At 49.2% G+C, this 81317-nt stretch carries 101 protein-coding genes and 1 pseudogene; 40 read left to right on the top strand and 62 right to left on the bottom strand.

Translation table 11 applies throughout. The features are described from left to right. On the top strand, positions 1-440 hold a 440-nt coding region (locus tag BLD48_RS13665; RefSeq protein WP_143082946.1), incomplete at its 5' end, for an RNA-guided endonuclease TnpB family protein. A gap of 302 nt (positions 441-742) precedes the next feature. On the opposite strand, the gene BLD48_RS13660 is transcribed toward BLD48_RS13665, so the two are convergent. The 8 genes from BLD48_RS13660 to BLD48_RS13625 all read right to left on the bottom strand — a co-directional run bounded on the left by BLD48_RS13660 (position 743) and on the right by BLD48_RS13625 (position 7580). After that, entirely contained in the window at positions 743-2404 is a 1662-nt protein-coding gene (locus BLD48_RS13660) for an FAD-dependent oxidoreductase (protein ID WP_071500702.1), read from the bottom strand. 13 nt (positions 2405-2417) lie between these two features. Then, positions 2418-3722, bottom strand: a complete 1305-nt coding sequence (locus BLD48_RS13655) for an arsenic transporter (RefSeq protein ID WP_071500701.1) — start codon at positions 3720-3722, stop codon at positions 2418-2420. 32 nt (positions 3723-3754) lie between these two features. Next, positions 3755-4033, bottom strand: coding sequence for a hypothetical protein (locus tag BLD48_RS13650; protein ID WP_071500700.1), 279 nt, complete (start codon positions 4031-4033; stop codon positions 3755-3757). A 5-nt stretch (positions 4034-4038) separates the two neighbouring features. After that, positions 4039-5796, bottom strand: a complete 1758-nt coding sequence (arsA, locus tag BLD48_RS13645; RefSeq protein ID WP_071500699.1) for an arsenical pump-driving ATPase — start codon at positions 5794-5796, stop codon at positions 4039-4041. 13 nt (positions 5797-5809) lie between these two features. After that, entirely contained in the window at positions 5810-6169 is a 360-nt protein-coding gene (gene arsD / locus BLD48_RS13640) for an arsenite efflux transporter metallochaperone ArsD (RefSeq protein WP_071500698.1), read from the bottom strand. Between the two features lie 107 nt (positions 6170-6276). Further along, positions 6277-6591, bottom strand: a complete 315-nt coding sequence (locus BLD48_RS13635) for an ArsR/SmtB family transcription factor (protein WP_071500697.1) — start codon at positions 6589-6591, stop codon at positions 6277-6279. 20 nt (positions 6592-6611) lie between these two features. Further along, complete coding sequence (gene arsC, locus BLD48_RS13630; RefSeq protein ID WP_071500696.1) at positions 6612-7034, bottom strand: arsenate reductase (thioredoxin); 423 nt, start codon at positions 7032-7034, stop codon at positions 6612-6614. 63 nt (positions 7035-7097) lie between these two features. Beyond that, entirely contained in the window at positions 7098-7580 is a 483-nt protein-coding gene (locus BLD48_RS13625; protein ID WP_071500695.1) for a GNAT family N-acetyltransferase, read from the bottom strand. 111 nt (positions 7581-7691) lie between these two features. Between BLD48_RS13625 and BLD48_RS13620 the strand changes: the two genes are divergently transcribed. Together BLD48_RS13620 and BLD48_RS13615 are read left to right on the top strand one after the other, a co-directional pair. After that, a complete protein-coding gene (locus BLD48_RS13620; protein ID WP_071500694.1) occupies positions 7692-8138 on the top strand; it encodes a MarR family winged helix-turn-helix transcriptional regulator in 447 nt (148 codons plus the stop codon). Positions 8139-8171: 33 nt separating this feature from the next. Next, positions 8172-9434: an NAD(P)-binding domain-containing protein gene (locus BLD48_RS13615; RefSeq protein ID WP_071500693.1), complete on the top strand. Its 1263-nt coding sequence runs from the start codon at positions 8172-8174 to the stop codon at positions 9432-9434. A 113-nt stretch (positions 9435-9547) separates the two neighbouring features. On the opposite strand, the gene BLD48_RS13610 is transcribed toward BLD48_RS13615, so the two are convergent. The 3 genes from BLD48_RS13610 to BLD48_RS13600 are packed head-to-tail and all read right to left on the bottom strand — an operon-like array spanning position 9548 to position 10827. Beyond that, entirely contained in the window at positions 9548-9805 is a 258-nt protein-coding gene (locus BLD48_RS13610; RefSeq protein ID WP_071500692.1) for a hypothetical protein, read from the bottom strand. Positions 9806-9817: 12 nt separating this feature from the next. Then, the gene (locus BLD48_RS13605; protein ID WP_071500691.1) at positions 9818-10255 is read right to left on the bottom strand and encodes a VOC family protein; all 438 of its coding nucleotides are present in this window, start codon (positions 10253-10255) and stop codon (positions 9818-9820) included. Further along, entirely contained in the window at positions 10252-10827 is a 576-nt protein-coding gene (locus BLD48_RS13600; RefSeq protein WP_071500690.1) for a GNAT family N-acetyltransferase, read from the bottom strand. Before BLD48_RS13600 ends, BLD48_RS13605 begins: the two co-directional genes overlap by 4 nt. A 187-nt stretch (positions 10828-11014) precedes the next feature. On the opposite strand from BLD48_RS13600, the gene BLD48_RS13595 reads away from it, so the two are divergent. Beyond that, positions 11015-11773 (top strand): bacteriorhodopsin-like, encoded by a 759-nt coding sequence (locus BLD48_RS13595; protein ID WP_026831280.1) that lies wholly within the window; start codon positions 11015-11017, stop codon positions 11771-11773. Between the two features lie 25 nt (positions 11774-11798). Here the strand turns inward: BLD48_RS13595 and BLD48_RS13590 are convergent, their stop codons facing one another. Further along, a complete protein-coding gene (locus BLD48_RS13590) occupies positions 11799-12263 on the bottom strand; it encodes a hypothetical protein (RefSeq protein ID WP_071500689.1) in 465 nt (154 codons plus the stop codon). A gap of 110 nt (positions 12264-12373) precedes the next feature. Then, positions 12374-14080, bottom strand: a complete 1707-nt coding sequence (locus BLD48_RS13585) for a methyl-accepting chemotaxis protein (RefSeq protein ID WP_071500688.1) — start codon at positions 14078-14080, stop codon at positions 12374-12376. A 160-nt stretch (positions 14081-14240) separates the two neighbouring features. Here BLD48_RS13585 and BLD48_RS13580 point away from each other — a divergent pair, with 160 nt between their 5' ends. Further along, positions 14241-15293 (top strand): C45 family autoproteolytic acyltransferase/hydrolase, encoded by a 1053-nt coding sequence (locus BLD48_RS13580; protein ID WP_071500687.1) that lies wholly within the window; start codon positions 14241-14243, stop codon positions 15291-15293. A gap of 55 nt (positions 15294-15348) precedes the next feature. Here the strand turns inward: BLD48_RS13580 and BLD48_RS13575 are convergent, their stop codons facing one another. The 7 genes from BLD48_RS13575 to BLD48_RS13545 are packed head-to-tail and all read right to left on the bottom strand — an operon-like array spanning position 15349 to position 21349. Next, on the bottom strand, positions 15349-15822 hold the full coding sequence (locus BLD48_RS13575) for a GNAT family N-acetyltransferase (protein WP_071500686.1): 474 nt from the start codon (positions 15820-15822) through the stop codon (positions 15349-15351). Between the two features lie 19 nt (positions 15823-15841). Further along, on the bottom strand, positions 15842-16429 hold the full coding sequence (locus BLD48_RS13570; RefSeq protein ID WP_071500685.1) for a GNAT family N-acetyltransferase: 588 nt from the start codon (positions 16427-16429) through the stop codon (positions 15842-15844). Between the two features lie 51 nt (positions 16430-16480). Further along, positions 16481-17233 carry a VLRF1 family aeRF1-type release factor gene (locus BLD48_RS13565; RefSeq protein ID WP_071500684.1) on the bottom strand — a complete coding sequence of 251 codons (753 nt, stop codon included), beginning with the start codon at positions 17231-17233 and terminating at the stop codon, positions 16481-16483. 15 nt (positions 17234-17248) lie between these two features. Next, entirely contained in the window at positions 17249-18418 is a 1170-nt protein-coding gene (locus BLD48_RS13560; protein ID WP_071500683.1) for a hypothetical protein, read from the bottom strand. 15 nt (positions 18419-18433) lie between these two features. Next, the gene (locus tag BLD48_RS13555) at positions 18434-19270 is read right to left on the bottom strand and encodes a YitT family protein (RefSeq protein WP_071500682.1); all 837 of its coding nucleotides are present in this window, start codon (positions 19268-19270) and stop codon (positions 18434-18436) included. Between the two features lie 12 nt (positions 19271-19282). Continuing rightward, positions 19283-20413: a M20/M25/M40 family metallo-hydrolase gene (locus BLD48_RS13550; protein WP_071500681.1), complete on the bottom strand. Its 1131-nt coding sequence runs from the start codon at positions 20411-20413 to the stop codon at positions 19283-19285. 15 nt (positions 20414-20428) lie between these two features. Continuing rightward, positions 20429-21349, bottom strand: a complete 921-nt coding sequence (locus tag BLD48_RS13545; protein ID WP_071500680.1) for a cation efflux transmembrane domain-containing protein — start codon at positions 21347-21349, stop codon at positions 20429-20431. A gap of 225 nt (positions 21350-21574) precedes the next feature. Here BLD48_RS13545 and BLD48_RS13540 point away from each other — a divergent pair, with 225 nt between their 5' ends. Next, on the top strand, positions 21575-22717 hold the full coding sequence (locus BLD48_RS13540; protein WP_083412335.1) for an AI-2E family transporter: 1143 nt from the start codon (positions 21575-21577) through the stop codon (positions 22715-22717). Here the strand turns inward: BLD48_RS13540 and BLD48_RS13535 are convergent. Further along, the gene (locus tag BLD48_RS13535; protein ID WP_071500679.1) at positions 22667-23233 is read right to left on the bottom strand and encodes a DedA family protein; all 567 of its coding nucleotides are present in this window, start codon (positions 23231-23233) and stop codon (positions 22667-22669) included. The genes BLD48_RS13540 and BLD48_RS13535 overlap by 51 nt on opposite strands. 54 nt (positions 23234-23287) lie before the next feature. On the opposite strand from BLD48_RS13535, the gene cls reads away from it, so the two are divergent. Both cls and BLD48_RS13525 read left to right on the top strand, forming a co-directional pair. Then, entirely contained in the window at positions 23288-24727 is a 1440-nt protein-coding gene (gene cls, locus BLD48_RS13530) for a cardiolipin synthase (RefSeq protein WP_071500678.1), read from the top strand. Positions 24728-25022: 295 nt separating this feature from the next. Further along, a complete protein-coding gene (locus tag BLD48_RS13525; protein ID WP_236630036.1) occupies positions 25023-26066 on the top strand; it encodes a Fic family protein in 1044 nt (347 codons plus the stop codon). Positions 26067-26084: 18 nt separating this feature from the next. On the opposite strand, the gene BLD48_RS13520 is transcribed toward BLD48_RS13525, so the two are convergent. The 7 genes from BLD48_RS13520 to BLD48_RS13490 form a co-directional block, all read right to left on the bottom strand. Continuing rightward, positions 26085-26555 (bottom strand): NUDIX domain-containing protein, encoded by a 471-nt coding sequence (locus BLD48_RS13520; protein WP_071500676.1) that lies wholly within the window; start codon positions 26553-26555, stop codon positions 26085-26087. Further along, entirely contained in the window at positions 26545-27138 is a 594-nt protein-coding gene (locus tag BLD48_RS13515; RefSeq protein WP_071500707.1) for a YdeI/OmpD-associated family protein, read from the bottom strand. The genes BLD48_RS13520 and BLD48_RS13515 overlap by 11 nt, the downstream gene beginning before the upstream one ends. 13 nt (positions 27139-27151) lie before the next feature. Further along, positions 27152-27814, bottom strand: a complete 663-nt coding sequence (locus BLD48_RS13510; RefSeq protein ID WP_071500675.1) for a Type 1 glutamine amidotransferase-like domain-containing protein — start codon at positions 27812-27814, stop codon at positions 27152-27154. Positions 27815-27985: 171 nt separating this feature from the next. After that, positions 27986-28294, bottom strand: a complete 309-nt coding sequence (locus BLD48_RS13505) for a PTS sugar transporter subunit IIB (protein ID WP_026833095.1) — start codon at positions 28292-28294, stop codon at positions 27986-27988. Further along, positions 28291-28620 (bottom strand): PTS sugar transporter subunit IIA, encoded by a 330-nt coding sequence (locus BLD48_RS13500; RefSeq protein WP_071500674.1) that lies wholly within the window; start codon positions 28618-28620, stop codon positions 28291-28293. The genes BLD48_RS13505 and BLD48_RS13500 overlap by 4 nt, the downstream gene beginning before the upstream one ends. Then, the gene (locus BLD48_RS13495) at positions 28620-29903 is read right to left on the bottom strand and encodes a PTS sugar transporter subunit IIC (protein WP_071500673.1); all 1284 of its coding nucleotides are present in this window, start codon (positions 29901-29903) and stop codon (positions 28620-28622) included. Before BLD48_RS13495 ends, BLD48_RS13500 begins: the two co-directional genes overlap by 1 nt. After that, positions 29900-31228, bottom strand: a complete 1329-nt coding sequence (locus tag BLD48_RS13490) for a 6-phospho-beta-glucosidase (protein ID WP_071500672.1) — start codon at positions 31226-31228, stop codon at positions 29900-29902. The genes BLD48_RS13495 and BLD48_RS13490 overlap by 4 nt, the downstream gene beginning before the upstream one ends. 188 nt (positions 31229-31416) lie before the next feature. Between BLD48_RS13490 and BLD48_RS13485 the strand changes: the two genes are divergently transcribed. The 5 genes from BLD48_RS13485 to BLD48_RS13465 all read left to right on the top strand — a co-directional run bounded on the left by BLD48_RS13485 (position 31417) and on the right by BLD48_RS13465 (position 35616). Beyond that, positions 31417-32151 carry a GntR family transcriptional regulator gene (locus BLD48_RS13485; RefSeq protein WP_071500671.1) on the top strand — a complete coding sequence of 245 codons (735 nt, stop codon included), beginning with the start codon at positions 31417-31419 and terminating at the stop codon, positions 32149-32151. Beyond that, positions 32148-32852, top strand: a complete 705-nt coding sequence (chbG, locus tag BLD48_RS13480) for a chitin disaccharide deacetylase (RefSeq protein ID WP_071500670.1) — start codon at positions 32148-32150, stop codon at positions 32850-32852. The genes BLD48_RS13485 and chbG overlap by 4 nt, the downstream gene beginning before the upstream one ends. A gap of 166 nt (positions 32853-33018) precedes the next feature. Then, positions 33019-34035: an ROK family transcriptional regulator gene (locus tag BLD48_RS13475; protein ID WP_071500669.1), complete on the top strand. Its 1017-nt coding sequence runs from the start codon at positions 33019-33021 to the stop codon at positions 34033-34035. Beyond that, positions 34032-35210, top strand: a complete 1179-nt coding sequence (locus tag BLD48_RS13470; protein WP_071500668.1) for an MFS transporter — start codon at positions 34032-34034, stop codon at positions 35208-35210. Before BLD48_RS13475 ends, BLD48_RS13470 begins: the two co-directional genes overlap by 4 nt. 25 nt (positions 35211-35235) lie before the next feature. Next, positions 35236-35616 (top strand): VOC family protein, encoded by a 381-nt coding sequence (locus tag BLD48_RS13465; protein ID WP_071500667.1) that lies wholly within the window; start codon positions 35236-35238, stop codon positions 35614-35616. 88 nt (positions 35617-35704) lie between these two features. On the opposite strand, the gene BLD48_RS13460 is transcribed toward BLD48_RS13465, so the two are convergent. Next, entirely contained in the window at positions 35705-36646 is a 942-nt protein-coding gene (locus BLD48_RS13460; RefSeq protein WP_071500666.1) for a sensor domain-containing diguanylate cyclase, read from the bottom strand. A 232-nt stretch (positions 36647-36878) separates the two neighbouring features. Here BLD48_RS13460 and BLD48_RS13455 point away from each other — a divergent pair, with 232 nt between their 5' ends. Together BLD48_RS13455 and BLD48_RS13450 are read left to right on the top strand one after the other, a co-directional pair. After that, entirely contained in the window at positions 36879-37640 is a 762-nt protein-coding gene (locus tag BLD48_RS13455) for an arylamine N-acetyltransferase family protein (protein WP_236630035.1), read from the top strand. Positions 37641-37654: 14 nt separating this feature from the next. Continuing rightward, a complete protein-coding gene (locus BLD48_RS13450; RefSeq protein WP_071500665.1) occupies positions 37655-38134 on the top strand; it encodes an NUDIX hydrolase in 480 nt (159 codons plus the stop codon). Between the two features lie 58 nt (positions 38135-38192). Here the strand turns inward: BLD48_RS13450 and BLD48_RS13445 are convergent, their stop codons facing one another. From BLD48_RS13445 to BLD48_RS13430, 4 genes are all read right to left on the bottom strand, one after another. Continuing rightward, a complete protein-coding gene (locus BLD48_RS13445) occupies positions 38193-38903 on the bottom strand; it encodes a DUF554 domain-containing protein (protein ID WP_071500664.1) in 711 nt (236 codons plus the stop codon). A gap of 53 nt (positions 38904-38956) precedes the next feature. Then, positions 38957-39874, bottom strand: coding sequence for a DMT family transporter (locus BLD48_RS13440; RefSeq protein WP_071500663.1), 918 nt, complete (start codon positions 39872-39874; stop codon positions 38957-38959). Next, entirely contained in the window at positions 39859-40530 is a 672-nt protein-coding gene (locus BLD48_RS13435) for a GntR family transcriptional regulator (protein ID WP_071500662.1), read from the bottom strand. Before BLD48_RS13435 ends, BLD48_RS13440 begins: the two co-directional genes overlap by 16 nt. Positions 40531-40645: 115 nt before the next feature. Then, on the bottom strand, positions 40646-41413 hold the full coding sequence (locus BLD48_RS13430) for a CPBP family intramembrane glutamic endopeptidase (protein WP_071500661.1): 768 nt from the start codon (positions 41411-41413) through the stop codon (positions 40646-40648). 223 nt (positions 41414-41636) lie between these two features. On the opposite strand from BLD48_RS13430, the gene BLD48_RS13425 reads away from it, so the two are divergent. After that, a complete protein-coding gene (locus BLD48_RS13425; RefSeq protein WP_071500660.1) occupies positions 41637-41879 on the top strand; it encodes a hypothetical protein in 243 nt (80 codons plus the stop codon). 80 nt (positions 41880-41959) lie between these two features. Here the strand turns inward: BLD48_RS13425 and BLD48_RS13420 are convergent, their stop codons facing one another. Beyond that, positions 41960-42517, bottom strand: a complete 558-nt coding sequence (locus tag BLD48_RS13420; protein ID WP_071500659.1) for a GNAT family N-acetyltransferase — start codon at positions 42515-42517, stop codon at positions 41960-41962. 19 nt (positions 42518-42536) lie between these two features. After that, positions 42537-43772, bottom strand: coding sequence for an MDR family MFS transporter (locus BLD48_RS13415; protein WP_071500658.1), 1236 nt, complete (start codon positions 43770-43772; stop codon positions 42537-42539). Positions 43773-43874: 102 nt separating this feature from the next. Here BLD48_RS13415 and BLD48_RS13410 point away from each other — a divergent pair, with 102 nt between their 5' ends. Further along, complete coding sequence (locus BLD48_RS13410; RefSeq protein WP_071500657.1) at positions 43875-45500, top strand: ABC transporter substrate-binding protein; 1626 nt, start codon at positions 43875-43877, stop codon at positions 45498-45500. Positions 45501-45678: 178 nt separating this feature from the next. Beyond that, entirely contained in the window at positions 45679-46833 is a 1155-nt protein-coding gene (locus BLD48_RS13405) for a globin domain-containing protein (RefSeq protein ID WP_071500656.1), read from the top strand. A 241-nt stretch (positions 46834-47074) separates the two neighbouring features. On the opposite strand, the gene BLD48_RS13400 is transcribed toward BLD48_RS13405, so the two are convergent. Beyond that, positions 47075-48277: an MFS transporter gene (locus BLD48_RS13400; protein WP_071500655.1), complete on the bottom strand. Its 1203-nt coding sequence runs from the start codon at positions 48275-48277 to the stop codon at positions 47075-47077. Between the two features lie 238 nt (positions 48278-48515). On the opposite strand from BLD48_RS13400, the gene BLD48_RS13395 reads away from it, so the two are divergent. Continuing rightward, positions 48516-48818 carry a hypothetical protein gene (locus BLD48_RS13395; protein ID WP_071500654.1) on the top strand — a complete coding sequence of 101 codons (303 nt, stop codon included), beginning with the start codon at positions 48516-48518 and terminating at the stop codon, positions 48816-48818. A 101-nt stretch (positions 48819-48919) separates the two neighbouring features. Here BLD48_RS13395 and BLD48_RS13390 read toward each other — a convergent pair whose 3' ends face one another. Continuing rightward, positions 48920-49675, bottom strand: a complete 756-nt coding sequence (locus tag BLD48_RS13390) for an SDR family NAD(P)-dependent oxidoreductase (RefSeq protein ID WP_071500653.1) — start codon at positions 49673-49675, stop codon at positions 48920-48922. 83 nt (positions 49676-49758) lie between these two features. Between BLD48_RS13390 and BLD48_RS13385 the strand changes: the two genes are divergently transcribed. Beyond that, positions 49759-50151: a MerR family transcriptional regulator gene (locus BLD48_RS13385; RefSeq protein WP_071500652.1), complete on the top strand. Its 393-nt coding sequence runs from the start codon at positions 49759-49761 to the stop codon at positions 50149-50151. Here BLD48_RS13385 and BLD48_RS13380 read toward each other — a convergent pair. Next, a complete protein-coding gene (locus tag BLD48_RS13380; protein ID WP_071500651.1) occupies positions 50148-51218 on the bottom strand; it encodes a threonine aldolase family protein in 1071 nt (356 codons plus the stop codon). The two genes, BLD48_RS13385 and BLD48_RS13380, sit on opposite strands and share 4 nt — an antisense overlap. 132 nt (positions 51219-51350) lie before the next feature. On the opposite strand from BLD48_RS13380, the gene BLD48_RS13375 reads away from it, so the two are divergent. Together BLD48_RS13375 and BLD48_RS13370 are read left to right on the top strand one after the other, a co-directional pair. After that, positions 51351-52022, top strand: coding sequence for a hypothetical protein (locus BLD48_RS13375; RefSeq protein ID WP_071500650.1), 672 nt, complete (start codon positions 51351-51353; stop codon positions 52020-52022). Positions 52023-52231: 209 nt separating this feature from the next. Further along, positions 52232-52528 carry a hypothetical protein gene (locus tag BLD48_RS13370; RefSeq protein ID WP_071500649.1) on the top strand — a complete coding sequence of 99 codons (297 nt, stop codon included), beginning with the start codon at positions 52232-52234 and terminating at the stop codon, positions 52526-52528. Positions 52529-52593: 65 nt separating this feature from the next. On the opposite strand, the gene BLD48_RS13365 is transcribed toward BLD48_RS13370, so the two are convergent. From BLD48_RS13365 to BLD48_RS13345, 5 genes are all read right to left on the bottom strand, one after another. Further along, positions 52594-53736, bottom strand: a complete 1143-nt coding sequence (locus tag BLD48_RS13365) for a GGDEF domain-containing protein (protein ID WP_071500648.1) — start codon at positions 53734-53736, stop codon at positions 52594-52596. Between the two features lie 143 nt (positions 53737-53879). After that, positions 53880-54134: a phage holin gene (locus BLD48_RS13360; RefSeq protein ID WP_071500647.1), complete on the bottom strand. Its 255-nt coding sequence runs from the start codon at positions 54132-54134 to the stop codon at positions 53880-53882. After that, on the bottom strand, positions 54131-54793 hold the full coding sequence (locus tag BLD48_RS13355) for a M15 family metallopeptidase (RefSeq protein WP_071500646.1): 663 nt from the start codon (positions 54791-54793) through the stop codon (positions 54131-54133). The genes BLD48_RS13360 and BLD48_RS13355 overlap by 4 nt, the downstream gene beginning before the upstream one ends. A gap of 13 nt (positions 54794-54806) precedes the next feature. After that, positions 54807-55619, bottom strand: a complete 813-nt coding sequence (locus tag BLD48_RS13350; protein ID WP_071500645.1) for a DnaD domain protein — start codon at positions 55617-55619, stop codon at positions 54807-54809. Positions 55620-55756: 137 nt separating this feature from the next. After that, positions 55757-55954 (bottom strand): hypothetical protein, encoded by a 198-nt coding sequence (locus BLD48_RS13345; protein WP_071500644.1) that lies wholly within the window; start codon positions 55952-55954, stop codon positions 55757-55759. 131 nt (positions 55955-56085) lie between these two features. Between BLD48_RS13345 and BLD48_RS13340 the strand changes: the two genes are divergently transcribed. Continuing rightward, on the top strand, positions 56086-56877 hold the full coding sequence (locus BLD48_RS13340; protein WP_071500643.1) for a hypothetical protein: 792 nt from the start codon (positions 56086-56088) through the stop codon (positions 56875-56877). 72 nt (positions 56878-56949) lie between these two features. Here BLD48_RS13340 and BLD48_RS16325 read toward each other — a convergent pair whose 3' ends face one another. The 5 genes from BLD48_RS16325 to arr all read right to left on the bottom strand — a co-directional run bounded on the left by BLD48_RS16325 (position 56950) and on the right by arr (position 60326). Further along, a complete protein-coding gene (locus tag BLD48_RS16325; RefSeq protein WP_161487722.1) occupies positions 56950-57138 on the bottom strand; it encodes a hypothetical protein in 189 nt (62 codons plus the stop codon). Next, complete coding sequence (locus BLD48_RS13335) at positions 57135-57917, bottom strand: M15 family metallopeptidase (RefSeq protein WP_071500642.1); 783 nt, start codon at positions 57915-57917, stop codon at positions 57135-57137. The genes BLD48_RS16325 and BLD48_RS13335 overlap by 4 nt, the downstream gene beginning before the upstream one ends. A 71-nt stretch (positions 57918-57988) precedes the next feature. Beyond that, positions 57989-59089, bottom strand: coding sequence for a sensor histidine kinase (locus BLD48_RS13330; protein ID WP_071500641.1), 1101 nt, complete (start codon positions 59087-59089; stop codon positions 57989-57991). After that, positions 59082-59780, bottom strand: a complete 699-nt coding sequence (locus BLD48_RS13325; protein ID WP_071500640.1) for a response regulator transcription factor — start codon at positions 59778-59780, stop codon at positions 59082-59084. The genes BLD48_RS13330 and BLD48_RS13325 overlap by 8 nt, the downstream gene beginning before the upstream one ends. 129 nt (positions 59781-59909) lie before the next feature. Beyond that, a complete protein-coding gene (arr, locus tag BLD48_RS13320) occupies positions 59910-60326 on the bottom strand; it encodes an NAD(+)--rifampin ADP-ribosyltransferase (protein ID WP_071500639.1) in 417 nt (138 codons plus the stop codon). A 324-nt stretch (positions 60327-60650) separates the two neighbouring features. On the opposite strand from arr, the gene BLD48_RS13315 reads away from it, so the two are divergent. After that, on the top strand, positions 60651-61766 hold the full coding sequence (locus BLD48_RS13315) for a GGDEF domain-containing protein (RefSeq protein WP_236630034.1): 1116 nt from the start codon (positions 60651-60653) through the stop codon (positions 61764-61766). A gap of 23 nt (positions 61767-61789) precedes the next feature. Further along, on the top strand, positions 61790-62026 hold the full coding sequence (locus tag BLD48_RS13310; RefSeq protein WP_071500637.1) for a hypothetical protein: 237 nt from the start codon (positions 61790-61792) through the stop codon (positions 62024-62026). A gap of 89 nt (positions 62027-62115) precedes the next feature. Here the strand turns inward: BLD48_RS13310 and BLD48_RS13305 are convergent, their stop codons facing one another. Further along, the gene (locus BLD48_RS13305) at positions 62116-62664 is read right to left on the bottom strand and encodes a GNAT family N-acetyltransferase (protein ID WP_071500636.1); all 549 of its coding nucleotides are present in this window, start codon (positions 62662-62664) and stop codon (positions 62116-62118) included. A 105-nt stretch (positions 62665-62769) separates the two neighbouring features. On the opposite strand from BLD48_RS13305, the gene BLD48_RS13300 reads away from it, so the two are divergent. The 4 genes from BLD48_RS13300 to BLD48_RS13285 all read left to right on the top strand — a co-directional run bounded on the left by BLD48_RS13300 (position 62770) and on the right by BLD48_RS13285 (position 65408). Then, positions 62770-62964 carry a DUF4177 domain-containing protein gene (locus BLD48_RS13300; protein WP_026833144.1) on the top strand — a complete coding sequence of 65 codons (195 nt, stop codon included), beginning with the start codon at positions 62770-62772 and terminating at the stop codon, positions 62962-62964. 149 nt (positions 62965-63113) lie between these two features. Beyond that, positions 63114-63401, top strand: a complete 288-nt coding sequence (locus BLD48_RS13295; protein ID WP_071500635.1) for a hypothetical protein — start codon at positions 63114-63116, stop codon at positions 63399-63401. 146 nt (positions 63402-63547) lie between these two features. Further along, complete coding sequence (locus tag BLD48_RS13290; protein ID WP_071500634.1) at positions 63548-64786, top strand: MFS transporter; 1239 nt, start codon at positions 63548-63550, stop codon at positions 64784-64786. Positions 64787-64910: 124 nt separating this feature from the next. Further along, positions 64911-65408, top strand: a complete 498-nt coding sequence (locus BLD48_RS13285) for a DinB family protein (protein WP_071500633.1) — start codon at positions 64911-64913, stop codon at positions 65406-65408. A gap of 15 nt (positions 65409-65423) precedes the next feature. On the opposite strand, the gene BLD48_RS13280 is transcribed toward BLD48_RS13285, so the two are convergent. Both BLD48_RS13280 and BLD48_RS13275 read right to left on the bottom strand, forming a co-directional pair. Continuing rightward, complete coding sequence (locus tag BLD48_RS13280; RefSeq protein WP_071500632.1) at positions 65424-65687, bottom strand: hypothetical protein; 264 nt, start codon at positions 65685-65687, stop codon at positions 65424-65426. Further along, a complete protein-coding gene (locus BLD48_RS13275) occupies positions 65684-65995 on the bottom strand; it encodes a hypothetical protein (RefSeq protein ID WP_071500631.1) in 312 nt (103 codons plus the stop codon). Before BLD48_RS13275 ends, BLD48_RS13280 begins: the two co-directional genes overlap by 4 nt. A gap of 219 nt (positions 65996-66214) precedes the next feature. Between BLD48_RS13275 and BLD48_RS13270 the strand changes: the two genes are divergently transcribed. The 4 genes from BLD48_RS13270 to BLD48_RS13255 all read left to right on the top strand — a co-directional run bounded on the left by BLD48_RS13270 (position 66215) and on the right by BLD48_RS13255 (position 67996). Next, positions 66215-66757, top strand: a complete 543-nt coding sequence (locus BLD48_RS13270) for a hypothetical protein (RefSeq protein ID WP_071500630.1) — start codon at positions 66215-66217, stop codon at positions 66755-66757. Between the two features lie 23 nt (positions 66758-66780). Continuing rightward, positions 66781-67002 carry a PLD nuclease N-terminal domain-containing protein gene (locus tag BLD48_RS13265; RefSeq protein WP_083412334.1) on the top strand — a complete coding sequence of 74 codons (222 nt, stop codon included), beginning with the start codon at positions 66781-66783 and terminating at the stop codon, positions 67000-67002. A 176-nt stretch (positions 67003-67178) separates the two neighbouring features. Then, complete coding sequence (locus tag BLD48_RS13260) at positions 67179-67604, top strand: MarR family winged helix-turn-helix transcriptional regulator (RefSeq protein WP_071500629.1); 426 nt, start codon at positions 67179-67181, stop codon at positions 67602-67604. A 20-nt stretch (positions 67605-67624) separates the two neighbouring features. Further along, positions 67625-67996 carry a hypothetical protein gene (locus BLD48_RS13255; protein WP_071500628.1) on the top strand — a complete coding sequence of 124 codons (372 nt, stop codon included), beginning with the start codon at positions 67625-67627 and terminating at the stop codon, positions 67994-67996. A 43-nt stretch (positions 67997-68039) separates the two neighbouring features. On the opposite strand, the gene BLD48_RS13250 is transcribed toward BLD48_RS13255, so the two are convergent. The 4 genes from BLD48_RS13250 to BLD48_RS13235 all read right to left on the bottom strand — a co-directional run bounded on the left by BLD48_RS13250 (position 68040) and on the right by BLD48_RS13235 (position 69872). After that, positions 68040-68390, bottom strand: coding sequence for a hypothetical protein (locus BLD48_RS13250; RefSeq protein ID WP_236630033.1), 351 nt, complete (start codon positions 68388-68390; stop codon positions 68040-68042). Positions 68391-68395: 5 nt separating this feature from the next. Further along, positions 68396-68614, bottom strand: coding sequence for a helix-turn-helix transcriptional regulator (locus BLD48_RS13245; RefSeq protein ID WP_071500626.1), 219 nt, complete (start codon positions 68612-68614; stop codon positions 68396-68398). 271 nt (positions 68615-68885) lie between these two features. Further along, the gene (locus BLD48_RS13240; RefSeq protein WP_071500625.1) at positions 68886-69449 is read right to left on the bottom strand and encodes a DUF1349 domain-containing protein; all 564 of its coding nucleotides are present in this window, start codon (positions 69447-69449) and stop codon (positions 68886-68888) included. 51 nt (positions 69450-69500) lie between these two features. Next, positions 69501-69872: a hypothetical protein gene (locus tag BLD48_RS13235; protein WP_071500624.1), complete on the bottom strand. Its 372-nt coding sequence runs from the start codon at positions 69870-69872 to the stop codon at positions 69501-69503. Positions 69873-69959: 87 nt separating this feature from the next. Here BLD48_RS13235 and BLD48_RS13230 point away from each other — a divergent pair, with 87 nt between their 5' ends. After that, entirely contained in the window at positions 69960-70442 is a 483-nt protein-coding gene (locus tag BLD48_RS13230; protein ID WP_071500623.1) for a hypothetical protein, read from the top strand. A 25-nt stretch (positions 70443-70467) separates the two neighbouring features. On the opposite strand, the gene BLD48_RS13225 is transcribed toward BLD48_RS13230, so the two are convergent. Beyond that, positions 70468-71148 carry a glyoxalase gene (locus BLD48_RS13225; protein ID WP_071500622.1) on the bottom strand — a complete coding sequence of 227 codons (681 nt, stop codon included), beginning with the start codon at positions 71146-71148 and terminating at the stop codon, positions 70468-70470. Between the two features lie 112 nt (positions 71149-71260). On the opposite strand from BLD48_RS13225, the gene BLD48_RS13220 reads away from it, so the two are divergent. Both BLD48_RS13220 and BLD48_RS13215 read left to right on the top strand, forming a co-directional pair. Next, positions 71261-72118: an alpha/beta hydrolase gene (locus BLD48_RS13220; protein WP_071500621.1), complete on the top strand. Its 858-nt coding sequence runs from the start codon at positions 71261-71263 to the stop codon at positions 72116-72118. A gap of 19 nt (positions 72119-72137) precedes the next feature. Continuing rightward, the gene (locus BLD48_RS13215; protein WP_071500620.1) at positions 72138-72920 is read left to right on the top strand and encodes an HAD-IIB family hydrolase; all 783 of its coding nucleotides are present in this window, start codon (positions 72138-72140) and stop codon (positions 72918-72920) included. A gap of 85 nt (positions 72921-73005) precedes the next feature. On the opposite strand, the pseudogene BLD48_RS13210 reads toward BLD48_RS13215, so the two are convergent. Continuing rightward, positions 73006-73483 (bottom strand): annotated as a pseudogene (locus BLD48_RS13210) (DNA topology modulation protein). Continuing rightward, entirely contained in the window at positions 73480-74538 is a 1059-nt protein-coding gene (locus BLD48_RS13205) for a DUF871 domain-containing protein (RefSeq protein WP_071500619.1), read from the bottom strand. The pseudogene BLD48_RS13210 and the gene BLD48_RS13205 overlap by 4 nt, the downstream one beginning before the upstream one ends. Positions 74539-74672: 134 nt before the next feature. Between BLD48_RS13205 and BLD48_RS13200 the strand changes: the two genes are divergently transcribed. Continuing rightward, positions 74673-75161 (top strand): DUF4825 domain-containing protein, encoded by a 489-nt coding sequence (locus tag BLD48_RS13200; RefSeq protein ID WP_071500618.1) that lies wholly within the window; start codon positions 74673-74675, stop codon positions 75159-75161. A gap of 46 nt (positions 75162-75207) precedes the next feature. Further along, positions 75208-75483: a hypothetical protein gene (locus BLD48_RS13195; RefSeq protein WP_071500617.1), complete on the top strand. Its 276-nt coding sequence runs from the start codon at positions 75208-75210 to the stop codon at positions 75481-75483. An 83-nt stretch (positions 75484-75566) separates the two neighbouring features. Here BLD48_RS13195 and BLD48_RS13190 read toward each other — a convergent pair whose 3' ends face one another. The 4 genes from BLD48_RS13190 to BLD48_RS16545 form a co-directional block, all read right to left on the bottom strand. Beyond that, positions 75567-76940: a PTS transporter subunit EIIC gene (locus BLD48_RS13190; RefSeq protein WP_071500616.1), complete on the bottom strand. Its 1374-nt coding sequence runs from the start codon at positions 76938-76940 to the stop codon at positions 75567-75569. Positions 76941-76952: 12 nt separating this feature from the next. Continuing rightward, positions 76953-77837, bottom strand: a complete 885-nt coding sequence (gene murQ / locus BLD48_RS13185; RefSeq protein ID WP_071500704.1) for an N-acetylmuramic acid 6-phosphate etherase — start codon at positions 77835-77837, stop codon at positions 76953-76955. 148 nt (positions 77838-77985) lie between these two features. Next, positions 77986-79926: a glycoside hydrolase family 3 protein gene (locus BLD48_RS13180; RefSeq protein WP_071500615.1), complete on the bottom strand. Its 1941-nt coding sequence runs from the start codon at positions 79924-79926 to the stop codon at positions 77986-77988. 230 nt (positions 79927-80156) lie between these two features. Continuing rightward, positions 80157-80342 carry a hypothetical protein gene (locus tag BLD48_RS16545; RefSeq protein WP_236630032.1) on the bottom strand — a complete coding sequence of 62 codons (186 nt, stop codon included), beginning with the start codon at positions 80340-80342 and terminating at the stop codon, positions 80157-80159. A gap of 42 nt (positions 80343-80384) precedes the next feature. On the opposite strand from BLD48_RS16545, the gene BLD48_RS16540 reads away from it, so the two are divergent. Both BLD48_RS16540 and BLD48_RS13170 read left to right on the top strand, forming a co-directional pair. Then, positions 80385-80708: a hypothetical protein gene (locus BLD48_RS16540; protein WP_236630031.1), complete on the top strand. Its 324-nt coding sequence runs from the start codon at positions 80385-80387 to the stop codon at positions 80706-80708. A 94-nt stretch (positions 80709-80802) separates the two neighbouring features. Continuing rightward, positions 80803-81048, top strand: coding sequence for a hypothetical protein (locus tag BLD48_RS13170; RefSeq protein ID WP_083412333.1), 246 nt, complete (start codon positions 80803-80805; stop codon positions 81046-81048). The last annotated feature ends 269 nt before the right edge of the window (positions 81049-81317 follow it).

The following is an 81317-nucleotide window of genomic DNA, read 5'->3' as shown; positions in this document are numbered from 1 at the left end:
ATAGGCGGAAGGTTGCCCGTATCCACGAGAAGATCGCCAACAAGCGAACAGACTTCCTGCACAAGGTATCGACCGAGATCGTCAAAAACCACGACGTCATCGGCATCGAGACCTTGCAGGTGAAGAACATGCAGAGGAATCGCAAGTTGAGCAAGTCCATCTCGGACGTCAGTTGGTCGGCGTTCTTCCACATGCTGGAGTACAAGGCAGAATGGTACGGGAAGACCGTCGTGAAAGTCGGCAAGACCTTCGCTTCCAGTCAACTGTGCTCCAGTTGCGGACATCAACACAAAGACGTGAAACATCTCGGCTTGCGTGAATGGACATGCCCGAGTTGCGGGATCCATCACGACCGAGATGTGAACGCAGGACTGAATCTCAAACAAGAAGCAGAACGCATTTTAGCTTCTTCAACCGTCGGAACGACGGGGTTAGCCTGATCAGGTTTCGACCGTCAGGTCGGATAACTCAGGAATCCTTCACCTCTAAGTGAAGCGTAGGTGGAGGTAGTTCAATAAACTTCTCATGATATGCTTCACACATAATCTACTAAAAGGGAGGATATATATCGATGATAGGTTTTGTCCGTTCACTTTATCAAAATTAGGCGAGAATACGCCCACTTCTAAACGAAGTGAAAGTGGGAGATGAATCGCCTAATTTTGATAAATTGTCACGTCAAGTTGTATTCATACGAAGAGCGGTTCTTCCAAAAGGAGGAACCGCTCTTCGTATGAAATGATTAATTAGCTAAAAACTTTTTACAATGCTGATAGTTTTTATTACCGCCGGATAAATTACAAACATCCGTAAAACCTAGGTTCTTGAGCACGTTTTGAGCGGCATTCCCGGTCACCCCTTTGTTGCAATAAACGATCGTCGGCAACGTCGGATCAAGTTCTTTCGCCCGTGTCCGCAGTTCACCGAGCGGGATGTGGATCGCTCCGTCAACGTGATTTTTTTCGAACTGGGCTTTTGAGCGCGTATCAATGATTTGGAACGACTTGCCGCCGGCGACTTGTTCGATCAACTCATTTGGTGTCATCAGACGGGCTGTTTTTTTAATCGCATTGTCGAGCGCCATCCCGGTATAAAGGACCGGGTCTTTTGTCGTCGCAAATGGCGGTGCATAGGCAAGATCAAGATGGAACAGATCTTCTGCTTTTGCCTTGAACGTAATTGCCGTCGCGAGGACATCAATCCGCTTGTCGACCCCTTGCGGCCCAACGATTTGTGCGCCAAGGACCCGTCCTGTCGCCCGGTCGGCAATCGCCTTGATCGTCATTTCTTTTCCACCCATATATTCCGGACGATCCGGTTTAATATTGTGGAGAACTTCGATGTCGTATCCGGCTTCCCGTGCTTCTTTTTCCGTCAAACCGGTCTGTGCGACCGTCAGATCAAATGCTTTGAAGATGCCGGTTCCAAGAATACCGCGGTGTTCCGCTTCTTCCCCAGTGATGACCATCCCGGCAATCCGCCCCATCTTGTTGGCGGTCGAGCCAAGCGGACGATAAATTGCTTCTTCGGTAATGACGGAGAAACTTTCCGCGACATCACCGACAGCATAAACATCAGTCAGATTCGTCTGCATCTTCCGGTTGACCGCGATTGCGCCCGTTTGACCAAGCTCAACACCAATTTGTTTGGCGAGCTCCGTATTCGGTTTGACACCGACTGACAGGATGACGAGATCCGTCTCAATCGATTTGCCACTCTCAAGGGCGATGTCCGTGACCCGTTCCGCCCCGTTTAATGCCGTCACTGATTCACCCAGCAACAGTGAGACGCCTTTATCTCTTAAATGATCAGCAACCCGTTCTGCCATGTCACGGTCAAGCGGCGGCATGACTTGCGGCAGACGTTCGACGAGCGTCACCTGAATCCCGCGGTACGTCAACTGCTCCGCCATCTCAAGACCGATGAAGCCGCCCCCGACGATCGTCGCTGTTTTCGGATCATGTGTCTCGATATATGAACGGATGGCATCGGCATTCCGGACATTCCGGACCGTAAAGACGTTGTCGTGATCGACACCCGGGAACGGCGGAACGATGCTTGACGCACCGGTCGCAAGCACCAGCGTATCGTACGTATCCGTAAACTTGTCACCAGTCGTCAGGTTAATGATGGTTGCTGTTTTCGTTGCGTGATCAATCGATTCGACTTCGTGTCTTGTGTGGATGTCGATGTTATAACGTTTTTTGAAGAATGCGGCATCGCGTGGTGTCAATTCGTCGATGTCGGCAATCTCACCGCCGACGAAGTACGGAATCCCGCAACCGGAATAGGAGATGTCCTGATCGCGGTCATAAATCGTAATCTGTAAGTCTTCACTGTTGCGGCGTGCTTTTGCGCCAACCGATGTTCCGGCGGCGACTGAACCAATGATAAGCAGTTTCATAAAAAAATCCCCCTTAGTAAAGTAGTAAGCTGATGTACAATCCGAGCAATGTAATCGCAAGCGTCGGAATCGTCAGAATCGTTCCGATCTTAAAGTATTGTCCCCAACCGATTTTGACACCTTTTGTCCGGAGAACGTGTAACCAGAGTAAGGTCGCCAGACTGCCGATTGGTGTAATCTTTGGTCCGAGATCGGATCCGATGACGTTGGCATAAATCAAGGCTTCCCGAATCGTTCCGGTCGCTTGACTGAGGTCGATGGCGAGCGCATCAATCATCACGGTCGGCATATTGTTCATGACCGATGACAGAATGGCGGCGAGGAAGCCCATGCCGAACGTCGCAGCTGCCAGATTCGTCGCAAAACCGTCAATGACATCCGCGAGAACTTGCGTCAATCCGGCATTTTGCAGACCATAAACGACGATGTACATGCCGAGTGAGAAGAAGACGATTGCCCACGGTGCGCCGGCGATGACTTTTTTCGTCGGTACGCTTGGTGAACGACGCGCCATCAACAGGAAGAACAAGGCGATGACACCGGCAACGAGACTGACCGGAATCCCGATGAAATCACTCGTGAAGTAGCCGACGACAAGCAAAATAAGAACCAGCCACGATAATTTGAACATCCGATGATCCTTGATCGCTGTATGTGGGGCGACGAGTTGCGAGGCGTCGTAAGTCTTCGGAATACTTTTCCGGAAGTACAAATACAACACAAGCAGACTGCCGATAACAGAAAAGACGTTGACGAACACCATCCGTGCGGCATATTCCGTAAAGCCGATCTCAAAGAAGTCGGCCGAGACGATATTGACGAGGTTTGAGACGACGAACGGTAAACTCGCCGTATCGGCAATGAAGCCGGATGCGAATACATACGCCAAGACGACATAGTCCGGTAATTTTAAGTAGCGGACGATTGCGAGAACGATCGGCGTCAAAATCAACGCTGCGCCGTCATTCGCAAACAACGCGGCAACGACGGCACCAAGCAATGTCAGGTACACAAAGAGTTTGACACCACCGCCTTTTGCGATGCGTGCCATATGAAGCGCCGCCCATTCGAAGAAGCCGATTTCATCCAAAATCAACGAGATGATGATCAGGGCGATAAAGGTAAACGTTGCGTTCCAGATAATGCCCCAAACAGTCGAGACATCATCGAGATTCACAACGCCGGTCAGTAAGGCAATTAGTGCCATCCCCATCGCGGAGTAGCCGATGCCGAGACCTTTTGGTTGTTTGATGATTAAAAATAACGTGATCAGGAAAATCCCGATCGCAAGTAGATGTGTGCCGGTCAATGCGTTCACTTCATTTCTGGTTTAAATTTCGAATTTACTGTTTAACAGTTTGATGCGCCGAGGAGGACGATTTGCGGACCTTGGTCCGTCTCTTCCAGTGCAAGGGTGATCTCATGACTGACATCCGCTAAATTCCCGTCGATTGCCAGCGCCAATCCGTCAAAGTCTTTGATTTGATCACCGGTTTCGCCGGCCCCGAATCCGAGTCCGAAGCTCGGTCCGCAACAGCCTTGTCCGGCTTGATAGAGGCGAATGCCGGGTGCTTGTTCGTGTTCCACTTGTTCTTTCAGATACGTGACCGCTTCAGGTGTGATTTGCATAGAATTCATCCTTTCGAAAGTGCGAGTAGGTGGTGATATCCGGAAACCGGTTCGGGTTGCCAGGCGACGACGGCCATCTGTTGGCTCAATCGGTCGACTTCTTCCAACCAAGGCCGTTCTGCTTCCGCTTTATGACCAAGAATCGGATCATGCGTTGCCGTCGCGGCAAACGATTGATTGACAATCCAGGCCATCGGTTCGATTCCGGCACGGCGTAAATCTTCCTGCAGGCGCCCTGCTTCAAAAACAGGTGTTGCTTCCGCGAGTGTCGTAATGATGACATGCGTCCGGCTTGCGTCACGCAGTTGCGGTAACAATGATTTAACCGCTTCCGGAACGGCACCGGTCGCCCGTTCCATTTCCTGATGATAACTTTCCGTCGCGTCGAGTAACAATAACGTATGACCCGTCGGTGCCGTATCGATGACGACGTATCGGTCGTTTGCCCGGGCGACGGTATCGGCAAAGGCGCGGAAGACGGCGATCTCTTCGGTACACGGTGATTTTAAGTCTTCTGCGAGTAACGAGTGGGCTTCATCCGTCAGTTCACCCGCCGCCGCATAGACTTGCGCCGTATAACGGTCAATTTCAACCTTCGGATCAATCCGGCTGATTTCAAGATGCGGGTTTTCGTTCGTCTCAATCGTCAGTTCAAGGTGCGCTGCCGGGTCCGTCGTCGTCAAAACAACGTCGTGTCCACGTTCCGTCAAAGCAATCGCAATCATCGACGCCATCGTCGTCTTGCCGACCCCGCCTTTACCCATCGTCATAATGACGCCTGGACCTGATGCATCTAACTGTTCAATCAAATGCGACAACGCCGGGACGTCGAGCTGATTCCGCTCCATCGATGTCATCGGTTGCTCCGTCTCCGTCAACCAGTTGCGGAGTTGATCAACCCCGATCAAACTCGTTGGCGCATAGGGCAAGCTAAACAGCGGTACTTCTTGTAAGAAGACATCCGGTAACGTATTGAGGGCTTCTTGCTGACGATGTAAGAAAGCTTGATAATACATATCACGACTCGCTGTCACCGGCAACATCCCATTGACGATCAAGCGGGCATTTTGAATGCCAAGCGCATGCAGTTCCTGATAAGCATGGGCTGCTTCTGTCAACGTGGATGCTTCCGCACGGGCCACTAGAATTAAGGTCGTTTCCGCCGGATCGGCCAACAATTCCGTCGCCTGTTCATATTGTGTTTTTTTCTCCGTCAGACCTGCGAGTGGTCCAAGGCAAGACGTGCCGGTCGTATTCTCATCGAGATACACGTTCCACGCGTTCGGCAGACTGAGTAACCGTAACGTATGTCCCGTCGGTGCCGTATCAAAAATGATGTGGTCGTACGTCTGTTTTGCGTCAGGTGCTGCCAACAACCCGGTAAATTGATCAAAGGCTGCGATTTCGACGGTACAGGCACCGGACAATTGTTCTTCCATCGACCGGATGGCTGTATCCGGCAGAATGCCCCGGTATGGTCCGACGACGGCTTCTTTATAATCCGCTGCCGCTTGCTCCGGATCGAAGTTTGCGACGAACAGGCGATCGACACCGGGAACGGCGGTCGGTTCTTCCGTCAGTCCCATCTTAAAGACATCTTGAAGATTGCTTGCCGGGTCGGTCGAGACAAGTAGGACTTGTTTACCAATGTCCGCCAGTTCGATGGCAAGAAGTGAAGCCGTTGATGTTTTCCCAACGCCGCCTTTTCCGGTCAAAAACAAGTAACGGGTCAATTGTAGTCCATCCAGGGTTAACTGTTCCATCTTCGTCACGTCCTTATTTTAGAGTCAAACGAATCTTCGGTTTCTGTCCATTGACGACAGCAAAACTTTTTTCTTCTAAGCCTGTCAATTCCGCAAGTTCCGCATTCGACAAGTAGCCGCGACGACGGACGATTGCTCCATCGACAAGTGTGATCGGCAAAACGTCGACACCGTCCGTGATCGCTTCCTTAATCAACTGATTTCCGACAAATGCAGCCGGCTCATTTGCTAAGTTAAACCGTTCGATCGGATAACCTTGTTGTTTCAAGGCATGGACGACCGTCGCCATTCGGGTCAGTTCCGGATCAATCGATGGTCCACATAAGCCGGTCGGACAACACATCGCCGGATCATAAATCTCAATTTTCTTCATTTTCGTTCAGCTCCTTAATCTTTATATAACTCATTCGTTATATATAACATAACCTTATTGTTATATGGAATGCAAGGGAAACTGTCCCCCGCTGCCACTATACCCTCTCAGCAATTTTTTTTCGGAATCGCCGGCAGATCCATCGCGTTTAGAATCGTCAGCAATAACTCATGCTGCGGGTGGTCCGGATTGATTCGGAAATGAATCCATTGCCGTTCACGCCGCTCCAGGATGATTTGCGACTGGCGTAATAATTTCAAATGGCGACTGACGGCGGGTTGTGAGATATCAAACATCTCGACAAAATCACAGACACAATGTTCCCGGACGTGCAATCGCCGCAAAATTTCTAGACGTGTGCCATCGCTGAGCAGTTTTAAGAACTGACTCATCTCGTCAATACGGTTCGTCGTCTCGATCATAGGTGTTCCTCCTTTCAAGTTCAGTTACTTGCCTCTTCATTAGCGAATCGTTGAATCCGTTCTGCGATTTGATCGCGGACCCGTCGGAAGACAGCCCATTGTTCCGCTTCCGTTCCGGTTGCGCGTGCCGGATCATCAAATCCCCAATGTTCTTGCCGGACATGCGAAGGAATGACAGGACAATTGTCACGGGCATCCCCGCACAAGGTGACAACGATCGTCGCCCGTTTCAAGAGATCCGGATCAATCAAATCGGACATCTGCCCGGAAATGTCAATGTTCTGTTCCTGCATCGCCCGGACAGCTTTGGGATTTAAGCCATGTTGTTCGATCCCGGCTGAATGGACGTCCCAGTCCGGCAAATAGTGTTTCGCGAAGCCTTCTGCAATTTGGCTCCGGCATGAGTTTCCCGTACAAAGAAAATAAATCACTGGTCGTGTCATGATTAGCCCCTCCGCTCTTTATATAACGATTGTATTATATAACGTATGGGTTATTCAATAGATTTAATCCATCTTTCGACTTCTTCGCTCCAACAACAACGTATCCCGCCATTGACCAGCATGTTGCGCAATTTTTTCACGTCTGCCGACAATCCTGAATCCTGCCTGCTGTTGGATGGTCAGACTGGCTTTGTTTTCCGGGAAGATGTGTGACTGTAGTGTCCAAATCCCGCTGTCTTCAGCAAAAAGAATCATATGCTGTAATAACAAACTGCCGTATCCTTTTCCCCGTTCCGCCCGGTCGACATAAAGACTCAGCTCTCTTACTCCCTGGTAAACGGGTCTTGCTGAAACGAGCATCATCTTGACCCAACCCACGACGACCGTCTGTTCCTCGATCACGAATACGTCTGCTTCTTTCATCTGATGCCACCACTTCCGTTCATCAACATCCGTTTCAAAAGTGGCATTCCCTTCTTCCACTCCTTGCAGATAAATGTTGAACAGTTGTAGTCGATCATCTGCATTCATTTTCCGAATGATCATGATAAGACCTCCTTCGTGTATTACTAATTAGTTAAAAACAATTACTTGCAAATTGCAAATTAATCCATTATAACTAAGATAATCAATCACAAGACAAAGGAGAAGCTGCCCATGCAAGAACCCCGTGAAATTTTTCAGACGTTCACGCGTCGTTTTGGACTGTTGAATAAAAACTGTTGTTCCGTTCTGGATCAAGAGGTTTCGCTCGCCCAGAGCCATATCTTGTTTGAAGTCTCGAAACACCCCGGGTCAGCGATGCAGGAAATTGCAGACTCATTAGGCATGGATATTACAACATTTAGCCGGCAAATCCAGACGTTGATCAAACGGGAGCTTGTTTTAAAATCCCCCTCTTCCGAGGACCGCCGGATTCAATTACTTTTTTTAACTCCACTCGGTCAACAGGTGGCAGACGGGATTGATTCTGAAATGAACAACTACCTTGAAGAGATCTTTCAAAAGATGACTTCGTTTGAGAAAGCAACCGTTCTTCAATCCATCGAATTGTTAAACGATGCGATGCTCAACAGTGATTCCTGCTGTAAAACGTTATCTTAAAGTTTGCAAAATACAAATAAAAGGAGTGATTTTATGCCCGCTCAATCTTTTTCTCATTCGATTTTCATCATCGGTGCCGGTCCGATCGGACTCGCTGCCGCCGCACACCTGTCTCAGCAAGGTCTTCCTTTTTCTATTCTCGAAGCCGGTCCCGATATCGGAACACATATCCAGACATGGTCACATGTAAAAATGTTTTCAAATTGGGAATACAACATCGATCCTGTCGCCGCTGTCCAATTACGTCAGAGCGGGTGGGAGCATCCGGAAGCAGAGGCTTTTCCGACCGGTCATGATTTATTGGAGTACTATTTGCGCCCACTTGCCGCCTTGCCGACCATTTCAGAAAATTTGTATCTAGAGCATCAGGTCATCTCGATTTCGCGTCAAGGCATCGATAAAATGACGACAACGGATCGTCAACTGTCCCCCTTCGAAGTCATCGTCCAAACACCAACGGGGCGACGTCGTTTTTTAGCCGCTGCTGTTTTAGACGCGACAGGTGTATGGGGGCAACCCAATTCCATGTTTAGCGCGGGACATCCGCACGATTCGCTCATCGAACGCGTGACGCATACGATTCCGAATTTCCGACAAGAAATCAATCGATACGCCAATCAACGTCTTGCGATTATCGGGAGCGGACATTCCGCTCTGACGGCATTAATGAGTGCGGTGGCATTAAAAAAAGACTATCCTGAGACGGACATCCACTGGATTATCCGTAAAACAGACGTAGTCGAAGCGTTTGGTGGAGAAGAGAATGATCAGTTAGCCGAACGTGGTCAACTCGGATCAACGGCACGTAATCTTGTCGGGTCTGGTCTCGTCACTGTTCATTCCGGTTTTAAAGTCGCGGAAATCGTATCGACAAACGAGGGCATTTCACTGATTAGTATCGATCACCGACAGCTCGCTGTACAGGAAATCATCGTTTTGACCGGAAGCCGACCCGACTTTACATTCCTGCGTGAAATTCGGTTGGATGTAGACTTCATTACCGAAAGCACCCGTCAGCTTGCTCCGTTAATTGATCCCAACCTGCACAGTTGTGGAACGGTACGGCCGCACGGCGAAGCTAAATTAAGACAACCGGAGAAAAACTTCTATATCATCGGTTCTAAAAGTTATGGACGCGCGCCTACCTTTCTTTTAACGACCGGTTATGAACAAATCCGGTCAATCGTCGCACATTTAACAGGAGATACGATAAGCGCAAAACAGATCCGGTTGAAATTACCGGAAACAGGTGTTTGTCGGATTTCTACAACCGAAGCATCATCCAGTTGTTGTTAGGATCCGTCTTACATTCTCAATTGGATACAACAGATGATTTCGGCACAACGAAGGGAGGTGGATTTTGTCCACCTCCCTTTTTAAATTTTAAAAATTACCGTATGTACAAGACGTTAACGGTTCTTTTCATTCGATTTTCTAGCATGAACAAGGTAAACGATTAAAAAATAGGCAAAGAACGCGGAAAAATAAAAAGTGATGAATTTGTTCATTTCCGTTGTATTCAGCCAGATTGATTCATCGTACATCAACTGTCCCGATGCCGTGATAACGACAGGATGCGTCGCAAGCGTCAGACCGATCAGGACGAATAAACAAACACCAAGATCATTGAGCCAGATTTGGGTGCTGCCTTTTGGGTTACGAAACATTTTTTCCCTCTTTTAGTTTAAGACGGTTTCCGCTATTTCCAATATGATGCCTTCCGGTCCCCTGACATAACAAATTCGGTACGTTTCTCCAAACTGCTCTGCCGGACTGATCGAAGTATAGCCCTGCTCGTTCACGATGGTCATCATCGCGTCAAGCGACTCGACGTTAAGACAAAGATGACGGAGACCTGCCGCGTTGACTTCGTTTGATGATTGACCGGTATCGACCGGAGCCTGATATTGAACGAGTTCTAGCCACGTCTCTCCGCCAGGTACGCCGAGAGCGGCACACGAAGTCTTGACGTCACGCAGACCGGTGATCCGGTCGAGTTGCGGTCCGGACGAGTCCCATTCGCCTTTGACGACGAATCCCAAACTGACGAAAAAACGTGTCGCTCCAGCAAGGTCCAAGACGTTGATGCTGACATGATCGATCCGGTTGATTTTCATACCCGGTTTTCCTGTTTACGTTCTTGCACGCTCGCTTGATAGTCCGGGCGCAATAAAGAGAAAATTCGGCCATCATGCGACGTCCCGCCTTGGAACAGATAGCCGCGCAACACACCTTCTTCTTCAAATCTAAACCGCGTCAGCAGCTCGATTGAAGTTTGATTTTCTAGAAACGTCACCGCACCCATTCTGTGTAATTTAAGTGTCTTGAACGCATATTCCAAAACAGCTTGAATCGCTTCTGCTGCATAGCCACGTCGCCAATGCGCAGGGTCAAGCTCAAAACCGATTTCCGCTTTTTTGCTGTAACGACTTAAATGATTCAAACCCAGCGTCCCGATGAACGTTCCCGTTTCCCGGATGACCATTCCCCAGCGGATTCCTTGGCCGCTGTGATACGTCTGTTTGAACGAGTCAATAATGTTCAAGGCATCGGATGTTTCACGTAACGGATCCATCCCGTAAAAACGGGTGACGGCTTCGTTTGATAAAATATTAAATATCGCTGGTCCATGCTCGGGTGTCACCTCAACGAGCTGTAAACGTGTCGTTTCTAAAGTGGGAAAGGGCATCTGAATTCCTCCATTTTGATGTTTTTGGCTTCTTCGTCCCAAACGGTTCAAAAAGTGCGTCCAACTTGTGTCATCAAAGTATGAATCAGCACATTTCCTAACGATTGGAATAACTTGTTCTTGCGTCCATCGCTCTATACTAAACATATAGAAGCGCGTGTTTTGTGTGATGAAGGAGTGAATGTTCATGGAAGAAGTCAATTTACTCGTCCTTGCCACGCAGTATATGTTTTGGGTCGGATTCGTCGGCATGGCTGCTGGGACACTCTACTTTTTAGTCGAACGGAATTCGCTTGCACCGGAATACCGATCCACCGCCACCGTCGCCGCACTCGTCACCTTTGTTGCTGCCATCCATTATTACTTCATGAAGGACGCCGTCGGAACGTCCGGTCTGTTATCGGAAATCGATGGTTTCCCAACGGAAATCCGCTATATCGACTGGCTCGTCACGACGCCGCTGTTGCTCGTCAAGTTTCCGTTATTGCTTGGTCTGAAAGGTCGACTTGGGCGGTCGTTGTTAACGAAACTGATCATCGCCGATATCATCATGATCGTCGGGGGCTATATCGGAGAATCGTCGATCAATATCGCCGGCGGTTTCACCCAACTCGGACTGTGGTCGTATCTGATCGGTTGTCTCGCCTGGATTTATATCATCTATCTGCTGTTTACGAACGTCACGAAAGCTGCTGAAAACAAACCGGCGCCGATTCGTGATGCACTGTTGAAGATGCGGTTGTTCATCCTGATCGGTTGGGCCATCTATCCGATCGGCTATGCGGTCACGTTGTTTGCGCCGGGGGTCGAAATCCAGCTCGTCCGTGAACTGATCTACAACTTTGCCGATTTGACGAACAAAGTTGGTTTCGGTTTGATCGCCTTCTTCGCTGTTAAAACGATGTCGACCATGTCATCGCAAAAAGGAAAGACGTTAACGTCTTGACGGGAGTTCTGAAACAGTTTCGCCATCAGGCGGGACTGTTTTTTCGGTTGATGACTCGTTTTTCCTCCAAATGCCTAAAATTATCTTTATCGTTTTTGGTTGAAAATCCGACGAGCTCCACGTTTCCTTTATCATTTACAGTGTAGGTATAGACGGCATCCGGTTCATTGCCAAAGACGACGTCGATTTTATACGGATTGAGATGCTTATATTGTTCTTCCCAATAAGGAACAGTCATTGTCGTCCAACGTTCACCCGGATAGGTCTTCTCGAGATACATCTCGACCTGCTCAGCATTGCTCGCACTTCGTTGATCAAGATAATACGGATAGATCATCAAGTAAGCTCCATACGCGATACAGATGACACCAGCCAGGCTAAACATCAGGACGCGTCCTCTCGATTTCGTTTTTAATTTCATGCCCAACACGATGATTGGAATCACGACAGCGAACAACATCATGGCTTCAATGATTTCATGTGGTCCCATGTCCGTAACCTCCTTTTCACTATTCCTAATCAATTACGATTCTCCCCTGCTGAATTCCTGCTTTTCCCATAAAAAAAACAGGCATCCGCTTGGGATACCTGTTTGACTCCTTACACTTGAAAACGGCTCGATAAGCGTTTTAAATCGTCGGCCATCGTCGCAAGCGATTGCGAAGCCGATGAGATTTCCTGCATCGAGGCCATCTGTTCTTCCGTCGAAGCGGAGATGTTTTCCGTCCCGGCAGCGGTACTTTCCGTCACCGATTGAATCTCACGCATGACGGCAGCAATCTGTTCACTGCCGGCGGCCATTTCTTGAACGGCACCGGAGACTTCCTCGACCTGTCCGGTCACGTCCCCGATTGACTGTTCGATCGCATTGAACGACGCACTGGCTTCTCCCGCAACTTGAATCCCGTTCGTCATCTGTGCCGTCACCTTTTCCATCGAGACAACGGATTGTTCCGTCTCGCGCTGAATGACCTTTATCAAACTCTCGATCTGTTTCGCGGCGAGTGCCGACTGTTCGGCAAGCGTCTTGACTTCCGCAGCGACGACAGCAAATCCGCGTCCTTGTTCACCGGCCCGAGCCGCTTCGATGGCGGCATTCAGTGCCAATAGATTCGTCTGTGCGGCAATGCCCGTGATCGAGTCCGTGATCTGACCGATTTCTTGCGACCGGTTTCCGAGGCCGACGATGACTTGACCCAGTTCCGTGAAGTCGGTGTTGATCCGTTCCATCTGCTGACCAAGCTGACTGACAACTTGTCCGCCGTGGGTGACTTTACTCATCGCGTCACTCGTCGCGTCCGTCATCTGTTGGGCATTCCCGGCGACTTGGCTGACGCCTGCCGTCAAGTCCTGAACGGTCCGCGACGCACCCGAGACTTGGTTTAACTGTTGGCTTGCGCCACTTGCGATTTCTTCCATCGTCACAGCCACCATTTCCGTTGCTTTGGTCGTCGCTTCCGCATTCGTACTTAACTCATCCGACGCCGTCGCGACATGCTGCGACGTATCCGTCATCTCGATGATGACTCCATGTAATTGTTCCGTCATCGTATTGAATGATGTCGTCAATTGACCAAGTTCGTCTTTTGACACGTAATCCCCACGGACGGTCAAATCACCTTCACCGGACTGTTTCATCCAGCCTTGCAACGAACGAATCGGTTGTGTGATCAGACGTGTGATATAAATTGCAAGACCTGCGAACAACAACAGGGAGATGACAAAAATACCAAGCATGATGTACAATGCCATTTGTTGTTCCTGCTGGTTCAACGTATTGATGTCTTTCGCTTGTTTCGTCATCGTCTTCATCAAACTTTTTGCCGAGTTCGCGACGTTATCTCGGACTTGCTCCAGGTTTTCTGAATAACTCTTATAGGCGTCTTCATTTTCATTTCGTGACGCAAAGTCTTGAACCATGCTCATCCCATTATCATATGCTATTACATTGTTCTTCAATTCTTCCAGTTGCTTGCTTGATTGCTCCGTCATCTTGGCCGTACGTTCGTATGTATCTAAAGACGACCGGATTTGGGCTTGACGTGTATCAATCTCTCCTCCCAATTCTTCAATCCGTTTCGGATCCGTCGTTAGAATCATCTCGACCAGAAACGAGTCGAGTGCCCGCGTATCAATCCGGATTTGAGCGACTTCCTGAACAGGCAGCAGATTTTCCTGATACATCGCTTCCGACGCCTTTGACATCTGATTCAAGAAATAAAGCCCCGCGCTTGCCAGTAAAATCATGGCGATGATGGCTGTCGCAATCAACAGTTGGATCTTTTTTCGTACCGTTAAATTTTTCATGTTCTCATCCCTCCACCTCCTTTATCGGTAACTTGTTCAAATTATTCAGTGTTTTTTCATGATTGGTGTGAGCAATGTGTTGTTCCAAGCCCTCGGTTACGACAGTGAGTACCGGATTCGATATAATCAGAATCATACAGAAACAAAAGGAGTGAACGCTGTGCAGTCTGTCTCAAACGAAATCACGCAGTTCCGCGGGACGCATTACGAGTTTGGTCGCGAACAGGGCCGTTACGTCAAACGGAATGAACTGCTTCATAACCGCGAAGACAACTGGAAGATCCGTGTCCCGCGTTTTCAAGTCGATCCTGCAGAAACGAAAGAGATGTTTCTTCGATACGCTCCCCACATCTGGGACGAGTTACTCGGCTTACAGGATGAACTGGAATTATCACTCGCCGATACATTGCTCCACTTTGGTCATTACCGGGTCGAAGGACCAAAAAGTGGCTGTTCGATCATGACCGGCGATAATTTCCTCGTCCGCAACTACGATTATCATCCGATGACATACGATGGACGCTTTTCCGTCTTCCAACCGACCGACGGCGGTTCTGCCATCATCGGACCGGCGTCCCGCGTCACCGGACGAATGGACGGGATGAACGAACATGGTCTTGCGATGGGCTACAATTTCATTAACCGCCGCCGGCCGGGCGATGGCTTCGTCAGCTTCATGATCGGACGGATCATCCTCGAGATGTGTACGTCCGTCGATGATGCCATCTCGCTTGTCAAGGAGATGCCGCACCGGGGATCGTTCAGTTACGTCGTCCATGACCGCTCGAACCGGTCGTTCGTCATCGAGGCGACGGCACGGGACATCGAAGTCCGGGAGACGAATCTCTGTACGAATCATTTTGATTTGTTGCAACACGAAAACCGGTTCCACCTCAACGACTCGAAACGGCGGATGATGGAGCTGAAGACGCACCAACATTTGATTCAAGACGCGGAATCAGCGTTCCGTCTGTTAAACGATTCCGATAAAGGTGTCTTTTCCGATCTCTACAGCCACTGGGCAGGGACGATTCACACGTCAGCCTATTTCCCGTCGGACATGAAAGTTTGGTTTGCTTTAGGTGGCGACCAGCAACCGGTCGAGTTTGACTTTAAGGACTGGCTGGCTGGAAACGACTTTACGTCAACGCACGTCCACGGCGAAATCGAGACCGATATCCAGTTCGCGAATACCCTTCAGACCTGGCGCTGAAGATAGTAAAACACCTCTGTTGGTCCGGGAAATGGACAGCAGAGGTATTTGTGTGTCAATTCAACGTTTTGGTCATATGTAAATCCGTCGTGATGAATCCCGTCGTTTCATACAGATGAATCGCTCGGGTGTTATGGGAAAAGACGTGCAATTTGATTTTTTTGATGTTCATCCGTCTTGCGACCTGTTCGAGCATCTCCATCGCCTGCCGCCCGTATCCTCTCCCCTGAAAGGCGTCTTCAATCCGGAAATCAAAAATAAAAGCCGTCCGTCCGTGCGTCGATTCACTTAATTGAAACCAGATCATCCCGACTGGTGACTGTTCTGCATCGTCCAAAATCGAAAACAGATAATGCTGTTTCGTTTGAATCCCGTCCGGTAACAATTGGGCGTACTCCGCCGCCGAACGATCGACCGCTTCGACCTCTGCCCATGTCCCGGCCTTGACCTTCTCCTGTGCATACTCCTTGATCGCTTCCGGTAGATACGCTTCGTACGCCGTTTCCGACATTTTTTCAAATTTAACCATCGTCCCTCTCCCTTTCATGTCAGTTCGAGCGGTGGCTCGCTTGCCGATCAGACCTGATTGCGGCATATGACCAATCCCGTGCGAGCATGGCGTAAACCGCAATATCATGATACGTGCCGTACAACTTCTCCGCATCCCTAAGGATTCCTTCCTGCTGATACCCGAGGCGTTCCGGAATCTTTCGGCTCCGTATGTTATCAACCGCGCATTCGATGACGACCCGGTTCAAGTCGAGCGTCGTAAAACAATAGTTGGTGATGAAAGCGACGATGGTCGTCATCAATCCTTTTCCGCGCCCTTTCCCGGTCAGGTAATACCCGATCGAGGTTTGGCGTAACGCCTGATTGATTTCATGTAAGGCAACCGTCCCGACGAGTTCGCCATCATAATAAATCCCGCAGGCAAACCCGTTTCCGTTCGCATAATCTGTTAACCAGGCCGGAATGATTTCGTTTCGGTAGACGTCCGGTCCGGTCGCCCCGTCGACCCAGCCGAGCCACTCCCGCAAATGTTCCCGATTGGCGTCGACCAGCGCATACAGTGCCTCTGAATCCTGGCGCTCAATCAACTTCAAACTCAATTGATCCGTGATGTGGTGCATGAACATCTGTCTTCACTCCTTATGTAACGTCTAAAGCTATACTTTAGACGTCGACCGTTAAAAAACCTGCTTCAGAATCTGTTGTTGACTCGATTGTGACAAATTTTTATGAATGACTTCCTTTGGTTTCGTCGTTAACGCCTGTTCAAGGAAGTTTGCCTGTGACCGTTCACCGATGACGATAATCTGCTCCCAACCGAGCGACCGGTTCAGTTTTTCGACCTCACCCGACAGTTCCCGGTAAAACCGTTCCGCCTGTTTTTCGACCCGGTCCCGGAAATCGTCGGTTTGACTGCTGCTTGAAGCTCCACTCCGGCTGCTTCGTCCTTGATAACGTCGCCATTGTCCGGTATCGAGATCCAGCTCGTAGTCATGGGTCGCATCGACCTCACCTAACCGGACGTCAAGGACGGTCGCCGAATCAAGGTTCGTCAACACGATACCCGTCCGTGGGAACTGTTGATCGAGGACTTCAAGCTGATTGAGATTTGGTTTTGGATGATAAGTGATTTCATCCGTCACATCGAGTTGCAGAAAATAGACTTCATGCAATGAATCATCGCTTGAAACAAAAGCAACGATGCTGCGCAGTAAACTCGTCCGCTGATTATTGATTGCCTGTTCGAGTTTCAAAAAGACGGCTTCGACGGCTTTTTTATCCTCCTGTTCCGTCAACAAACGTTTTTTCTCATTCCGCAGGATCGTCTCCCACTGGTTCCGTTTATCCGGTGCCGTACTGAGATAGACCGACAGCACGTGTGTCGATCCGTCAAATCCCTTTAAGCGTTTGATATCTTCTCCTAGACCCATTTGAATAACCTCCTGTTAGTAGATGAATGATGCTAAAATACCGGTGATAAAGACGGATGTGATCGTGACGGTCGAAAATCCGGCAACGACCATTTTCGGTAAGATTTCGTCTTCGATGATTTGGACCTCGTCTTCCGTCTCCCCGATATTTTTAGCCGCTTCCTGACTGAGAATCAATGTACCTGGAAAACCATATAGTGACGTCAAACCGATTGCAATCGCCATCGAATAGGAATATCCGAGTAACTTCCCGGCAAGCATCGCAAACAACACGATCCCTAACACACCAAGGATGAAGGCGATCAACAATGGGACAAACAGTTCGACGAGATCCGCAAATGAAGTGGTCGCGAGCGGTCCGAAGATGATCAATAGAATCGCAAGCATCATCAAACCATACGCATCGATTCCATTTAAGACGTTTGGCTTGAGAACGCCCGTCGCCCGTAACGCAATCCCGAGCAATAAGGCGATGACGAACGTATTCAGCCAGCCGTTCGTCAGTCCACTGAGGAACGACGAAACGATGACGACGACACCGACGACAAACAACGTCCCGGCTGTCGTTTGGAACGGTTCCGGTAAAATCGTCTTTTTCTCGGACGTTTCTGCCGGATCGAGTGCGGCTTTTTTCGTGATGCTGCCATCCCGGACCCCGTCCCGGATCCGTAACGCTTCCTTCCGTAAGATGACGGACGTCAGCGGAAAACCAATCAGCCCTTGTAAGGCGGCGATCAAGACCGGAAAGACGGCGACTGAGATCAATCCGGCATTCAATGCCTGTTCCTGGACGATGATGACGGAAATCGTCCCGCCGCTGACGGCAGCGATTGCGCTGAGAACATAATTCGTATCAAGGAACAGGCGACCCACCGTAAAAAGCAAGACACTAATCCCCAGTACGGCTGACACCCCAATCAAAAAGGTTTTCCATTGCCGTTTGAATTCATCGAGACTGATGAGTGTCCCGAGATGGACGATGATCATCCCGACGACGGTTTGACCGAGTGGCAGCAATGAGGACGTCGGTAAGAGATCTTCCGGGAACAGGTTGGTCTTGAATCCGATCAAAAAGATGATTGAGGCAACAAATAAGGAAGATAATAAGGCCTTTGTTTTTTTCGAAATATAATCGCTGACCGTCCAGATGAGCATGATGATCGTGAAGGCAATAATCGGTTGCATACGTGTTCCTCCCTTTTAGACGACCGGTTGGTAGTTAAACCCGAGACCATGAACGTCGGCGACATTGTAGACGATGATGAAGGACCCGCTGTCAATTTGATGAATCGCCCGGATGACAGCGGCATATTCGGAACGTTTCATGACGACCATCAGCATTTTTTTCTGTTCGCCCGAGTAGCCGCCTTCAACGCGAAAAACCGTCATCCCCCGGTCGAGCGACGTCAACAGGTAATTGCGGATTTCGTCCGTATGCAACTCACTCGTGACGAAGATCGCTTTTTTCCGTTCCAGCCCGATTTCGATATAGCCCATGACAAAGGTCGTGATGACGATCGAAGCGACAGCAAACAAAAATTCTTCCAGACCAAAGACGAAGATGTTAAAGACGACAATCGTCGCATCGGTCAAAAAATAGCCGACGGACGTATTCAACTTAAAGTATTTGTGGAAAATCAACGGTGGAATCGTCGTCCCGCCGCTTGACGCTCCGAACCAATAAAGCGTAGCGACCCCGATCGCAAACAGGACACTGCCAAAGGCGACGGAAAAGAACCGGTCCGACACAATCATCGTTTCCGGGATAATCCCTAGTGCAAGAGGCAGCATCAGACTGCCGAGAACGGACTTTAAGAATACTTCTTTGCCTAAAAAGATAAACGCAAATAACAGCATCAACACATTCAACACCAGTACGACAATCGAGCGGTCAATGCCCAACACTTCTTCGAGCAAAATCCCGATCCCGGTGACGCCGCCTGCTGCGACATGATGTGGTCCTAAAAAGAGATTGATGCCGGCAGCGAGGACAAAAATGGCCAGGATAATCAAAACGGTTTCACGAAACAGTTTCATCACCCGGCCCCCTTACGCTGACGGATCTGGGAAGGACGGCATCTGCCGGACCAGTTCCAATGCAAAAACGACGGCTTGTTCGAACTCGGTGATTGGAATATATTCCTCGACCGTATGAATCTCTTCATAACCGATCGACACATTGACGACGACTTTGCCTTGTTCATTAAAGACGTTGGCATCCGTTCCACCACCACTGCGTTCAAACCGGGCAGGACGACCGATGGTTTCCAGACAGTGTTTGGCATGTGCGAGCAACGGATGGTTGTCTTCGAAATGATAGCCGGTGATGAGCGCTGTCGCCTTAAAGTGGAGTTTAGCGCCGAATCGTGTCACCTCCTCGTTTAAAATCTTTTCGATTGCTTCGACCTGATCAAGACACTTTTGATGATCAAACGAGCGGACTTCCGCGACGAGCTCGAGGTGTTCCATGACGACATTCATCGCCGTCCCACCCTTCACCTGACCGATGTTCGCCGTCGTTTCGTGATCGATTCGCCCCAGTTTCATCCGGCTGATCGCTTGGGCCGCGACTTCAATCGCCGAAATCCCTTTTTCCGGCTCGAGTCCGGCATGGGCAGCGCGACCGGTCAGTCGGATATCCAAGCGATACATCGACGGGCTCGTCGTGATGATACCGCCAACTGGTCCGCCGTTATCGAGGACGTAACCAAATTTCGCCTGCAGCATCGACATATCGACCGCCTTTGCACCGAGGAGCCCAACTTCTTCTCCGGCTGTCAGGATGAATTCAATCGGACCGTGCCGAATCTGCTGTTCTTTTAAACGTTTGACCAACTCCAGCATGATGGCGATTCCCGCCTTATCGTCCGCGCCAAGGATCGTCGTCCGGTCGGACTCAATCCGTCCGTCCCGTTCAAGCGGACGAATGCCTTGACCGGGAGACACCGTATCCATATGTGACGAGAAAAAGACCGGTTTAATCGACGTATCTCCGTCGAGCCGGGCAACGAAGTTATTAGCGCCCAGTCCCGTCTTTTCTTTCGTCGCATCTTCGTCGATGGTCAGACCAAGCGTCTGAAAACGCCTGATCAAGTTCTGTTGAAACGGACCTTCCGCATAAGATACGGAGTCGATTTGAACCAGTTCCATGAATTCTTGGATCAGTCGTGTCGTTGACATCGGAGTCCCTCCTATTCATTCCGCCCATTTACGATTGGCTGTAAACGCGACGGTGAGCCACTTGGTTTGCGGCAACCACTCAAGTGCCGCGTCGATTTGTTCACGTATCAAGTCTTGTTCCAAAATCGAATCGTAGCGGTAATTTTTGGCGACAATCAGATCAATTTCGATGAAAATCAGACTGCCTGTTTTCGAGATCCGGAGGTACATATCGTCGACTTCGTATTCATCGACGATTTTGGCGACACTCTGTTTGATGTCGATCATCAACCGTTCACTCGTCGACATCCCCAGCATTTCCCGCATCGCTTGAACCATCTCCTTGACCGGATAACGAATCAGAAACAAGACGATCAGCATCAGCATGACCGGATCGACGTACCGGGCGACGTTTTCAAAAGACAACCAAGTCGCAATCCCGGCGATTCCATAACCGACGACTGCACCGATTCCCATGATGACCGTCAGTCGCCACTGTTCAACTTCCGCTGTTGCTAAAATCGAGCGCGCGGACCGGTTGAGTTGCTTCAGATGGCGATACACGACAAGCGCAATCAAGGCACTGATTGTCAGATAGCCGATGACAAACCCCAGTTCGACCGGATCACCACCCGACCGAATGGTGTCAATAGCAGCGACAAATGCATAAATAAGTAGGAGAAAGACGATGAGATATTGAAAGAAAACAAGAATGGGTTCCAATGATTCTTTGCCAAACGGAAAGTGGACATCATCCTTGACGGTGATGAACCGACCACCTCGAAGCGAAAAAACACTTAAGACGACACTCAGCAATGCATAAAGTCCGTCAAACAGAACAAAGGAGGAAGAAAGAAGGAATCCGGCAGCAATGCCAAACACTGATAAGAAAAGAGAACTAAAGATGGAATGTTGCAACAAACGGTCTTCGATGACCGGATCTTTTACTTGCGCCAACCGCTTCACCTCCCATGACGGAAGTGGCTTTCAGGTTTGCTGAACGATGACGGCATGACATGTGTCTAAACAATAAATTCAAGTTAGTTTATGATTACCCCATTTTTCAAGCAAATAACAATTAAATGTGAAAAGGCACATATCTTTCAGAATTTTCACGCTATTTCCAGCAATTTCGGGGAAAGGATACAACATGCCACTTATTTTTTGAGGGAGGAGATTGCCTTGTCCGGATTGATTTCCAATCGTTCCTTTCGTATCGGTCTGTTCATCCTGCTAGTACTTGGCATCATCTATATGGCACGACAGGTCGACTTTCTTTTTTATCCGTTACTCGTCCTGTTTACGACGATTTTCACCCCGTTCATCATCGCCGGAATTTTATTTTACCTCTCCGTCGGTTTCGTCGATTCACTCGAACGTCGTCTCCGGTCGCGTAAACTGGCGATTTTTATCGTCTTGCTTTTGTTGCTTGCGCTCATCATCGTATTTCTTTTGACGTTATTCCCGCTGATCACGAAACAGCTTTTTGCCTTCATCAGTGCCGTCCCCGGTTTTGCTGAACGTCTGTACACACAATCCCTGTCGCTTTATGCCAAATACGGGACGTCGATTCCGTCACTCGAGAGCGAGTTTTCATCGGTCGAAAGTTCGATGAAAAGCGCGACTGCACTCCTCGGGAACGTCTTTTCCTCGATTGCCGGTTCCGTGCTTTGGCTGATTCAGTTGATTGCCTCGACCGTTTTCACGTTATTCATCGCCCTTTTTTTATACGTCTTCATGTTGGTCGACGGAAAAAAATTACCGAATGCGCTGGTCCAGTTCATCCCAATCAGTTACCGCAAGGAAGCCCTGCTGATTCTAAAAGACATGAACGGGACGATCCGCTCTTACGTCCGGGCGCAACTGATTGTCTGTACATTCGTCGGGAGTCTCGCAACACTTGTCCTCTGGTGGCTCGATGTCCCGTACTTCTTACCGCTTGGTCTGTTCATCTTCGCGACGAATATCATCCCGTACCTCGGACCGTTCCTTGGCGCTGCACCGGCTGTCCTGATCGGCTTCTTGGATGAACCAATCAAAGGCTTATATGTCATCATCGGCATCACGATCATCCAGCAACTTGATGCCAATGTCATCTCCCCGCTCGTTCAGGGAAAATCCTTGAAGGTACATCCGATTACGATTACGGTCGTCCTGCTCGTTGCCGGGCAACTGGCGGGAATTCTCGGTATGTTGTTGGCCGTCCCGTTTTACGCCGTCGCGAAGGTCACGGTGCTGAATGTGATTAAGCTCGCTAAATTACGCAAGACAGCGTTACTTGCGGACAAACCAATTCCGAATTCGGTCCCAGAAAAACCACACTAAAAAGAGACAGAGTGCGAGCAGACCTGGAAGCAGCAGGACACCACCATGGGTCGCCCACCATGTCGAAAAGCGGTTCAACAGACCGTAGGCACCAAGACGGTTGACGAGAATCGTCCAGAGCAACGCATAGACGCCGGTTCCGGCTAATGTCACGAGCACGTAGGGGCGAAACGGATAGGCGAGCAGTCCTGCCATATAATGAATCGGACGCCGGACACCGGGCAGGAAAAACGACATGGCAATGGCGACCGTTCCTTTCTCCTGGAGAATCACTTCGGCTTTCGCAAGATGTTTATTGGTCAATAACTTTTGAAAGAAGGGAAGTTCGCGAAAAATACGGGGAATGCCGTAAAACAGATTAAAACACACGAAACAGGCGGACCAGACGGATAAAAAAATCAGGATGAGTGCTTGATCCTGGCGTAACCAGCTGCTGATTTGGCGGATGACCAACAAATCATCCGAAATCGGGATGAACAAGATACTCGAGATGAACCGGATCCATTCCGAAAACATGCTGCCTTCCCTCCCATCGAAATCATTCTTTCTGAAAACGAGGTGTTCGTATTGATGGACTATACCCTAATCTTGCCGGTTTTGCTCTATGTTGTCCTGTTTGCCAACGTCGCTGCGGCAATCGCCATCCTGTTTTTCGAACGGCGTGATGTCAGTGCCACCTGGGCCTGGCTGATGATTCTTTTTTTCTTACCCGTCATCGGCTTTTTGATTTACTTATTGTTTGGCCGGTCGTTGAAACAAGAGACGTTTTATCATGTCCCGGAAGCACGCCGGTTGGCGCGCGAAGAAGAGCTTTTGGTGCAAGCAAACGACGATGTCCCCCGCGAAGCACCGCTTTACCCGTACCGGAAGTTGATTCAAGCAAACCGCTCGTCAGGAGCCCTGTTGACGGAAGCGACCGATGTCCGGACGCTGTTCGACGGTCATCAAAAATTTGATACGTTGCTCGCTGACATACAGAGCGCCCAAGTCGAAATCAACATTCAATACTTCATTTTAAAACGTGATCCGCTCGGCGACCGGCTACTGAACGCTTTGTTTGAACAGGCAAAACGCGGCGTCAAAGTCCGGATTCTGTATGACGCCGTCGGCTCGTGGAAACTAAAAGCGAAGGACTTCGCGGCGTTCAAACAAGACGGTGGTGAAGTCCGCTCCTTCTTCTCTTCGCCGCTCGGTATCTTAAACCTGCGGATCAACAACCGGAATCACCGGAAACTCTGTACGATCGACCGGCAAATCGGGTATATCGGCGGCTTTAACGTCGGATCGGAATACCTCGGAGAAGACGAACATTTCGGCTACTGGCGGGATACCCACCTCCGGGTTCTCGGCCCAGTCGTCGAAGAACTCGAGTTCCATTTTGAACAGGACTGGGACGCCGCAAGCAACGAGCGGACGGACTGGTCGACCGCCCCGATTCCACCGCTTGAAGTCGCGACGGACCGGGTGCCGGTTCAAATCGTGACGTCCGGTCCAACGTCGGAAACGGAATACTTGAAAAATATGCTGATTCAGATGATCCATACGGCGGATAAATCGATTTACATCCAGTCGCCCTACTTTATTCCTGATGCCAGTTTCATGGATGCCTGCCGAATTGCCTTGGCTTCCGGTGTCTCCCTCAAAATCATGATTCCGAACCAGCCGGATCATCCCTTTGTCTACTGGGCGACATATGCGGCAGTCGGCGAATTGATTCAACACGGAGCCGAAGTTTACACGTATGAGATCGGATTCATGCATGCGAAGACGATTGTCGTCGACGGGAAAATCGCATCGGTCGGGACGACGAACATCGACGCCCGGAGTTTCCGGTTGAACTTCGAGATGAATGCGATTTTGTACGATGCGACGATTGCGGAAGAACTGGAGCTGCTCTTTTTGTCCGATGTTGCCGACAGTGCCTTGCTGACCCGGGAAAAATACGCTGCCCGTCCACGGATGATCCGCTTTAAGGAGAGTATCTCGCGGCTATTGTCACCGATTTTGTGACATTACGAATAGCCACAATCGTTTGAATGACAAAAAACATTAACTGCTAATCATAAATTAACTCATTTATCGCTAAACATACTCATTTTGATTGATTTTGAGTATGTTTAACCGTTTTAAATCCATATTAATTAGTTCATTTTTTAATAAACATACTCATTTCACCCTAAAATGAGTATGTTTATTCTTTTTGAACACGTTTAAATACGTTATAGTTTAATTAAACATACTCATTTCTCTAATAAATGAACATGTTTAGCTATCAATGAGTCTATTAATGAAAGAGGCGCTACATGTGAGAAACTATACGTATCGTTATTTAAATACCATTGCACTACCGATGGAAACAGTCCGCTTGATCAGCCGGATCAATGAATATAAAGGAAAACAAGATCTATATAAACAACAAGCTCCTCAAATCCTCAATACGTTACGAGACGTCGCCGTCATCCAGTCAACGAAGGCATCGAACGCGATTGAAGGGATTGTCGTCACAGAAAGCCGCCTCCATACCATCATGTCGAAATCAGCCGATCCAGCCGACCGTTCAGAGGCAGAGATTGCCGGTTATCGCGATGTCTTGAATTTGATTCATGCTTCGGCACAAGATATCCCAATCAATGCGAACGTGTTATTACAACTTCATAAGGAACTTTATAAATTCGTTCCTGTCGAAGGTGGTCGTTGGAAAAACGTCGATAACGAAATCAGCGAGACGTTTCCTGACGGGACACGACGGACACGCTTCGTTCCGGTGCCGGCATTCGAGACCCCTGCCGCAGTTCAAGCATTATGCGATAGTCTGCGTGAGCGGCGGCAACAAGAAGACGTCGATCCACTTATCTTGACGAGCCTCTTTGTACTAGATTTCTTGTCGATTCATCCATTCAATGACGGAAATGGTCGGATGTCACGCTTATTAACACTATTAATGCTTTACCAGGAAGGTTTCGAGGTTGGACGGTACATCAGTCTGGAAAAGATTGTCGAGTCGCGTAAGGAAGACTACTATGAATCGCTTCGACTGTCTTCTATCCACTGGCATCAGAATCAGCAGGATCCTTTCCCATGGATCAACTACCTGTTGAGTACAATCCTTGCCGCGTATAAGGAACTGGAGGAGCGCGTCGGACTGATTACGACCGGCAATCAAAACAAGGCCGGACGAATTCGTCAATTTGTCGAAAGCCGCATTACACCGTTCAATAAAGCAGATGTCCGAAACGCCTGTCCTGATGTCAGCGAGGCAACGATTAATCGAATTCTGCGTGAACTTCGGGATGAAGGACTCATCAAACCGTCAGGACGTGGACGTGGAGCAAAATGGATCAAAAGATAACCTTGTTCTTTTAACTCGTCATAGGATTCCAGAAACGAAAAAGCATCGAGTATTCGTGACAATCCCGAATACCTGATGGGCATGAAACAGATCGTCGACTTCATGAAAGCTACACCAGACCAAACGGTGGTCCCCTTCGACTGCTGTTTGTGTCCGTTCATGTAACGTCATTCTAAAAAAGAACGCGTCGTTGAGAATCGCTTCTCCGTCCGGTGTCAGCACGTACTGCTCGGCACGGCCGATTGGCGCCTCAATTCGAATCGTAAATCCCGTCTCTTCGAGCAGATCCCTGTGAAGTGCTTGCTCCGGTGTTTCTCCCCGCTCGATTCCCCCACCCGGCAACAAAAGATTATTCCATTTGGTCTCGACGGTTAAAAATGTCTGCTGTCGCTGATCGTATGCCACACCATAGACACTTTGCTTGTACTGGTAGTTTCGCTCTTTCAATTTCACACCAAAAGTCGGTCTCTTCTTTTCATCAGATATCATCGTCGTCTCCCCTGTAATTCCCCGTTAATTTCCCGCCGTCGTCCCATCGTCCGAGCATTTTTCCCTGTGCCGTGTATTTCAAAAAATTGGCCAACCGTTTTTCGTATTCCGGACTACCGGGCTTGTATTCCTGAATGTAACTGACTCGGACCCGAACATAAAGATCCGGCAACGTCTTAAAAAACTGATAGGTCGCTGCATCTTTTTTTAGTTCCTCGAGAATCGCTTCATCGATGTCAAACGGTGTCGCTAAGTTCGGCAACACCTTTATTCCCTGTTCGTGCATTTTTCCGAGTGCCGTCAAACGACGGACCCGTTCCTTGTTCAGTTCCGTCCAGTGACTGTTTTTACGGCGTGGCGTAAAGCGTTGGGCTTTTGTTGAGTCATCCATCTTTTTGCTGATTCCGTCAATCCAGCCAAAACAAAGCGCTTCCTCAACCGTCTCGATATAATCCAACTGGTAGTCACGCGCATCCCTTTTATAGAAGACGAGCCAAATCTCAGTCTCTGTTAAATGGTTACTTTCCAACCAATTGCGCCACTCTTCGATTCGTTCGACGTGTAATCGTGTTGTGATGTCCATGAATTCCTCCGTTTTAATCAAATCGTTTCCAGTGACCTTCTGAAATCACTTCCACTACGCCATCAACAACCTGAATCGCCGTTTGATCATCAATTGCATAGGATGGTCCCGTGAGATCAGCCGCCCATTTGACGGCTTCGTCCAATGTATTTTCCGGTAACAGTTCGTGATCCAGATGCGGGAAAATCGAAAAATCAACCAATCCAAGGGTTTCATCCGACGTTGTATGAGGCGGTGTCCACTCCACGAACGCTTGACCAATCCGCGGCGTAAGAACCATACTACCGGCACTTAACCCGACGTAAACTGCTTTTAACGTCGGTAACCGTGTGGCTAGACCAGACTTTTTCATCCAGTAGTTTAAAAATAAGGGATCTCCGCCATTCACCAACAGCACATCTGCCTGTTCGACAAGCGGTACCCAGAGTGATTCATCCAGACTCGGTAGTGCCGTCAATTCGAGAACACCCACCGATTGAAATCCTAATTCACACATCGGTGCTGAACCGGTTCCTGTGATGAATGAGTAAGCATGGTACGGACCCTCCTTCATTCCGTAAACGGCCGTCGGAATACAGAGTGCATGTGCCTCCGCAATCGGTTTTCCGAGTAAGTCGACGAGTGCACGACGTTGACTGTCATTTTGAATGCCGCCTGAAGTCAGCAATACTTTCATAAGAACCCTTCTTTCCGGATTGAATGTTGAAGCGATATACGATTCTATCTACTTCTTCACAGTTCATGTTTATCCTGTTCCTGTTGCTTTATCGATTCATGTTCAGATAAAAAAACGTCAGCAAGTAAAATCGGCAGAATAGACCGGCTTTACTTACTGACGTGGAGATAATTAAGCTTCTGTTAATAAGGATTGAGCCTGTTCGAGGACCAAGTCCCCTTTCATCAGACCATACGCCATCTGATTGATGATCGCGACGCGAACCCCTTTTGGTTCTGCTACTTGGCGAATCTTCGTTTCTAAATACCGGACTTGTGGTCCGATTAAAATCACATCCGTCTGATCCAAATGATGCGATAATTCACTTTCGGGAATGGCTTCGATCGTCACATCAAGAGCTTGTGCCTCAGCTTGTTCACGCATTTTCCGAACTAAGATGGATGTCGACATGCCGGCCGAGCAAACGAGTAAAATGTTCATGATTTTTCCTCCAGTCGTGTGAGTCGCGTATACAGTTCGACCATCTCGACAGCTAAATCTCTGACGGTCATCGCTGTCATCAAATGGTCTTGGGCATGAATCAATAGAATCGATAACGGCGTCTCAAGCCCTTTTGCTTCGTCCTGCAGTAAGGTCGTTTGGGCACGATGCGCCTGTAGACTTTCTTGATTGGCTTCTTCCAGTTTGGTTTGTGCCAACGAGAGGTCTCCTTTTTTGGCAGCCTGAATGGATTCCATTGCTGCCGAACGGGCATTACCTGCATGAAGAATCATTGTAAACGATAGGATTTGCAGTTCTTCTGTCATCAGCTTGCCAGCTTCCCTTCTGTTTGTTTTTTCATCGCCCGGACACCTGCTGCGACGAACGGGACATAAATCGCTGTCGCGAGCGTCAAGTTGACGACTTGTAGTGCGATTCCGCGCCAACTCCCGCCTGTCACGAGATATCCGCTGATTAAAGGCGGTGTCGTCCATGGTAAAATCGCAACGGTTTTTGGCACTAGTCCAGTCGACAACGCGACATAGGACACGATCGTCAATGTGACCGGCACCAAGATGAATGGAATCAACATGATCGGGTTCAAGACGATCGGTAAGCCGAAAATTACCGGTTCGTTGATGTTGAATAATCCAGCGGGTGTCGATAACTTGGCAACTTCGCGGTAGGGATGATTTTTCTGTTCACGGATGACAAAGAAAATGGCAAAGAGAAGAGCAAGTGTCGTACCGGAACCCCCTATGAATACGAAGGAGTCGAGGAAAGGTTTCGTTACCGTATTCGGGACGTCGTAAGCAGAAGTCCCCGCTTGGAATGCTTCCAAGTTCTGCTGAATCAACGGCAGATAAATCGGTTCAATGACGGCTCCAATGATGTTTGTTCCATGTAAGCCGAAGAACCAGAGGATATGATTTAAAAAGGCAATCGCAATCGCAGCCGGAAGCGTGTCTCCAAATCCTTGTAACGGTTTTTGGATACTGTTGAAGATGACTTCAAACAGGCTTGATTCAATGGCGAGTGTCATAAATAATTGGAATCCGCCGACGAGGATCAAAATCAACGTTGCCGGAATCAATGCTTGGAACGAGCGGACGACACCATCCGGAACCCCATCCGGCATCGAGATTGTCAACCGTGTCTTCAGTAAGATGCGAAACAGCTCGGTCGTCAAAAGAGAAAGAATGATGGCGACGAATAGTCCTTGCGCGCCGAGCCAGGCAAAACTGAGTCCCCAGTCTTTCGTGACCGGAACGAGAATGATATAGGAGGCGACGGAAATCAACCCTGCCGACAACGGATCGACATCGTAACTTTTAGCCAGGCTGTAGGCGATCGAAAAAGCCACCAGCAATCCTAAAATCGCAAACGATCCGTTCCAGATGTTCCCCCCTAGCCCTTGCCAGTTTCCTTCTCCAAACAGCCCGTTCATCCAACCGACGAAATCAAGACTGCCGATGGCGGGGAAGTTATTGATCAGTATCGCGAGAGACCCGACGATGATCAGGGGCATAATGGCGACGAATCCATCCCGTATCGCGACGAGATGGCGTTGGGCACCGATTCTTCCTGCGATTTCAATGAATTTATTCATGTCCGTTGCTCCTCCTTGGATTGAAATTGTGGTAACCATGCTGCGTGCGCAAGCAACATCTCCTCGAGTAGCGGTTGCGCCCGCTTTTCATCTTGAATCAATGGATTCATCAAAAAGGCTAAGTAAGCGTCTTTGGTTGATCCGCTTAACGCGGCTTGAATCGTCAGTTCTTCCATCTGCTTCATCTGCAAAATCAATCCTTTGACGGATAATGGTAGTGGTCCGACCGCGATCGGGAGCGGACCTTCTTTCGTAATGACGGCGTTGACTTCGATGACGGCATCGACCGGCAAGTCGGAAATCGCCCCGCAATTTAATGTATTGACGGTCTGGATGTCTCCGCGGTTGTTGTAAATCGAATCCATCAGGGAACAGGCAGCATCACTGTAATACGCGCCACCGCGTAATTCGAGTTCAGCCGGTTTTTCGTCCAACTGTTCATCCTGATAGGCTTCGAACAATGTCCGTTCGACTTCCTGGACAATCTCGGCCCGGGTGCCGTTCGTGTTGTAGGCGGCGAGGTCCTTCTCGAGCGTCTCGGTGGTTTGGAAATAGTACTGGTGGTACGGATTCGGCAACATGTTGACGGCTTGCAAGAAGGCATTGGACCAACCGAGGCTGACGATATTCGCCGGTGAAAAATCGAGTTGTTTGGTCATCAATCGCTGCATCACCTCTTCTGTCTGGTCGCTTCCGTCGACAAAGACCCGGCGTCCAAAGACGAAATGATTTAAACCGATAAACTCGATTGAGACGCGCTGGACATCGACGTGTAAGACTTCGGCAGTCGAGTTCCGCATGTTAAACGGAATGTTGCAGACGCCGATGACTTTTTGGTGCGGACCGTGCTTCAATAACGCTTCCGTCACGATGCCTGCTGGATTCGTAAAGTTAATCAGCCAGGCATGGGGACAGATTTCGTGCATCTCTTTTGACAGCTCGAGCAGGACGGGGATCGTCCGGAATGCTTTGAAAATCCCGCCCGCGCCATTCGTTTCCTGACCGATAAATCCGTGTTTCAAAGGAATCCGTTCATCGAGTGCCCGTGCCTCCAACCCTCCGACGCGAATTTGTGTGGATACAAAGTCTGCCCCTTCCAGAGCGTCGCGCCGATTAAAGGTAGCGCTTAAACGAATCGGCAAGCCGGATCGGCGAATCATCCGCTCTGCAAGCCGGGTAATGATGTCCAACTTGTCTGTTCCGGATTCAATGTCACATAAGACGATTTCAGAGACCGGAAAGGATTCATACCGTTTGATGAACCCTTCGATTAATTCAGGTGTATAGCTTGATCCACCTCCGATGATGACGACTTTGATGCCCATGATAACAACCTCCCGTTTTTTCGTAACCGCTTCCTCTTTTTCTTGATTGTAATGTATCATACAAAAAAAACAAATGTAAATACAAATATTAAATGTATTAATACAAATTTTCATAACTTGTTATAACATTTGCATTCAGTTGTCTTTTATCGCTACAATAAAAGAAAACTCGTGAAGGAAGGTCCGTCATGGAAACCAACCAATCGTTACACTCCTATATCAAAGAAGAGTTGTTAGAACGTATTAAATCGGGACTCTATCAAGCCGGTCAGCAATTACCGACCGAATATGAGCTTTGTGAAGATTTTGATGTCAGCCGGACAACTGTCCGCGCCGCCTTGAATCAGCTCACCCTTGAAGGGTATTTGATTCGTCAGCAAGGGAAAGGGACATTCGTCGCCGATCAAAAAGTACGCCAAACCTTGTCCGATACACCGGACACCTATACCGAACAACTTGCCGTGCAAGGCAAACGGGGGCATGTTGCGGCCGTCGATTTAACAGTCGTTCCGGCAAATGCGGCAATCGTCGCAAAATTGCATGTCACGCTCAATGACCCGATTCAACGGATCGAGCGGATTCGCCGGGCCAATGACGAACCGACCCAATATGAGATTTCCTATATCCCTTGGCACATCGCGCCTGGCATCACAAAAAAACAAGCGGAACATTCGTTATACACGACGCTCCGCGAGACATTCGCAATCTCCGTCGCCAAAACAACTGAGTCACTTGAAATCACGTTGGCAGACGAACGAATCAGTGAACATTTGAATTGTGAACTCGGGATGCCGTGTTTTTATATCGAAACGGTCGCTGAAAACAGTGCCGGTGAACCGATTGAGTATTCGCGCTCTTATTTCAGAGGCGACAAGACAAACTTTGTCATCGAACGTCACTATGCTGCGGGTGACGTATTATGAACATTCTCATCAATGCCGATGATTTTGGTTTGACACGCGGCATAACAGACGGCATCATTCGGGCACACCAAAGCGGAATCGTGCAGGCAACGACGATGATGATGAATGGACGGGCCGTCCCGTATGCTGTGCAACAAGCGAAACGATTCCCGGAACTGAAGGTCGGGGTTCACCTTGTGCTCTCTTACGGACGCCCGTTGACGACGACCACCACGACATTAACGGATGCGTCCGGTCAGTTCCGCTTTACAAACCAATATGCGGAACAGGTTCCCCCTTCTCAAGAAGACGTCTTGACGGAATGGACCGCCCAAATCGAAGCTTTTTTAGCAACCGGTTTGCCGTTGCATCATATCGACAGTCATCACCACATCCACGGGTGGGATCCGTTGCAGGAAGTCGTGTTAGAGTTGGCTCGGTGTTACGGGGTGCCTGTCCGTTTTGCCCCGACACTTGCCGCTCATCCGGACTATCTGTTGACGGACACACTGTATACCGGTTTTTATGGCGAAGGAATTTATCTCGACTTGTGGCAGGAACTGCGTTCACTCGATACCGATTCGGTCGAAATCATGGTCCACCCGGCTTATGTCGATGCGGATCTTCGAGGAGTCAGTTCGTATACGACACAACGGGAGGAAGAACTCGCATTATTAACAAGACTTTCGTTGCCTGATGACATGACCTTCATGAACAGATGACAGACACCGCTGTTGAAAATACGCCAAGGTCTTCGATCAAATCGATTACCTTAGCGTATTTTTTGTATAAAAATCTTTTAAAATCATTTGCCATTTGCGTCCCTGCTTGCTACACTCAATCCGACTACTTATTAAAATATTTTAAAAAGTAAAAAGGAGATTACCTATGGCTGGAACCAATACCGATTTAGTAAAACAACTCCGTCAAGCCATCCTGTTTCAACAGATCAACACGATTCCTGAACTCAGTCGTGTGTTGTCGGCCAGTTTTCCGACGGTCAAAAAGCACTTGGATATATTGATCGCACATGGTGAAATCGACGAACAGATATCGGAACTCTCGAACGGCGGACGTCCGGCGAAACAATACCAGTACCGGGCGAAACACGCTCACGGACTCGCCCTGTACCTTGAACTCGATGCGATTGGATTTCAGATCTTCGATGCCATCGGAACGGGTCTGTCGTCTGGTACGGAACCGGTCGAAAAAAATCAACCGCACGTTCCGGCTTTATTCCGCTTGATTCACCGATTGCTTGAACCGAATCCACAAATCACTTTCTTGAGCGTCGGTGTTGCGGCATCGGTCGAAAACGGACAAGTCTTTTTTGCACCGGACTATCCGTCCCTGCAACAACTCAATCTGAAACAGACGCTTGAATCCGAGTTCCGGCTACCGGTCGTCGTCGAAAATGACATGAATGCGGCTGTGATCGGATTTCATGAAGCACATCAGCACAATCTACAATCGTTGATCTATTTGTACTTAGGAAAAAATGGTCCCGGTTCCGGGATTTTGATCAACGGACAGCTCGTGCGCGGCAGCAGTCATTTTGCCGGTGAAATTTCCGTCGTCCCGCAATACGACAAGATGACATTCGGACAGGCGATCGCCAAGCGGCAAACCACCTTGGACGCCCAGACGATTGATGCCATCAGCCGCTTGACGACGACGTTCGCCGCAACACTGAATCCGCGTCTGTTGATCTTTAACAGGGAGGAACTGACAGAGCACGATTTGGAACAGATTCGAATCAGGACAACCGAATACATTCCGGAAGCACATATCCCGCTCTTGGTCCGGAGTGACTGGGAAACGGATTACCTGAACGGTTTGACCCGACTCGGCATGCAGCTTCTGACCGAACAACCTTTATCAACGAACAGGAGGACCTCTTCATGAGTGGTATCTTGTTACTCAGCATCATCTATCTGGCGTTTATCAGTTTAGGCTTGCCGGACTCCTTGCTCGGCGTTGCCTGGCCCGTCATGCGGACGGAATTCGGTGCCGATCTCGAAGTCGCCGGTTGGTTGTTCATGACGATTGCCGGCGGAACGATTATCTCGAGCCTGTTCAGCGGTAAGATTCTCAACCGGTTTGAGACGAGTCATGTCACAGCGTTTTGTGCCGCAATCACAGCGAGTAGCCTGCTCGGTTTTTATCTCGCTCCGTCGTTGATCTGGCTGTTTCTGCTCTCGATTCCGCTTGGACTCGGAGCCGGCGTCGTCGATGCTGCCCTGAATCATTTTGTCGCGATCCGCTACAAAGCCCATCATATGAACTGGCTGCATTGTTTTTGGGGTGTTGGCGCAACTACCGGTCCGTTGATCATGGCGGCGATGATGAGCGAATCCGGAAACTGGCGCAGCGGGTATTTGACCGTCGCCTTGACCCAGTTTGGTCTTGCCCTCGTGCTTCTTCTCAGTTTGCCGCTTTGGAAACAGGCACCGGTTGCTGTCTCGGATGCACCAGACAATTTGGCGTTAACCGATACTCCGTCGAAACGGTTAGTCGGACTACCGTTTGCACTCGCTTCATTTGTCCTCTATTGTGGTGCTGAAGCCTTGATCGGATTATGGGGCAGCAGTTATCTCGTCCAAGTACAGTCGTTTTCGGTTCAGACGGCCGCGACCTGGATTTCCGTCTATTACGGCAGCATCACGGTCGGGCGGTTTTTGAGTGGTTTCTTATCGCTACGGATGACGAACCGTCAGTTGATCCGGACGGGACAAGGCACCGCCCTGCTCGGCAGCCTGTTGTTCTTTATTCCGGTCAACGGTCTGATGTTCACCGGTTTCATCCTGATTGGTCTTGGACTCGCTCCGATTTATCCGGCGATGCTACATGAAACACCGGTCCGCTTCGGACGGGATGCGGCGAAACGCTTGATGGGGATCCAGATGGCATTTGCTTACAGCGGCAGTACGTTTTTACCGCCCTTGTTTGGTGTTCTCGCCTCGCTCTTGACGTTGCAGTTGTTCCCCGTGACAGGATTCCTGATGATTTTGTTCCTGTTTCTTTGTTCCGAACGTCTTAATCGTGTCCTCGCCAAACGGGCGTTGTCGCGCGCTTCTTAATTCATCAGAAAAGGAGTTTTCTATCATGAAAATTGAACATCTCGCCATCTGGGTCAAGGATCTTGAACGAATGAGAACCTTTTATGAGACGTATTTCGAGGCACAGGCCAATGCGTTGTACCACAATCCGACAAAAGGGTTTTCATCTTATTTCCTGCACTTTAAATCAGGAGCCCGGCTTGAATTGATGCACCGGACGGATATCGTTCACGAAGCCCCGCGCGACCGGTTCGGTTATGCCCACATCGCCTTTTCACTTGGGAGCCGCTTCGCTGTCGATCAGTTGACGAACCGACTCGAACAGGACGGCTATACCCGCCTCGACGGTCCGCGTCTGACAGGAGACGGCTATTATGAAAGTGTTTTTCTCGATCCGGAAAGTCTGACGATTGAACTGACCGTCTGACGACAAACAAAAACACCATGCCATTTCGTACGCTTCCGGTAAAGAAGACATCGAAATTCATGGTGTTTTTTTGCGTTTTTTCGGAAAATCATTCGTTAAACAATTTGTACCTGTTTTTCCCCGATGATTTTGCTTCATATAACGCGATATCTGCTTGGCGGAGCAACGTTTTTAAGCTGATGTCAGAGTCTTTGTAGGAGACGATTCCGATACTCGCCGTCAGGTCATACGCATCCCACTTACTCAGACAGGAAAGGATTTCGTCTGCTTGCCGGACCAACGTTTCCTGACTGTCGCAACAGGCAAAATGGAGCACGAACTCATCTCCGCCCAAGCGAACGGCGCAAACTGATGTTCGTCCCGCAATCAGCGATTGAAGCCGTCTTGCCACTTCTTGTAATACCGTGTCACCCGCGTCATGTCCATAAACATCGTTGATTTTCTTGAAACCGTCCAAATCGAGGAAAAAGAGTGCTCCCACTTCGTGAGGTTGCGTATCGAAGCGGTTCATCAAATACCGTCTGTTGTAGAGATCGGTCAACGTATCGCGCCAGACGAACCGTTCCAGTTCCAGATAATACGAGAACAGACGGACGATCCGTTGCAGTAACTCGATACTCTTGCTCTCAAACAGACTGGCTTCATCATTGATGGCACACAAAGTACCAAACTTTTCTCCATTCGTCAGTGAAATCGGAATCCCTAAATAGGACCGGACGTTAGCCTGCTCGAGTATTTCTTTCATTCCATCGAGATTCGGTTCTTTTGTGACATCCTCATACACTAATGGTTGTTTCGTTTGAAAATCGATTCGCCGGCAAAGCGAATAATTCAGATCGACGACCATCCCTTCCGTGACATGCATACTGGTCTGATCATCGGACAGTTTTAAAATTAATTGCTCGGCATCATCGATGGCGGACAAGTAAAACAGTTGCTCCGGCAGAATTTCTTTCGCAAGATCGAGTAAATCGTCTGCTAAATCATCAAAGTTCGTATACATCTTCAATTCTTCAAATTGTATGTTCATCCGGCACCTCGACACGTCATAGTTTTAGAGATTTCGTTTGCGTGTTCCAATTTCATCTTTATCGTCAGAATTCCATTTTACCATATCATCGATAGAGAAATGGAACCGAACCGGAACATGAGAAACGAGAAAACAGAACCGGTTCCAACAGAACGAAACGATGAGAATTTACATATACTAGTTTTTGGACAAATTGTGCGATAATGAAAAGACGAAAAAGGAGGAATTTCCGTTGTCATCACTCATAAAAGAGATTGCCGTCCGGATCAAGTATCCACTCGGACACGTCATCTCGTTTGACGATTTACCCGCGTTACTCGAAGCGTTTGCCTACCATCTCCCGTTTGATAACCAGGCGGTTCTGTCAAAACGGACTGCCCCATTTAACCAGAGTCGTCTTGAACAGACATTCGTGACGGATCAGACCGGGGGCGTCTGCTACGACTTGAATTATCTACTATACGAAGTCTTGCGGATCAAAGGGTTTGATGTCTCCCTCGTCAAAGCGACCGTCTTCGATCAGGAAAATGAAGTCTGGTCCGCGACGGGTCCGACACACGTCGCTGTTTTGCTCCGGCATCAAGAAAACATGTACGTTGTCGACACCGGGTTTGGTGTTAATCTCGCCTTACGTCCGATTCCGTTGACCGGAGAAACAATCAGTTCAGCAAGCGGCAGCTTCCGGATTGCCCCGAACGGTGCCGGTTATCAGCTCGAGATGTTACGGACCGGTCAGGACGATAAGTTCGTCATCGGTTACCACTTCTACACGCAACAGACATTACGGCCAGAACAATTGGCAGAAATCGAACACGTCATCCAGGACCATCCGGCGTCTCCGTTCAACAAACGCAGCCTGCTTGCCATCCGGACACCGGACGGTCATCGAATTTTGACCCAACAGGCGTTGACGACGTGGACGGATGGAAAGAAAACAATTCGACCGGTCACGTCCGACGACCAGTATGCAGCCTGGAAACACGAATTCTTTTAAGGATGTGATAGCGCTTGTATCGATATACACTGTGTTTAATCCGAAAAGCGGATCAATGGTTGTTACTGAACCGCCAAAAACAGCCGGCGATGGGCATGTGGAACGGCGTCGGCGGGAAAATCGAAGCCGGCGAGTCACCGACGGAAGCCGTCATCCGGGAAACGTTCGAAGAAACCGGGCTTACCATACCAGACGTCCAGTTCGCCGGAACAATCCTCTTACGGGCAGAGGAGACGGCCGGGATCTACCTGTTCCTGGCCGACATGCCGAATGAACAGATGCTCACAACGCCGTTTGCGACCCGCGAAGGAATTCTTGACTGGAAACGGCTCGACTGGATTCTTGATCCGGAAAATACCGGTGTCATCAGCAACCTGAAAGCCTATTTGCCGTACGTTTTGACAGAACCATCACCGATGCTGCATACGTTTAATTACGCCGGTCATCAACTGCTGGATCATCAAGTTTCGCCGCTCGAACATGTTATCAATTAAAAAAGACGTCCAATTGTTTACTGACAACACCTGTCAACAAAGCAATTGGACGTCTTTTTTAGTTCAAACCAAACCATTCCAAGCCGGTCACGATCAAAGCGACCATCACGATACCAGGCAGGAGATTTGCGACCCTGATTTTCGTGATGCCGGCGAGATTTAAGCCGATTGCTAAAATCATCACCCCACCGGTTGCTGTCATCTCGACGATGAACTGTTGCAGGATGGTATCCGGAACGAATTGGGTGATGGCGACGGCACCGAGGGCAATCGCTCCTTGATACACAAGAACCGGAATGGCGGAGAAAATGACACCGATCCCGAGCGTCGAACTGAGGACCAGTGCCGTGAAGCCGTCAATCAGTCCTTTGGTATAGAGGACGTCATGATCTTGTCGCAGCCCACCGTCCAATGCTCCGAGCACGCCCATCGCCCCGATGACGAAAATCAGTGTCGCCGTGACAAATCCTTCGGCGATGTTTGACGGTCGCCCCCGTCCGATTTTGAGTTCAAGCCATTCTCCGACCCGATTGAGTTTTTCGTCGATCCGTAACCATTCGCCGACTGCTCCGCCTAAGACGAGACTGCCGATGACGATTAAAAAGTTTTCACTTTTCAGCCCCATCTGGACACCCAGCACGACGACGGCGAGACCAATCGCTTGGACAACGGTTTCTTTCATCCGTTCGGGAATTTTATGGAACAACAAGCCAAGTAATGTTCCGACAATGATTAATCCTGTATTGACGAGTGTTCCGGTTAAGACCATACTGTGCCTTCTTTCTTTATAAAAATTTTAAATTAATATGGTAATTGAAATAATTAATGTTCTGGAACTGGCTTTTGTTCTGCCTGCTTCAAACTATGGATTGTCATCCCGAGCATGACGAGGAGCATCCCGATCAACGCCAGTCCGGTCGGAAAGACGGCATGTAAAAAGACCATCTCACCGAGGACCGTAAACAAGATCTCAAACGACTGCGTCGCTTCGACTGCCGCCAAACGAATCGGTTCAGTCCGAACAAGTGTCGTCGCATAAAAAAACAGCGATGTGGCAATGACTCCGGAAAACAGCGCGACCAGTCCCGACTGCCCGACTTGTGACGCCGATGGCAAACCAACCTGCAGGTAAGCCAAACCCGACAAGACCAACCAAAACGGCAGGCTCGCAAGTGTCATCCCGAGAATCCGGTCAAATACTCCAAGTTCATCCCCATACCGTTCCATCATCTTCCGGTTGCCGAGCGGATAGGCAATCGCGGCCAGGATTACCGGAACGATCCCAAGAACCAGCGTCGTCACCGATACCTCCCCTGCAACCGACAGTTGCATCAACAAAACGCCAACAATGATCAACAGCGAATAGCGGAGCGATGCCCAGGGAATCGTTTGCTTAAACAGTGGCGCAAGCAACGGTCCGGCAAGAATCGTCAGTTGCCAGGTGCCGGCAATCAACCAGCCCGGTGAATAGTCCGCCGCGAGACAAATTCCGCTGCAAAAAACCCCGAAGCCAATCGTGCCGTACGTCAACCAAAACCGGGGTGCTGACCGGAGTGCCGACCAGACATGACCAAGGCGACGACGATAGGCGACAATCACGATCAACAACGGTAACATCAGATAAAATCGTAAGGCGGCGCTGTAAATCCAGTGTCCCCCACTCCCTTGCATCGACTGATTCAGAATGAAGGTGACGGCGAAAAATAGGGCCGATAGTATACCGATCACGATCGGTCGCATGGCGTGTCCTCCTCTAAAGAAGCGACTAGATGTCGCCCGAGACCGTTCCAATTTTGTTCCGTCGCGCGGACAAGTGCTTCGATATTACCGTTTTGGCAGGCTTCCATGATCGTTTGATGATCCGTGACCGAGTCGTGCCCGTGCCGACGAAACTGGGCATACTCCAACCGGCGGATCAGTGGTGTCAATCGGTTCAACGTCTCGATCAGTTGACTGTTTTCGCTCCGGGCAAGGAACAACCCATGAAAAGCATCGTCCAGCCGTAGTGCAGCTTCGGCATCTTCCTGCATGATCGCTTCCTGAAACGCCTGATGGATGTCTCTTAACTGTTCGATATCTGCTGCTTTTAGCAACGGCAACGCCAGACGTGCCGCTAACGCATGCAGTGTTGCGACGATCGGAAACGTCTGGCGCGCTTGCGTCGCGTCCAACAGCGTGACGTTCGTCCGTGACCCGCGTTTCGCGACGACGAGTCCCTCCTCCTCTAATTTCTTTAACGCTTCGCGGACCGGTGTCCGGCTGACCCCAAATGCTTCGGCAAGCTCCTGATCGTTCAGCTTTTGCCCTGGTGTGAGTGTTAAGGTGATGATTTGCTGTTGCAGTCGTCGGTACACTTCTTCGCTTAATGAGAGTCGTTGAATCGGTTGATTTTTCATACAACTAATATATTACATATCAATTCTAACTGTACAGTCTTTTTCCCAAAAAAATGAAGCAACCAAAAAATGAAGCAACCAAAATCGGTTGCTTTCTAAAAGCGTGCTCCGTTTCTTATGTCGCAAGCGGTCGTTTCAAATGACTGAGATCATGCCGCTTGAGCAGGAGCAGCTGAATCAGAATCGCCAAGGCAACAAACACTTGCGTCACGAGATTCGGGATCGCGAGATTCACGTTCAAAACATCCGCGGCGATACTTGAAAAATCCCATAAGGCGTGGAAAAAAATCAAAGGCCACAGATTATTGAGTTTCAGTGCAATCAAGGCAAAAAACAATCCAAACAAAAACGTATTGCCGAGTTGAAAAATCATCGCACTTACCGGAATGAAGGCAATCAAATTCAAGAGATGAAACAACGAGAATAAGGCGGCACTGATGATAATTGCCCGGTACGGGTGTTGCTCCGGATGGAGATGGCGTAAGATGATTCCGCGAAATAACACCTCTTCGTTAAAGCCGACGAACAAGGTCGTCACGAAGATGATGGCGACGAGCTGAATCCTTGCTGCAGACAAATCGTCATAGGAGGCGACGAACGCATTGACGACGAGCACGACTTGATACAGCACAATCAACAATATCGGAATGTACCAGACGAGTCCCCGGATTTTTAACGAGGAGAAACCGACGGCTGCAAACGAACTGTTGCGACGGATGAACCAGACTAAAAAGACGGCGATCAAGATTTCACCAAAAATCGCAATCCGCAGCAATTCCGGATTTCCATACTGAATCCCGAATCCAAATGCCGAGACGGCCATGACGATCGCCATGACCAGAAAGACTACTGCCGCTGAGACGATGATTGTCCGCTTTTCCATGCGAATTCCCTCCTCAGAATTCGGCTGACCGTTCCTCGCTTTTACACGTTATTTACCTCGTATTTATAATTCTAATCACTATACTTTTTCAGTCATTCAAGCAGTTCGTTTCAATTAATTTCTCTTCAAACGATTATTGTTGGTAATCCAACAATAAAAAATTGGTATTTAATAACATTTCAGGTATGATAGTTTAAATACAATCGGATAGAGGTGGACTAATATGAATATCAAAACATTTCTCCTCGGTTTCATCATCGTCTATCTCTTGCTGAGCCTTCCTGCATTCTTAGGCATCGGGTCTGTCATCGACTGGGTCCCTGAAGCAACTTTCGCTCAAAAATTTAATGGAATCATGATCGAAGGTCTGACGCGTCACGCTCTGATCAAAAGTGTCCTTGCTACAATCATCAGTCTATCCGTGAGTCTGTTCCTTTCTAAACGCAAGGCAGTAAAAGGACACTGACGGGACTCTTTACCTCATCGCAGAACAATTCCCCCTAAAAACAAGACGTCCCTCTTTCGAGAAGGACGTCTTGTAGTGTTTTACCGGATGCTATTCGACTGTGCTTCATACCGTTCCCGTGTCCAACGGTACAGCCGGCTCATCACGGTCCGTCCGTCAATCCGTTCCATGACGAACGGTCGGTCCAACACATGTTCAAATCCCAGTTTTTCGATGACCCGGCGTGACGGAGCATTAAAGTCAAAATGCGCACACCAGACAAGATCAACTTTCATCGTCTCAAATGCCACTGCGAGGGCGGTCCGGACGATTTCCGGCATCCGTCCCTGCCCCCAGTAGTCAGGGTGAAGAACAAATCCGAACTCGACCTGCTTCAAGTCGGCCAGGGCCTCGACCGGGCGACGGTCATGAAAACCGAAGCTGCCGATGATTTGTCCCGTCACCTTGTCGACAATCGCATAGCCGTCGTTCGCCTCTTGAAAGATTGTTATGACGTCCTGACTTTCGGCAAGCGACGCATGCGGTGCCCAGCCGGCGTTTGGTCCGACACGCGGATCTTTCGCATAGGCATAAAGACTGTCAGCGTCACTTTCCTGCCAGCGCCGTAACCGGTGCCGCTTCGTTTCAATGATGTCCATGTTTCTATCCCCTTCCTTTTTAAGAAGCCTGCTGTTTTTCAGCAATTTTTTCGTTCCGGAACAAGCCGAGGTAGACGAGACCAAGTCCAAGACAAACGATCAGTCCGATATAGACACTCATCATGAACGGAGCGAGTACCGATCCGAGGATGAGCGTTGACCGCGACAATAAATCAGCACCGGCATGGGACGTCCCGGCAAAAGCCGAGTAGGCGCCGCGTTTATCAGCCGGCATCATGTTGGCTTGTGCCGCGTTCAGTGTCGGTGAATAGAGCAACTCCCCGATCGTCGCGATGAAGATGAATGTCAGCAACAGCGTCAGCGAGTTGGCACTCGTCACCGTCGCATAACCGATGATGTACAGGACCAGTCCGCCGACAAGCGCCTGTTTATTCGAGAAGCGGTTCGACAGACGCTGGATGAAAAACGTCAGACAGACGACGAGAATCGTATTTTCGATATTGATCAAACTGAGCATCCGGACACCATTGACGGTCATATCCCCGATCGTGACCGGATCAAATTCGTCCGCTAAGCGGACGGCAACGTAACTGCCCATCGAAAACTCAGCGGCGAGAATACACATCGAACCGAAGACGACTTTGACAAACGGTCGGTCGCGCCAGGCAATCTGATAACTTTTCCCGAGATCGCGGAAGACATTTCGGAGCGGTTGTTTCTGCCAGACGTGTTTCGATTCGTCGAGCAAAAAATGATAGGCAACCGGTAACAGCAGGGATGTACACGTCAACAGGCTGAACAAAAACAGCCGGTTGCTGACGTAGAGCCAACCGCCTAGCGCCGTCCCGAGGGCAATCGATAGGTTGATTAACCAGTAATCGATCGCATAGACGGCCCGCCGGTTTTCCGGTGTCGTCGCGTCAATGATGATCGCACTCATCGCCGGTCGACCGATGTTGCTCGTCACGGTGAAAATCGCATAGGCAATCGTAAAGAGCAACATCTGATCGACGGCGAGACAAATCGTCATCACCAAAAACATCAATCCGGTCGCTGTCGTCGACAAGACGAGCAGGCGTTTCCGGGGAAACCGATCGGCGAGGTAACCGCCAATCAAACCGATCAGGAAGCTGATAATCACTGTCCCGATCAAAAAGACGCCGGCAAATACTTTGTTGTACGCTTGAACAAATAACAGGGCCATGAACGGCATGATGGCGAACGAAATCGTCCGGTTAAAAAACGACGTTACAAGTCTGACTTTAATTGGTTGAGGCATTTCTTTCCATTTCATATTGTCACCTTCCATTCTCTACCTGTATGATAAACAAGACACAGCGACTAAAAAATGGACATTGTTAAGAAAATATGTCCCCTTTTAGAATGGAGGAATGAGATGGACGCTTATCTGTTCACCTTATGGAAATCCTGCCGGGAAGGATCGTACTCGATTGCTGAACTAGCCGACACGATCCATTTAAGTCCCAAACAAACGAAACGGTATTTGAACCGTTGGCAGGAAGAAGGATGGTTGCACTATACGAGCGGTCGGGGCCGCGGACATCTGACGGCACTCGTCTGGCTGCGTCACGTTGAACGGGAATACGCGAAACAGATGCTGGAGCGGATCGAACGGGAGTCGGTCGACGCCGTGACGGAAGAACTCAGCTGGGACTGGTCCCCCGCTCAAACCGGTCGCTTCATGCGGCAACTCGAGCGCAAGTTCGGCTATACACAGGAATCGTCGGATGCCCTGCTGATTCCCCGCAGACGTCCCTTTTTGACGACGGATCCGCTCGAAGCCGCCGACATTCACAGTGCCCACCTCGTCCAAAATGTCTTCAGCCGGTTGTTTGCCATCGACGCGGACGGTAAACTCCAGGGCGAACTGGCACATCATTATGCCTGGAACGGGTCCACGTTATCGCTCTATTTACGCAAAGACGTCCGGTTTCACGACGGTTCGCTGTTGACGAGTAAAGACGTCACGAAAAGCCTGCGGAAGCTCATCGCCTATCCGGCATACGCCCGGTCGTACCGGCATGTGTTACGGATTCAATCGAACGGACCGTATCAGGTCGATGTGACGCTCGATCAACGCCGGCATTCCTTGTTGCCAAAACTGGCGACGATTCATACGAGCATCAGTAAAGACAACATTGGGACGGGCGCCTTCCAATTGACGCAAAATAATAATAAAAAAACGATTTTGTCGGCGTTCCCAAACTATTTCGGCATCCGGGCACTGCTCGACCGGATCGAGTTCATTCAAATGCCGGACGCCTACGATCCCGTCTACCGGACATCACGGTCGGACTCCGGTGAGACGGATACGATTGCGACCCAGTCCGGCTTCGGTCTCGTTTTTTTGAACCCGCGTCTCGGCGGACCGTTCGAACAACCGGAAGCCCGCCACTACATACACCGGTTGATTGCCTCGATTCGTCCGTTGATTCAGTCTGTCAGTGAGCGGGGTTTTCCGAACGACCGCGGGTTTCTTGAACATTACAGTTCCGTTTATCCGCTGCCGACCGGTCCTGCCGTTTCGTTTGACCAGCCGCTCCGGATCAAACTGACCGACTTCACGGACAAAGTGACCCGTTGGTTATGCGAGACGCTTGACGCACACGGTATTCCCTATGAATTTGTGCCGATTGGCTTTAAGGAAAGTATCACCGATTTCCAGGCGTTTGCGACAATTGATCTCGCCGTCCACGCCGAAGTCTTTGAACGGAACTTGCCGGTTGCTTTCCATCAGTTTTTGACGAACGATTTTTCACCACCGGCGAAGATGTTTCATCGAATGCCGGAAATGGAGACGTGGCTGGCAAAATACGACGAGACCCCGTTCGAAGACTGGATGGTCCTGCATCAGGCGGTCGAACGGCATTTGATCGACTCGTCTTATTTCATTCCGCTCTACGATGATACACGGATCATCCCGTTCCCGATCGAATTGCAAAATATCACGATCGACTCGTTTGGCTACTTTGACTTTTCCAAACTGTGGATCTCATCTTGACCTTCGACTGCCGTCGGAGGTTTTTTGTCGGTTACTTGACGAATTGATGGCATCCTTGTGACAAACATCACGTACTATTTTAAATCTAGTATTTAATCTATTGCATTAAAAACAGATGTGACGGATACTGAACTCGAACCTGATTTGACCATCCATCATCCGAAAAGGAAGTGTCTTTATGTTAACGTCATCGACCATCGCCATCATCAAATCGACCGTCCCCGTTCTCGCTGAACACGGTCACAGCATCACGCGCGTCTTCTATCAACGACTGTTTGCCAATCATCCAGAAATGAAACATATCTTCAACCAGTCCAATCAAAAAAATGACCGCCAGTCGCAAGCCTTGGCGACGGCCGTCTACGCCGCTGCCGCCCATATCGACCGGCTTGAAGAGCTGAAGCCGACATTATTGCCAGTCCTCCATAAACACCGCAGTCTGCAGATCAAACCGTTTATGTACGACATCGTTGGGACGGAACTGATCGGCGCGATTCAAGACGTGCTCGGTGACGCCGCGACACCGGACATCATCGACGCCTGGACGATTGGTTACGGTGAAATCGCTAATCTCTTCATTTCACTTGAGGCGGAGTTGTACAAACAAGATGAACACGACAAAGCGTTTGTCGGTTACCAGCCGTTCCTCATCGATACGATCACGACGGAAGCAAGTGACATCAAAACGTTTAAACTGATTCCGGCGGACGGACGTCCGTTACCGACTTACTTAGCCGGTCAATACGTCACGGTTCGGCTGCAAGCGCCGGACGGACTCTGGCAAAACCGGCAGTACAGCCTGACGAAAGCCGCCGACGAAGTCTCATATGAGATTGCCGTCAAACAAGACGGATCGGTGTCGGGACAACTCCATGACTTAACGGTCGGTGACTCTCTCTTATTAAGTGCACCGGCGGGTCAGTTCATATTACCGGATTCCGGTGCCCCATTCGTCGGACTTGCCGGTGGGATCGGTTTGACGCCACTGCTTGCGATGGCGGAAGCCGCGCTTGCCGACGGACGACCGGTCACGTTGCACGTCGCCGTCCAGGACGATCTCGATCGTCCGTTCACGTCACGATTGAACCAATTTGAGACATTCGGAGCAAGCGTCGTTCGGTACGCGGAACGTAATGCACAAGCCGGGACACGCGCAGGACGATTGACGCGTGATGAGCTGACTTCAATCGATCCAGCGGCCGAGACGTTTGTCTGTGGTCCGGAAGCGATGATACAGTTTGTCCGGCAACACTGGACAGGTCATCCGGATAACCTGTACTACGAAGTGTTTGGTCCGAGCCTCGCCCTTGCGGCACCGACCGTCGTCTCTTAACGCATAAAAAACGAACGACCCCACATGCGGGATCGTTCGTTTTTGTCTGTTTATGTAGCCGCTTATTCCGGTGTGATCCGTCTCCATAAGACGTTTAACAGCACCGTCATTCCACCAATCGGAATCAAAAACATCAAAGCCAGCATCGTCATATTATCCATTCGTTACATTCTCCTCTGTAAGCGTTTTTATTAGTATATCGTTTCTTTAAAGACACGCCCTCCGCCTAAAGACGGATTTGTCATCCGGCTTCATCCCGTCGCACGTGATCACGGGTTTTGTTACGCTTAAAGCGAATCAACAGGACCGTTGCCAGTAACCCCGTAGCGGAAAACAACACAAACACCGTCTCGATCGCAAACACCGTCGTCAAGTAGGAAGAAAGGGCAAAACAGATTGCGGAGCAGAGCGTCGACGCGGCGACCATCGCCGAACGAATCCGGCCCAGCAACGCATCCGGTGTCGTCTGTTGCAACAAGGTCGCAAACGGAATCCCAAACAAACTGAGGGCCATCCCCAGTAACAACATGCCACTAAAGGCAAACGGTAACGTCGTCGTCAGTCCGACCGCTAACGTAAAGACACCTTGCAATAGGATGGATAGTCGGAACATCTGTGTCAAGTCGAGTCGGTCCGCAAACCGGGCATAGAGGAGCGACATGCCGATACCACCGATGACGAGGGCCAGTTCAAGCAAGGAAAACGTGTGTGCCCCGCCCTGCAGGACATCCTTCGCAAATGGGGCGAGCAAGGCATTCGCCGGTGTAATCATCCAGTTGGCGATGATCCCGAACACTAAAATCCGGATCAACCGGGCGTCCTGAAGCAAATAACGGAATCCGGCCTGCAAGTCGCTCCAATAGGTCGTTTTTTCCGCGACTGCATCAACAGACGTCGACCGTAACGGGAACAACAGGAACCAGGCGATGACGTGCAGGATTGCCTCCAGTACTAAAATCGTCTCGATCGAGAATCGGGCGATTAACATCCCTCCGGCGAGTAGTCCCGCTAACGTCCCGATCCGGTCCAGGGTGCTCAAGTAGGCATTGGCGACCGGTAATTTTTCAGCATCGACGATCCGGGTCACGACCTTAAACGCCGTATTGCCGCCGATGACTTGTAAAAACGTCTGGACGACGAGTAGAACCAGTAGCGGAACCAGCGTCGTTTCCGTTTGCGTCAAGAGGAACCAGACAAAAAACAATACCAGGAAACGAATCAGGACGGTCGACTTCAGCAAGCGGACCGGTTCGACCCGGTCAATCCACGGTCCGATCAAACTGGAACTGACGAAACGAATCAAAAAGACGGCACCGATCAACAAAGTCAGTTCTGCCGGTGACAGCAGCTGGGCGCACGTCCAGTAGATGGCGATGTAGGAGACACTCGCCCCGACGACGGCAATCAAATCCGATGCGTAAAAATAACGAAACAAACGTGTCATCCGCTTCCCCTTCCCCGTTCACTTTCCTCATATGGATCGTATCGTCAGTTTTTTACTTTTTATCAGTTTACACTTTTTTACATAAGACGCCTAGTTGGGAAATGCTTTTTTACAAAATTGGAACTAGCCGACATCGTTTCGTCATATTGTGTTCATCTTGTTATCGACTTCTCATCGGACTGTAACGAAGATTGCAGGAATTGTCCTCTATACTAAATGCAGAAGGAAGTGAATAACCATGAGAATGCATACACGCACGGTTTCCCATCATCAATCGACTGACCATCCGTCTGAGGCACGGCTTGGTTATTACTTTTTACTCATCGTCCTGCCGCTTGGTCTCGCCCATTTGGCGCAATCACTGGTCCCCGTGACCAATTCGCCTCAATCGCTCTTATTATCCGTACTTACGGTGTGTGCGATCGGTCTTTTTTCGATACTAGGCAGTCGGACCGATGGCAGCCCGAAAACAACCTTCTTCAGCTACGCGCTGTTTTTAGTCGTCAGTTTATTGTCGACCTTTGCCATGCCCCTGATCTGATTGGATCTGGAAACATACCGGATTCGGATGCGTCCGAATCAGATAAACTCAAAAAAACCAGCCTCCTGCAAAAGCGGGAGGCTGGTTTTTTTGAGTCTGAATCAGTTGGCACCCACATACGTAAAGAGTGGTCCCCGGAGTTCAAACGAATAATCTTCGGCGTTGACGATCCCGACGATGGCGTCGCTGTTGAGCAACTGGTCGAGGAATCCTGCCATCTCCGCCGCTGTATGATACTTCGCGACATGTTTGCTGTAATCAAATCCCTGTTCCCCCCGCGAACGGTCAGCAAATTCCGTTTCCGTCGCAGCCGGTGCCAAGACTTTCGCCCGCAATTTTGCCCCGGAATTTTTCAGTTCCTGCGCCAGTCCTTCCGTGTAGGCACTAACATAGAATTTCGTCGCGCAATACGTGACAGCGTTCGGGACGATCCGGTAGCCGCCGCCGGACGAGACGTTCAAGACGGTTGTTCCTTCGACATCATGGTAGTCGTGGACATACAGACTCGTCAAGACCGTCAACGCTTCGATGTTCAGGCGGAGCATCTTCTCGATTTTTGAGACCGACACGTCCTTGACGTTGTCAAAATCACCGAATCCGGCGTTATTGATCCACGTCTCGATATCGAGGTCTTTTAATGACTCATACAAGTCATGGACATTGGCCGATTCCGTTAAATCGACCGACCGTAAGAGGACGTCACTGTCCGGTGCAAGAGCTTTGACTTCGTCCCGCAATTTTTCGAGTTCGTCCGTCCGTCGTGCGACGAGGACAAGCGATTTTCCTTTTTGCGCGAGCACTTTCGCCGTTTCGTACCCGATTCCTGAGCTGGCACCAGTAATGACTGTGTATTTCATCTGTAATTCCCCATTTCTGTTTGGTATAGTAAAAGTCTACAAGTTAGAGTTTACTCTAAGTCAAGCAAGAAAGGTGATACGACATGTATACGATTTCTGAAATCAGCCGGTTGACACAGACGACGGCGCATACAATCCGGTATTACGAAAAAGAAGGTCTGCTGTTTCCGACACGGACGGCAAGCGGTATCCGGCGTTATGACGAGACCCAACTGACGTGGCTCCGCTTTGTCTTACGCCTCCGGGCAACGCATATGCCGATTGATCAGATCCGGGAGTATGTTGAATTGTTTCTCGCTTCGTCCGATAAACACGATACGACGCGTGACCGGCTGCGCCTTCTTGAAGCCCATCAACAAAACGTGCGCGACCAGCTCGCTGAACTCATGCAGACGGAACAGCTGATTACGGAAAAAATTGCCACTTACCGCAAGCACCACCCTTCTGTTGCAGAGGAAACATTGCGCCCCATTTAAGAAAACGTCTGGTGCAATTGCTCAAACACTTCTTCCAAGCGGTCGATCTCAAGTTCCGCGTAGGCATCCCCAAGACTGATTTCTGTTGAACAATACCCGTCTTTGTCGACGAGGTAACCGACAAGACCAATCCTCGTCGTTTCCTGAATCTGTTCGAGCTTCGGGGAGACTTCATCCGACTGCCCCGAAAAATGTAGGTGGAACATGTTCGAGACGGGGACTTTCGGCGTCGTGAAGACACCCGGCAACGCATTAAACCGCTCTGCCAGTTGTTTCGCGTTTTCATGATACTGACCCATCCGGTCCTTCCGGAGTTCATAATAATGATCGGCTGAGACGATATACGGATAAAGACTGATCAAATCCCCGCCATACCGTCGTTTCCAAATCCGCGCCGTTTGACAAAATGCCGCCGGCCCCGCGAGAATCGCCCCAGCAATCCCGCCGAGTCCTTTATAAAACGAGAGGTAGACGCTGTCGAACAAGGCGGCTATTTCCGCTGCCGTCTTTTGATAATACGGCAACATCTCAAACAAACGGGCACCATCCAAGTGAAGACGAATCCCCCGTTCGCGGCAATGCCGACTGATCGCTTCCAGTTCGCTGAACGCTGGGGCGACCCCGCCAATTTCGCGTTGTGGGAGTTCAAGCAACAGACAGGCAACATCCGGCAAGGCCTTAATCTCGTCAAGCGTCATCAGCCGGTCCGCCTCGCCGACCAGCATCGTCTGGATCGGATGCAGTTCCTTCAGACCATCCTGCTCATGGATTTCGAGATGGCAGAGCGGATGATAGGCGACGGTCCGGTTTCCTGTCTCGTCCGACCAGATCCGTAAGGCGATTTGTTGCGCCATCGTCCCACTTGGGAAAAAGACCGCCTCTTCCATCCCGAGTTGGTCTGCCATCTTCTGTTCGAACGGTTCGATGAAGGGACCGGCACCGTACTGATCGCTTGAACGTCCGTCTTCGATTTCCGCGAACGCTGCTGTTAAGACACCGACATTCCGTTTGCCATGCCCACTGATCTGTCCTGTAGATTGTTGAAAGGTCGTCCGTAATCGACTCATCTTGAAACCTCCATTTTTTTAGGAAATAATGACTAATTTTTGAAAAAATCAAAACCTTTTGACGATGAATTTGCTATACTCAGTTCAGACTGATTCATCAACCGTTTTCGCGGCAAAAAAAGAGGTGGCTTCATGCTAACATCCATCCGACTGAAACTCGGATTATTCATTTCCGTCGTCCTGCTAATCTTGTTACTGATCAAATCATTTGTCCCACGCCTATTAACTCACGTTGTTTCTTTTTTCGACAGTCACACCGAATTTTCCTGTACGACCCGTTGTGGCGACTCCTACGAGCTGTCACTTCCTTCCGAACCGCTCACGCTCACTATTGATCCGATCATTGATGTCGTCGCGGCCGAACCGGAGCCGGCATTTTTACGGACGGGGTTTGATTCCTTGATCGTCGCCCCTCCCTATCCGTTCATCTTCATCTTACTTGTCTTCGTGACAGCCGCCCTGATTGCCCACTACATAAAAATCGTTCGACCGGTACGCTTCCAACCGATTCACTTTGCGACCAGTCGCGTTCAGGTCTTGCATTATCCGGATCACGATTTACCAGCAGAAGACATCCGCCAACATATGCTTCTGTTCAACCGTCGGCTACCGGAGCCCTTACAACGACAAGACCAGGAAACGATGACGGAATGGTTTGACCGGATCGAATTCCCGTCCCCCGTCAGTCCACATTATTTAGAAGTCCGATACGGTGACAAATTTTCTATTCCCGCCCACCAATTGACGTTCTTCAAACAGACGACGGAAGATTTTTTACGTCGTGTCGGTTCGATGACTGTCTGATGTCCATGTACTTGTCTTTGACAACGTGCATCGAAATCGGGCAGTTTTTTTGTGGTTCTTCTAACAAATCCCCTAAAAATCCAATTTCCGGTCACTTTTTAAGCCATAACTGATATTTTTCAAAAAAGATGGGTAATATATACTATATAGTTAAGTAACAGCTTATAATTTTTTGAACTGTTTTTTGGAAGAGAGCGAGGCGAAACGAGATGATTTCCGCACAAGAAGCATACTTCATCAAAAACGGTTTGAATGAACGTTTTCAAGACCCTCGAATCGACTGTGATTTTTCAATTTTCTCGCTCGAACCGTTTCAACTCTTATTACATGTCCATGATGAAGAGATGGATGAATTGAGTACGGAAACACGCTATGTCTTGAGTCGAAAAATTCGGTCCCAACTGAATCAACTCGATGCGAAAGTCGGCGGGACACCGGTCAAGACAGTGTTCGTCATTTCCGCTCCGTTGATTTCCGACCATTCCTATTGTGTGATTTTGCAATGATTCGATGATGAACAAAGAGCTCTGGCCCCATCTTCTGGATGAGATCAGAGCTCTTTTTTCATACCTCAACTGGCTTCATGGCTTGAAATTTGATTGCGACCGCTCGACTTCGCCCGATACAAGGCTTGATCGGCTAGAACAATCAAATCCTCTTCCGACAAGGTGTCATCCGGTCGGACGACGGCGACTCCGATGCTGACACTGAGTTGGCAGAGCGGTTGATAAGCAGCATGCTCGATGTTCAACTGTAAGATTTCACCGCGAATTCGTTCCGCGACATGCTGGACACGATCCGCCTGTTCCGTCAAGATGACGGCGAATTCCTCTCCGCCGTACCGGGAGACGAGACCATATTCACCAGCATGTTTTTTTAACGAGTCGGCGACTTTCTCGAGACACCAGTCCCCTTTCAAGTGACCGTACGTATCGTTATAGAGCTTGAATTCATCGACATCGACTAATATCAAGGCAACGTCCGTCTGCTGTTCCTTCGCCACCTTGAACGATGTCTCCAAATGTTCGTCAAACGCCCGCCGGTTCGGAATTCCTGTCAAGGCATCATGCAACGACCGATGGATCAACGCCTGTTTGCTTCGTTCGAGCCGGATTGTCTGCAAGAAGGCCATCAGCAGCAAAACCGCGACACTGACGACGATGACAATGACCCACTTGGCGGAAGCAGACGCTTGTTCGGAACGATCCGTCGCCTCTTGAATGATGTTATCGATGTCTTGGCGAATCTTCGCATTGATCGGACGGAACTGGTTGATATAGTCCATGCCACTGTATCGCTTTAACATCGCACGTTCCACTTGATTATCTTGGATCCAGCGAATTTGCTGTTCGTAAAAACCGTCCGTCCGTTGAATCAACGGGATCGCTTCTTCTATCAATAATTGTTTCATGATCGGATGACGTTGGTCGAGCATTCGTAACTGTGCAATCGTCTCCTTGAGTTCGGCGTTTGTCGTTTTGAATTGTTGGAAGGTTTGGTCATTTTGATTGAGCAAATAACTCCGGACCGTCAATTCCTGATCAAGCAACAACGGGAACAGTTGGGACGCGGCGTTTGAAATCGGAATCGCTTCCGTGATGATCCGGTCGTTTTCTTGTTCGATTTTTAAAAAGGCATTATAACTCCAGATGCTTGTAAACAATAAAGAAAACAATGCCAGTAGCAGGTAAAGTTGCAACGTCGATAGTTTCAAGTTCAGTCTGACCTCTTTCTTGTCCGTCGCCTCGACTTACGACCGATGACGATGCGGTGCGCTACCTTATTATCGGTATCTTGGGATCAAACCATTAGCGCTCTACTCGAAATAATGCCCGTTGTCTGCACATTCCAAACAATTTACGAACTCCTTTTTGATTTTTGTTGTTTTAATTCGCGTAACCACTCTTGTGCCTGTTCGGCGGAGTGCGTCAGATTATTATTTTTCCACCAGGCATAGATCAGACTGCTCGCCCCAAGACCAGCCGTCAGAGCCGTCTCGACCTGCGTCGTCTCAAACGGGAGTGGCGTATAGCCGAGTGCAAGTAACGTCAGATTCACGAAACTATACAGGGGAACGAGGAGACGGAGTACGGCGACGTACCGGCTCTTCATCGATCTGCTCCAAACAGGTGACGCCAAGTGACGGGACCAATCACTCCGTCCGCCTGCAAGTGATGCCGTTGTTGAAACTGTTTGACGACACGCGTCAATGTCGTGTCAAACCGTCCGGTCAAAGGCAGACGAAGCCGCTTTTGAATCAGCCGGATGACAGTTCCGTCCATCCAGGTCGCTGCCGGATGGAGCGGTCGTCCCGGATAACGGGGACCAAGCAACGGTTTCGATTGTTTATTGACGGCATCATAGAGCTGAAAATGCGGATAATCAGGGAAGTTGCCCCAATCGCCGCCCCACTGCATCTGGTATTGTTTCATTGCTCGGACGAGACGCTTCAATCGCGAATCGGGCGGTGCCAGAAATTCCGCCCGTTTTCCCCCGTCGGCATACAGAAACAAGTCAATAGCGACTCCGAAATTATGATTCGACGCGCCCCCCTTCGCATAGGTGACGATTTTTCCGGGTCGGGTCCGCCCGATTGCATACAAAGCGTCCTGTTCCTGTCTTGTCCGAAAGGCTTGCGCAATCCCGATTGGTAAACCTTCTGCCGCCAGTTCCGTGATGACGGCGCGGGTGATCGCGACGACGTCCGGGTCCATCTCCTTCGTCAACTTCCGGTCCGCCCGTTCGAGTAACCAGTCAAGTGATGGTGTCATAATATCCTCCTTGTTAGATGAGTTGTGCTAGCAGTTGTGCCAGTTCCGCTTGATCCGGAACGGCTTGTTCGAATTGCTGTTTCTGTTTTGCCTCGACCTGTTGCTGTTGCCTGCGTTCTCGTTCGACCCAGTCCGGTAAACGTGTCCGACTCGTTTTTTGTGGAGCGCGACGGGACCGTTGCTGACGGCGTCGTTCGTGTTCATCAATTTGCTCAGGCGTCAACAGACGCTGCTCCTTCAACTTGTTGACAATCGCCTTGATGTAGTTGAAATGCCGGATGTTCGCCGCCGTTGCTTGTTCGATCGCATGATGCACGACGGCATCACTGCTCTCTTCGACAAGCAGGTCGAGCTGACGGCGGATTGACGGGGTGACACGTCCGATTTCAGTGTCAAAGTGCTGGACGACTTCGTCCATGGTCTGCCCCGTTGATGAAGGTGAGTATTTTTTTAAGATATTTTTCTTAACCCCTTTTTCTTTGGGGGCGACAGGTGACTGCCCTGCTGCCGTCTCCTGACCTTCCTCCTGACGGGAGACGACGCGTTCCGGCAGACAGATCCGGTAACCGTTTGACGTCTGTCCGCCGTGACGGTCATATCGTTTGACCTTCTCAATCCATCCTTTTTCAATCAATGACTGTAAACACGTTTTGACGGTCGTCTTGCCGCACGGGACGGCGTCCGCCAGCGTCTGGTGTGACGGGAAGGCGAGTCCGTCCGGTCCGGCATAACTCTGGACCAGAAAATAAATCATCTTTTCATGGACGGATGCGAAGTTTGCTCCGTCGCGTAACAGCTGGTGTTCGATTCGTAAGTAAGGTTGCATGAATGGTTCCTCCTTTGATGTCAGGAGGGGACACCTCCTTTCTATGAAGGAATAACAGTCTCAACTATCCGTTTGTTCGAAAAAAAAACAGGCATGGTCTTCGGAATCAACTGTTCCGAAAAGCCGTGCCTGTCGTTTTACATGAAACGGAGATACAAATAAGGGAGCACACCTGCGAGCAGCATGCTGAACCCTGCCATGCCGAGCGTGACGACGATTGCTTTTGACAACGAAATCGTTTGTTTTCGATACGCCGAAAAAACGGCTTGAACGATCGTCAAGAGCATCAGTCCACTCAAGAGACACGAGCCGATGAAGAGAACTAGTACATCCATCACATGCTTCCTTCCATCATTTAGGATATCGTACTGATAGCTTGATGATATCTTTCCTTGACGGAAATCACAAGCTTGTTAGACTAGGAAGTAGAACGCTTTCATGAGACAGACTAAAAAGGAGTTTTTGGATGCAACGACAGCATGCACTACTTAACCGCCTCGACCAAATCGGGCGTCAACTTGAACACACACAGGATGCCTGGTTATTGCTTGGACTCGGCTCCGTCGGCCAGGAACTGGAGCGGCTCGATGCTTATTCCGACCTCGATTTTTTCGTCATTACGAAACCGGGACAAAAGCAGCGGTTCCTCGATCGGCTCGACTGGCTCGAGTCCGTTCATCCACTCAGCTTCATCTTCCAAAACACCGTCGACGGTTTTAAGCTGTTATTCGCCGATGGCATTTACGGAGAATGCGCGATTTTTGAACTGGATGAGATGCCGGACATCGCTTTTTCTCCCGGTCGAATCGTTTGGCAAGATCCGACATTCCCGGGCGTTGACTTGATGGTTTCAAAACAAGTACCCCCATCGATACGGCGGGATACACTCGACTTTGCACTGAACGAAGCCTTGACGAATCTGTATGTCGGACTGTGCCGCTACGCACGTGGTGAACGGCTGTCCGGTCTGCAGCTTGTCGAACAACATGCTTTTTCGCAACTCCTGTCCGTCCTTCATCTGCTCGAGCCGGAAGTCGTTTATTATCCGGACCAATATGGCAATGAACGCCGGGCCGAGCAACGATTCCCGCAAGCGAAGGAACGATTTGCGGACGTGCTCCAAGGGTACGACCGGGTACCGCAATCCGCGCTCGCGCTGCTCGATTGGCTCGAGCAACTGCACCCTGTCAATCAAGCGATGGCCGGTGAGATCCGGCGGTTGGCTGCTGTTTGTCAAAAACAAAACGAATTCAAGTAAAATGACTCGTTTCACGCGACTTTAATCTTAAAGCGTGTGGGACGAGTCTTGTTTTACATTCATTACTGTGTTTCAAGATTGACGGTCTAAGTACCCCTCTGCTTGCAGCTGCTCCAACTGTCTCGTCAAAAATCCGTCAAATGGGAAATCCTGTTTTTCAATTTTACTTTGCAGACGGCGCAGCATCTGCTCCGCCCCTTCAATCACCTCAAACGGATAATGATACATTCGCTGATGCGCTAAAAATTCCTCCTCAATCATTTTTGTAACCGGGACGTGACGATAAAACCTTTTGCATTGGTCCCGGATACGTGAAAGACGGGCGTATCCGGAATTTTGAGTGCGCGGTGTTTCGTGTATTGCACAAAATAGGTACGACCGGCAATTTGAATCTGATACGCGTGTTCTTGTTTGAGGTAATTCAAATATTCTTCGAGTACCCAATTTTCCTCATACATCTTCACGCTGTGCGGCAGACCGACGTAGCGGATGTGCCACGGTTCAAACGAGATTCCTGTCACTCCCTCTTTCCCCTTTGGATAACGGATGATAAAACCAAACTGATGCGCATGCTTAGCAAGCCATCTGCCCTCTTTCGATTGTTTCATTTTGCCGCGTGTCGAGCCGATGTCTACCGACAGACCGGTCTGGTGTTCGCTGTGTCCAGCAGGCAACGCAAAGTCCGCACCATATTCTTCATACAATTCCTGTTGCAGCTTCCCACTTCGGTAGGCACTATTGATTCGAAAGTGATCGATGCCGACCTTTTTCGCCCGTTGCATCATCCGTTGCAAAGCGGCTGCGACATGATCCTCAAGCAGTAAATCAGGCTCGACGATTGTTTCCGATACCTGTTTAGCGACGGTAGATAAATTACGGGGATCTTCTTGAATCTTCGTCTGCTTGTTGATTAACACCAAATCTCCTTGATACAAGGAAACCTCTTTTAAGGAAATCGATTGTGTCAAAGCCGGTGTCCGGCTCAAATAAAATTGATAGACGATGAGGCACGTTAATAGGACGACGATTGTTTTTTTCATGTTACACCCTCTCCTTTACTTCCTTACACTCAGCGTAAAGAAAAGGGTTTAAAGGAAAGTCGGGAAAAACCTTAAAGATTTCTTAAATCAGACGGCAACGTGACTTCAAACCGAATCCGTCCATCCGTTTGTTTGACTTCAATCGTCCCTTCGTGTTTCTCGACGATCGTCTTCGCAATGAACAAGCCGAGACCGGTCTGTTTCGTCGGCATGTTCCGGACTTGATCCACCGTATAAAACATATCAAACAGATGCGGGACGTCTTCTTTTCGAATCGGCGGACCGTAGTTATTAATTTGAATGGTGATGACCTCACCTTGGCGAGCTGCTCGAACCTCAATCGGTCGACTCACATCCCCGTAACGTAGGGCATTACTGAGTAGATTCTCGAAAACCCGCGCCAGTTCTTTCCCGTTTCCGTAGACGGTGAGATTCGGAGCGATTTGTTGGTCAATCCGACCATCGACTCGGCTGATCAAAGGATACATCTCGTCCAGGAGTTGAAGCAACAACTCGTGCAGGTCAACCATTGACTGTTCAGTCGCCTTAAGTGACAGGTCCAATTTGGAGATATCGAACAGGGTTTCCATCAACTCCTCGAGATCACGGGATTTTTTATAGGCGATCTTTGTATAGGCGACGCGTTGCTCGGCAGTGGTTGACGGTTGATTCAATAAGTCCAAGTATCCGGTCACTGATGTCAGAGGTGTCCGTAAATCGTGGGCTAAATTGGCAATCAACGTTTCTTTACTGCGCTGGGCTAATGTCTCGGCTTGAATCGCGGTCCGCAATCCACTGCTCGCCTCGTTGAGATCGTTTGCGATTTGACGGAATTCATCCTTCGAGGAAATCTCGATCTGATGCGAAAAATCACCGGCTGCCAATTGGCGGATACCGGTCGAGATTTCATTGAAGTATTTGGTATAAGTCCGCGTCAATAAGTAGAAAACGAGGATGGAGAAGGGAATATACAGCGCTAAAAACACATAAATATCGCCGACTTCGCGCATCCAAAATCGGTACTTCATGTAGGTATCGCCGTAAAAGACGTGATGATGGTAATAGTATTGCAGGGATTTATACATCGCGAACGTGACGACTGCTGCAATCAGCAGACTTTGGATGAACAGATAGATGATCCGCGTCCGGAAACTGTTGATGAATTTACGCATTGACCTTGTACCCCACTCCCCAGACCGTTTCGATCAACCTGTTCGCTTTGTTCGTATCCTCAATCTTTTTCCGTAAGGTCCGGATATGAACCATGACGGTGTTGGCCCCTTCAAAATAATCCTCCTTCCACACACGCTGGAAGATTTTTTCTGAACTGAACACTTGATTGGGCGAGCTGGCGAGTAACCAGAAGATATCAAACTCTTTTGGTGTCAAATTGACCTTTTGTTCATTGACCAGCACCGTCCGTTGATCTGCATCCAGACTCACGTTTTGGATGTTGATGACGTCAACCTTGGACGAAACCGTCTGTCCTGTCCATTGAAAGGCGCGCCGTAATTGAGCATTGACCCGGGCGACCAACTCCAACGGATTAAACGGTTTCGTCATATAGTCATCCGCCCCGATCACCAACCCGCTGATTTTATCAAGATCGGACTGCTTGGCGCTCAGGAAGATGACCGGTGTCTGATTGATCTGCCGGATTTTCGTCAACACTTCATGACCGTTCATTTCCGGCATCATGATGTCTAGGATCACAAGATCAATCGACCGCTGCTGAAACAACGTCAGACCTAATTTTCCGTCATGAGCAAGTAGCGTAGCGAATCCTTCGTTGCGTAAATGGATCGAGACGAGTTCGGCGATTTCGACTTCGTCTTCGATGATGAGAATCGTTCGTGTCTGCATAAGCTGTCTCCTTTTCTACGTCTGAACAGCTTATATGATGGCATAACGAATCCTTCATTCCCCTTTTTTCAAAACAGATTCCGCAGGCTTTTTACAATCGTTTCCAGACGTCGTGATTCTTCTTTTGGCTTAGTCTAAAATTACATTTTTTCCTTCCGCACGTAACTTGGCGAGGGACGTTTTCATCTGTTGAATCACTTCTTCCGTATGTCGTTCCCATGTCGCCAGCTCCGCGACGATGACAAGCGGTTGCTGCGACCGGTACGACTGCGTCGGATTTCCCGGAAAACGTTTGTCGGTCAAATTCGGATCATCTTCGAACGTCCCGCGCGGCTCGATGAGATAGATGTGTTCGGCACCATCTCCTTTGGCGAGTTCGGCGCCCCACTTGGCGGCCTCAAGCGTTGCCGTAAAATAGATGTAATTGGCGCGTTTGTCCTGATAATTGGATGGAAAATGCGCCTCCAACTGATCGCCGACGTTCAACGCTACTTTTGTCCCGTGGAAAAACGGTCCCCGGTCCAGCACTTCGGTTTGGTCCGTCATCAAAATCCACTTCCTCTCTTCAGTGTTCTTGCTTGTAGTATAAGGTGCGATTTGACAGAAAAGTAGTCTGTTTCCTTTAGGGCAATCGCGGTATACTTCTAGTAGAGGGATCCATCACACGTTACCTGGCAGACGAATGTTCCAGCAGGAGTTATTCAGTCAGTCGGGTTTTTTCCATGCATTTTAGTTCACAGCACGCTTAAATCGGCAACTGCAATTAATCTAGATTTCCTGTCCCAAAACTGTCCCAATTCGTTCTTCTCGTTTGACAACTTTTGTCAGCGTGGTATCGTGAAAGTATCAAGGTCAAGGATGTGGAAAATCATGTTCATCGTCGAGTTATTGATCAACGCCTGTATCGCGTTCACCGGATTTTATATCATCTCGAAAATCATCCATTCCACCCAGTTTTCATCCTCTACGATGAAGTCGATCATCATCGGACTGGCGACCGGATTACTGGGTGTCTTGTTAATGTTCAAAGGCATTCAAGTCAACGAGTCACTCCGGATGGATTTGCGACATTTACCACTCGTCTTACTGGCGTTTTACGGCATTCGTTTTCCGCTTGTCATTGCGACAGGAGTCATCGGCAGTTCCCGTTTTTTGTTTGGTGTCACACCACAAGCCTTCGTCGCGTTCATCGCGATTCTCGCCATCAGTACCGGCATGATTTACATCCACCGCAAATTGCTCAACCGACCGTTCCTGCAAAACATCGCCTTAAACGTCTGGGCCCTGTTAATGATCACCATTGCTGTCTTGATCAACTTAGGATTCAATGAAACCGCAATTTTACTTCTGCTATCGACCTGGACGATTGGCCTTGCCGTCGGTGTCCTCTCGAGTATGCTGACGCTTGATTTTCAGATCTTGAATCAGCAGGTCCAACTGTACAAGAAGTCAGCTGAACTTGATCATCTGACCGGTCTATATAACCGGCGGGTCTGGGATGCCCGGACGGCAGGACTCGAACAGGAAGGACGGATTTATAACGTCCTCGCCCTCGACATTGATCATTTTAAGCATGTCAACGATACGTACGGGCACGGTAATGGCGATCTCGTCTTACAACAGTTCGCCAACATCTTGAAACAAGAGACGCGTCCGCACGATATCACGGCCCGGATTGGTGGTGAGGAGTTCATGATTCTCGTCTATGACCTGTCCCCGCAAAAAGTCGTCAAGGTCGCTAATCGGATTCGGGAACGGATTGCGACGGAACGGTTTCAACTCGACGGTTTCCCGGCGATTGAAGTCACGACCTCGATCGGGATCGCCCACGGGAAGCTTGTGCACATACAGCAAATGAACGTGCTGGCGGACGAAGCCTTATACACGGCCAAACAACAAGGGCGGAATCGAACGATTCTGTTCGATCAAGCCGATCAGCAAGATGTCGCCGTCACCCAGTCGTCGACCGAAACAATTCATTCTTAAACACATACGTTGGGGGTTAGTTGATGTTTGAACAAAAAAATGAATTCATCACGACAGCGGAATCAATTTTATTTGTCAGTACGCTGTTCATCTGGTTATACATCAAACAATACTTTGATACCGTGGACACCTGGTGGTGGGCGTTCCCCGTGATGACGTTCGTCCTATTCTTGCGATCTTTCATCGGTCGCCGCGTCGACCTGAGCTTTGGTTGGAATGATGACGAAGAAGAACAAGAGTTGGATCAAAAACAACGTTAAACAGAAACAGCCCGGTCCTATCCGCTTTTTTCGGATAACGACTGGGTTGTTTTTTGGAGGATGCATCTAGTTTCAACGATTGAATCCCGTTATGGTTTTAGCGCCTTTTCCCGTGTCAGGACCATCTGGATCGAATAGATCCATTTCCCTGCGATTTCTACATCGTGGGCATCCACACCGATCACTTCGAAACCGATTTTTTCATAGACGTGTCTCGCCCTCGGGTTGATGGCCAACACACTTAAGGTCAATTGGTCTAAAGCCGTGTGCCGGAAGAGATAATCAATCAACAACTGTGTCGCTTCTGTTCCCAAGCCTCGATTTCTGCCATCCGGTCCGATCAGAATCCGGAAATTCATGCTTTGCTGTTGTTGCTCATAGTCGTTGACGACAACTTCCCCCACTAATGAGTCTGACTCCTGATCGATGATGGCCAAATCCAACCAATCCGGTTGTGCGTTTCTTGTGGCATACCACGTTTGCAGGGTCTTTCGGTCGATGCCGGAGGAACTTCCGGTTAATGTCCGGACTTCGGGATCGAGCAAACATCGTTCAATCCATGGAACGTCCTCCGTTGCAAAGGGACGGAGAGTGACCTTTTCTCCGATTAAGGTGGGTTTAACCGTTAAATCCATCATTTGATTGTTGCTCCTTCGTTTAGAATTCATACTTCTGGTCGTTTTTCTGGGAACTATTTCCTATTTCTGTTCGTACGATACAAGACGATTAAAGGAGGGGCTATTATGTTCGAATACCAATTTATCCGGATTGATTTTAAACGGTTATCCGGCAACCCGAAAGAAGATTACCGGGACGTCATTACCCAACAAGCGGAAGACGGGTGGCGGTTCATCCAACTCGTTGCACCTGATTTCGTGACGTCCGGCGTAGGGGTCGGATCTTATTATGAACTGATTTTTGAACGTCCTCGATCGTAAGACTGAGCATCCTGAAACGATTTCGTTCTGTTAGTATACCGAATCGTTATCCTCAAATGACACTTCCTTACATTTTTGTTCGTTTTCTGTTTCCTTTTTATCCTGTACAATCAAGAAAGTCTGATCATCTAAAAAGGAGGCGTCGCTTCATGAAGTTTCCAAAATGGCTGCTGTACCTCGGGGCGCTTCCGACGTTCGGATTTGCTTTTTACGCCATCACGAGTTCGGACTTCCGAACGGAATTCACGGCACTGTCGTCACTCAACGCGCCTGTCACATCCGTTGTGCTGACCGTGTTCGTCGCTTATTGGACATTGTTCTTTATCTTGACGAACGGACTTCGTCGACACCTCGACTTGATCGTGTTGTCCGCTTTGTTGCTGATCTGTTTTATCTTGACGAGCCTGTTTGCTACGCTCGATTACTTTCTCCCGTGAATGCCTCCCGCTAGCCATCTTTTTGATGGCTTTTTCCATTTTCTTCTTGCAATGCCGTCCACCGTCCCGTAATATCAATTGTAATAAATTTCTATATATTCAAAAAACAATTGTCAAAAACAGATTGACTTTGGGGGCGATGCTGGATGGATTTCAAAACATGGAAACACCCTGCTTTATTATTGACGAGTGTCGGGATTTCGAATCTTGGCGCCTGGGTCTACTTCATCGCGCTGAACTTGATTGTGCTCGACCGGACGAATTCGGCATTGGCCGTCTCCATCCTCTACATGCTTGTCCCGATTGCTGCCCTGTTGACGAGTTTTTGGTCGGGCAGCCTGATTGACCGGGTCGACAAACGGAACATGATGGTGCTTCTTGACGTGTCTCGAGCTGTCCTGATTGCGATTCTTCCGTTTATCGATTCGTTGTTTGTCCTCTATGCCCTCGTCTTTTTGATCAATATGGGCAGTTCCTTGTTCGAATCCGCTTCCCTGATCTACATGACGAAACTCGTCTCGCACAACAACCGGCAACGGTTTAACGCTTTAAAAAACTTCATCCAATCCTGCGGCTTCATTCTCGGGCCGACGATTGCCGGTCTCCTGTTCCTTGTCGGCTCACCGGCATTTGCGATTTATATGAATGCCGGTGCGTTGGCCTTGTCCGCCCTGATCCTGTTTTTTCTGCCGGACTTGGAGAAACGAACGACGTTTGCGGAAGCGGAACGGCTCAGCTTGCGGATGATTGCCGACGACTGGAAAGAGACGTTACGGTTTACGCACAAGCACCGGTACATCACACTCGTCTATGCGCTGTTCTGCGTGATAACGATTTTCATGTCCGGTCTCGATTCTCTCGAAGCGTCATTTGCGACACGGGTGCTTGCGTTTTCTGAAAGTACATACGGCTTCCTCGTCAGTATCGCTGGTGTCGGGATCATCGCCGGCTCTGTCATCAATGCGACGTGTTCGAAATGGCTCAGCCTGCGTTTTTTGATTGGCTTCGGTGCTGTCACGACACCGGTCGGATATTTAATCTTTGCGGCGGCAACAGATTTCATCTTCGCTGCCTTCGGTTTTTTCTTGCTGACGTTTGCGTTGTCGTTTGCGAATACCGGATTCTTGTCGTTTTATCAAAACAACGTCCCCGTTTCAATCATGGGCCGCTTCTCCGGTGTCCTTAATGTCGCCGAGTCGGTGTTTGTCATCGGTCTGACGTTAGCAATCGGGATGCTCGCCGAAGTCTTCTCGATCCGTTCGACCTACATCGTCTTCTCGCTTGGCTTCCTGTTGATCGGACTGATCACGTTACCAATCGTGTTTAAGCACTCGAAACGAAAGTTATATACGCTGACGGTCGAAGCAGAGCAAAAAGTCTCTTAACCCTACAACGCTAGGGGCAACGAGGATTTTCTCCTTGTTGCCCCTAGTGTTTTTTCGTTTAGACCGTTGTCAGTCAGGATATAGTCAAGAAACCTGCTAATTTCCAGCCAAAGGAGGGCTTCCCATGACAGAAATCGAATGCCTGTTCCACCTGCATCAAGAACTCGATCGGTATTCGGAAGACGAACTGCACTACATCTCACGACCGGGTGTCTGGTCGCTTGGTCAAATGTATGACCACGTGTTGCTCGTCGCCCACGAATATCTGGATGAAATCGAAGCATGTGCTTCACTCACCACTCGTTCAGCTGCCGGAAAAACGCCGTATGGCGAAGAGCTGTTCCGACAAGCTGCCTTTCCACCCGTCAAAATCAGGCTCCCGGATGAGATGAATGCACCGCCGAACAATACCGACAGTGCCGATCAGTTAAAACACCGTCTCCTTCAACTGGTCGAACGGATGGAAGACTGGTCATCACGGCTTGATCAGATCGATCCGACATCGAAAACGGAACACGGCGGTTTCGGTTGGCTGAACGCCCATGAATGGTATCGTTTAGTCGGTATGCATACGCGGCATCACTTCCGTCAAAAACAGGAGCTGGAACACCAATTACCTTAAGGTGTACCACTTGTTTCAGTTCCTCTCGACCACTCCAGATTCATTGCGCGAGAAGACGTGGCTGTGAACTGTTGAAAGCGTTGGTTCAACAGTTCGGCGGGCAAACAGATAATCGTTCAACCGGACCGGGAAGTTCGGCAGTTTGTTACGAACCCGAAGACCCACTTCCGTCCCGAACGGATACGCTTGTCCATAAACCGCTTTAATGTCGCCTTCTGGATTCAGCTGAAAAATTTGATTCAAACTGATGTCAGTCACCTCAGATATTGTTGGCGTCATCGACATCCAACCTGTGCGGGGACTTTGATGGTCGGTTCTTTGATCATCGTCTCACTGCCATACGTGCCGTTCACCCGGTGCAGGTAATAGATATCGTCGCTCGGACCAACCGCGACACCGCTCGCTTCGCCTACCTGTTGTTGTTCGTCGCTTGTTTTTGGCGACACAACATTCCCTTCATAGTGTTTACTGGTCGCTTGGACCGGATACGATTTCTTAAAGACCGGTTCTGCTCCCCCGCGTGACCACCACGCCACTGTCAGTCCAAGTACCAACATACTCCCGAAGAAGATGGTTTTCTTTTTCATTATGTACGACTCCTTTTTTTACTCCTCTCACTATACGTCTTTTGTTTCGTTTCCCTCCTCAGTCTAGCGATGTAACTTCCCTCCGGCTTCCATCTCTTCCCTTATTCGTCCCTTTTTTGCACGATTGTCACAAAACAGTAACGTTTCTGTCCTTTCTCCAATTGTAAAAAAGTGTATATTTAAACCATCGACTACACTAAAGGAGGCATTACCTACCACGTGAAATTCTTCAAATCCCCTCGAACGCTTGAATTGGAATGGATTCCGAAACAGGACTGGCAGACGGTCTGCACACAGCGAATGATTGACATACCCCATCATCCAAACGAACAAATCGTCGGACTTGCCTACAACAATCAACAGCAAGTCGTTCAAGTGACACGAAACTTACAGGCACCACTGTTCGGCTATTACGTCACGCTACTGGAAAACAGCCAGGCGAAAAAAACTGTCTTGTCCAAACGTTCGCACATGACCATTCAACACTTATCGACGCGCCTGTTCGGTTCCGTCGAACTGGCCGAGTTTTCGTTGCTCGATATCCATGTCCGGGAAGAAGGACTCGGTGAACGTGGTCTGTTGTTAGAAGCGTTGATCCATGACATCGAACAGAAGTACACCCACTACCGGGTCAGCGGAGATTTCACTGCCATTTCTTACGGCGGCCGCGTCGCTGCCGAGTGTTTTACACGATACGGGTTTACGATCGACCAAAATCAATTGATTTTGAAAAACTACCACGATCGTTTGTTCGTCAGTTAACCATCTACTGGGAGGTACATCCATTGCGCCTGAAAGAGAAACCATACGTCAAAGCCGTCGTCTACACACTGGAATTCATTTTACTGGTCGCATCCTATGTCGACTTATGGAAACGCCCACGCACTCGCGGACCCAAATGGTTGTGGGGTATCCTGATTTTTCTCGTCAACTATCTCGGACCGGTCGTTTATCTCGTCTGGGGACGTCATCCCGCGACGCCAACCGAGTCATCGATCCACGACTAAAAAAGCTTCACTCGTTCGTCCTGACGTTCAGGCAAATGAGTGAAGCTTTTTTGTTGGTATCAAGTGGTAGGAGATTCATCGATTCTGTGTTAATTTGAGTATAATGAATTACTAATTTTTCAACTTTCGAGGACCATTACTTAACCGTTTACACGGTGACAGAAAAGAGGGATTTGATGACATCACACCTATCCACTCCATCCTACCGTCATTGGCTGGCCATCCAAAAATTGCATCACCGTTACATGAAAGAAGTCAATGCCGTCTTAAAGGACTGGGGCTTATCAAAATCGCAATTTGATATGCTTGATACGTTATATCGCGAACAGAGTGCAACCCAAAAATCATTAGAAACGACACTCGAGCTATCCAGCGGTGCCATCTCACAAACCTTAAAAAAATTGTTTGAGCAACACCTGATCACACGTAAACGCATCGATCGGGAAAAACGACTCGTCTTGACACCGTCCGGGGAGACGATCGTTCAAGAATCGGCACCGGTCGTCGAAGTCATCCATGAACAGTACTTCAAAGCCTTTACGATGGACGACCACGAATCGTTTGACCGCCTGCTTCACAAGATGCAGAGTAATCACTTTTGATCATAAAAGGAGTTGTTCATATGATCCTTCGGCATTTTACACACCGTCGCTTTTTACCGGCAATCGTTGCCCGAGGCGGCATATCGGTTCAAGATACCGAGACACCATACTTACAGTTCGAGTTTAATCCAACAAGTGATCACCTGAAGCAGACGTTTCACCGGATGCAGCATGCTGCTGACATTCCGTGGGACGAGACGGATACGGTTGTCCTCGACTTTGATTTCGTCAAGATGCAGGCCGCTGATATCGACGTCCTGGAACAGGTTGAATCGTTTACGGGAAAAATCGAGTCCGTTCCTTCCAATGGTCCAGTCCGCTTCGTCAAAAACTTTTTGTCGCTTGGCTATTTAACGGAAGAATCACGGGAACAACTGTCTGAATACTACTGATCACACGTCAAGAACAGGCCATTCGTGCCTGTTCTTTTTGTCGTCAGCTGCGTCGATTGTAGATAAACATCATGATTGGGAAAGTCAGGACCTGAATGAAGAGCACAGACAACAAAGCTGTCATAATCTCGTCGATGACGTTCCACTGGACGAGTGTCAACATGATAAAAACATAAACCATACTCAAGAGGTATGACATGTGACCACTTTTCTGCTTGATATCTTCTTGTCGTTCGTCATAAGTTTCAGTAGCCGGGAAAATCAGATCGGTCGCCAATTGACTGATTCCGACCAACATAAATACGATACTGTGCGGACTCGCCCCATCGAACAGCGTCAGATAACCGCCGTAAATTAATAAAACTGCGGCGAGTAACCGATTGATCATCGGCATGTGTCTCATCCTACATCGTCTCCTTTTTTCTTCGATTCGGGAATAAAAATCGCTTCAATCGGATAATCAAACAAAGCCGCAATCGAAAATGCGAGTTCGAGTGACGGATTATACCGCTCCTTTTCAATCGAAATGATGGTCTGTCTTGATACGCCTAACGCCTTCGCTAAGTCCCCTTGCGACCACTTACGGGCTTCACGCAAAGCCTTCAATCTGTTCTTCATTCCCATCACTCCTCACTTCCAATAATAGGTAAAATCCATTTAACCTGTCAAGCTCCCTTTACAATCCGAGCAATAGAAAACCGCCAATCCATCTGATTCGATGGGTCGACGGGGTGACATCATGGTTTAATCGGTTGCGTGGCTTTGGGCTTTTGACATTTAGTATCTTCCCACCGCCAGTCGTTGATGAAGAACTGAAACATCAGAACAAATTGCGTGAAAATCACCTAATTCTTCTCACTCTCTTACAAGACGAGGTGCTCACGCTATTTTATCTTTCCTGGCAGTCAAACGACAATATTTCCACTTCACACCCTTGTCCCTCAAGATTCGGGCTGCACGCGTACGGTCCGACTTTCCAGTCCCCTTCCCCGTGCAGATGCGCAATCCGTAACTGTTCCTTCGTTTCGCCGTCCACAAAATACAGTTCTACGTCCTGGTTTTTAAAGACAAGCTCAAACGTCAACGGATGATCAAAAACGGTATTTTCAATGTCCCGCGACGACCAGTCGGAATACCCGAATGACGTGACGACGGCACCGAGATGCGATTTCCCTTCCGGAATAAATTCTGCTGAAACTTTTAGCCAGTGATCTTCGTTTAGATAAAGAAGGATTCCTGCCTGATCATACGTCTGACGCGGATCCAACTTCACTTCAATCCGGCAGGAGAACGATGTTGACGGAATCGGTCGAAGTAAGGCGTGACCAGTCATCCGGTTAAATTGATAGTATGTATTTCGCCAAAAATCGGTATCGCCTTCTGTCTTAAAGGTCAGGCGTTCCTGTATACTGAATTCTTTTGGTTCGTTCAACCAAGTAAAACTTTTCCACATATTGATTCCTCCTATTTTTTATAGATTAGCGCTATAACACGCTATTAACCGCTAGTCATTTCTCATTTGTTCGAACTCTAGATGCTCAGGCGATCCATCATTGGATGAATCCAAAAATCCGTGCCCCCAATATGCTGCTGTGTATTTTCCGTCTTTTTTCTTCACATTAAACAAATAAGACGTTTTTGGTTCATCATCTAAAATAATGTCATATGCGTAGCCGAATTTCCAAAACTGACCTTTAATTTGATAATCTTCTTTTTCTAACTTAAATTCTTGTTTCAGCTGTTTTTCCAAATACAGTTGGTGCAACACCGTTTGATGATAGATATACAAAAAGCAAGACAAAAAAACAAGAAGAATGCTAAGTAAGATGAACCGCCCAATCCGCCACTTGCCGTTTGCTTTCCAAAAGTTCGTCATCAGCTCTCCTTTCCTGCTGTTCCGACGTATGATACGGTACAGACAAGGAAGATATAGTTAACAAACTACCTAATTATTTAGAAAGAAGTGATCAACTTGAAAAAACACCTCTTGATGCTCTGCTTCCCGTTCCTCTTCTTAATCGTCCCGTTATGGGCGGATCAGCTGTCGCCGCTCTTACAGGCCGTCTTTTTTCTGATGCTGTTCATCTCTGTCTGTTTATCGCTACATACCGCGTGGTCTCTGTTCAACCGACGTTTCCCGAAGTGGATGGCGCGCGTCAACAGACTTCATCCGGTTCTCGGCATTTTGCTTGGTCTCGTTCTCTTAGCGGCGTTCGGTTATCTGTTCTTCACCGTTTTTTCGATTGTGCCATTTGGTCTGCTCCAAGGTGTTTCGACGATTGTCTTGATGTACATCGGGTTGGCGATTTTCGTCTTCCTCCTCAGCAGTTTCGTTGAAGGCATCACCCGCCAATCGAAAGAGAGCCTTTTTCAACCCGTTTTAATCTTCATCTCCGTCTCTTATGTCGTCTTGACGACATTCGGGATTTTACAGCTCATGGCGTAACCTCTAAACCCGTCTGCGCATGGGTTTAATTTTCGTGATGCAACGTACCGTCTGCATCGATCCGGACATGTAGCTTGCCGTCGATTTCGAGAACGAGTGGACTTGTGACAGCCTGTTTCGGTGAGAACAACCACGTCCGTCCGGCTCGCCCGAGCAACAGATGAGTGCCGTCTTCCGGTGCCCCGAGGAAGTTTAAGAAATCCACGTTAATCGGCTGATGGTAGCGGTGAAAGACACCGAGTTCAGCAAATCCTGCCCCTACACCGGCGACGTCCGGCGTCGTCACGTTCATTTCACCGATATCCAGAATGTCACTCACCGCAAAACTTTCAAGCGACTTATTCGGATTGACGTCATGCCGGGCAATCAATTCGACGACGTTCTCGTCCGGATCGTAAAAGTAGACGGAATGGGCATTGATGTTTTCAAAAAAGATTTCGTCTGCTCCGTCCTCGATCAATAACGGCACCTGCTGTTGCAACCAGTCCTTCGCCAGCTGAAACGCATTCCCCGGAACGTTGAACGCAAAGTGGTATTGTTTCGGTTGCTGTGTCGTATCCTGTTCAAACCGAAGCTGACTTGTCCCAATCTGAATCGTAAATGAAGTAGCAGTTTCTTCGACGAGTCTGAAGGCAAGCGTCGTCGTATAAAAGTATTGCATCGGTTTTACGTGATCCGTCCAAAGTGTTGCTGCCGTAATTTTCATTCCACATTCCCTCCGTCAGTCTTTTAAATTCACTAGCTTCAGTATACAACAATTGATGTATAATACTGGTTAAAAAGTAAGTACATACCTATTCAGAAACGGAGGAAAACAGATGAAACGTTACAGTATCGCATGCGTCGGAATTTCAACACACATTACAGAATGGGGCAACCCGAATCACCCGGTGATTTTTTGCCTGCACGGTCTCGGCGGAACCAGCCTCAGCTTTATTGAACTGGCCGATGCTCTGAAACATGACTACCGGATTGTCTCGATCGATGCACCGGGTCACGGGAAAACCGAACCGTTTCCGGATGAACGGGATTATCAGTTTGCCCGGTTTTCCGATTGGCTGAATCAGCTGTTCGAACAGTTGCACATCGAAGACTTTTATTTCCTCTCGCACTCCTGGGGCAGTTTCATCGCGCTTTTCTATCAAAAAGAACAACCGGAGCGGGTTCGCGGATCGATTTTGATTGATGGTGGTTATCAGAGTAAACGGTTGCGGGGTACACCACTCGAAGAGGAATCTGCATTTTACGATTCGGATTTTGAGGAGTCCGTCGCGACGTGGGAGGAATTTCGGGACGTTGCCGTTTATGGACCAAAGATGCGCCGGTCGCCGTTGCTTGATCTGGCCGGAAAAGATTTTGTCCGGATGCAGGACGGGCGTTACTACTGGCATGCCCGGGCGAAAACGGCACGCGCCATCTTGACGGCAATGTATCAAGACGAGATTCTCGACTTCCTCGACGATGTCCCCGGTGACAACCTCGTGTTGCTCCATGCGACGTTACCTGTCTCGGAAGAACCGTTCCGCCAACAAGCAATTGTCCTGTGGCAGCAAAAAACCGGTGGAACTGTGATGTCCGCTCCGTCAACTTCCCACATCGTACACTGGGATGATCCGCAGTTTGTTCTGCAGGTGATTCAGGAAAACTGGACGATTTCAAAATCGCTTCACTCATAAAATATGAAGGAGAATCATCATGAATTTTGTTTTTGATTTGGACGGGACCCTCTGTTTTCAAGGTTTGCCGTTGTCTCAACCCATTACAGAGGCGCTTCATACGCTTGAAGAAGCGGGCCACCGTGTCATCTTCGCTTCGGCACGACCAATTCGCGATCTGTTACCGGTCCTTCCGAAAACGTTTCATCATCACCTGTTGATTGGTGGAAACGGATCGTTAGTTTCTCGGTGTGGAGAAATCGTTTATTCAAAGCCCTTTTCTCCGTCCGATGTCATCTACATGCAAAAACTGATTCAACAGACGGATGCCACCTACTTAGTTGACGGTTTGTGGAACTACAGCTATACGGGGACCGCGTCACATCCGATTCTCAAGAATCTAGATCCGTTACAATCCGCAAAAAACGTAAGTCTTGCAGAACATGACACTATTATAAAAGTCTTGATTTTAAGCGCAACGAGTATGGAGGACTTTTCGGAAGCATTACGCGAGATTGATGTCGTTTCGCATTCGCATGGTGAAGAGCAGGTGCTCGACATCAGCCCGAAAGACATCCATAAGCGACATGCCCTTCACATCATGGGCATTACAACAGAAGGATATGTCGCGTTCGGGAACGATGCCAACGACATCGAGATGTTTAAAGGTGCCGTTCATTCGGTCATGATCGGTAGTCATGTCGATCTGGCTGCCTATGCGGATGAACAGATTCCCTTAGACGGTTTGTACGAAGAACAACTTGTCGCTAAACTACGTGAATTGAGCCTCCGTTTCAGTACCGAAAATTGTTTGCCGACTTAATTTTAAGCATCGGGCGAAAAAAGACTACCTCATGTGTAGTCTTTTTTTCATTACCAATGGGTTTGATTTAAATCAGATGATAGTATCAAGCGACGCTCTCCAAAAACTGCCGAACATCGTTCCGAGACTTCAACACGATGATGGTTTTGGTCGACGCAACTTGGTCGAGTTTCGATTGGATGTCAGGTCGTTGTACGTTCGGATAATTCCAAATCCATTTCAAAAAGGCAAAATCGATTCTTTCCGGACAACCTGCCGCCATATCTGTTCTTAGCTCATGGCGGTGACGGATTGTCCGTTTCAAGACGCGGTACACACACGTCACTCGCGGCAGATCAAGAAAGATGATCGTATCCGCCGTAATTCCCGTCGATGATCCAGTCGTCCCGCGCAATCAAATCTGCCTGAATCCGTGTTTGTTCTTCCCGTGGAACACCTTGCCAGTTCGGCTTCCAAAACAATGTATCCAGGTGATAGACTGGGATGCCCAAGGCACGGCTGAGCTGTTTCGCTAACGTCGACTTGCCGGAGCCCCCGGAACCAATCAGCATAATCTTTTTCATTCCGCTTCCACCCACTCCAGCCGGAACCGTCCGCCGGGACCAATCTGTTGCACCAACTCCCGGTCTGCTTCAATCACGCGTCCAATGACATTGACCCGTTCGTCGGTCGCAAGATTCCGTTTCGTCAACTGCAACTCGCCGGCATACCGTCCGTAATTCAGATTGTCGATCGTGACCGATCCGACAGGCCGGTCTGATAAGGTCGCGGGGTCAAGTAATCCATTGCCCGGTCGACCGTAAGCCCGTGACTCGACCGATCGGATGACATCCCGCGCCGGATCCATCCGATTCGTCTGGATACTCGTCAACAGCGGATCGTCGCCTTGACCCGTTACCCGGAGGACAATGATTCCCTCCTGATACGCGGCAAATTGCTGCATCGAACTTTCCGACAAGCCCGGGTCCCCGATCAGAATCCGATCAACGGACGCTTCCAGCTCGAGATAACAGGCAAACGGTGATTGTCCGCGGTGGTCTTCGAGCGTCGGTAACGTTTCGTGAAGCGGACCACGCAGGTGTCCGTCTCCCGGAATAAAAGCTTGGACACGGATCCCCTGTTCACGGAGCCACCGGTTTTTATCATTGAACCAGTCACGATCCAGTCCCGTTTCCGGTCGCGGATAAAAGTTGTGCCACACCTCGACCTGTTCAAGTACGAGCCCCTCCGCTTTCATCGCATCGAGTTCCTCCGCCGTCAGCGTACTGGCGTTTAAGGCGATCATCATCTGTTTTGACAAGTCCGCGACCTGTTTCGGTGTCACGCCGTAGTCGACACGTAGTCCGGTCACCCCCCATTCGGTTAAGGTATCGGCATCCTCCCACGTCTTGCCGAGCGCGGCAAGGGAAGTCGGGGCGATATCCGCGACGAGTTCCATCTCGAGCTGTTGCGCCAGTTGCCCGAGCGTCCGCAAGCGTTCCGTGTACAACGAAGGATCGTCTTCCGGAATATGTAACGAGGTAAAGATTGAGGTAAAACCAATCGTCCGCATCTGTCGGATGCTGTCTTTCGCCTCATCTGTCAGTGGTTCACTCAAATAAACGGCAAGTCCTTTCATCTGTTTCACTCCTTCTTGTCAGCGTAGTGTTCAAAGACCGTCAATTGTTACTAAAGTTCCAATATAAGAATTTTTTAGGAGGTACTTCATGAATTATGATACCATTAGTACGAGATCCATAAAGGAGAGATTGTATGAAACGAATTTTGATTCCTTTCCTGTCGATTGCCTGTCTGGTATTGATCTGGAACGGCTACAGTCAACATGCCGATTCAAAGACGGACCTGTTCCACTTTAAACATTCCTATGTCGGCGACAACAGCGCCGTCGCGAATATCGTCAAAGAACTGGCACACCATCAAGAGTTGCATCAGATTGCCCTCGAAACGAAACAAACACCGTATGGCATCCATTTGACTTACAAGGACATCGAGACGGAACAAGTCGAACAGGAAATCAAAGAAACGGTCCTGTTCAACGCGACCTACCTGTTCGTTCTCGTCGATAACGTCGACCGGATTACGTTTACCTTCCCGGATTATACCTTCACTGTGACCCGCGATAAACTGGATAGCTGGTACAACACGCAACTCAGCACAATCGAACAGGAACAAGCAGTCACAAAATTGATTCAGCGTCATTTGAATTCTGAAACCAAGATCAACCAGGTTTTCGCTGACTGATCTTAAAAAGTAATTACTTATCTACAAACTAATGGAGGTCATCTGCATGTTCGCCTGGTTCGGCATGAGACAGGTTAAAAAAACGGACCGTCAATTCTTTGGAAATCTGCAAAAACGGACTGTGACCTTGATCCTGCTGACAGCCCTTCTCGTGTTGAACGGTGTGAAGTCTCTGTTGACTTACCTGATTCCCGCAGCATACTTGACTGACTCAATCATTGCTGTTCTGCCAGGGACAGCGGGAGTTCTTGTTGCCTTGGTATATGTCTTGGTTCTTGAACGTATGCTACAGGACAAGACTGTCGACACGAAGATACAATAAGCGGGTCAAGTGTAAAAAAAGATGGAACATCACCTCAACGTGATCTTCCATCTTTTCATTTCCCCTGATATCCTTACATCCAGTTAAATCCCGTCTGCCATTTCTTCTTTGAAACCAAACCAGAACGTAAAGAAGAATCCAGCTACGTACGAGATGACGAGACCGCCAATATACGTCAGGTACATCCCGTTATCAATCAATGGTGTCAACGACAGACCGGATACACCGACCCCAAGCGCCGCTGTCTTCATCGTCGCTTGGAAGGCACCGCCGACTGCGGCTCCCATACAAGCCGTCAAAAACGGACGACCGAGTGGTAACGTGACCCCGTACAGCAACGGTTCACCGATACCGAGGAAACCGACCGGAATCGCCCCCTTGATGATGTTGCGTAACCGTTGATTCCGTGTCTTGACGAAAATCGCCATCGCTGCTCCGACTTGGCCGGCTCCCGCCATCGCAAGAATCGGTAACAGTGCCGTGTTGCCAATCGTATTTAACAGCTCCAGATGAATCGGTGTCAATCCGTGATGGAGACCGACCATGACGAGCGGCAGGAAGAATCCGGCGAGGACGGCACCGGCAAGCGGACCACCGACTTCAAGAATCACGTTGATTGCTTTCATGATGCCGTCTGATAAAATGCCGGCGACCGGCATGATCGCATAAAGTGCCGTAAAACCGACAATCAAGACGGTAAAGAGTGGCGTAAAGATGATATCAATCGAGACCGGCATGAACCGACGGATATGTTTTTCGAGATACGTCATCAACCAGGCGGCAAAGATGACCCCAAACAAACCACCCCGACCGACGACAAGCGGTTCACCGTAAATAATGATATCGACAAGCAGCGGATTAAATAGAATTCCGCCGGCAATCGCCCCGAGGACCGGTGTGCCGCCAAATTCCTTCGCCGTATTCCAACCGACGAGAATCGCTAAGTAGGCGAAGACGGTACTACCGATCAATAACAGAATCTGCATCCACGTTTCTGTCGCATCAACCCCGGCATTTTTCGCAAAGTTCGCCGCTCCATTGATGATCCCCGACGCGACGAGTCCCGGAATGAGCGGGATGAAGATATTTCCCAAACGACGTAAAAAGCGTTTGAACGGTGACTTTTGTTTGTCCTTCACTTTTTGCCGTTCGATGGCAGCCCGTTCTTCAAACGTCAGATTCTCATCGACCGACTCTTCACCGATTGCAAGCCCCGTCTCACGACTCAAATGATCGGCCACCCGGTTGACCGTTCCTGGTCCAACAACGATTTGCAGCGTCTCGTCATCGATGACGCCCATGACACCGTCAATTTGTTTGAGAGCCTGGATGTCCGCTTTCGTCGGATCTTTCAGCGACAACCGGACACGTGTCATACAGTGGGCCAGTTGCCGGAGATTGTCTTTTCCCCCGACATGTTCAAGAATGGCGGATGCGAGCATTTCTTCCTTCTTCATGTTCGTCCCCCCTTAAAGCGCGTCGCGGACGAATCCGTGCGCACGTTGTAATCGTTCGACCGCCTCAGTATACGAAACGTCCGCTAAAATCATGACGATCGCCGTCTTGACGTGACCATTCGCCGATGTGAAATAACGCGCAGCTGTCTCAAGATCAACCCCTGTCGCTTCCACGATCATCCGTTTGGCCCGGATTTCGAGTTTTTCATTCGTCGATTGGACATCGACCATCAAGTTTTGGTAGACCTTCCCGACACCAATCATCGCTGCCGTCGAAATCATGTTCAAAACGAGCTTTTGTGCCGTGCCGGCCTTCAGGCGTGTCGAGCCGGTCAAGACTTCCGGTCCGGTTTCGACTTCAATTCGGAAGTCCGCGTGTTCACTGATCGCCGCCTGCTTGTTGCAGGACAGGGCAGCCGTCGTCGCACCGACTTCACGTGCATAGTCCAGACCGCCGATCACGTAAGGGGTCCGGCCGCTTGCTGCGATGCCGATGACGGTGTCATTCGCCGTCAGCTGAAGTGCCCGTAAATCTTCGACAGCAAGCGTTTTGCTGTCTTCCGCCCCTTCGACGGCTTTGATGAGTGCCCGTTCGCCCCCGGCAATCAGTCCGACGACCATGTCCGGTGAGACCCCGAACGTCGGCACACATTCGGCCGCATCCAGCACACCCAATCGGCCGCTCGTTCCGGCTCCGATGTAAATCAATCGTCCGCCCGCTTGAAACGATTGAATGACCCGATCGATGACTTGTTTGATGACCGGTATTTCCTGTTGAATGACAGCGGCGACCGTTTGATCCTCCGCATTCATGACCGTCAACATGTCTTCAACCGACATGTCGTCGAGACGCATCGTCTTTTCATTCCGGCGTTCTGTCGCTAATTTCTCTAACATGACCTTCATCCTCTCTGACAACTCCTTCTACTTTCTATCCGAAAAATATAATAACAATTAAAATTAATAATAAATGAAATTTAATTTCAAAAAGAGTCAATAGGGAAAGCCCAATCGGATTGATTGAGCTTACCTATTCCCTACGTCCTTACCGGTTCCAGTTGCGGAACCCATCCCCAAACTCGAGGTGAAGTTTGTTCCGGAACGTACCGTCTTTGAACTTCGGTACATCAACCGGCAGTTTTCCTTGTGGTTTCACTTCACCAAAGATGGCGCGAATTCCTGCCGGTAAATTCGGTCCGGCTGATTTCGTGTTCCCGGCTTCCGAGTCCGGACCATTTGGATCTCCCTTAAAGCCGTAGACAAGCAGTTGCGCTTTCGCGTCCGGTTGCACGGCGACATCATAAGGGTTTCGGAGACTGAGCAGGACGGACGGTGTTTTTGTACGTTTCGCCTGACGGAACACTTCCGCCGGTACGTAGTGATCCGCTGACGTCGCTTTCAGCTTGTCACTGTTGTTGACGTTTGAGCCGACGATAAGGTAGTCCGCAGCTGCCAGCTTTTCTTGCAGATTCGGATTTTGATCCAGATGCGGCGTCGACGCCGTATAGTTTTCCGTCAATATGTTCACGTGTTTCAAGTTGCCGGCGTTTTTCTCAAGCGACCGGATTGTCTTGACCATACTGTCCGTCTGATCTTTTGCCGGCGACAAGACAAGGATCGTCTCCCCTTTTTTGGGTTTGAACGGCAATGTTTTCTTGTCATTTTTAACGAGCGTGACCGCCGCTTCCGTCATTTTTCTTTCGAGCGCCTTATGTTCCGGACTACCGACGATTGTTTTCGCTTGCGCCAGTTTTTCATCGAGCGTGACAGGTGTGTCCGTTTCATTCCAAATGCCGCGTGTTGCTTTTAACGTCAAAATCCGCGAGACAGACTGATCGATGTCCGCTTCCGACAGCTCACCGCTTTCGACAGCTTCAATCACGTCGTCAAAAATCGTCTCGAGTTTCGTCACGTCTTGTGTCGACCGGAGAATCGTCGGCATCAAGGCGATATCGACGCCGGCTTTAAACGTCTTGATGACTGCTTCCGACTCCGTGAAGTTGTCAGCAATCGCCTGCATGTTCAAGGCATCGGTAATGACAAGTCCCTGATACCCGAGCTCTTCCCGCAAGACGCCGGTGATGACGTCATCCGATAACGTCGCCGGTAACGGGAACGTGCCTTTTGTCGATTCGACGACTTCATCCTCGATTTGCGGCATCCCGATATGTCCCGTCATGACCATATCGATTCCTTCAGCAATTGCCCGTTTAAACGGAATCAGTTCTAGCCGTTTCAGTTCGGCAAGTGATTTATCGACGACCGGTAAACCGTAATGCGAGTCGACTGCCGTATCCCCATGTCCCGGGAAGTGTTTTGCCGTCGCAGCGACACCCTGCTCCTGAATGCCTTGCGTCATGGCCGAACCCAGTTCCCCGACCAGCTGCGGATCACTTGAAAACGACCGGACGCCGATGACGGGATTACCCGGATTGTTGTTGACGTCTAGGACCGGACCAAAGTTAACGTTGATTCCGAGGGCCTTCAACTCGGACCCGATGATGCCTCCCGCCGCTTCCGCGTAGGATGCACTGCGAGTCGCTCCAAGTGCCATATTACCCGGTAAATTCGTTCCCGTTCCGAGTCGTGTCACGATCCCGCCTTCCTGGTCAATCGTCACGAACAACGGGATATCGTTGCTTGTATCCTGCTTGACGACCTCCTGCAAGTCATGGACCAGTTTCGTCGTCTGCTCCGTCTCGCTGACATTTTCCGCAAACAGGATGACGCCCCCTAAATCAAACCGGTCGATGACCCGTCCGACTTCCGGTGCCAGTTGCGTATGATTGACCCCGTCCCATAACCGGAAATCCGGCATGATCATTTGTCCGATCTTCTGCTCAAGTGTCATCTGATCCAGTTGTGTGTCGACCCGTTCCATAACGGATGGTGTCGTTTCGGCCGCGACCGGTTGCATTGGCAGTGACGCGGCGAGTAGCGCCGTCGTCAATCCGAGTGTTGCTGTCCAGTTGAGTTTCTGTCCCATATGCTCAGCTCCCCTTTTGTTTTGACCCCTGTTTGAACTCCTAAATCCATCTGACCATCCACTGCTTGGCGTTTTTTCAAACTCCGTTGGTGCTTTCCCCTGCGTTCACCGTTAGTATAACAACCACACCGATAAGAAACAATGTTTTATTTGAAAGCGCAAACAATTTGAAATAAAATTTCTTTCGCCATTCTTTTCTGACATGACTAGAGATAGGACATCCTGTACAATTAACACATCATCGCAATCAAACAGGAGACGAATATGACATGAAAAAATTCCGTGGCAAACGCCGCTACTTTCGACAGCTTCAAATCGAGCAACACCTCACTGCTCACAAACTGGATTTCAGTCCCAACAGTTGGTTCGATTTTTGGCACGTCCATCTCGATTTTGACGGACGCGGAAATGGCCATCTCAAAATCAGAAAAGCACATGTCCGAGCTCTGCTTCATCTCATGAATGAGCTGGACGCCGAACTTCAAACGTGGGGACATCCTTACCAACTGTGGATCGAACTGTCCCGTCAAGACGCTGGAATGGATGCGGTTTTTGTCCATTCGAACAATCCGAACGATGACAACTTCCCGCACACCGTTCTGTCCTTATCGAACTCGGTGGGTCCGCTACCGGATTATCTCGAATCCATCGATGACTTGAAGAACTATCAAATCCATTCGTACGAACGGAAAGACTACGATGCGTTTGATGATGACATCCCTGAAGAAGTCATCGATCAGGTGCTCGTCATTCAACGATTGGACTGTCGCTTTCCACTTTGATATTGGATTAAAGATCAAAATAGGAACAATAGGAGATATCGTCATAAGAGAGTAACGGATTGCAATGACAATCAAGTAAAGGAGAATTACGAGAATGAGCATCCGTTGGAAAGAAGAAACCATTTTGTTCGAAACGTTTCGCGAGGCGGACGTATGGGCGGACTCGATTGCAAATGAAATCCATGGTCGAACGATTGACGGCTACTGTACACCCGACTATAAGATTGCATGTGCATTAGCCTTTTACTTGGCGCAAGTTCCGATATCCCGGGTTCGAACCAGAGAAATCCCTTTTGATGAGATCATCTATTATCAAGTTTGGATAGAAACATCGCAATAGATGGGTGAGTGACAAAAAAATCAATAGAGTGGACAGATATTACTGATTCTTTCTTAATAGAAAAACAAAGACCACATCCAACCCGATGTGGTCTTTGCAGATCGTAGACAAACCCTCATTTCAACATTGAAATGAGGGTTTGTCTTATGTAGTCGTATAAAATGGTCTGAACAACAAGGATTCCCACCGGAATCCCATGACCAGTTCGCCAATTTTTTGAGGTTCAGGGCACTAAAAGTAAGCATCGCTTGTCACGTTGTTTTTTTCAA

The organism is Exiguobacterium sp. KRL4 (assembly GCF_001870785.1).
In the GTDB taxonomy this organism is placed as follows: domain Bacteria; phylum Bacillota; class Bacilli; order Exiguobacteriales; family Exiguobacteriaceae; genus Exiguobacterium_A.
The sequence above is the reverse complement of the archived record's forward strand: the minus strand, read 5'-3'. Positions and strand labels throughout refer to the sequence as shown.

Excerpts from the sequence above, each read along its gene's own strand:
- BLD48_RS13285 (WP_071500633.1), top strand. The coding sequence starts at position 64,911 with ATGACAGAAATCGAATGCCTGTTCCACCTGCATCAAGAACTCGATCGG.
- BLD48_RS13585 (WP_071500688.1), bottom strand. The coding sequence starts at position 14,080 with ATGAAAAATTTAACGGTACGAAAAAAGATCCAACTGTTGATTGCGACA.
- BLD48_RS13360 (WP_071500647.1), bottom strand. The coding sequence starts at position 54,134 with ATGAAGAGCCGGTACGTCGCCGTACTCCGTCTCCTCGTTCCCCTGTAT.
- BLD48_RS13260 (WP_071500629.1), top strand. The coding sequence starts at position 67,179 with ATGACATCACACCTATCCACTCCATCCTACCGTCATTGGCTGGCCATC.
- BLD48_RS13420 (WP_071500659.1), bottom strand. The coding sequence starts at position 42,517 with ATGGACATCATTGAAACGAAGCGGCACCGGTTACGGCGCTGGCAGGAA.
- BLD48_RS13335 (WP_071500642.1), bottom strand. The coding sequence starts at position 57,917 with ATGAAAAAAACAATCGTCGTCCTATTAACGTGCCTCATCGTCTATCAA.
- BLD48_RS13350 (WP_071500645.1), bottom strand. The coding sequence starts at position 55,619 with ATGCAACCTTACTTACGAATCGAACACCAGCTGTTACGCGACGGAGCA.
- BLD48_RS13240 (WP_071500625.1), bottom strand. The coding sequence starts at position 69,449 with ATGTGGAAAAGTTTTACTTGGTTGAACGAACCAAAAGAATTCAGTATA.
- BLD48_RS13415 (WP_071500658.1), bottom strand. The coding sequence starts at position 43,772 with ATGAAATGGAAAGAAATGCCTCAACCAATTAAAGTCAGACTTGTAACG.
- BLD48_RS13555 (WP_071500682.1), bottom strand. The coding sequence starts at position 19,270 with ATGAAACTGTTTCGTGAAACCGTTTTGATTATCCTGGCCATTTTTGTC.
- BLD48_RS13490 (WP_071500672.1), bottom strand. The coding sequence starts at position 31,228 with ATGGGCATCAAAGTCGTCATCATCGGAGGTGGATCAAGCTATACACCT.
- BLD48_RS13635 (WP_071500697.1), bottom strand. The coding sequence starts at position 6,591 with ATGATCGAGACGACGAACCGTATTGACGAGATGAGTCAGTTCTTAAAA.
- BLD48_RS13255 (WP_071500628.1), top strand. The coding sequence starts at position 67,625 with ATGATCCTTCGGCATTTTACACACCGTCGCTTTTTACCGGCAATCGTT.
- BLD48_RS13595 (WP_026831280.1), top strand. The coding sequence starts at position 11,015 with ATGGAAGAAGTCAATTTACTCGTCCTTGCCACGCAGTATATGTTTTGG.
- BLD48_RS13430 (WP_071500661.1), bottom strand. The coding sequence starts at position 41,413 with ATGGAAAAGCGGACAATCATCGTCTCAGCGGCAGTAGTCTTTCTGGTC.
- BLD48_RS13605 (WP_071500691.1), bottom strand. The coding sequence starts at position 10,255 with ATGAAAATCAACCGGATCGATCATGTCAGCATCAACGTCTTGGACCTT.
- BLD48_RS13215 (WP_071500620.1), top strand. The coding sequence starts at position 72,138 with ATGAATTTTGTTTTTGATTTGGACGGGACCCTCTGTTTTCAAGGTTTG.
- BLD48_RS13440 (WP_071500663.1), bottom strand. The coding sequence starts at position 39,874 with ATGCGACCGATCGTGATCGGTATACTATCGGCCCTATTTTTCGCCGTC.
- BLD48_RS13235 (WP_071500624.1), bottom strand. The coding sequence starts at position 69,872 with ATGACGAACTTTTGGAAAGCAAACGGCAAGTGGCGGATTGGGCGGTTC.
- BLD48_RS13305 (WP_071500636.1), bottom strand. The coding sequence starts at position 62,664 with ATGATGGATTTAACGGTTAAACCCACCTTAATCGGAGAAAAGGTCACT.
- BLD48_RS13390 (WP_071500653.1), bottom strand. The coding sequence starts at position 49,675 with ATGAAATACACAGTCATTACTGGTGCCAGCTCAGGAATCGGGTACGAA.
- BLD48_RS13385 (WP_071500652.1), top strand. The coding sequence starts at position 49,759 with ATGTATACGATTTCTGAAATCAGCCGGTTGACACAGACGACGGCGCAT.
- BLD48_RS13500 (WP_071500674.1), bottom strand. The coding sequence starts at position 28,620 with ATGACAGAAGAACTGCAAATCCTATCGTTTACAATGATTCTTCATGCA.
- BLD48_RS13575 (WP_071500686.1), bottom strand. The coding sequence starts at position 15,822 with ATGGTTAAATTTGAAAAAATGTCGGAAACGGCGTACGAAGCGTATCTA.
- BLD48_RS16325 (WP_161487722.1), bottom strand. The coding sequence starts at position 57,138 with ATGATTGAGGAGGAATTTTTAGCGCATCAGCGAATGTATCATTATCCG.
- BLD48_RS13570 (WP_071500685.1), bottom strand. The coding sequence starts at position 16,429 with ATGTTCATGCACCACATCACGGATCAATTGAGTTTGAAGTTGATTGAG.
- arsA (WP_071500699.1), bottom strand. The coding sequence starts at position 5,796 with ATGGAACAGTTAACCCTGGATGGACTACAATTGACCCGTTACTTGTTT.
- arsC (WP_071500696.1), bottom strand. The coding sequence starts at position 7,034 with ATGACACGACCAGTGATTTATTTTCTTTGTACGGGAAACTCATGCCGG.
- BLD48_RS13465 (WP_071500667.1), top strand. The coding sequence starts at position 35,236 with ATGAAAATTGAACATCTCGCCATCTGGGTCAAGGATCTTGAACGAATG.
- BLD48_RS13610 (WP_071500692.1), bottom strand. The coding sequence starts at position 9,805 with ATGTTTCGTAACCCAAAAGGCAGCACCCAAATCTGGCTCAATGATCTT.
- BLD48_RS13355 (WP_071500646.1), bottom strand. The coding sequence starts at position 54,793 with ATGACACCATCACTTGACTGGTTACTCGAACGGGCGGACCGGAAGTTG.
- BLD48_RS16545 (WP_236630032.1), bottom strand. The coding sequence starts at position 80,342 with ATGGCCATTTCCGCGTCCGTCAAAATCGAGATGGACGTGCCAAAAATC.
- BLD48_RS13310 (WP_071500637.1), top strand. The coding sequence starts at position 61,790 with ATGTTTGAACAAAAAAATGAATTCATCACGACAGCGGAATCAATTTTA.
- BLD48_RS13170 (WP_083412333.1), top strand. The coding sequence starts at position 80,803 with ATGAGCATCCGTTGGAAAGAAGAAACCATTTTGTTCGAAACGTTTCGC.
- BLD48_RS13565 (WP_071500684.1), bottom strand. The coding sequence starts at position 17,233 with ATGGGTCTAGGAGAAGATATCAAACGCTTAAAGGGATTTGACGGATCG.
- BLD48_RS13395 (WP_071500654.1), top strand. The coding sequence starts at position 48,516 with ATGAGAATGCATACACGCACGGTTTCCCATCATCAATCGACTGACCAT.
- cls (WP_071500678.1), top strand. The coding sequence starts at position 23,288 with ATGGACTATACCCTAATCTTGCCGGTTTTGCTCTATGTTGTCCTGTTT.
- BLD48_RS13460 (WP_071500666.1), bottom strand. The coding sequence starts at position 36,646 with ATGAACATACAATTTGAAGAATTGAAGATGTATACGAACTTTGATGAT.
- BLD48_RS13615 (WP_071500693.1), top strand. The coding sequence starts at position 8,172 with ATGCCCGCTCAATCTTTTTCTCATTCGATTTTCATCATCGGTGCCGGT.
- murQ (WP_071500704.1), bottom strand. The coding sequence starts at position 77,837 with ATGTTAGAGAAATTAGCGACAGAACGCCGGAATGAAAAGACGATGCGT.
- BLD48_RS13180 (WP_071500615.1), bottom strand. The coding sequence starts at position 79,926 with ATGGGACAGAAACTCAACTGGACAGCAACACTCGGATTGACGACGGCG.
- BLD48_RS13505 (WP_026833095.1), bottom strand. The coding sequence starts at position 28,294 with ATGAACATTTTACTCGTTTGCTCGGCCGGCATGTCGACATCCATCTTA.
- BLD48_RS13560 (WP_071500683.1), bottom strand. The coding sequence starts at position 18,418 with ATGCAACCGATTATTGCCTTCACGATCATCATGCTCATCTGGACGGTC.
- BLD48_RS13295 (WP_071500635.1), top strand. The coding sequence starts at position 63,114 with ATGAAGTTTCCAAAATGGCTGCTGTACCTCGGGGCGCTTCCGACGTTC.
- BLD48_RS13600 (WP_071500690.1), bottom strand. The coding sequence starts at position 10,827 with ATGCCCTTTCCCACTTTAGAAACGACACGTTTACAGCTCGTTGAGGTG.
- BLD48_RS13370 (WP_071500649.1), top strand. The coding sequence starts at position 52,232 with ATGATTTCCGCACAAGAAGCATACTTCATCAAAAACGGTTTGAATGAA.
- BLD48_RS13650 (WP_071500700.1), bottom strand. The coding sequence starts at position 4,033 with ATGCAAATCACACCTGAAGCGGTCACGTATCTGAAAGAACAAGTGGAA.
- BLD48_RS13195 (WP_071500617.1), top strand. The coding sequence starts at position 75,208 with ATGTTCGCCTGGTTCGGCATGAGACAGGTTAAAAAAACGGACCGTCAA.
- BLD48_RS13280 (WP_071500632.1), bottom strand. The coding sequence starts at position 65,687 with ATGACGCCAACAATATCTGAGGTGACTGACATCAGTTTGAATCAAATT.
- BLD48_RS13290 (WP_071500634.1), top strand. The coding sequence starts at position 63,548 with ATGGATTTCAAAACATGGAAACACCCTGCTTTATTATTGACGAGTGTC.
- BLD48_RS13510 (WP_071500675.1), bottom strand. The coding sequence starts at position 27,814 with ATGAAAGTATTGCTGACTTCAGGCGGCATTCAAAATGACAGTCAACGT.
- BLD48_RS13330 (WP_071500641.1), bottom strand. The coding sequence starts at position 59,089 with ATGCGTAAATTCATCAACAGTTTCCGGACGCGGATCATCTATCTGTTC.
- BLD48_RS13425 (WP_071500660.1), top strand. The coding sequence starts at position 41,637 with ATGAATATCAAAACATTTCTCCTCGGTTTCATCATCGTCTATCTCTTG.
- BLD48_RS13250 (WP_236630033.1), bottom strand. The coding sequence starts at position 68,390 with ATGCCGATGATCAATCGGTTACTCGCCGCAGTTTTATTAATTTACGGC.
- BLD48_RS13300 (WP_026833144.1), top strand. The coding sequence starts at position 62,770 with ATGTTCGAATACCAATTTATCCGGATTGATTTTAAACGGTTATCCGGC.
- BLD48_RS13660 (WP_071500702.1), bottom strand. The coding sequence starts at position 2,404 with ATGAAACTGCTTATCATTGGTTCAGTCGCCGCCGGAACATCGGTTGGC.
- BLD48_RS13485 (WP_071500671.1), top strand. The coding sequence starts at position 31,417 with ATGGAAACCAACCAATCGTTACACTCCTATATCAAAGAAGAGTTGTTA.
- BLD48_RS13380 (WP_071500651.1), bottom strand. The coding sequence starts at position 51,218 with ATGAGTCGATTACGGACGACCTTTCAACAATCTACAGGACAGATCAGT.
- arr (WP_071500639.1), bottom strand. The coding sequence starts at position 60,326 with ATGACGGACCAAACCGAAGTGCTGGACCGGGGACCGTTTTTCCACGGG.
- BLD48_RS13345 (WP_071500644.1), bottom strand. The coding sequence starts at position 55,954 with ATGGATGTACTAGTTCTCTTCATCGGCTCGTGTCTCTTGAGTGGACTG.
- arsD (WP_071500698.1), bottom strand. The coding sequence starts at position 6,169 with ATGAAGAAAATTGAGATTTATGATCCGGCGATGTGTTGTCCGACCGGC.
- BLD48_RS13315 (WP_236630034.1), top strand. The coding sequence starts at position 60,651 with ATGTTCATCGTCGAGTTATTGATCAACGCCTGTATCGCGTTCACCGGA.
- BLD48_RS13475 (WP_071500669.1), top strand. The coding sequence starts at position 33,019 with ATGGCTGGAACCAATACCGATTTAGTAAAACAACTCCGTCAAGCCATC.
- BLD48_RS13445 (WP_071500664.1), bottom strand. The coding sequence starts at position 38,903 with ATGGTCTTAACCGGAACACTCGTCAATACAGGATTAATCATTGTCGGA.
- BLD48_RS13495 (WP_071500673.1), bottom strand. The coding sequence starts at position 29,903 with ATGAATAAATTCATTGAAATCGCAGGAAGAATCGGTGCCCAACGCCAT.
- BLD48_RS13245 (WP_071500626.1), bottom strand. The coding sequence starts at position 68,614 with ATGAAGAACAGATTGAAGGCTTTGCGTGAAGCCCGTAAGTGGTCGCAA.
- BLD48_RS13400 (WP_071500655.1), bottom strand. The coding sequence starts at position 48,277 with ATGACACGTTTGTTTCGTTATTTTTACGCATCGGATTTGATTGCCGTC.
- BLD48_RS13625 (WP_071500695.1), bottom strand. The coding sequence starts at position 7,580 with ATGATCATTCGGAAAATGAATGCAGATGATCGACTACAACTGTTCAAC.
- BLD48_RS13220 (WP_071500621.1), top strand. The coding sequence starts at position 71,261 with ATGAAACGTTACAGTATCGCATGCGTCGGAATTTCAACACACATTACA.
- BLD48_RS13550 (WP_071500681.1), bottom strand. The coding sequence starts at position 20,413 with ATGTCAACGACACGACTGATCCAAGAATTCATGGAACTGGTTCAAATC.
- BLD48_RS13520 (WP_071500676.1), bottom strand. The coding sequence starts at position 26,555 with ATGATATCTGATGAAAAGAAGAGACCGACTTTTGGTGTGAAATTGAAA.
- BLD48_RS13470 (WP_071500668.1), top strand. The coding sequence starts at position 34,032 with ATGAGTGGTATCTTGTTACTCAGCATCATCTATCTGGCGTTTATCAGT.
- BLD48_RS16540 (WP_236630031.1), top strand. The coding sequence starts at position 80,385 with ATGAATGAGCTGGACGCCGAACTTCAAACGTGGGGACATCCTTACCAA.
- BLD48_RS13435 (WP_071500662.1), bottom strand. The coding sequence starts at position 40,530 with ATGAAAAATCAACCGATTCAACGACTCTCATTAAGCGAAGAAGTGTAC.
- BLD48_RS13375 (WP_071500650.1), top strand. The coding sequence starts at position 51,351 with ATGCTAACATCCATCCGACTGAAACTCGGATTATTCATTTCCGTCGTC.
- BLD48_RS13410 (WP_071500657.1), top strand. The coding sequence starts at position 43,875 with ATGGACGCTTATCTGTTCACCTTATGGAAATCCTGCCGGGAAGGATCG.
- BLD48_RS13205 (WP_071500619.1), bottom strand. The coding sequence starts at position 74,538 with ATGAAAGGACTTGCCGTTTATTTGAGTGAACCACTGACAGATGAGGCG.
- BLD48_RS13275 (WP_071500631.1), bottom strand. The coding sequence starts at position 65,995 with ATGAAAAAGAAAACCATCTTCTTCGGGAGTATGTTGGTACTTGGACTG.
- BLD48_RS13340 (WP_071500643.1), top strand. The coding sequence starts at position 56,086 with ATGCAACGACAGCATGCACTACTTAACCGCCTCGACCAAATCGGGCGT.
- BLD48_RS13200 (WP_071500618.1), top strand. The coding sequence starts at position 74,673 with ATGAAACGAATTTTGATTCCTTTCCTGTCGATTGCCTGTCTGGTATTG.
- BLD48_RS13515 (WP_071500707.1), bottom strand. The coding sequence starts at position 27,138 with ATGGACATCACAACACGATTACACGTCGAACGAATCGAAGAGTGGCGC.
- BLD48_RS13590 (WP_071500689.1), bottom strand. The coding sequence starts at position 12,263 with ATGGGACCACATGAAATCATTGAAGCCATGATGTTGTTCGCTGTCGTG.
- BLD48_RS13535 (WP_071500679.1), bottom strand. The coding sequence starts at position 23,233 with ATGTTTTCGGAATGGATCCGGTTCATCTCGAGTATCTTGTTCATCCCG.
- BLD48_RS13190 (WP_071500616.1), bottom strand. The coding sequence starts at position 76,940 with ATGAAGAAGGAAGAAATGCTCGCATCCGCCATTCTTGAACATGTCGGG.
- chbG (WP_071500670.1), top strand. The coding sequence starts at position 32,148 with ATGAACATTCTCATCAATGCCGATGATTTTGGTTTGACACGCGGCATA.
- BLD48_RS13620 (WP_071500694.1), top strand. The coding sequence starts at position 7,692 with ATGCAAGAACCCCGTGAAATTTTTCAGACGTTCACGCGTCGTTTTGGA.
- BLD48_RS13325 (WP_071500640.1), bottom strand. The coding sequence starts at position 59,780 with ATGCAGACACGAACGATTCTCATCATCGAAGACGAAGTCGAAATCGCC.
- BLD48_RS13225 (WP_071500622.1), bottom strand. The coding sequence starts at position 71,148 with ATGAAAATTACGGCAGCAACACTTTGGACGGATCACGTAAAACCGATG.
- BLD48_RS13405 (WP_071500656.1), top strand. The coding sequence starts at position 45,679 with ATGTTAACGTCATCGACCATCGCCATCATCAAATCGACCGTCCCCGTT.